Origin of the sequence: Ralstonia sp. UNC404CL21Col (genome assembly GCF_000620465.1) — a bacterium.
Classification (GTDB): Bacteria; Pseudomonadota; Gammaproteobacteria; order Burkholderiales; family Burkholderiaceae; genus Ralstonia; species Ralstonia flatus.
Genome location: NZ_JIBE01000003.1, coordinates 1 through 115343, shown reverse-complemented (window position 1 = coordinate 115343; position 115343 = coordinate 1). Strand labels below are relative to the sequence as shown.

The window sequence follows — 115343 nt, the reverse complement described above, 5'->3', positions numbered from 1 at the left end:
TGATCGCCGCGGTGATCAACCTCGTGTTCGGGCTGATCGTGGCGTGGGTGCTGGTGCGCTATCGCTTTCCGGGCAAGCGGTTGATCGATGCGCTGGTCGACCTGCCGTTTGCGCTGCCGACTGCGGTGGCCGGCATTGCGCTCACCGCGTTGTACGCGCCGAATGGCTGGATCGGCTCGCGGCTGGAACCGCTGGGGCTGAAGGTCGCGTTCACGCCGCTGGGCATCGTGGTGGCGCTGACGTTCATCGGCCTGCCGTTTGTCGTGCGCACGGTGCAGCCGGTGCTCGAAGACTTGGAGGCCGAACTGGAAGAGGCGGCAGCCAGCCTGGGCGCCACGCGCTGGCAGACCTTCACTCGCGTGATTCTGCCGACCTTGTTGCCCGCATTGCTGACCGGTTTCGCGTTGGCCTTTGCGCGTGCCACCGGCGAATACGGCTCGGTCATCTTCATCGCCGGCAACATGCCGATGGTTTCCGAGATCACGCCGCTCATGATCTATTCCAAGCTGGAGCAATTCGATTACGCGGGCGCCACGGCCATTGCCGTCGTCATGCTCGGTATCTCGTTCACGCTGCTGCTGGTGATCAATCTGCTGCAAGCGTGGACGCGCCGCCGCGGCAATCGCAATGACGCCATCGAGCGTGCCCCCGAACCCCCGACCGCCAATGCGGCAGCTGGAGCCTGACATGGCCGGTACTGTTTCCCGTGAACCTGGTCAGGCGCCCGCTGGGGGCCGCCGAGGCGCCACCGCAGAGTCCGCCTGGGTGCGTGCAACGCTGATCCTCGTTTCATTCGTGTTCCTGGCGTTGTTCCTGTTCGTGCCGTTGGCGAGCGTGTTTGTCGAGGCGTTCAAGAAGGGCGTTGATGTGTATCTCGAAGCGCTGATCGAGCCCGATGCGCTTTCGGCGATCACCCTGACGCTGATCACCGCAGCGATTGCCGTGCCGCTGAACGTGGTGTTTGGCGTGGCGGCGGCATGGGCGATTGCCAAGTTCGAGTTTCGCGGCAAGAACCTGCTGCTGACGTTGATCGACTTGCCGTTTTCGGTGTCGCCCGTCATTGCGGGCCTGATCTACGTGCTGCTGTTCGGCGCGCAGGGCTGGTTCGGGCCGTATCTCTCCGATCACGATTTCAAGATCATTTTTGCGGTGCCGGGCATTGTGCTGGCGACGGTGTTCGTCACGTTTCCGTTCGTGGCGCGCGAGCTGATTCCGCTCATGCAGGCGCAGGGCAGTGAAGAGGAAGAGGCCGCCATCGTGCTCGGCGCCTCGGGCTGGCAGACGTTCTTTCGCGTAACGCTGCCGAACATCAAGTGGGGCCTGTTGTATGGCGTCATCCTCTGCAACGCGCGGGCGATGGGCGAGTTTGGCGCGGTGTCGGTGGTGTCGGGCCACATTCGCGGGCTGACCAACACGATGCCGCTGCACGTGGAAATTCTCTACAACGAATACAACTTTGCGGCCGCGTTTGCCGTGGCGTCGCTGCTGACATTGCTGGCGCTTGTCACGCTGGCGCTGAAGACGCTGGTCGAATGGCGCAGCCGTCGTGAGCTGGCTGATGCTGATGCCGGCGTGGGCGAAGGTCCGGGCCAGCGCGTGGCACAACAGACATCCAATTCGAATTCGCACATCTCCGTGCAATCTCCGCTGGAAGGGAGCGCAGCATGAGCATCCAGGTTCAACACATCACCAAGCGCTTTGGCAACTTCGTTGCCCTCAACGATGTTTCGCTCGACTTCAAGCAGGGCGAACTGACTGCGCTGCTGGGCCCGTCGGGCTGCGGCAAGACCACGCTGCTGCGCATCATCGCCGGGTTGGAGCATGCCGATTCGGGCACGATTCACCTCAACGGCGAAGACGCATCGGACCAGCATGTGCGCGAGCGCCAGGTCGGCTTCGTGTTCCAGCATTACGCGCTGTTCAAGCACATGACGGTGTTCGAGAACGTGGCATTCGGCCTGCGCGTGAAACCGCGCGCGCAGCGGCCGAGCGAAGCGCAGATCCGCGCCAAGGTGAAGGAGCTGCTGGAACTCGTGCAGCTGGATTGGCTGGCCGATCGTTACCCGCCGCAGCTGTCTGGCGGGCAGCGTCAGCGGATTGCCCTGGCGCGCGCGCTGGCGGTGGAGCCGCGCGTGCTGCTGCTCGACGAGCCCTTCGGCGCGCTCGATGCCAAGGTGCGCAAGGAACTGCGCCGCTGGCTGCGCCGCCTGCACGACGATCTGCATGTCACGAGCCTGTTCGTTACGCACGACCAGGAAGAGGCGCTGGAAGTGGCCGACAACGTGGTGCTGATGAACCGCGGCCAGGTGGAGCAGGTCGGCAGCCCCGATGCGGTCTACAACACGCCGGCCACGCCGTTCGTCTACGGCTTCCTCGGCAACGTGAACCTGTTCCACGGCCGCCTGGAAGAGGGCGAGGGCGGCAGCGTGCTGCACGTGGGCGATTCGGCCATCGCCGTGCCGTCGGGCGGCGTGGATTCGTCCCGCGCCGATCAGGCGGTGGCCTTCGTGCGCCCGCATGAAATCGACCTCGAGCGCTATGCGCCGGGCGCCGAGGGCATTCCCGTGACGCTGCGCCGCGCGCTCACGCTGGGCGCCATCGCGCAGCTGGAACTGGAGCGCGAAGACACCGACGACATCATCGAAGTCTCCCTGCCCATCGAGCGCTTTCGCGCCGAGGGTTTCCGTGAAGGCGAAACGCTGGTGGTGCGCCCGCGCGCGATCCGTGTGTTCGCGCAAGGCAATGCACGGCCCGTCGCGCAAGCCGCCGTGTAACACGACGCTCCGACGACAACCAATACGAGAGGACACGAGCCATGAACTTCCAGCAACTGCGTTCCATCCGCGAGGCGGTGCGCCGCCAGTTCAACCTGACCGAAGTTGCCAACGCGCTGTACACGTCGCAGCCCGGCGTGTCGCGGCAGATTCGCGAGCTGGAGGATGAGCTTGGCGTGGAGATTTTCGAGCGCTACGGCAAGCGTTTGACGGGCCTGACCGAACCGGGCCGCGAGATCGTCCGCATTGTCGAACGACTGCTGCTCGAAGCCGAAAACCTGCGCCAGGCCGGCGAGGAATTCTCCGGCCGACAATCCGGCCGCCTGACCGTGGCGACCACGCACACCCAGGCGCGCTATGCGCTGCCGAAGGTGGTGCAGTCGTTCCGCAAGGAATATCCGCACGTCACGCTGGCGCTGCAGGAGGCTTCGCCCTCGCACATCGTCGAGCTGCTGCTGACGGGGCAGGCCGATATCGGTATCGCCACCGAAGCCGTGGCCAACGAGCCGGGGCTGACGTCGTTCGAGGCGTACCGCTGGCGCCACGTGCTGGTGGTCAGCCCGGACCATCCGCTGACGAAGAATCCGCTCCCGACGTTGGAAGACGTGGCGCAGTATCCGCTCATCACGTACGACGCGGGCTTCACGGGCCGACGCAACATCGACGCGGCATTTGCCAGCGCGGGCCTGCACCCTGAGATCGTGCTGACCGCCATGGATGCGGACGTGATCAAGACGTACGTGGCGCTGGATGTGGGCGTGGGCATCATCGCGTCGATGGCGTATGACGGCCGCAAGGACGACAACCTTGTCTGCATCGGGGCCGATCACCTGTTCGAGCCGAACACCACGCGTGTGGCGGTGCGCCGTGGCGCGTATCTACGCGGCTATGCGCATGACTTCATCGGGATGTTCGCGCCGCATCTGTCGCGCGAAACGGTGGCGGAGGCGGTGGCTTCGACGGTGGTGACGCAATCCGCGCGGGAGGCGCTGGCGGCGTAAGCGTCTCCCGGGCGGAGCCGGCTGCGCACCGTTCATCCGTCCAATCGCACCATTCGTCGCATCCGCATGGCGCTTGCCTGGGCGCCATTCCTATACTGCGGACATCCTCGGTTCCATCAGAGACCGCCATGTCCGCCGTGCCCTATACACCATCCCCACAATCCGCTGAATCCGACGCCGCCTTGCTACGCCGGGCTCGTCACCGCGCCGGCGCGCGCCTGGGGTTCCGGATTCACCTGCTGTCGTTTTTGGCTATTAACGCCGGGCTGGCCGTGATTGCGCTGTCGCGCGGCCAGTTCTGGTTTGTCTGGCCGCTGCTGGGCTGGGGCCTCGGCCTGGCCGCACACGGCCTGAGCCTGGCCTGGAGCCAAGGCAACGGTTACCAGCGCATGGTCGACCAGGAACTCGCCCGTTTGCGCCAGCAAGCCGGCCGCCAGTGATGCGGGAAACCCCAAGCTTCAACGCCGGAGAACCCTCCGGTAAGATCGCCCGCATGTTCGCCAATGTGTCGTTCCCTTCGCTTGCGGATTGCCTGCGCCTGGCCCGGCGTTGGGTGATCCGCTACGCCGTCATCATCGTCATCAATACGCTGATTGCGGCTGTGCTGGCGTTCGGCATCCGGCCGGAAGAGACGTTCTGGAAAGATTTCGTATTCAGTCAGGCGATCGGGCTGTCGATGTTCTCGCTGATCGGCATCCCGCGCCATGTGCTCTGGGGCGACGGCCCACCCAACAAGAAGGTGTTTCCGTGGATCATCGTGGGCGCGGTGCTGATCGGCGTGCCGCTGGGGCAGTGGATCGCACGGACGATCCTGTGCCTGAATAGCGTCAACCCGGAACCCTGGCGCGCGGACAGCCTCCGCATGAGTTTCATCATCGCCATGTTGGCAGCGCTTGGTGCAACGTATTTCTACTGGTCGCGCGGCAAGCTTGCGGCATTGCAGCGCCAGGCTGCACTCGACGCGCTGGAGCGCGAGGAGGCGGAGAAGCAGGTCGTGCGGGCGCAGCTGATGGCCCTGCAGGCGCAGATCGAACCGCACTTCCTCTTCAACTCGCTGGCGCACGTCGATGTGCTGATTGCGCGCGACCCGGCCGGCGCGCGGCGTCTGCTGCAGCATTTGATCGGCTTTCTACGCAGTTCGCTTTCGCACGCACGCGCCGAGCAGTGCACGCTGGTGCAGGAATTTGCGCTGCTGCGCGCGTATCTCGACATCCAGGCGCTGCGCTTCGGCAATCGGCTGCGTTTTTCATTGGCGCTGGACGATGCCATCGCCAACATCGTCATCCCGCCCATGCTGATTCAGCCGCTGGTGGAAAACGCCGTGGTGCACGGCATCGAGCCCGCGCGCGAGGGCGGTGAGATTGCTTTGTCAGCGCGCCTGGCTGCCGGCCATGACGGCGAGCGCCTCGTGCTGGAAGTGCGCGACACGGGCGTCGGTTTCGGCAACGACGGTGCCACGGGCTCGGGGCTGGGGCTCACGCACGTGCGTGAACGTCTGTCGCGCCTGTTTGATGGCGACGCGCGCCTGACGATCACCGAGACCGTGCCGCACGGCGTGACGATCATCGTCGAATTGCCGCTGGCGCATGAAACGGCGCCTGCACCGTCTGAAGCCGACGCGCCGGAATGGCGCTGCCGCTTCTCTCGCTCTGCCGCCACGGCCAATGCCACTGCCACCGCTGCGCTCTCTGCGCGCGCATCTGCCGGAACCTGATCGATGCCTGCTTCCCCCCGCTTGCTGATTGCCGACGATGAACCGGCGCTGGCTGAGAACCTCGTCGCCGAGCTGACGGCGCTGTGGCCCGATGCCACGCTGCTGCCGGCCGTGCACGACGGCCAATCCGTGCTCGACGTGATTGACGATGCGGCCGACGGGGAGGCGCCCGATGTGGTCTTTCTCGACATCCGCATGCCGGGGATGTCGGGCATCGACGTGGCGCGCGAGCTGTCGGCCCGCGAAGACCGGCCGCTGGTTGTGTTCGTCACGGCGTATGACCAGTTCGCGCTCGACGCCTTCGAGCAGGCCGCGGTCGACTACGTGCTCAAGCCCGTGCAGACCGAGCGCCTGGCCGAGACCGTCAAGCGGCTGAAGGACCGGCTCGGCGCGCGCCCGAACGGCAACGCCGCCGCCACCACCGCCGCCACGGACCCGGCGCAGACGCTGGCGGAACTCGTCGAGCGCCTTGCCGGGCTGCAGGGCGCGGCCCAAACGCGAGCCACGCCGCAGGGTGGGTATCTGCGCTTTATCAAGGCGCTGGTGGGGCAGGAGGTGCGGTTCATCCCCGTGGACGACGTGATCTATCTGGAAGCGACCGACAAATACGTCAACGTGGTGGCCGGCAGTGGCGAATCGCTGATTCGCACCAGCCTGCGCGAGCTGCTGACCCAGCTCGACCCCGAGCACTTCTGGCAGGTGCATCGCGGTACGGTGGTCAACGTGGCGCATGTGTCGAGCGCCGTGCATCTGTCGCTGGGCCGTCTGGGGCTGAAGATACGCGGGCGCACCGAGACGCTGCCCGTCGCGCGGCAATACGCGCATTTGTTCCGGCAGATGTAGTCGCCGCGGCGGCGGCTCCGCTATGATCCTTCGTGTCGTCAACGGATCGAGAGCGAGAGCACCCGCCATGGAGACACCCGCCGCACGCCCCGCCAGCAACGTTGCCGAGCCACGCCACGGCGGCCAGATTCTTGTCGATGCGCTGGTGGCCCACGGCGTCGATTTGGCGTTTGGCGTGCCCGGCGAGAGCTACCTCTCCGTCCTCGAAGGCTTCTACCAGCGCCGCGACCGCGCACGCTTCATCGTCTGCCGGCAAGAGGGCGGCGCCGCCAACATGGCCGACGCCTACGGCAAACTCACCGGTCGTCCCGGCATTGTCTTCTGCACGCGCGGGCCGGGCGCCACCAACGCCAGCATTGGCGTGCACACCGCATTTCAAGACTCCACGCCGCTGATCCTCTTCATCGGGCAGGTCGGCCGCGATTTCGTCGATCGCGAAGCGTTTCAGGAAATCGACTACCGCCGCATGTTCGGCCAGATGGCCAAGTGGGTCGCGCAGATCGACAGCGTCGAGCGCCTCCCCGAATACATCGCACGCGCCTTCCAGACCGCCACCGCGGGCCGCCCCGGCCCGGTTGTGCTGGCGCTGCCCGAAGACATGCTGACCGAGGTCGCCACCGTGGCCGATGTACCGCCGATGCCTCGCGCGATGGCGTGGCCGGCCCCGCATGACCTTGCGCAACTGAAGACGCTGTTGCAGAACGCGGAGCGCCCGATGCTGCTGCTCGGCGGCTCCGGCTGGACGCCGCAAGCGGCCGCCCGCATGCAAGCGTTTGCCGAGCGATGGAATCTGCCCGCGGGCTGCGTGTTCCGCCGGCAAGACCTGTTCGACAACCGCCACCCGAATTACGCCGGCGATGTTGGCATCGCCATCAACCCGAAGCTCGCGGCGCGCGTGAAAGAGGCCGACGTCGTGCTCGCCATCGGCACACGCCTGGGCGAGATGACGACCTCGGGCTACACGTTGTTCGATGTGCCGCGGCCCAAGCAGACGCTCGTTCACGTGCATGCCGGCGCGGAAGAGTTGGGGCGTATCTACCAGGCCGATCTGATGATCCACGCCTCGATGCCGGCGATTGCCGAGGCGCTGGATGGCGTGTCGCCGGATGCGCCGCCGCGTTGGTCCGCTTGGACAGAAGCCGCCAACGCCGACTACCGCGCCAACATCGCGCCGCCGCCGTTCGGTGGCAAGGGCATCGACATGGCCCGCGCCATGCAATGGCTGCGCGAGCGCCTGCCGCACAACAGCATCCTGACCAACGGCGCAGGCAACTACGCCACGTGGCTGCATCGCTTCTACCAATATGGCCCGCTGGCGGCCGGCTCGCGTACGCAGCTTGCGCCAACCAGCGGGGCGATGGGCTACGGCGCACCCGCCGCCGTGGCGGCCAAGATCGTCTGCCCCGACACACCCGTCATCTGCATGGCCGGCGACGGCTGCTTCCTGATGAACGGCCAGGAGCTGGCGACCGCCATGCAGTACAACGCGCCGGTGATCTTTATCGTGGTCAACAACGGCATGTACGGCACCATCCGCATGCACCAGGAGCGCGAGTACCCCGAGCATGTCAGCGGTACGGAGCTGCGCAACCCGGACTTCGCCGCGCTGGCCAGAGCCTACGGCGCTGAGGGGCACACGGTGCGCTCGCTCGAAGGGTTTCAGTCGGCGGTGGAAGCTGCGCTGGCGGCAAGCGTTGCCACCGTCATCGAAGTGCAGACCGATCCGAACATCATCAGCCCGCGCGCGACGATCGATTCGTTGCGCGCGCAGTCACGCAGTTGATTCCGCTTTCATTTTTCGTTTTCGCCAACGCCATTCACCCATTGCCATGACGATGATTCCTGTAACCGACCTGTGCGACATGCACGAAGACAAGCTGGTGTACGGAAGCCTGCGTGTGCTCACGCCGGTCTTCCGCAGCTTTGGCAAGCGCGCCGCGTTTGCCGGCCCGGCTTCCACGCTCAAGGTGTTTGAGGACAACGGCCTCGTACGCGCCGCGCTGGAAGAGCAGGGCGCTGGCCGCGTGCTGGTGATCGACGGCGGCGGCTCGCTGCGCTGCGCGCTGGTCGGCGGCAACCTCGGCAAGCTGGCCGAAGAGAACGGTTGGGAGGGCATTCTGCTCAACGGCTGCGTGCGCGATACGCGCGAGCTGGCCGAATGCAACGTCGGCATCCACGCCCTGGCGGTGCATCCGCGCAAGAGCATCAAGAAGAATGCTGGACAGCGCGAGGTGGGCGTGCAGATGCCGGGCGCATACATCCAGTCCGGCGAGTGGGTCTATGCCGATGAAGACGGCGTGCTGGTTTCGCAGGACATGCTCGAATGAACCACGCCAATGCCATCCATGTGTTCGTCTACGGCACGCTGCGCGCCGGTGAGGCGAACGACCTGCGGGTTGCTGCTGCAAAGCGCGGCATTCCCGAGCCGGAGCTGCTCGGTACGGCCATGTTGCACGGCCGCCTGTACGACTTTGGTGCGTACCCCGGCCTCGTGCTGGACCCGACCGGCACCGCCGTGCGCGGCGATGTGTATCGGATCGACGCGGCGCTCGTTCCGGTGCTGGACGAGATCGAAGAGGTCTACCCGGGCGGGGACGCGCTGTTCCTGCGCGAGAACCACGCCGTCATGCTGGGCAGCGAACCGGTCGACTGCATTGTGTATCCGGTCAGCCCCAAACACATTGCCGGGCGTGCTGTGATTACGGGCGGCGATTGGGTGGCGCATCGCTTGGCGCGCACCTGACGTGACTAGCCGCTCGGAAAACGCCGCATCTGCGGCGTTTTTTGTGCCCCTGCAATGTGACGGGCAGGCATCCGCTATTTTTCATAATGCGGAAAGGGGTTTTGGTCCGCAAAAATTCCGCATCGCACAGCACCATCCCTGTCTTTCATCATAGAAAAAATCTTTCCGTATCGTGGAATATTGATCGTAAGTCTTTGAAAATTAAGAAGTAAAAACTTGCGCTTGGAAACATCTTCTCCTTGTTGCGTTGCACTGCCCGTTTCTACACTCTTATATAAGACATATGACTTGAGCCACCCAGCGGCGCCCCAAGAAGGCGCCAGCGGCTCAAGGCGCAGAGTGAGTTACCGGTTATTTGATGGATGCGATCAAACAGGAGAGTGCGATGTCACGCGAACTCGAAGTGCAAAAGCTGCAGAAGGAATGGGATACCAACCCGCGTTGGAAGGGCATCAAGCGCGGTTATACGGCTGAAGACGTGGTGCGCCTGCGCGGTTCGCTGCAGATCGAGCACACGCTGGCCAAGCGTGGTGCCGAAAAGCTGTGGGACCTGATCAACAACGAGCCCTTCGTCAACGCCCTGGGCGCACTGACGGGCAACCAGGCCATGCAGCAGGTGAAGGCGGGCCTGAAGGCGATCTATCTGTCGGGCTGGCAGGTTGCAGGCGATGCCAACAGCAATGGCGAGATGTATCCGGACCAGTCGCTGTACTCGGTGGATTCGGTGCCCAAGGTCGTCAAGAAGATCAACAACACGTTCCAGCGCGCCGATCAGATCCAGTGGTCGGAAGGCAAGGACGACATCGACTTCTTCGCGCCGATCGTGGCGGATGCAGAAGCCGGTTTCGGCGGCGTGCTGAACGCGTTCGAACTGATGAAGGCCATGATCGAGGCCGGCGCTGCAGGCGTCCACTTTGAAGACCAGTTGGCCGCCGTGAAGAAGTGCGGCCACATGGGCGGCAAGGTGCTGGTGCCGACCCGCGAAGCCGTGAGCAAGCTCGTGGCCGCGCGTCTGGCTGCCGACGTGATGGGCGTGCCGACCGTGCTGATCGCCCGCACCGACGCAGAAGCCGCTGACCTGCTGACCACCGATGTGGACGAGAACGACAAGCCGTTCTGCACCGGCGAGCGCACCGTTGAAGGCTTCTACCGCACGAAGCCGGGTCTGCAGCAGGCCATCTCCCGTGGGTTGGCGTATGCGGAAGTGGCGGACCTCGTCTGGTGCGAGACCGGCAAGCCGGATCTCGAATACGCCAAGAAGTTTGCCGAAGCCATCCACGCCAAGTTCCCGGGCAAGATGCTGGCCTACAACTGCTCGCCGTCGTTCAACTGGAAGAAGAACCTGGACGACGTGACGATCGCCCGATTCCAGAAGGAACTCGGCGCGATGGGCTACAAGTTCCAGTTCATCACGCTGGCCGGTTTCCATGCCCTGAACTACTCGATGTTCAACCTGGCGTACGGCTATGCCCGCAACCAGATGAGCGCATTCGTCGAACTGCAAGAGGCCGAGTTCAAGGCGGCGGAAAAGGGCTTCACCGCGGTGAAGCACCAGCGCGAAGTCGGCACGGGTTACTTCGACGCGGTGACGCAGACCATCGAACGCGAGGCGTCGACCACGGCGCTGAAGGGCTCGACGGAAGACGAACAATTCTTCGAAGAAACGGCGCAAGCCAAGAAGGTTGCCTGAGGCTGCCGACGCATCCGGCACCTGGGTATCCGGGCCGGCCGTGCTGACCACACGCCGGCCTCTCGAACCGCGCTTCCTCAACGGCGCGGTTTTTTTCGTCCGGGATATTGCGACGTGTACGGCGTGGCCGCTCAGGCGCGCTTGAAGATCGATTCCAGATCCAGCGCCGACGTGGGTGTCGCGTGGAGGTCGAGCGAGTGCTCGATGTGCTCCAGGTGCTCGCGCATCAGGTCGTGCGCACGCTTGGCATCGCCGGTGGCGATCGCTTCGGTCAGGGTGTCGTGCTCGTGCTCGGGGCAAGCGGGCAGGCCAGGGCGATCATAGAGCGTGATGATCAGGCAGGTGCGCGACACCGCCTCGCGCGTCAGCCGTTCCAGCACATGGTTGCCGGCCATCTCGGCAATGAGGACGTGGTATTCGCCGGACAGACGGATGGTGGCTGCCCGATCGCCTCGTTCGCGTGCGGCGTGTTCTGCCGCGATGTGTTCGCGCAGGCGTTTGGCCTTTGCCGGCGTGCACGCGTTTGCCAGCATGCTGGCCAGTTCGGGTTCGATGATGCGGCGGGTCTGGAAAACGTCGCGCGCCTCTTTCACGGAAGGCTGCGCGACGAACGCGCCCTTGTTCGGCACGAGGGTCACCAGATGCTCATGCGCCAGACGCGCCAGCACCTGGCGGATGCGCGGCCGGCCGGCGCCGGTCGCTTCGCACAGCCGTTCTTCGACCAGCTTGGTGCCGGCCGGCAGTCGGTGCTCCATGATGGCCGTCAGCAGGCCCTGGTAGATCGGTTCGGCAGCCGGTTGGCTGTCGGCAGGTTCCCGTGCGGGTGCGGGCATGGCAGGTGGCGTTGCAGAAGAAAAAGCGGAATGGTGCATGGTAGCAAATGCTCCACTCCGCTTTGCGCTACGCCAACGCAAACGGGGCAAGCATCCCGGTATAGGGTTTCGGAAGCGGCCGGGCCCAGTCGCCGCGCTTGCTGGTGGAAAGCCGCATGCCGACCAGCGCCTCGACCAGCTTCACCGCAGCCACCACGCCGTCGATGACCGGCACGTGCAGCTCGGCGCTCAGGTCTTCACACAGGTCGGCCATGCCGGCACAGCCGAGCACGATGCAGTCGCTGCGGTCTTGCGCAAGCGCGCTGCGGCAGGCTTCGAGGATGATCTGGCGTGCGTTGGAGCCGGGTTTCTCCAGGTCCAGCACGGGCAGGTCGCTTGCATGGACGTTGCGGCACGCATGCCGCATGCCGTAGCGCTCGGCCAGGTGCCACGCCATGCCGACGGTGCGCTCGAGCGTCGTCACCACGCTGAAGCTGTTGCCGATCAGGCTGGCCATGTGCATGGCCGCTTCGGCGATGCCGATTACCGGGCCGTGCGCAAGTTCACGTGCAGCGTAGAGGCCCGGATCGCCGAAGCAGGCGATGACGTAGGCATCGGCGCCGTCGCGTTCGCCGTGGCGGATTTCTTCCAGGATGCCGGGCACCGAGAGCGCTTCGTCGTAATGGCTTTCGATGGAAGCCGGGCCCATCTTCGGGCTCACCGCCGTGATGCGCGTGCCCGATGCGGCCGCGGCTTGCGCGCAGCGGCCGATGAGCGCGGTCATGCTCGTCGTGGTGTTGGGATTGATGATGCGGATGTTCATGTTGTTGATGCGTGGATGACGCCGGTTAGCGGGAGAGGGTGCCTTGCTTGCGGCTGAGCACGGTGTAGAGCACCAGCGCGATGCCCACGCCGATGAACCAGCTGTAATTGGCCAGCACATGCAGCCGTTCGAAGACCACGCACGCCATCGGAATCAGCGCGGACGGGATCATCGTCCAGACGGCGGCGGGGTTGTAGCCGTTGCGGTACCAGTAGCGGCCCGTGGGGCGCAGCGTGTAGAGGTCGTCGACATGCACCTGCTGCCGCTGCACAAAGCAGTAGTCCGCGATCAGGATGCCGAACAGCGGGCCAATGAACGCGCCCAGCACGTCGATCGTGTAGTGGATCACCTCGGGGTTGTTGTAGAGGTTCCAGGGCGTGATGAAGATCGACGCGACTGCCGCGATCATGCCGCCCGTGCGCCAGCTGATGTGCTGCGGCGCCACGTTGGAAAAGTCGAACGCCGGCGACACGAAGTTGGCGACGATGTTGATGCCGATGGTCGCGATCATGAACGTGAGCGCACCGAGCACGACGGCCGTGATGTTGTCGATGCGGGCAACCACGGCGACGGGGTCGGAGATCATCTCGCCGAACACCGGCAGCGTGGCCGACGTGGTGATGACCGTCAGCAGCGCAAAGCCGAGAAAGTTGACCGGCAGCCCCCAGAAATTGCCGCGTTTGACGGAGGTGAAATCCTTGCCGTAGCGGGAGAAGTCACCGAAGTTCAGCATCGGGCCGGAGAAGTACGACACCACCAGCGCGATCCCGCCGAGCACCACCGGCACGGCATCCCAGCCCTCGTATTTGAGAAAGGAAAGCGTGAGGTTGATGTTGTCCCAGCCGGCCTTGTGCACCAGCCATGCGGCCAGCGCGATCATCACCACATACACCGCCGGGCCTGCCCAGTCGATGAACTTGCGGATCGATTCCATGCCGTGCCAGAACACGAACGCCTGCAAGACCCACAGCAGCATGAACGCCGCCCAACCGAGGGTCGACAGGCCGACAAAGCCATGCTGCGCAACGTCGGCATACGGGGCGAGCTGCGGCATGAACTTCAGCGCCAGCACGATGAACGCGCTCGATGCCAGATAGGTCTGGATGCCGTACCACGCCACGGCGATCAGCCCGCGGATGATGGCCGGAATGTTGGCGCCCAGTACCCCGAACGACGCGCGGCAGATCACCGGATACGGCGTGCCCGTCGCCTGGCTGGGTTTGGCGACGAGGTTGCAGAACACCTGCACGATCACGATGCCCACCAGCAATGCAAACAGCACCTGCAGGCTCGACAGGCCCAGCGAGAACAGGCTCGCTGCCGTCAGATAACCGCCCACGCTGTGCACGTCCGACATCCAGAACGCGAAGATGTTGTAGGTGCCCCAGGACTGCTTGCGCAGCGGTGCCAGATCTTCGTTGGTGAGCCGCGGGTCGTAGTGCGGCTTGATGATGACGTGGGGATGCGCGTGTGGCGAATCAACCGCCTGCGCCGCCGAAGCGGTGGTCGTGGTCATGCTGTCTCCTTTGGTTTTTTGCCGGTTTCCGGACCGGGCGATCTTGTGCGCAAAAATGTACACAACTTGTTTTTGTTTTGTGTACAAAGTTGTATGCGCCAGGAAGCCAAGAGTCAAGGAGAAAAAAAGCCGCCTGAAAAGGCGGCTAGTTATCGTGTTGCGGGAGGTCGCTTCAGCGGTAGACGATCACCGGAATCTCGGTATGCGTGAGCACCTTCTGCGTTTCGCTGCCGAGCAGCAACCCGGCCAATCCCCGCCGCCCGTGCGAGGCCATGAAGATGACGTCGCAGCCATGGCGTTCGGCCGCGTCGATGATGCCCATGTACGGGACGGCGAAGCAGCTCATGTCGGTGTCGCACGTGATGCCGGCGCTGACGGCGGCGTCTTCCACGTCCTTGAGGACCACGCGCGCCTGCGCTTCGACGCGCTCCTTGAACGCCTGGGGCGTCTCCACGACGATCTCGGAAAACGGCGTGTACGGGTATTCCTCCAGGCAGGTGTAGGCCGTCAGGCGCGCGCCCAGCGTCTTGGCAAAGTCGAGCGCGCCCGCCACTGCCTTGCGCGACAGCTCGGAACCATCGGTCGGGATGAGGATGTGCTGGAACATGCGGCCTCCTGAGGTGGGATGCGGGAAGACGTTCTTGTCTTGATTGTAGGCCGCATGCGGTGTTTCACCCACTCGGGGTGATTGCTAATCCATCCCGATCAAGGCGTCTGCCCGGCGCCAGTAGGCCGGGTTGCCATACGTGTTCTTGAGGAAGTCGATGAACAGGCGCACGCGCAGCGGCAGATGCTTGCGCTGCGGAAACACTGCGTGGATGCCGATCGGCGGCGCTTCAAAGGCGTCGAGCACCGTCACCAGCTTGCCGGTGGCAATGTCGTGCCCGACCTCCCACCATGAGCGCCACGCCAGGCCGTAGCCTTGCAAACACCACTCGCGCAGCACGGCGCCGTCGGTGCATTCCATCGTGCCCGACACCTTCACGGTGACGGCCTTGCCGCCTTGCTGGAAGACCCAGCCGCGCTGCACGTTGGCGCTGGCGCCAAAGGCCAGGCAGTTGTGGGTGGAAAGCTGCTCCACCTGCGTCGGAACGCCACGGCGCTCCAGGTATGACGGCGCAGCCACCACCACGCGGCGGTTTTCCCACAGGCGGATCGACACGAGGCTCGAGTCGGGCAGATCGCCCAGGCGGATGGCGCAGTCGAAGCCTTCGTTGACGAGGTCGACGACGCGGTCGCCCAGGTCCAGCGTCATCGAGACATCCGGATGTGTCTCGATGAAGTCCGGCACCATCGGGGCGACATGACGGCGGCCGAAACCGGCGGGGGCGGTCACGCGCAGATGCCCGCTGGCTTTCACGCCACCGGCCGAGACGCTGGCCTCGGCGTTGTGCAGGTCATTGAGAATGCGCTGACAATCTTCCAGGAAGGCTGATCCCTCGAACGTCAGCGTGATGCGCCGCGTGGTGCGGACGAGGAGTTTGACCCCGAGGCGTTCTTCCAGCGCGTCGATGCGGCGCCCGATGATGGCAGGCGCCACGCCTTCAGCGGCGGCGGCGGCGGATAGGCTGCCGCGTGTTGCGACGGCGACAAAGGTTTCGAGCTGCTTGAAATGATCCATGCCTGATGTATACCGTGCCGACCGGGGCCTGCGGGATTGTGACGAATATAAAGGTTATCACTCGTCATTCCGTCGGTAAAAGTTAAAGATCAAGTGACCATTGCCGTCTTTGTGCGGTGCGTCAGCTTTTCTACAATGGCCCTCGTTGCGAAGGTCGGCAAGGCGTTCTGCGTAATGGAACGCGCGAGCGCGTGGCCTTCGGGTCCGTGGAGCTTCTGATGAGTTCGATTCGCGCGGTGGTTTTCGATGCCTATGGCACGTTGTTCGACGTGTATTCCGTGGCCGCGCGCGCCGAGCAACTGTTTGCGGGCAAGGGCGAAGCGCTGTCGGTGCTGTGGCGCGACAAACAGATCGACTACACGCGCATCCGCTCGCTGGCCGGCCCGTCGGGCGAACACTACAAGCCGTTCTGGGACATCACCGTCGATGCGCTGCGCTACGCGGCCGCACGCCTGGGCGTAGAGCTTTCCGCCCACGACGAAGCCACGCTGATGCGTGAATATGCGTGCCTGTCGGCGTTTCCCGAGAACGTGCCTGCGCTGCGCCGCCTGCGAGAGATGGGCTTGCCGCTGGGCATCCTCTCCAACGGCAACCCGCAGATGCTCGACATTGCCGTGAAGAGTGCCGGCATGTCCGGGCTGTTCGATCACGTGCTGTCGGTCGATGCGGTCAAGCTCTACAAGACCGCGCCGCAAGCCTATGCGCTGGCGCCACAAGCGTTTGGTGTGCCGGCGGAACAGATTCTGTTTGTCTCGTCCAATGGCTGGGATGCCTGCGGCGCGACGTGGTACGGCTTCACAACGTTCTGGATCAACCGCCTGGGGCATCCGCCCGAGGCGCTCGACGTGGCGCCCACCGCGGCCGGCCACGACATGCGCGATCTGCTGCAGTTCGTGCAGGCAACACAAGCGACGTAAGGCATTGCATTTAATCGGTCCAGCCATAGGACCGAACCCGTTCAACCCTCACATCATCCTCTGGAGAACAACCATGGCGCTCACGCTGCCCCAAGGCATGGAGATCAAGGCCGAGATTCTGCCGGCCTACGAAGACATTCTGACCCCCGAAGCACTGGCGCTGGTTGCCAAGCTGCACCGTGCCTTCCAGCCGCGTCGCAAAGAGCTGCTGGCTTCCCGTGTCGAGCGCGCCAAGCGCCTGGACGCCGGCGAGCGCCCGGATTTCCTGCCGGAAACGAAGGCCGTGCGTGAAGGCGACTGGAAGGTTGCTCCGATCCCGCCGGCACTGCATTGCCGCCGTGTGGAAATCACTGGCCCGGTCGATGCCAAGATGGTCATCAACGCGTTCAACTCGGGCGCGGACAGCTACATGACCGACTTCGAAGATTCGAATTCGCCGAGCTGGCACAACCAGATCCAGGGCCAGGTCAACCTGAAGGCCGCCATCCGCCGCACGCTGACGCTGGAGCAGAACGGCAAGACCTACAAGCTCAACGACAAGATCGCCACGCTGCAGGTGCGTCCGCGCGGCTGGCACCTCGACGAGAAGCACGTGCTGATCGACGGCGAGCGCGTGTCCGGCGGCATCTTCGACTTTGCGCTGTTCCTGTTCCACAACGCCAAGGAGCAGATCGCGCGCGGCGCCGGCCCGTTCTTCTACCTGCCCAAGATGGAAAGCCATCTGGAAGCGCGTCTGTGGAACGACATCTTCGTGATGGCGCAGAACGAGATCGGCCTGCCACAAGGCACGATCAAGGCTACCGTGCTGATCGAAACCATCCTCGCCGCGTTCGAGATGGAAGAAATCCTGTACGAACTGCGTGAGCACAGCGCGGGCCTGAACGCCGGCCGCTGGGACTACATCTTCTCGTGCATCAAGAAGTTCAAGGTCGACAAGAACTTCTGCCTGGCCGACCGCGCCAAGGTGACGATGACCTCGCCGTTTATGCGTGCCTACGCGCTGCTGCTGCTCAAGACCTGCCACAAGCGCGGTGCACCCGCCATCGGCGGCATGAGCGCGCTGATCCCGATCAAGAACGATCCGGAGAAGAACGCCATCGCCATGGCCGGCATCATCAACGACAAGAAGCGCGACGCGACCGACGGTTACGACGGCGGCTGGGTGGCACACCCGGGCCTGGTCGAGCCGGCCATGAAGGAATTCGTGGCAGTGCTGGGCGACAAGCCGAACCAGTTCGAGAAGCAACGCCCCGACGTGGAAGTGAAGGCTGCCGACCTGCTGGACTTCCAGCCGGAAACGCCGATCACCGAAGCTGGCCTGCGCATGAACATCAACGTCGGCATCCACTACCTGGGTGCCTGGCTGGCCGGCAACGGTTGCGTGCCGATCCACAACCTGATGGAAGATGCCGCCACGGCAGAAATCTCCCGCTCGCAGGTGTGGCAGTGGATCCGCTCGCCCAAGGGCAAGCTGGAAGACGGCACCAAGGTCACGGCTGAACTGGTGCGCAAGCTGATCCCGGAAGAATTGGCCAAGGTGAAGGAGACGGGCGCGGTGGGCCACTTTGACCGCGCTGCGGAAATCTTCGAACAGATGTCGACGTCGGAAGACTTTGCGGAATTCCTGACGCTGCCGCTGTACGAAGAAATCTAAAAAAATCGCTCACGGTCCTACTGCGCGCCCCGATCTTGGCTCTGCGATGCTCGCCGTACTCATGTACGGCTGCGCTTCTCGCGCCAACCTCGGGTCGCTCGCTACGGATCTTGAACGATTTTTAAGCGACGCTTAAAGCGCGCAACGGAAACGCCGGCTGGGGCAACCCGCCGGCGTTTTTTCATTTGGCGCAAGGCAGGCCAAGCCGCGCGATAATGTCACGAAATCTTGCGGAGGCCGCTTTGCGCTTTGAACACCTGGTGGAAGTCAACGATCCACTGAACCCCCTCATCGACACGCTGACCCTGAACCAGATCTGGCAAGGCCTGGTGCTGCGCGTGCGCGAGCAAACCGAATTTGTCGAAAGCCTGGACGAATGCATCATCACCGCTGAAGGCGACGGCTGGGTCGAGCGCGAACTCGTGTTCGGCAAGGCGCGCATCCAGGACCGCGTGACGCTCGAGCCCCACAAGCGCGTGACGTACACCACCGAAGCCACGGGCGAACACGCCGGCGGCTCGCTGACCATGACGATCGAGAGCAACGAGGCCAACGCCGCGTTCATCCGCTTCATCTACGACACCACGCTGCCCAACGCCGACGAAACCGGCGACACGCGCTACGCCGAGATCGTCAAATCCGCCTACCGGGAATCCGACATCGACACCGTGCGCCGCATCCGCGAGATCGCCGCCACCGGCCGCCTCGGCTGACGTGTCCCGCCCGGCCGGCGCTGGAGGAGGCGCTGGCCCGGTTTGCTCTGCCTGCACCCTGGTCGTCTCACACATCACGACAACGAGACCATGACGACATTCACGCCCACCCTGGAGGCGCTGCGCGCGCGTTACGGCGAGCGCTTCAAATGGCTCGTTCTCTTCACGCTGATGGTGGGTGCGGTGTCGTCCGTCATCTCCGCCACGATCGTGAACGTGGCGATTCCCGATCTGAGCCGGCATTTCGTGCTCGGGCAGGAACGCGCGCAGTGGGTATCGGCCAGCTTCATGGTCGCGATGACGTTGTCGATGCTGCTGACACCGTGGCTGCTGCTGCGTTTCGGGCTGCGTCGCACGTTTATCGGCGCGTTGCTGCTGCTGGGCGTCGGCGGGCTGGCGGGTGGCCTGTCCCCCAATTACGAAGTGATGATCGCCATGCGCGTCGTGGAAGGGATTGCTGCCGGCATCATGCAGCCGCTGCCCAACATCCTGATCCTGCGCGTGTTTCCGGAGCGGGAGCAGGGCAAGGCGTTCGGTCTGTTCGGCTTTGGTGTTGTGCTGGCGCCGGCCGTGGGCCCGAGCGTGGGCGGTTTCCTGGTGGAGTTGTTCGGCTGGCGCTCGATCTTCTTCGTGGTGATGCCGTTCACGCTGATCGGCTGGGCGATGGCGCGGCGCTTCATGGCCATCAATTCGTCGATGGCGGGCGAGCCCAAGCCGCTCGATTGGCGTGGCCTGCTGCTGATCGGCGGTGCGACCGTCACGCTGCTCAACGGACTGGTCGCGCTGCACGGCGATGTGGCGCACGGCGTTGTGCTGATGCTCGTGTCGGCCGTGTGCCTGGCGGGCTTTGTGTTCTGGCAGCGGCGGGTGGAGTCGCCGTTGCTCAACCTGCGGCTGTTCAGCTACCGGCAGTTTGCGATGGGGGCGGTCGTGGCTTTCATCTACGGGGCCGGGCTGTACGGCTCGACGTACCTCGTGCCGGTGTATATGCAGGTGGCGCTGGCCTATGCGCCGTCGCGCGCCGGGCTGGTGCTGCTGCCCGCCGGCCTCGTGCTGGCCGTGACGATCATGCTGGCGGGGCGGCTGACCAATCGCATCGAGCCGTTCCGGTTGGTGTCGTTCGGGCTGGCAGCGCTGGCGCTTTCGTTTTTCCTGATGGCGACCAACACCCGGGCAACGAGCTATCTGCTGCTGATCGCCATCGCCGTCATCGGGCGGATCGGGCTGGGTTTCGTGCTGCCGTCGCTGAGCCTGGGCGCCATGCGTGGTGTCGATTTCACGTTGATCGCCCAAGGCTCCAGCGCCGTCAATTTCCTGCGCCAATTGGGCGGGGCGATTGGCGTGTCGGCTACGGGCATTTTTCTGCAATGGCGGCTCGCCACGCGCGGTATCGAAACGGTGCACGGTGCGGCAGTCGACCCGGAGGCGCGCATCCTGGCCTTTGACGAGACCTTCGTCTTTCTCGGCACGCTGTGCGCACTGGCCGTGCTGGCCGCATGGCGCATGCGCCGCCGCGAGCTACCGTCCGCCATTCCTGCAGCGCAATAAAAAACCGGGCACGGGGCCCGGTTCTTCGTTGGCGATTCGACGATCAGGTCGTTGCGCCGCTCTTCAGTTCTTCGACGAGGTCGATGTACTTTTGCTTGGCCTCGTCCTGCGCCGTGCCTTTCAGGCCTTCCCACGCCTCAAACTTGTAGCGGCCGACGATGTCGGTAAAGCCCGGCTTGTCGCCGTGCGCGTCACCTTCAGCGCCTTGCTTGTACAGCGCGTACAGGCGCAGCAGCGTCATGTTGGCGGGGCGCTCGGAGAGGCCCTTGACGTCGATTTGGGCTTGGTCGAAACGGGCTTGCAGGTCGCTCATGATGATTCCCGGCTGAAAACAATGGTCTGGCGATGATAGCGCCGGGGTTGGGCGGTCGGGCCGTTTGAATTCGAGGACGGCTTCGGTTTTCTGCGCGATGTTTGGCCCGGTTTCCAGAGGCGCAGCCACGGGTTTGCGCATTCAGGCGCCACACCAGCCGGTACAATGCCGCCATGCCCTGGATTCTTGCTTTCGATACCTCCACCGAGTTCTGTTCCGTCGCCCTTGGTGACGGCACGCGCACGCTGTTCCGCCATGAACACACCGGCCCGCGCTCCAGTAGCCGCGTGCTGCCGGCGGCTTCCGAATTGCTGGCCGAGGCGGGCATCGCCCTGGCCGATTGCGCTGCGATTGCTTTTGGCGCCGGGCCGGGTTCCTTCACCGGGCTGCGCACAGCGTGCGGCGTGGCGCAGGGTTTGGCGTTTGGTGCGGATCTGCCGGTCGTGCCGGTCAACTCGCTTGTTGCCTGCGCCGAGCTGACGCGCGCAACGTTGCCCGCCGGCACGGCTGTGACCATTGCGCTCGATGCCCGTATGGACGAGTGCTACTGGGCCAGCTTCATTCCCGCCGATGCGGCGCAGGACGCATCCGGTTGGCACGCGCTTTCCGCCATCCAGGTCAGCGGCCCACAAAACGTTGTCGCGCCGTCGCAGCCGTATTGGCTGGCGGGCAATGCCGCCGCGGTGTTCGGCGATCAGTTGAGCATCGCTGCAGGGGCCGCCGCTGTGTTGCCCGAAGTTGCGCCGCACGCTCGGGAAATCATCACCGTGGGTCTGCGCCTACTGGCCGCCGGCCATACGGTGCGGCCTGAAGATGCGGCGCCGCTCTATGTCCGTGACAAGGTCGCGCTCACCATTGAAGAGCGCCAAGCGGTGCAGCAGGCCAAGGCGGCCGCAGGTGCCCAGCCATGAGCCTGATCGACAACGCACTGGCCCGCGTCATCACGCAGGCGCCGCTGCCTGCGGGCTGGCGCGCAGAGCGCATGACGGCTCGCGATCTGGAGGGCGTTGCGGCGGTGGAGCTGGCGGCGTTCAAATTTCCCTGGTCGCGCGGCAACTTTGAGGATTCGCTCAAGTCCGGCCACCTCGGCATTGTGTTGCGTGACGGCGGCAACGAGGTCGCGGGCTACCTGATCCTCATGCCTGTGGTGGACGAGATGCACCTGCTCAACGTGACGGTGGCACCGGCGTGGCAACGGCAAGGCCTCGGCCATTGGCTCATGCGTCTGGCCACGGCGCTCACGTTGGTGCATGGCTTCGGCAGCCTGCTGCTGGAAGTGCGTCCATCCAATACCGGCGCGATTGCGCTGTATCACCGTATCGGCTTTGCCGAGATCGGCCGGCGCAAGCGCTATTACCCGGCCGAAAACAACACGCGCGAAGATGCGCTCGTCATGCGCATGGTGTGCGAGGCGAGCGGGGTGGAGGCCGCATGAATCGTCGATCCCGAATGCTGGAAGCGCTGGGCGTTTCGACCGAATGGACCTTGCGCGGGGCTGAGCCGGCCGGGGTGGAGGCCGTCGAGGTCGCTGTCGCCGAGCCGGTGGCCGTCGAGGTGGAAGCCGATTCGTTTGTTGTGGCTGAGTCCGAGTCGGTGCGACTTGAAACGCAAACGCCTGTCATGGAGGTGGCAGCGCCATCTGACACGGCCGCGCCGCGCGCCCAACGCATCGCCGCGTTCGACTGGGCACAGCTCGAAGCCGCCGTTTCCAACTGCACCTCGTGCAAGCTGTGCGAGCGCCGCACGAACACCGTGTTCGGCGTTGGCGATCGCGAGGCGGAATGGATGCTGATCGGCGAGGCGCCGGGCGAGCAGGAAGACAAGCAGGGCGAGCCGTTCGTCGGCCAGGCCGGCAAGCTGCTCGACAGCATGCTGCGATCGATCGGCCTGTCGCGCGAGAAGGGCGTGTTCATCGCCAACGTGCTCAAGTGCCGTCCACCCGGCAACCGGGATCCGGAGCCGGACGAAGCCGCGATGTGCGATCCGTATCTCAAGCGTCAGATTGCGCTGGTCAAGCCGCGCATCATCGTCGTGCTGGGTCGCATTGCAGCGCAAAACCTGCTGCAGACGCAAACGCCTGTCGGCAAGCTGCGCGGCAAGGTGCATGAAGTGGAGGGTGTGCCCGTGGTGGTGACGTACCACCCGGCGTACCTCTTGCGCACGCTGACTGACAAGGCGCGTGCGTGGGAAGACCTCTGCCTGGCGCGCAAAATTTACGCGGAGCGCGGCGGCCAGTAGTCAGTGGCCCGCCTGCGGGGCGGGCACTGCGTCAGTGGTGCTTGTCTTCGCCGATGAGCGCGGCGGTGTGAAACAGCTTTTCGTTGAGACGATGCCGGCGCATGACCAGCGCCATCGTCACGCAGACGAAGATGCCGAACGACACGATCACGACGCTCACCGACACGTTAAGCTTGATGAGCAGCGCGTAGAGGCACAGCATCAGCAGCACGGAGACATTCTCGTTGAAGTTCTGCACGGCGATCGAGTGGCCGGCCGAGAGCAGCACGTGTCCGCGGTGCTGCAGCAGTGCATTCATCGGCACCACGAAAAAGCCTGACATGGCGCCCACGATCATCAGGAACAGGTAGGCGATCATCATGTACAGCGGCAGCTTCATATGGCCGATGTGGAACGTGACTTCCGGGATCGTGTGCTTGGTGTAGAACGCCATCAGCATGACGACCGCGCCCATTGCCACGCCCACCGGCAGCACGTCGAGCGAGCGGCGCAGCGGAATCTTCACGGCCGCAGCCATGGCGCCGGCCGCCACGCCGACGGCCACCACGGCTTGCAGAATGGCGCCCTGCGAGAGGTTCAGCTCCAGCGATTGCTCGGCCCACTTCAGCACGATGAATTGCAGCGTGGCGCCCGCGCCCCAGAACAGCGTCGTCACCGCCAGGGAGATCTGGCCCAGCTTGTCGCGCCACAGTGCGTTGAAGCAGTCGGCAAACTCCGAAATGAGACGTACCGGATTCTTTTCCTGTTGCGGATAGCGCGCGCCGGTGTCGGGAATGCGCGTGTTGAACAGCGCCGCGATCAGGTAGATCACCATGATCACCAGCATCGCCGCTTCGGCCGGGGTGTCGATGCGCTCGAGCCCCGGAATGTCGAACGACAGCAGCCAAGCCGACACATGGTTTGAGATCAGCGCTCCGCCGAGCACGGTGCCCAGGATGATCGAGCCGACGGTAAGGCCTTCGATCCATCCATTGGCGGCGACGAGTTTTTCAGGGGGAAGGAGTTCGGTGAGGATGCCGTACTTGGCGGGCGAATAGGCTGCCGCACCAAAACCGACCACACCATAGGCGAGCAGCGGGTGCAGACCAGTGAGCATCACACCGCAGCCCACCAGCTTGATCGCATTGGTGATGAGCATCACCTTGCCCTTGGGCCGGGAATCGGCAAACGCGCCGACGAATGCGGCAAGTAAAACGTAAGAGAGCACGAAGAACAGCTTGAGCAGCGGGGTCATCCACTGCGGCGCATGCATCTCTGTCAGAAGGGCGATGGCGGCAATGAGCAGCGCATTGTCGGCGAGCGACGAAAAAAACTGCGCCGCCATGATGGTGTAAAAACCCTTCTTCATACCTTCGAATTCATCCCCGTAGACCGCGGTGCCATCTTCCTCTTCACGACCTGCCGGCAGCATGCCGGCACTCGGAAGTGCCCCCCGGGGGTGCCGGCCAAGCGTTGCGACGGCTGACCGGCCGTGCAGCGCACAGGTGCGCGGTGGCGGCATCGAAGCCTGTGCCCGCGCGGGCTCCCCTGGTTGTGGTTCCCTTGGACGGGGCCCATGCAGTGCTGTAAGACATGCATCGCCGGGCAACCGCGGGAATCTTCACTGACAGACGTTCGGGCCATGCGTTCCGCCCGGAATGTGTTTTGGTCTCGCCTGCTCGCATGGTCAAACCGGATGTGACCGCATCGCGCAAAAAGAAGTGGCGGGTGCCCAACTTTCCTTATGCTGACAGCGCATCACAACTGTTTTCCCATGCCTGAATTGAACGGCTTTATATCATGAAACTTGTGCGCTTCCGGTGACGGCGGCGCACTTTCTTTTTGGCGCGCCGATGACAGCTGCGAACCAGTTGGCGTCCTGTGGTCAAATAGAACGCTCATCGCGTGAGGTCGGGCGCACCGGCCCCGCAACGTCCATTTGCCTGTTGCATTGCAGCACCGACGCCGCGCCACAAGCGCGCCATCGCATTCACGTTTTGCAGGTTTGCCGTCATGCCAAGACCCATCCAGGCCGTCATCCACGGCCCAGCACTTGCCAATAATCTCCAGGTTGCCCGCCGTCATGCGCCCAACTCGCGTGTGTGGGCCGTCGTCAAAGCCAACGCGTATGGCCACGGCATCGAACGCGTGTATGAAGGCCTGCGCCAGACCGACGGTTTCGGCCTGCTCGATCTGGACGAGGCCGTCCGCCTGCGCCAGCTCGGCTGGCAGGGGCCGATCCTTCTGCTGGAAGGTTTTTTCAAGCCGGAAGACCTGGCCATCGTCGAGCAGTACCGCCTGACCACCACCGTCCACTGCGAAGAGCAACTGCGCATGCTGGAACTGGCACGCCCGAAAGGGCCCATCAGCGTGCAGCTCAAGATCAATACGGGCATGAGCCGCCTCGGCTTCGCGCCTGCCGCCTACCGCGCCGCCTGGGAGCGCGCCCGCGCCATTTCGGGCGTCGGCACGATCGTCCACATGACGCATTTTTCCGATGCCGACGGTCCGCGCGGCATCGAGCATCAACTCGTCGCGTTTGAACAGGCCACGCAAGGTTTGCCGGGCGAGGCGTCGCTTTCCAACTCCGCGGCCACGTTGTGGCACCCGAAGGCGCATCGCGACTGGGTGCGCCCGGGCGTGATCATGTACGGCGCCTCGCCGACGGGCGTGGCGGCGGACATCGACGGCACGGGCCTGATGCCGGCCATGTCGCTCAAGAGCGAGCTGATCGCCATCCAGGATCTGCAGCCCGGCGCGACGATCGGTTACGGCTCGCGCTTTGTCGTGGAACAGCCGATGCGCATCGGCATCGTCGCGTGCGGTTATGCCGACGGCTACCCGCGTCATGCGCCCGGTTGGGACGGCAACCATACGCCGGTGCTGGTCGATGGCGTGCGCACGCATATCGTGGGCCGCGTGTCGATGGACATGATCACCGTCGACTTGGCGGGCGTGCCCGAAGCGCGCGTCGGCACCCCCGTCACGCTGTGGGGCGAGGGCTTGCCGATCGACGACGTCGCGCAGGCGTCCGGCACGGTCGGCTATGAGCTGATGTGTGCATTGGCGCCGCGCGTGCCGGTGTCCGTTGAACCGGTCAGCACGGCAGAGGCCGGCGACCTGGGCAAGGCTGCCTGAGCGCAGCATCGTCAATACAAAGATCAAGCGGCGGCCGCCCATGCGCGGCGCCGTAAGCAGGGGGTTGTTTGGCCAAGAGCAAGACGGTCTATACGTGCACCGAATGTGGCGGCACGGCACCGAAGTGGGCGGGGCAGTGCCCGAATTGCCAGCAGTGGAACACGCTGGTGGAAACCGTCGCGCAGCCGACGTCCGGCGCCGGCGCGCGCTTCCAGTCGTTGGCATCGAGCGCGACGGTGCGCAAGCTGTCGGACATTGACGCGGTGGATGTGCCGCGCTTCTCCAGCGGCATCGACGAATTTGACCGCGTATTGGGCGGCGGCCTGGTCAGCGGCGGTGTGGTGCTCATCGGCGGTGATCCGGGGATCGGCAAATCGACGCTGTTGCTGCAGGCGCTGTCCAACCTGTCGACCGATCGGCGGGTGCTGTACGTAAGCGGCGAAGAGTCCGGCTCGCAGATCGCGCTGCGTGCACGGCGCCTGGGCATCGAAAGCCCGAACCTTGCGCTGCTGGCAGAAATCCAGCTTGAGCGCATCCAGGCGACCATCGAGGCGGAAAAGCCGGAAGTCGTCGTCATCGATTCGATCCAGACGCTGTATTCCGAGGCGCTGACCTCGGCGCCGGGCTCCGTGGCCCAGGTGCGCGAGTGCGCGGCGCAGTTGACGCGCATTGCCAAGCGGCTGGATGTGACCACCATTCTGGTCGGCCATGTGACCAAGGAAGGCGCGCTGGCGGGCCCGCGTGTGCTCGAACACATTGTCGATACGGTGCTGTATTTCGAGGGCGATACGCATTCCGCCTACCGGCTCGTGCGGGCGTTCAAGAACCGTTTCGGCGCCGTCAATGAGTTGGGCGTGTTTGCGATGACGGAGCGCGGCCTGCGCGGCGTGGCGAATCCGTCGGCGCTGTTCCTGTCTCAGCACGAGCAGGTGGTGCCGGGCTCGTGCGTGCTGGTAACGCAGGAAGGCACGCGGCCGCTGCTGGTCGAAATCCAGGCGCTGGTGGATACGGCCAACGTGCCGAATCCGCGCCGCTTGGCGGTGGGGCTGGAACAGAACCGGCTCGCGATGTTGCTGGCGGTGCTGCACCGTCATGCCGGCATTGCGTGCTTCGATCAGGACGTGTTTCTCAACGCGGTGGGCGGCGTGAAGATTACCGAACCGGCGGCGGACTTGGCGGTGCTGTTGGCGATCCACTCGTCGATGCGCAACAAGGCGCTGCCGCGCGGGCTGGTGGTGTTCGGCGAGATCGGCCTGGCCGGGGAAATCCGCCCGACGCCGCGTGGTCAGGAGCGGTTGAAGGAAGCGGCCAAGCTGGGCTTCTCGATTGCCGTGATCCCGAAATCCAACGTCCCCAAGCAGGCGATCGACGGGCTGGAGGTCATTGCCGTCGAGCGCATTGAGCAGGCGATCGACCGTGTGCGGTCGCTGGAGGCTTGATCGTTCAACATTTCGCAACGGTATCGCTGATGCCATTTGAAAATGCATGTGCCGTTGCGATGCGATAATCCGCCAACTTTTCTCATGACTCCTCTGAACTGACGCCGCCATGCAAGCCAACTCGCGCGCCTTTTTCCTGCTGATTGCCGTGATCTCCTTCGGGGTGGTCGGCTATGCGCTGTACCTGCAGCACGTTGAGGGGCTGCAGCCATGCCCGCTGTGCATCCTGCAGCGGTTTGCGTTCCTGGGCATCGGCGTGTTCTCGCTGCTGGCGGCGCTGTCGTCGGCCACGCGGCTGCTGTGGCACGGGCTGGGCATGCTGTCGGGGCTGGCCGGACTGTGTGTGGCGGGGTACCACGTATCGCTGCTGCTGAACCCGAAGGCAACGTGCGGCATCGACCCGATCGAGAACTGGGTCAACGCGCTGCCGACTGCCAAATGGTTGCCGCAGGTGTTCGAAGCTGATGGGCTGTGCGTCGGGCCGATGCCGCCGGTGCTGGGCCTATCGGTGCCGGTGTGGTCGCTGATCTGGCTGGTGATTCTGTCGCTGACGCTGGTGGTGGGGATGATCCGCCGCGAGCGCCGCTGAGCCGGGGCCGCCGATCATGCAACGCGTGCTGGTGAGTGCCTGCCTGCTGGGCCAGCCGGTGCGCTATGACGGCGGCACGGTCGCCACCGAGGGCGGCATCCTGGCACGCTGGCAGATGGAAGGGCGCATCGTGCCGATGTGCCCCGAGATGGCCGGCGGTTTGCCGGTGCCGCGTCTGCCCGCGGAAATTCACGGCGAGGGCGGTGGCGCGGCGGTGCTGCGCGGCGCAGCCCGTGTCGTCGAACACCACGGCCACGATGTCACCCAAGCGTTTCTCCAAGGCGCGCAGCGCGCACTGGAAGCGGCGCAGGCGGCCGGCGTGCAAGTCGCCGTGCTCACCGAGCGCAGCCCGTCTTGCGGTTCTGCGTTTCTCTACGACGGGACGTTTTCCAGCCAGCTGCAGGAAGGCGAGGGCGTGACGGCGGCGCTGCTGCGCCAACACGGCATCCGCGTATTCAGCCAGCACCAGCTGGAAGAAGCCGGGCGCCTGCTCGATGCGCTTGACGCGCAGGACCGCGCCGATTCGTCAATCGGCAAACCGTAGCGGCAAGGCGAGCTGCACGGGCTCGCCGTTCTCCTTCACCACGCTGTTGCGCTCGACAAAGAGCGGATGTTGCAACGCCTCTTCCATGCGCAGCACGGGCGTGACACAGCAATCGGCATCGGCAAAACGGGCGGTCCATTCGGCTTGCGTGGCGGTCAGGAAGAGCGCAGCAAGTTCGTCGCGAATGGCGCGTGCCTCATCGCCGCCGACGCGCTGGCCGAGCGCCCAGTGCCGGTCTTTCCATTCGGGCTTGCCGATGACATCGCACATCGCCTGCCAGAACTTCAATTCGAGCGCGCCGACGGCCATGAAGCGATCGTCCGCCGTGCGATATACGCCGTAGCACGGCACGCCGCCATTGAGCAGATCGGTGCCCGCGGGGCTGGCCTTGCCGCGCGTGCCGACGGAAAAGAACGCCATGAGGTTGTGTGCGAACACCGAATCCGTCATCGATACATCGACGTAGCGGCCGCGGCCCGTGGCACGCGCGTCGACCAGCGCGGCCAGGATGCCGACCACCGCCGTGAGCGCGCCGCCCAGCAGGTCGCCAATCTGCACGTTCGGGACGATGGGCGTGCCATCCGCGCTGGCGAGCTGATCGAGCATGCCCGCATAGCCGACGTAGTTGATATCGTGGCCGGCGGCTTGCGCGAGCGGGCCGTCTTGGCCGTAGCCGCTGATGGAACACATGACGAGCGCCGGGTTGGCCGCGCGCAGGGTGTCCCAGCCGACACCGAGGCGCGCCATGACGCCCGGGCGGAAGCTCTCGATCAGCACATCGGCGTGGCGTACGAGTTCGATGAGGGCGTCGCGATCTTCCGCGCGTTTCAGGTCGAGCCGCATTTCGGTCTTGCCGCGATTGAGCGAGCGGAAGAACAGGCTCGGGCGTTCGGCTGCGCGATCGGCGGAGGTGCGCATCATGTCGCGCGCGTAGTCGCCGGGGCCGGGGTCTTCGATCTTGATGACTTCTGCGCCGAGATCGGCCAGGTGGCGCGTGGCGGCTGGGCCGGGCAGCAGGCGCGTGAGGTCGAGCACGCGCACGCCGGTCAGTGGCTGATGCGTGGCGGTGTCCGGCGACGGCGATGTCATCAACAGGTCTCCTTGGCCGGACGCGCCAGCCTCAATTGATTTGTTCGAGTTGTTCGTGCAGCTCGAGCCAGCGTTCTTCGAGTTCGTCGAGTTCGGCGTTCAGCTCGGCCTGGCGGCGCAGGCTTTCCATCATGCGCGCCTTGTTGGCCTCTTCATACGCGGCGCCGTCGGCGAGGAAGGCTTCGAGTTCCGCCTTTTCTTTTTGCAGCGGCGCCATGCGTTTTTCGATGGCGTCGACGTTCTTTTGCAGCGGCTTGCGCAGCGCATTCAGGCGTTGACGTTCGGCGGCTTCTTCGCGCTTCTGGTCGCGGCGATTGGTGGCCGGTGCGCCATCTGCATCGGCCGAAGCAGCCTGCGCGCCAGCGGCTGCGCGCTTGGCTGCGGCTTGCTTGAGCAGCCAGTCGCGGTAATCGTCCAGATCGCCGTCAAACGGAGCGACGGTGCCCTGGCCGACAAGCAGGAACTGGTCGGTCGTGGCGCGCAGCAAGTGGCGGTCGTGCGAGACGAGGATCAGCGTTCCGTCAAACTGGGCGAGCGCCATCGTGAGCGCTTCGCGCGTGTCGAGATCCAGGTGGTTGGTCGGCTCATCAAGCAGCAGCAGGTTGGGGCGCTGCCAGACGATCAGGGCGAGCGCCAGGCGCGCCTTCTCGCCGCCCGAGAACGGCTCGATGGGCGAGGTCGCCATGTCGCCGCGGAAGTTGAAGCTGCCGAGAAAGTCGCGCAGTTCCTGCTCGCGCACGTCGGGTGCCAGCCGCGCCAGATGCAGCAGCGGCGAGGCGTGATCGTCCAGCGTTTCGAGCTGGTGCTGGGCGAAGTAGCCGATCTGCAGCCCCTTGCCGCGCCGGATCGTGCCGGACAGCGGCGCCAGCGTCTCGGCCAGCGTTTTCACCAGCGTCGACTTGCCCTGGCCGTTCGCACCCAGCAGGCCGATGCGCTGGCCGGTCTGGATCGAAAACGTCAGGTGTTTGAGGATGGTGATGGGCTCATCAACGCTCGGGCCGGGATAGCCGCAATCGACGCCTTCAAACGTGAGCATCGGATTGGGCGCCGCCTCAGGCTCGCGGAATTCGAACGAGAAGCCTGCCGCCGCATGCACGGGCGCGAGGCGCTCCATGCGCTCCAGCGCCTTGACGCGGCTCTGCGCCTGCTTGGCCTTGCTGGCCTTGGCCTTGAAACGCGTGATGAACGATTCGAGATGCGCGATCTGCTTCTGCTGCCGTGCGTACGACGCTTCCTGCAGCGCCATCTGCTGCAGGCGCTGCGTCTCGAACTGTGTGTAGTTGCCGCCGTAGCGTTTGAGTTTCTGGTGCTCGATATGCAGCGTGACGTTGCAGACGCCGTCGAGGAATTCGCGGTCGTGCGAAATCATGACGAGCGTGCCGGCGTAGCGCGACAGCCAGTCTTCCAGCCAGACCACGGCGTCCAGATCCAGGTGGTTGGTGGGTTCGTCGAGCAGCAGCAGGTCGGACGGACACATCAGCGCCTGCGCCAGATTCAGACGCATGCGCCAGCCGCCGGAGAAGCTCGCCACCGGCTGCGTGGTCTGCGCCATCGTGAAACCGAGACCGAGCAGCAGCGCCTGCGCGCGCGCCGGGGCGGTGTAGCCGTCGGCATCGGCGAAGGCGGTGTGGGCTTCGGCCTGCGCGTGGCCGTCGTGCGCGGCTTCGGCCGCGGCGAGGCGGCGTTCGATGTCGCGCAGGCGGGTGTCGCCGTCGAGCGTGTAGTCGAGCGCGCTGCGGTCGACGGCCGGCGTTTCCTGCGCTACGTGCGCGACCTGCCAGGTGGGCGGGATGGCGACTTCGCCGCCGTCGGCGTGCAATTCGCCGCGCAGCATGGAAAACAGCGTGGATTTGCCGCTGCCGTTCACGCCGACAAGGCCGACCCGTTCACCGGGGTTGAGGGTGGCGGTGGCGTGGTCGAACAGCACCTTGGTGCCGCGCTGGAGGACGAGGTCGTCGAATCGGATCACGAAAAACTGCACTTGAAGGCAAATCGGAGAAGGCTGCGATTGTAGCGTGCTGCGTCGCACGATCCTGGCGCGCCGGAGGCGTTTGGACTGGTGCATTGCACCGTGCCGAAGCAGCGCTCGCCCGCAATCTGTGCGGCGGCATTGGACCTAGGGAAAACCATAGGTCTTCGTGAAAGTTTTTTTCTTTACACGGCCGATTCGTGAAAATACATTTACACAAAATTTTCACGGCCCAGGAACATGGCGAAATCCACCAGCACGCGCACGGATGTGTCGAAAGGCGCATTCGCCGCCGATGCGACGGTCTCCGAGCGCATTGGAGCGGCCCTTGCCACGCTCACGCCGGCGCACCAGCGCATGGCGGAATACGTGCTGGCGAACCCGTTCCGCGCGGCCACCATGCGCATCGACGAGTTTGCCGCCGCGGTCGACATGTCGATTGCCACGGCCAACCGTTTTGCGCTGGCGCTGGGCTTTGACGGCTATCCGCAGTTCCGCGCGGGGCTGCTGCGCGGCTTCGAGGCGACGCTCGCGCCGGTGGAAAAACTGCGCCACGAGCTGGCACGTCCGGCCACCAGCGCGGAGATCTTTGCCGCCTCGCTCAACGAAGACATCGCCAACCTGGATGCCACGCGCCGCATGCTCGACGCCGCTGCGTGCGAGCGCGCCGTCGACGCCATCCTCGGTGCACAGCGCATCTACGTGATGGGCTTTGGCGCTAGCGGCTATCTGGCAGGGCTGCTGCGCCATGGGCTCGATCTGTACTGCGACACGGTGATCTCCGTTTCGCAGCCGGGCGGCGCATCGGATGCGGCGCGCCAGCTGCGCAAGATCCGGCCGAAGGATCTGCTGATCGCCATCGCCTTCCCGCGCTATGCGGCCGACACCATCACGCTGGCCAAGCAGGCCGGCAAGCAAGGCTGCCAGCTGCTGGCGCTGACCGACAGTCCCACATCGCCGCTCGCGCCGCTGGCCGACATTGCGTTGTATGCGCGGCCGGAGCGGCAGTTCTCCGCCACGTCTGACACGGCTGCCGTGGCGCTGTTCGAAGCGCTGTGCGGCGCGGTGGCGCATCGCTCGGCGCATTCGCTTGAATCGGCCGAGCGCCTGACTGAATTTGTGCTGCCGTGGCTGCATACCGCCCCGGCGCCGCGCGCCAACGACGCCGCGAACGCTCCCCGCACATCGACGACCACCCGACGCGGCCGCAAACGTACCGCTGAAAACTGATTTACATCGAGCCACGCATGACTACGCCCATCCTCGCCATCCACGGCGGCGCCGGCACCATCACCCGCACGGCCATGAGTGCCGATAAGGAAGCCGCTTACCAGCAGGCCCTGAACGACATCCTGGCCGCTGGGCAACGCATCCTTGTCGATGGCGGTAGCGCGCTGGATGCCGTGACCGAAGCCGTGCGCCTGCTCGAAGAGTGCCCGCTGTTCAACGCCGGCAAGGGTGCGGTGCTCACCAGCGCCGGCACGTACGAACTGGATGCGTCGATCATGGACGGCGCCACGCTGGAGGCCGGCGCAGTCACCTGCGTCAAGCGTCTGCGCAATCCCATCCTGGCTGCCCGCGCGGTCATGGAGCGCAGCGAACACGTATTGTTCACCTCCGAAGGCGCTGAGGCTTTTGCGAAAGCGCAGGGCTTGGAGTTTGTCGAGCCCGACTACTACTACACCGAAGCGCGCTACGCCCAATGGCAGCGCGCTCGCCAGCAAGACGGCATGGCGCTGCTCGATCACGATGCCGCGTCGCTCATGGCCAAGGAAGCCGCCCCCATCGACCCCGACAACAAGTTCGGCACCGTGGGCGCCGTGGCATGCGACGCGCAAGGGCGCCTCGCGGCCGCCACCTCCACGGGCGGCGTCACCAACAAGAAGGTTGGCCGCGTGGGCGACACGCCCATCGTTGGCGCGGGCTGCTTTGCGAACAACGTGGCGGCGGTGTCGTGCACGGGCACGGGCGAGATGTTCATCCGCGCGGTGGCCGCCTATGACGTGGCCGCGCAGATGGAATACGCCGGCAAGTCCCTGGCCGATGCCACCGACGACGTGGTGATGCGCAAGCTGATGGCCATCAACGGCCGCGGCGGGCTGATTGCCGTGGACGCGCAGGGCAACGTCGCGTTGCCGTTCAACACCGAAGGGATGTACCGCGGGTTCGCACGCGGCGCGCAGGCGCCGGTTGTGTCGATCTATCGGTAAGAAGCAGCGAAGCAGGACAGCAGGAGATTTGTCGTGACAGCAACCAAACAGCCCAGTGCCAGCAGCGTCATTGCCATGCCCGATCAGCGCGTCGTGCAGGTGCAAGACCTGAGCGTGCGCTTTGCCACGTCCGAACGCGTGGTCGACGCGGTGCGCAACCTGTCGTTCCATGTGGACCGCGGCGAGACGCTGGCCGTGGTGGGCGAATCGGGTTCGGGCAAGTCGGTGACGTCGCTGGCGCTGATGCGGCTGGTGGAGCACGGCGGCGGCAAGATCATCGGCGGGCAGATGCATTTGCGCCGCCGCAACGGCGAGGTCCTGGACCTGGCCAACGCCAGCCCGGCGGCCATGCGCGGCGTGCGCGGCGCCGATATCGCGATGATCTTCCAGGAGCCGATGACCTCGCTCAACCCGGTGTTCACCGTGGGTGAGCAGATTGCCGAATCGATCCGCCTGCACCAGGGCAAGCCCGCCAGTGAAGCCAAGGCCGAGGCACTGCGCATGCTGGAGCTGGTGCGCATTCCGGAAGCGCGCAATGTGCTGGGGCGCTATCCGCACCAGCTGTCGGGCGGCATGCGCCAGCGCGTGATGATTGCGATGGCGCTGTCATGCAAACCGTCGCTGCTGATTGCGGATGAGCCGACCACCGCGCTGGACGTCACCATCCAGGCCGAAATCCTGCAACTGATCCGCGCGCTGCAGCAGGAGCTGCACATGGCCGTGGTGTTCATCACGCACGACATGGGCGTGGTGGCGGAAGTGGCCGACCGCGTGCTCGTGATGTACAAGGGCGATCGCGTGGAAGAGGGCCCGTCGGCCACGGTCTTCGCACAGCCGGCGCATCCGTATACGCGTGCGCTGCTGTCGGCGGTGCCGCGCCTCGGCTCGATGCAGGGCACCGATGGCCCGGCGCGCTTTCCGCTGTTGCGTGTGGATGGCACGGCCGCCGCAGTCGATACGACACCGCAACCGGCGGCGTCGCACGATGTGCAACCCATTTTGCGTGTGCGTGATCTCGTCACGCGCTTTGACGTGCCCACGGGCATCTTCGGCCGCGTCACGCGCCGGGTGCATGCGGTGGAGCAGGTCAGTTTTGATCTCTACCCTGGTGAGACGCTGGCGCTGGTCGGCGAATCGGGCTGCGGCAAGTCGACGACGGGACGGTCGCTCTTGCGTCTGGTGGACAGCCAGAGCGGCAGCATCGAATTTGCCGGCCAGAACATCGGCGAGTTGAAGGGGCCCGCGCTCCAGACGCTTCGCCGAAACATCCAGTTCATCTTCCAGGACCCATTCGCCTCCCTGGACCCGCGCGTGCCGGTCGGCTACTCCATCATGGAGCCGCTGCTGGTGCACAAGGTGGCTTCCGGCAAAGAGGCGCAGCAACGCGTGGAATGGCTGCTCGACAAGGTGGGCCTGCAGGCCGCGCATGCGTCGCGCTATCCGCACGAGTTCTCGGGCGGGCAGCGCCAGCGCATCTGCATTGCGCGCGCGCTGGCATTGAACCCGAAGGTGGTGATTGCCGATGAGTCGGTGTCCGCGCTGGACGTGTCGATCCAGGCGCAGATCGTCAACCTGATGCTCGACCTGCAGAAGGAGTTTGGCGTTGCGTTCCTGTTCATCTCGCATGACATGGCGGTGGTGGAGCGCATCAGCCATCGCGTGGCGGTGATGTACCTCGGCCAGATCGTCGAGATCGGCCCGCGCCGCGCGATCTTCGAAAACCCGCAGCACCCCTATACGAAGAAGCTGATGTCGGCCGTGCCGATTGCGGACCCGGCGCGCCGTCACCTGAAGCGTGAACTTTCCACGCACGAAATTCCCAGCCCGATCCGTGCCGTTGGCGACCTGCCGGTGGTGCAGCCGTTGGTGCAAGTGGCGCCAGACCACTTTGTTGCCCGCCATTCGATTGGCGGCGCGTATTAATCGCAATACAGAACGCAGTGAGACGTCATCTTTGATGAGGAGGAAGGAAATGTTCAATCGCTTTGCCCACCGAGTCGCATTCGGCCCGCGCGCAGCCATGGTTGCCAGCGGCCTGGCCCTGGCGGCATTCACCATGCCGGCCTTTGCCGCCAAGGACGCCGTGATGGCGGTCTACTCGACCTTCACCACGATGGACCCGTACGACGCCAACGACACGCTGTCGTTCAGCGCCGCCAAGTCGTTCTATCAAGGCCTGTTCGGCTTCGACAAGGACATGAAGCTGGTCAACGTGCTGTGCGACAGCTACGACGTCAGCAAGGACGGCCTGGTCTACACGTTCAAGCTGCACAAGGGCGTGAAGTTCCACGACGGCACCACGTTTGACGCCACCGCCGTCAAGGCCAACCTGGACCGCGTGACGGACCCGGCCAACAAGCTCAAGCGTTTCGTGCTGTTCAACCGCGTGGCGAAGACCGAAGTGGTCGATCCGTATACCGCCCGCGTGACGCTCAAGGAGCCGTTCTCGCCGTTCATCAACGTGCTGGCGCACCCGTCGGCGGCCATGATTTCGCCCACGGCACTCAAGAAGTACGGCAAGGACATCGCCTTCCACCCGGTCGGCACCGGCCCGTTCGAGTTTGTCGAATGGAAGCAGACCGACTACCTGAAGGGCAAGAAATTCGACGGCTACTGGAAGCATGGCCTGCCGAAGATCGACACCATCACCTGGAAGCCGGTGGTCGACAACAACACGCGCGCCACCGTCATGCAGACGGGCGAAGCCGACTTTGCGTTCACGATTCCGTTCGAGCAGGCCGCGGTGCTCAAGAGCAGCCCGAAGGTTGACCTGATTGCAGCGCCGTCGATCATCCAGCGCTATGTCAGCTTCAACACCAACGTGAAGCCGTTCGACAACCCCAAGGTGCGTCAGGCAATCAACTACGCCATCAACAAGGATGCGCTGACCAAGGTGGCGTTTGCGGGCTACGCCGTGCCGTCTGAAGGTGTGGTGCCGCCGGGCGTGGACTACGCCGTCAAGCTGGGCCCGTGGCCGTACAACCCGGCCAAGGCGAAAGAGCTGCTGAAGGAAGCGGGCTACCCGAACGGCTTCGAGACGCAACTGTGGTCGGCCTACAACCACACGACGGCGCAGAAGATCATCCAGTTCGTGCAGCAGCAACTGGCGCAGGTCGGCATCAAGGCGTCGGTGCTGGCGCTGGAAGCCGGCCAGCGCGTCGAGCGCGTCGAAAGCGTGCCGAAGCCGGAAGACGCCGGCGTGCGCATGTACTACGCAGGCTGGTCGTCGTCGACGGGTGAATCGGATTGGGCGCTGCGTCCGCTGCTGGCATCGGAAGCCATGCCGCCCAAGTCGTTCAACACGGCGTACTACAAGAACGAGCAGGTCGATGCCGACATCGCCGGCGCGCTGCGCACGACCGATCGCGCAGAGAAGTCGAAGCTCTACACCGACGCGCAGAAGCGCATCTGGGAAGACGCACCGTGGGCCTTCCTGGTGACGGAGAAGATCGTCTACGCACGTTCGAAGCGTCTGTCGGGTGCCTACGTGGCGCCGGACGGTTCGTTCAGCTTCGACGACATCGACGTCAAGCAGTAAGCCTCATTGCCGTACCGGCCCGCGCAGCCTTGCGCGGGCCATTGAAATGCCGCCTGCGGTGGATTTGCCATGCTGAACTATTTCATTAAACGTGTGCTGGGCGTGATCCCGACGCTGCTGATCGTGGCAGTGCTGGTGTTCCTGTTCGTGCATCTGTTGCCCGGCGACCCGGCGCGTTTGGCCGCCGGCCCCGAAGCCGACGAGACGACGGTCGATCTCGTACGCAAGGACCTGGGCCTGGACAAGCCGATGCACGAGCAGTTCGTGCGTTTCTTCGCCAACGCCGCACGCGGTGAATTCGGCAACTCCATCCGCACCAAGCGCCCGGTGAGCGAAGAGATTGGCGAACGCTTCTGGCCGACGCTCAACCTGACGATCACCAGCATGGTGTGGGCGGTGATCTTCGGCATGGTGATCGGCATCACATCCGCCGTGTGGCGCAACAAGTGGCCCGACCGTCTGGGCATGACGCTCGCCGTGTCGGGCATTTCGTTCCCCGCGTTCGCACTGGGCATGCTGCTGATGGAGGTGTTCTCGGTGCAGCTCGGCTGGCTGCCGTCCATCGGCGCGGATACCTGGAAGCACTACGTCCTGCCTTCGCTCACGCTGGGCGCGGCCGTGGCCGCCGTGATGGCGCGCTTCACGCGTGCATCGTTCGTGGAAGTGCTGCAGGAAGATTTCGTGCGCACCGCCCGTGCCAAGGGCGTGCGCGAGACGGTGGTGGTCATCAAGCATTGCCTGCGCAACGCGATGATCCCGGTGGTGACGATGATGGGTCTGCAGTTCGGCTTTCTGCTGGGCGGCTCGATCGTCGTGGAGAAGGTGTTCAACTGGCCGGGTCTCGGGCGCCTGCTGGTAGATGCGGTGGAGATGCGCGACTACCCGGTCATCCAGGCCGAGGTGCTGTTGTTCTCGCTGGAGTTCATCCTGATCAACCTCGTGGTGGACATGCTGTACACCGTCATCAACCCCACCATCCGCTACAAGAAGTAAGGAGGCCGCCATGACCCAAGCCGCAAGCCAGGCGGTCGCACCGCAAGCCGCCACCGAACCCGTCCGCACCCCGTGGACGGAGTTCTGGCGCAAGTTCCGCAAGCAGCATCTGGCGATGGGCGCCGGTGTGTTCGTGATCGCGCTGGTGTTGATCGCCATTCTCGCGCCGCACATCGTGCCGTTCGACCCGGAAAACTATTTCGACTACGACGCGCTCAACGCGGGGCCGTCGGCGCAGCATTGGTTTGGCGTCGACTCGCTGGGCCGCGACATCTTCAGCCGCATCCTGATGGGCACGCGCATCTCGCTGGAAGCGGGCTTCGTGTCGGTCATCATCGGCGCCATCGTGGGCACCATGCTCGGCCTGCTGGCCGGCTACTACGAAGGCTGGTGGGACCGCATCGTCATGCGCATTTCCGACGTGCTGTTCGCCTTTCCCGGCATCCTGCTGGCCATCGGCATCGTGGCCATCCTGGGCAACGGCATGATCAACGTGATCTTTGCCGTGGCGGTGTTCAGCATTCCGGCGTTTGCGCGGCTGGTGCGCGGCAATACGCTCATGCTCAAGCACCTGACGTATGTGGAAGCCGCACGCAGCATCGGCGCATCGGACTGGACGATCATCATGCGGCACATCCTGCCGGGCACGATTTCGTCCATCGTCGTGTACTTCTCGATGCGGATCGGCACCTCGATCATCACCGCTGCCAGCCTTTCGTTCCTGGGCCTGGGCGCACAGCCGCCCACGCCGGAGTGGGGCGCGATGCTCAACGAGGCGCGCGCCGACATGGTGACGGCGCCGCACGTGGCGATCTTCCCGAGCCTGGCTATCTTCCTGACCGTGCTGGCGTTCAACCTGCTGGGCGACGGCCTGCGCGACGCGCTGGACCCGAAGATCGACCGCCGTTGATATGCCGATCCGCCTTCCTGCCATCGGCACGCTTCCGGCCGGCACACGCAACAGCATCACCGACGTGGCCGGCGTCACGGTCGGCCACGCAACGATTGCCGGCGGCGACATCCAGACCGGCGTGACCGTGGTGCGCCCGCACTCCGGCGACCCGTTCCTCGACAAGGTGCCAGCCGCCAGCGTCGTGCTCAACGGCTTCGGCAAGAGCATCGGCCTCGTGCAGGTGGACGAACTCGGCGTGCTGGAAACGCCGATTGCGCTGACCAACACGTTTGCCGTGGGCGCTGTGGCGCAAGCGCAGATCCGTCAGGCGGTTGCCGCCAATCCGCAGATCGGCCGCGCATGGTCCACCGTCAATCCGCTCGTCTTTGAATGCAATGACGGCTACCTGAACGACCTGCAGGCGTTTGCCGTGCAGGACGTGCACTACGACGCGGCCTACGCGGCGGCGGCCCAAGCGTTTGAGCAGGGCGCGGTCGGGGCAGGGCGCGGGATGTCGTCGTTCGGCGTGAAGGGCGGCATCGGTTCTGCGTCGCGCGTGGTGGCGCTTACTGACGGCACGCAACGCACGGTGGGCGCGCTGGTGCTGTCCAACTTTGGCGTCACGGAAAACCTGACGCTTGCAGGGCGCAACGTCGGTGCGGACTTGGCAAAAGCGCTGGCCGCCGGCACGCCGGCGCCCGAGAAGGGCTCGATCATCATGCTGCTCGCTACCGATGCACCGCTGGATGCACGCCAGCTACGCCGCCTCGCCTTGCGCGCAGGCGCGGGCCTGGCACGCACCGGGTCCGTGTTCGGTCACGGCAGCGGTGACATCGCGCTGGCGTTCTCCACTGCCTATACGGTGCCGCACGAAGGCAGCCGCGCCATGCCGGCCGTCGCCATGACGCACGAATCGCACCTCGACCCGCTGTTCCAGGCGGCCGCCGACAGCGTCGAACAAGCCATCGTGCACGCGCTGTTCCACGCAACAGCCGTCACCGGCCGCGACGGCAACACGCGCCGCGCACTGACCGAATTGCTCTGACCTGACCTCATGCGAATCCTGATCTCCGCCGACATCGAAGGCGTGGCCAACGTGTTCCACCCCGAGCAGACGCGCGCCGGCAACGGCGAATACGAACGCGCCCGCCGCTGGATGACCGCCGAAGCCGACGCCGCCGTGCGTGGTGCCTTCGACGGTGGCGCTACGGACGTGCTCGTCAACGATTCGCACGGAGGTTTCCGCAACCTCATCCCCGATTCCATCGACCGCCGCGCACGCTTCGTCCTCGGCAAGCCGCGCTACCTCAGCATGATGGCCGGCGTGGACGGCTGCGATGCCGTCTGCATGATCGGCTACCACGCGCGCGCCGGCAGCCGCGGCGTGCTGGCACACACCATCAACAGCTTCGCGTTTGCGCGCGTGTGGTTCAACGAGCAGGAACTGGGCGAGGCCGGCCTCTACGGCGCCCTGGCCGGCGAGCGCGGTGTGCCGGTGGCCGTGGCCAGCGGCGACGACGTGTTCATCAAGGAAACCAAGCCGCTGCTGCCGCACACCACGTTTGTCGAGACCAAGCAGGCCGAAGGCCAGAACGCCGGCACATCGCTCTCGCCCGAGCAGTCGTGCGAAGCCATCTACGCAGCGGTGAAAGCCACGGTACGGCGCGGCCATTTCAGCATGCCGCTGCGCCTCCAGGCCCCGATCGTCTGCCGCCTGCAAACGCAAACGCCCGCATTGGCCGATCTGTTCTGCCAATGGCCCGCCCTGGAGCGCGTCGACGGCACGATGCTGCGCTTCGCCGCCGACTCCGTAGAACATGCCGTACGCATGCTCAACAGCCTCTCCGCCATGTCAGCGATGCTCCGCTGAGCGCCAGCTCAGCACATCACAGCGCCAACGCTCGCGCTCAGACGGTTTGGCCGTTGACGTTCCTGCCCTTGATGGCGCCTTGAATTTCTGTAAGCGGGCGGAGAAAAGACGGGGAACTGTCTGAGCGAAGCGAGTTTTCCCCGTCTCCGCCCGGTTACATAAATTCAAGGGGAAGTCGCCATCTCGGGCGCGCCTTTCTTTGCCTACCTTTCTTTGGCAAGACAAAGAAAGTAGGTCGGCCCCGGCAGGGGACGAAACAGGGATGGACCAAAAACGCACATCACAGCGTAAACTTCAGGACATCCAACCCCCGAAGGAGCCCCCCATGACCCGCGCACTCACACTCACCACGTTGCTGTGTGCGCTAGCAGTCGTAACGGTAACCGCCTGCGACCGCCGCCCATCCCCCAATCCGCCCGCGCCCCAAACATCAAAAGCCGAGAAGGCCGCCGCCGCGCTCGCCAAGGCCGCCGCAGAATTCAAATGCCCCGCGCCCTCGGGCCGCTTCATGATCGACGACGGTACCAACCGCGGCCCCAAGCAACCCGTGCGCACCAACTGCACCACCGCCTACGCCACCTGCGACGCCCAGTCGCAAGCCGTCTTCGACCACTGCCCGAGCGGCCAGGTGTTCGATAAGCGCTTTTCCATCTGCGTCGTGAAAGACGCCTGTGATGAGGTGAAGTCCTGACGCTGTTTTGGGTGTTTCGGCTGTGAAGGCCGTTGCGGCCTCGCCGGAGTGTTGCACTCGGCGCGTCGGGTTCCGAACGTCAAATGGCCGGTTCAAAGCCCCGCGCATGGGGTTCTGAACGGCAATCATCGCGTCCAGAACCAGAGATGTGGGGTTCGGAACCCGGAGGCTCGGCGTTCCGAACCCCACACATGGCGTTCGGAACTTCAATTGCGGCGTTTGGAACCGGAAACGCGGCGTTCACAACCCGGACCACGGCGTTCCGAACGCCAACCTGCCGAGTTCCGAACCCCACGCGTGCGGTTCGGAACCCCATTCGCTTAAAGCGCCTCGCGCGTCACCAGGAATACCTGGTCTTCGCCTGCGCTGGTCGGCAGCCAGACCAGGTCGAGATCGGGGAACGCCGCCTCAACGTTTTCACGCTCGTTGCCGATTTCCACCACCAGCACGCCGTGCGGCTTGAGGTGGCGCGGTGCGTCGGCGAGGATGCGGCGCACGATGTCCATGCCGTCGTTGCCGCCGGCCAGCGCCATGTGCGGTTCAGCGCGGTACTCGGGCGGCAGCGCCTGCATCGACGCTTCGTTTACGTACGGCGGGTTCGTCAGGATCACGTCGTAATGCACGCCCGGCGGCAGCGGCGCATACAGGTCGCCCTCGTGCAGGCGGATGCGGTCTTGCAGGCGGTATTCGTCGACATTGCGATTGGCCACCACCAGTGCATCCGGTGACAGGTCCACCGCATCGATCGTCGCATTGGGCCATTGCAGCGCCGCCAGGATCGACAGGCAGCCCGAGCCGGTGCACAGCTCTAGCACGTCGGTCGGGCCGTCTTCCTGGTCGATCCACGGTTCCAGCCCGTCTTCGAGCAATTCGCCGATGAAGCTGCGCGGCACGATCACGCGCTCGTCCACGTAGAAGCGCATGCCGTGCATGAACGCCTCGTGCGTGATGTACGCAGCGGGCACGCGGTCGACGGCGCGGCGCTCGATCACCTTCAGCACGGCCGCCACTTCTTCGGGCAGCAGGCGCGCGTCCATGAAGGGCTCCAGCGTGTCGATCGGCAGGTGCAGCGTGTGCAGGATCAGGTAGGCGGCTTCGTCGTAGGCGTTCTCGCTGCCGTGGCCGAAGACGAGGCCCGCCGCGGTGAAGCGCGACACGGCGTAGCGCAGCAGGTCGCGCACGGTGGTGAACGGGTGGGAAGCGGGGAGGGTAGGCGTGGTCATGGGTGACGTGAGTTGGCTCAGCGTTGGGTGGCAGCGAGCAGGTCGACGTAGGCCACGTCGAGCAGGTCGGATTCGGCAATGCCGAGCGCGTGCATCAGTTGGTGGGCAATCTTTACGCCGTCGTCTTCGGACTGCGTATCGCGCAGCACGACTTCGAGTTCGACGAAATCGCCGAGGTCTTTCACTGCATCGACATGAATGCGCGTCTGGCCGGCGAGATAAAGCTGGCGCACCTTGATGACCCGGCCCGCTGTGCCGATGGCGGCGGCAAGTGTGTCGCGCAGGGCGTCGGGCGCGGTGGTCGGAACGATGTGGTAGTCCGACACGCGCGGGCCGGCGCTGTTGGCGCGGAAGTAGTGGATCAGCTCGCCGCGTTCAGGCGAGAACTGCCGCAGTTTCAGGCGCCCATTTGCGCAGGCGAAGAATGTGTCGTCCTGCTCGATGCGTTCGGGGCCGGAATCCGCGATGGCGGCCGCGCGCTCGATGAGCGCAGCCACATCGCGCACACATGCCTTGATCTCGACGTTGCGCGCCATCAGGGCAATCTCAGGCGATCAAGGTTTCCAAGACGCGGCGATACACGTTTTTCAGGGGCTCGATAAATGCCACCTCCACGTGTTCGTCGATCTTGTGGATGCTCGCGTTCGGCGGCCCGAACTCGATCACCTGCGGGCAGATCTTGGCGATGAAGCGGCCGTCCGACGTGCCGCCCGTGGTCGACAGTTCGGTTGTCACGCCGCACTCGGCCTGGATGGCGGAGGCGAGGGCTTCGGACAGCTCACCGCGCTCGGTCAGGAAGGGCTCGCCGCCCAGCGTCCAGTCGAGCGTGTAGTCGAGGCCGTGCGCATCGAGAATGCTGTGCACGCGCGCTTTCAGGCCGTCCGGCGTGCTGGCGGTCGAGAAGCGGAAGTTGAAGTCGATCGTGACGTGGCCGGGAATGATGTTCGTCGCGCCCGTGCCGCCGTGGATGTTCGACATCTGCCAGGTCGTCGGCGGAAAGTAGGCATTGCCGTCGTCCCACTTGGCGGCGGCCAGCTCGGCCAGCGCCGGGGCAGCCAGGTGGATCGGGTTCCTGGCCAGATGCGGGTAGGCGATGTGGCCCTGCACGCCATTCACCGTGAGCTTGCCCGAGAGCGAACCGCGTCGTCCGTTCTTGACCATGTCGCCGAGTGTGGAGACGGAAGTCGGCTCGCCGACCACGCAGTAGTCGAGGCGCTCGCCGCGTGCGCGCAGCAGGTCGCACACCTTGACGGTGCCGTCGTGCGCCGGGCCTTCTTCGTCGCTGGTGATCAGGAAGCCGATCGAGCCGGCGTGGTCCGGATGCTTGGCAACGAATTCTTCCGAGGCCACCACGAAGCCGGCAATCGATGTCTTCATGTCGGCTGCGCCGCGGGCGTAGAGCTTGCCGTCACGGTGCGTGGGCTCGAACGGATCGGAACTCCATTGCTCGACGGGGCCGGTCGGCACCACATCGGTGTGGCCTGCGAAAACGAGCAGCTTGCCGTCGGTGCCGGCGCGGCCGCGCTTGACAGCCCACAGGTTGGTCACCCGAAAGTGGTCCGGGCCGCTGATCACGGTTTCGCATTCGAAGCCGGCGGCGGTCAGGCGTTCGATCAGCACGTCCTGGCAGCCCTTGTCTTCGGGCGTGACGGAGCGGCGGCGGATCAGGTCTTCAGTGAGGGCAAGCGTGGGCTGCATGTTCGACATGACGACAGTCACGGTGATGTTGTTGTGGTTAGAACAGGGCGGCGTACTGGTCGGCAGAAAAGCCGACGTTGACGCTTTTGCCGTGCACGAGCACCGGACGCTTGATGAGCGACGGGTTGGCCTGCATCAGCGCGATGGCGCCGGCTTCGTCTTCGGCGCGGGCCTTGTCGGCGTCAGACAGGGCGCGCCACGTGGTGCCCTTGCGGTTGAGCAGCGTGGTGAGCGGCACATGCTTGAGCCAGCCGGCCAGCATGTCGGCGCTCACGCCTTGCTTCTTGAAATCGTGAAACGTGTAGGCAACGCCGTTCGATTCGAGCCACGTGCGGGCTTTCTTCACGGTGTCGCAATTGGGGATGCCGTGCAGGGTCGTCATGGTGGGATTCGCAATCAGTGTCGAGAAGCTTGCAGGGCAAACGAGAGGGCGGCAACGGCCAAGGCAAAACCGATGGACGCCAGCCATGTCATGCGCTTCAGGCGGCGCTCCAGCCGCGCGGCTTCGTCGCGCAGCGCGTCGATGGTGATGGCGTGCTGCTCAGCCAGCAGCTTGACGGATTCAGCCTGCTGCAGGATCGCCGCTTCCAGCTCGGCGATGCGTGTATTCGGATCGGGCGCGGCGCCTTCTGCGCGGGCAGTTTCGGTGCCGGTTTTCTTGCGGTTCTTGAACTTGTCGATGGTCTTGTTCGCCTGCTCCAGGATGGTGGGCAGCAGCGACAGGACAGTCCCGATGGTGTTTGGATCAAGACCCATGATGCGTTGGCGCAGCTTGCCGAAGCGGGAGCCGGTGGCATTGCGTTCGGACATGGCTGCGCTTGAAGTGGTTGGCATGCCCGCAAGACTAGCAGGCATGCCTTGCGCCGGTGCTTAATCGCCGCGCAGCAGCTCGTTCAGGCCAACCTTGGCGCGCGTCTTGGCGTCGACCTTCTTGACGATCACGGCGCAGTACAGGCTGTGCGAGCCGTCCTTCGACGGCAGGTTGCCCGCCACCACCACCGAGCCCGCCGGGATGCGGCCGTAGCTGACTTCCCCGGTTTCGCGGTCGTAGATCTTGGTCGACTGGCCCAGGTACACGCCCATCGAAATCACCGAGTTCTCTTCAACGATCACGCCTTCCACGACTTCCGAGCGTGCGCCGATGAAGCAGTTGTCTTCGATGATGACCGGGTTGGCCTGCAGCGGCTCCAGCACGCCGCCGATGCCCACGCCGCCCGACAGGTGCACGTTCTTGCCGATCTGTGCGCACGAACCGACGGTGGCCCACGTGTCGACCATCGTGCCTTCGTCAACGTAAGCGCCGATGTTCACGTACGACGGCATCAGCACGGCGTTCTTGGCGATGAACGAGCCACGGCGCGCCACGGCCGGCGGCACCACGCGGAAGCCGCCCGCTGCGAAGTCTTCTGCCGTGTAGTTGGCGAACTTGCTCGGCACCTTGTCGTAGAACTGCGTGAAGCCACCGGCAGCCATCGGCGCGTTGTCTTCCAGGCGGAACGACAGCAGCACGGCCTTCTTGATCCACTGATTGACGATCCACTCGCCGTCCTTCTTCTCGGCCACACGCAGCGCGCCGCGATCGAGCTGGCCGATCACGTTGGCGACGGCTTCGCGCACATCGGCCGGAGCGGACTTGGGCGACAGGTTGGCGCGGTCTTCCCACGCTTGGTCGATCAGGGATTGCAGTTGTTGCGTCATGGTCTTGTTGGCTCTCGGAGAGGAAACAGAAGAGAAAAATCAGGTTCAGCGTTGCTGGCAGAACTCGACGATGCGGCGCGCGCCTTCCAGGCATTCGTCCACGCCGGCCACCAGCGCGATGCGCACGTAGTCCTGGCCCGGATTCGTGCCGTGCGCCTCGCGGGCGAGGTAGCTGCCCGGCAGGACGGCGACGTTCTTGGCGGCCAGCAGCTGGCGTGCGAATTCGGTGTCCGACAGGCCCGTGCGCTTGACGTTGGCCCACAGATAGAAGGCTGCATCGGGCAGGGCCACGTCCAGCACCTCGGCCAGCATCGGCGTGACCTGCTGGAACTTCTTGACGTACTGCGCGCGGTTGTCGCGCACATGGGTCTCGTCGTTCCACGCAGCGATGCTAGCGGATTGCACCGACGGGCTCATCGCGCTGCCGTGATACGTGCGATACAGCAGGTATGCCTTGAGCAGCTTGGCGTCGCCGGCCACGAAACCGGAGCGCATGCCCGGCACGTTGGAGCGCTTGGACAGGCTCGAGAACATCACCAGGCGATCAAAGCCGCGACCCAGCTGGTGTGCCGCCTGCAGCGCGCCCAGCGGCGGATGGGCCTCGTCGAAGTAGATTTCGGAGTAGCACTCGTCCGACGCGATGATGAAGCCGTATTCGTCCGACAGCGCGAAGAGCTGCTTCCAGTCTTCGAGCGTGAGCACGGCGCCGGTCGGGTTGCCGGGGCTGCATACGAAGACGAGCTGCACGTTGCGCCACTCTTCGGGCGTGATCGCAGCGAAATCGGGCGCATAGTTGCGCGCCGGGTCGCTGTTGGCGAACAGCGGCGTGGCGCCGGCCAGCAGCGCCGAGCCTTCGTAGATCTGGTAGAACGGGTTCGGGCACAGCACGCGGGCGCCGGGCTTGCTGCCGTCGATCACGGTCTGCGCGAACGAGAACAGCGCCTCGCGCGAGCCGTTGACGGGGATCACTTCGGTGGCCGGATCGACCCTCGGCAAGCCGTAGCGGCGCTCCAGCCATGCGGCGATGCACTGTCGCAGTGCATCGGAACCGAGCGTCGTGGGATAATTCGCCAGCCCGCCAAGCGCCGCCGTCAGCGCGTCTTTCACCAGGGCCGGCGTCGGGTGCTTGGGCTCGCCAATGCCGAAGCTGATCGGCGTATGGGCGGCGCTGGGCGTGACGTCCTTCACAAGCGCTTTCAGTTTCTCGAACGGATACGGCTGGAGGGCGGACAGGCGCGGATTCACGGTGTTGGGCGGCGGTGTTGGGCTGGTCAGCGGGCAAGCTCGGCGCTTGCCGGGAAGCCCGAAATTATACGGCCAACGTGTGCTGGCCGCCCCAAGACAATGCTGCATGCGGCGGATTTCCGCCGTTTTTTTATTGCTCAGATGACATCGATAGCCTCCTCGGCGGACGCTTCCGCTCACCACGAGCCGCAATGGGCGGCGGCACTCTTCATCCTACTGGGCGCCTCGGTCTGGGGCATTTCCTGGTATCCGTACCGCCTGCTGGCCGGCTGGGGGCTCGGCAGCATGCTGGCATCGTCGATGACGGGCGCGGCTGCGGCTGTGCTGGCTGCCGTGGTGCTGCGTCGTCACTTTTCGACATTCCAATGGTCGTGGCTGATCCCGGCGCTCGGGATTGCGGCGGGCATCACCAACGCGGGCTTTGTCTGGGGCACGGTGCACGGCACGGTCATGCGGGTGCTGCTCCTGTTCTATCTGACGCCCGTCTGGACGGCGCTGCTGGCGCGCTTGTGGCTGCACGAGCGGCTGGGCTGGCGTGGCGGTGTGCTGCTCGCGCTGGCGCTGTCGGGCGCGGTGATGATGCTGTGGTCGGGCCAAGCCGGCACGCCATGGCCGGGTTCCGCAGCGGAATGGGCGGGGCTGATCGCGGGGCTCGCTTTTGCGTGCAACAACGTGCTGTCCCGCCTGGCGGGGCAGCGTCATCCGACCATGCGCCCGGAGATGCGGACCGTGGTCGTCTTTACCGGCTGCGCGCTGGTGGGCTTTCCGGCTGCGCTGATGCTCGATGGCGTGCGCACGGTGCCGGCGGCTTTTTCACAGGGCAATACGTGGCTGCTGCTGGCGGGCATGGCGTGCGTGCTGGTCGGCGGCAATGCGATGGTGCAGCGCGGCCTGCAACGCTTGCCGGCCAATCGTGCGGCGCTGCTGATGCTGTTCGAAATCGTGGTCGCGGCCGTGTCGTCGGCGCTGCTGACGGCGGAGCGTCTGTCCCCCCAGGAGATGGTGGGCGGCGCGTGCATCATCCTGGCCGGGGCGCTGTCCGGGCTGTCGCGGCGCAAGTAGGCTGCCGGCGTTTCGCCAACCAACCAAGGAGTTGCCGATGTTGCTTCGTTCGATTTCCATCGCGCTGACGTTTGCACTGTCGACGGCCGCTGCGGGCGCGCACGCCGCTCCGGCGGAGACCGGCCCCGCGTATGGCCCGCGCCTGGAAGGCTTCGATTACCCGGCGCCCGTCAAGCTCTTCAAGTTCGAGTCTCAGGGCACCGCGCTGGAGATGGCGTATCTGGACGTCGCGCCCAAGCAGCCCAATGGCCAGGTAGCGGTGCTCCTGCACGGCAAGAACTTCTGCGCGGCCACCTGGGAAGGCACCGTCGCCGCGCTGACGGGTGCCGGCTACCGCGTGATCGCCCCGGACCAGATCGGCTTCTGCAAGTCGAGCAAGCCGCGCGCATATCAGTACACCTTCCAGCAACTGGCGAGCAATACGCATGCGCTGCTGGCGTCGCTCGGGATCGAGCAGGCGATCATGATCGGCCATTCGACGGGCGGCATGCTGGCGACGCGCTACGCGCTGATGTATCCGAACGCGGTGTCGCGGCTGGTGATGATCAACCCGATCGGCCTGGAAGACTGGAAGGCCAAGGGTGTGCCGTCCCTGACCGTCGACCAGTGGTTCGCGCGTGAGAAGCAAACCACCGCCGACCGCATCCGCGCCTACGAGCAGTCCACGTACTACGCCGGGCAATGGCGCACGCAATACGAACCGTGGGTGCAGATGCTGGCCGGCATGTACCGCGGCCCGGGGCGCGATCTGGTGGCGTGGAATTCCGCACTGCTGTACGACATGATCTACACGCAGCCCGTCGTCTATGAGTTCGGTCAGTTGCGCCCGCCGACGTTGCTGCTCATCGGCCAGAAAGACACCACCGCCATCGGCAAGGACGCGGCGCCGCCCGAAGCACGGGCACAGCTGGGGCATTACCCCGAACTCGGCCGTGCAGCTGCCAAGGCCATTCCGCGCGCGACGCTGGTGGAATTTCCGGATGCGGGCCATGCGCCACAAATCCAGGATCCTGATGCGCTGCACAATGCGCTGCTTGACTGGCTCGCCACGCCGGAGCCTTCGCGCACCCGCCGGCCAGACTGACGCCGTTTGTCATGAAGGTGAAACTGCTTACAAATCCGCAGCAATTTGGCCTCCCGCGCTGCAAATTTCGTCCATTTTTGTAGCGATTTGATTGGCGGGAGGCCGGGGTGCGAATGGTATGATGGCGCCATCCGCGCCCCTGGGGCGTGCCTTGTCAGTCCGCGCCGAACGGCGTGGGTGTGACGGTAAAGGCGCGCTCCTGGGGCGCCCGCTTTATCCCCCTTTTCTGATCCCTTCGAGACGAACACAACGTGCGCCTCTCTTCGATCAAGCTCGCAGGCTTCAAGTCTTTCGTCGATCCGACCAATTTCCATGTTCCGGGCCAGCTTGTCGGCATCGTCGGCCCGAACGGTTGCGGTAAATCCAACATCATCGACGCCGTGCGCTGGGTGCTCGGCGAATCACGCGCTGCGGAACTCCGCGGCGAATCGATGCAGGACGTCATCTTCAACGGCTCGACCCAGCGCAAGCCGGCTGGCCGCGCCAGCGTCGAACTCGTCTTCGACAACGCGGAAGGCCGCGCCGCCGGCCAGTGGAGCCAATACGCCGAAGTGGCGGTCAAGCGCGTCCTGAGCCGCGATGGCACCTCGTCGTACTTCATCAACAACCAGGCGGTGCGCCGCCGCGACATCCAGGACATCTTCCTGGGCACGGGCCTCGGACCGCGCGCCTACGCCATCATCGGGCAGGGGATGATCTCGCGCATCATCGAGGCCAAGCCCGATGACATGCGCATCTTCCTGGAAGAAGCCGCGGGCGTGTCCAAATACAAGGAACGCCGCCGCGAAACCGAAAACCGCCTCTCCGACACGCGTGAAAACCTCACACGCGTGGAAGACATCCTCCGCGAACTCGGCTCCAACCTCGAAAAGCTCGAGGGCCAGGCGGAAGTCGCGCAGCGCTTCCAGGCGCTGCAGGCCGACGGCGAAGAGAAACAGCACCTGCTGTGGCTGCTCCGCAAGCGGGAAGCGCAGGCTGAGCAGGAACGCCATCAGCGCGCCATCGAACAGGCACAGATCGACCTGGAAGCGCAGACCGCGCAGTTGCGCCATATCGAGGCCGAACTCGAAACGATGCGCGTGGCGCATTACGCGTCGTCCGATGCGATGCACGCCGCGCAGGGCGCGCTCTACGAAGCCAACTCGGAAGTCAGCCGCCTGGAAGCCGAGATCCGCTACGTGGTGGAATCGCGCAACCGGATCCAGCAGCAGATCGCCACGCTGACCGCACAGCAGGAACAGTGGCATACGCAGGGCGAGCAGGCGCAGGAAGACCTCGCCGCCGCCGAGGAAGAGTTGGCCATGGCCGAGGAGCGTGCCGCGCAGGCCGCCGAGGACGTCGCGCGCAAGGCCGACGAACTCCCCGCCATGGAAGCGCAGTGGCGCGATGCGCAGACCGCGCTGAACGATCAGCGCGCCGCGATCCTGCAATCGGAACAGGCGCTCAAGCTCGAAGCCGCGCACCAGCGCAATGCCGATCAGGCGCTGCTGCAGCTTGAGCAGCGCCGCGAACGTCTGACGCAGGAGTCCTCTGGCCTCGACAAGCCGGACGACGTGCAGCTCGAAACCCTGCGTGCCGAACTGGCCGAGCAGGAAGAGGTGTTAGCCGAAGCGCAAGCCGCGCTGGAAGACGCCGAGACGCAGGTGCCGCAGCTCGACGAGGCACGCCGCGCCGCGCAGGACCGCGTGCAATCGGAGGCCGCCGCGATTGCCAGCCTGGAAGCCCGCCTTGCCGCGCTCAAACAGCTGCAGGAAAACGTGCAGACCGACGGCAAGGTCCAGCCGTGGCTGGCCAAGCACGAACTGAGCGAACTGCCGCGCTTCTGGAAGAAGCTGCAGATCGAGCAGGGCTGGGAGCCCGCACTCGAAGCGGTGCTGCGCGAAAAGCTTGGCGCGCTGGAAGTCTCCAACCTCGATTGGATCAAAGCGTTTGCTGCCGACGCGCCGCCCGCCAAGCTGGCTTTTTATGCGCCGCCGCCCGCAGCGCGTCCGGTGGAAGCGCCCGCCGGGTTGCGTCCGTTGATGTCGCTGGTGCAAGTGACGGAGCCCGGCATGCGCGCCGTGCTGCAAGACTGGCTGGCCGACGTCTATATCGCCGACGACATGCAGGCTGCGCTCGCCGCGCGGCAGACGCTGCCGGAAGGCGGCACGTTTGTCGTCCAGGCTGGGCACCTGATTGGCCGGTCGTCGGTGCAGTTGTACGCGCCTGATTCCGAGCAGGCCGGCATGCTGGCTCGTGCGCAGGAAATCGAAAACCTGAACAAGCAAGTGCGTGCGCAGATGCTGTTGGCGGACGAAGCCAAGAGCGCCGCCGTGCGCGCTGAAGCGGCGTACAGCCAAGCCAGCCAGAACCTCACGCAGGTGCGGGCTCGCGCCGAACAGGCCACGCGCCGCGTCCACGTGTTGCAGATGGATGTGCTCAAACTGTCGCAGGCGATGGAGCGCTACAACGCGCGCAGCGGCCAGATTGACAGCGAGCTGGAAGAGATTCGCGCGCAGATCGAAGAGCAGCGCGCCATCCGTGCCGAATCCGAAGCGACGTTCGAACAGCACGACGCGGCGCTCGCCGACATGCAGGCCCGTTTCGAAGACAGCCAGCAGGCGTTCGAAGCGCTGGAAGTTCGCCTGAGCGACGCACGCAACGCCTTGCGCGATCAGGAGCGCGGCGCACAAGAGGCGCACTTTGCCGAACGCAATCTGCAGAACCGCATTGCCGAACTGAAGCGCAACATCCAGGTAGCGAGCGACCAGGCGCAGCAGATCGTGCTGACGCTGGAAAACGCGCGCGCCGAGCTGGAAACCATCAACGAGCAGACCGCGCATACCGGACTGCAGGAAGCGCTGGAGCGCCGTGCCGAGAAGGAGGAAAAGCTCGGGCTGGCGCGCATGGAACTGGATGCGCTGACCGCGCAACTGCGCACGCACGACGAGCAACGCCTGACCGCCGAGCGCGCCCAGCAACCGCTGCGCGATCGCATTACCGAGCTGCAATTGAAGGAACAGGCCGCGCGCCTGAACCAGGAGCAGTTCACCGAGCAACTCACCGCTGCCAATGTTGACGAAGCGGCGTTGGCCGAACGTCTGACGGGCGATCTGAAACCGTCGTACCTGCAAGGCGAAGTCACGCGCATCAACAACGCCATCAACGCGCTCGGCCCGGTCAACATGGCCGCCCTGGACGAACTGGCGGCGGCGCGCGAGCGCAAGGGCTTCCTCGATGCGCAATCGGCCGATTTGACCGACGCCATCACCACGCTGGAAGACGCCATCCGCAAGATCGACCAGGAAACACGCGCGCTGCTGCAAGGCACGTTCGACCAGGTCAACTATCACTTTGGCGAGCTGTTCCCGACGCTGTTCGGCGGCGGCCAGGCCAAGCTGATGATGACCGGCGAAGAGATTCTCGATGCGGGCGTGCAGGTGATGGCGCAGCCGCCGGGCAAGAAGAACTCGACCATTCACCTGCTGTCGGGCGGCGAGAAAGCGCTGACCGCCATTGCGCTGGTGTTTGCGATGTTCCAGCTGAATCCGGCCCCGTTCTGCTTGCTGGATGAGGTGGACGCGCCGCTGGACGACGCCAACACCGAGCGCTACGCCAACATGGTCAAGCGCATGTCCGACAAGACCCAATTCGTTTTTATTTCTCACAACAAGATTGCGATGGAAATGGCGCAACAGCTCATCGGTGTGACCATGCAGGAACAAGGTGTGTCCCGGATTGTGGCGGTGGACATGGATGCCGCGCTGACCATGGCGGAGGCAGCGTAAATGCAGGACAACAACCTGGTGATGGCCCTGTTGGGCGCAGGCGTGGTCTTTGTGCTGGTGATCGTTGTCTACAACCAATGGCAAATCCGCAAGGCGCGCCGCCCGGAGGTGTACAACCCGGCCGTCGACGAGACGCCCCGCGGCGAAGGTTGGACCGAGCGCGCCGAACCTGCCCTCGGTGGCGAGCGTGATGAAATCGACCGCGTCGAACCGCGTCTTGAGCCGGGGTTCTCGGCGAAGACGCACGCGCCCGCCACGGGCAGCGCCGAAACCGAAGCCGGCGTGATCGGCGCTGAACTCTCGCCTTCGGGCGACGACGCCGCGCTCGAAACGGCCGAAACGGAAGAGGTTGCTGAGCCTGCGCCGGGTTCGCTGGAGCCCGCCAATGGCGTGATCGATCCGCTGATCGATTGCATCGTGCCGCTGCATCCGGAACGCGAAGTGTCAGGCGACCGCCTGCTGCCGGCGCTGACCAAGCTGCGCCGCGCAGGCACCAAGCAGATTCACGTGGAAGGGTTGAACCCCGCCGCCAATGCGTGGGAAGCCATCCGCGCTGGCCAGCGTTACCTTGACGTGCAAGTGGCCGTGCAACTGGCCAACCGCACGGGCCCGCTGAATGCGCTGGAGTTCTCGGAATTCATCAACGCCATCGATCCGCTGTCGGAAGCGGCCGATGCCGTGCCGGAACTGCCGGACATGAACGAGACGATTTCCAACGCGCGCGAACTCGACGCTTTTGCCGCCGAGTGCGACGTACAACTGGGCGTGAGCGTGATCTCCGACGGGGCGCCGTGGTCGGCAGCGTATGTGCAGACGGTGGCAACGCAAGACGGTCTGGTGCTCTCGCGCGACGGCACGCGTTTCACGCGCTTCCACGCCGGTGCCGATGGCGTGCAGCGTGCGTTGTTCACGCTGCAGTTTGGCGACACCAATTTCCTGCGCGATGACCTGACCGTCAAGGCGGGTCGCCAGATCACGTTGTTGCTCGATGTGCCCGTGGCGGAAGAGGCGAGCAAGCCGTTCAAGCTGGTGTGCGAATACGCCTACACGCTGTCGCAGCGCATGGGTGCGCAGGTCGTGGATGACAACCTGCGTCCGCTGACGGAGCAATCGTTCGTCGCCATCCAGAAGCATCTGCGGGTGCTGTACGACAAGCTCGAATCGCGCGGCATCCCGGCCGGTTCCAGCACCGCGGTGCGCTTGTTCAGCCACTGACGGACGCACGATGCGCAAGATTGCAGAACCCGCGTCCGGTGCCACGCCCGAGGCGCGGGCAGCTTGGCTGCGCGCCGAGCTGAACCGCTACGCCCACGAGTACTACGTGCTCGACCGGCCCAGCGTGCCCGACGCTGAATACGACCGGCTCTATCGCGAGCTGGAAGCGCTGGAATCCGAACATCCCGAGCTGAAGACGCCCGACTCGCCCACGCTGCGGGTCGGCGGGGCGGTCTTGCCCGAGTTTGCGGCGGTCAGGCATGTCATTCCCATGCTGTCGATCCGCACCGAGACCGACACCACCGCCAACGGCGCGCGCGCCTTTGATGCGAGCGTACGCCGCGAGCTGGGCCTCGACGATACCGACCCGCCCGTCGAATATGCCGCCGAGCTGAAGTTCGACGGCCTGGCGATCAGCCTGCGCTACGAGCGCGGTTATCTCGTGCAGGCGGCCACGCGCGGCGACGGCACCACGGGCGAAGACGTCACGCAGAACATCCGCACGATCCGCCAGATTCCGCTGGGGCTGTCGCCCGTTGATGGTCATGTGCCCGACGTGCTGGAAGTGCGCGGCGAGGTCTACATGCGCCGCGACGACTTCGAAAAGCTCAACGCACGCCAGCGCGAGCGTGGCGACAAGACCTTCGTCAATCCGCGCAACACCGCGGCCGGCGCGGTGCGCCAGCTCGATCCGAAGATGGCTGCCGAGCGCCCGCTGTCGTTCTTCGCCTATGGGCTGGGCGAGGTGGTCGGCTGGAAGGGCATGCCCGAGACGCATTCCGGCATGCTCGACGCGCTGCAGGCGTTCGGTTTTCCGGTCAGCGCGGAACGCGCCGCGGTGAAGGGCGGAGATGGCCTGGTCGAGTTTCATGACGCCATTGGCACCAAGCGCGACAGCTTGCCGTTCGACATCGATGGCGTGGTCTACAAGGTCAACTCGCTCGCGCTGCAACGCGAACTCGGCTTTCGCACGCGTGAGCCGCGCTGGGCGGTCGCGCACAAATATCCGGCGCAGGAAGCACTGACCACGGTCGAGTCGATCGGCGTGCAGGTCGGCCGCACAGGCGCCATCACGCCGGTAGCGCGGTTGGTGCCGGTGTTTGTTGGCGGGGTGACGGTTACTAACGCCACGCTGCACAACGAAGACGAAGTGCGCCGCAAGGACGTTCGCGTCGGCGACACCGTGATCGTCCGGCGCGCCGGTGACGTGATCCCCGAGGTGGTGAGCGTGGTGCTCGACCGCCGCCCGATGGACGACGTGCCGGGCAGCGACTTGTTCAGTCCGCAGCAGCAGCCGAAGTACCCGCCGTTCGAACTGCCGAAGACGTGCCCGGTGTGCGGCTCGCACGTCGTGCGTGAAGAGGGCGAGGCGGTGGCCCGTTGCTCGGGCGGTCTGTTCTGCTCGGCGCAGCGCAAAGAGGCGATCCGCCACTTTGCCGGCCGCCGCATGATGGACATCGAAGGTCTGGGCGAGCGCTACATCGACAACCTGGTCGAGCTGGACTACGTGCACGGCATCGCCGACCTCTACAAGCTCAAGCTCGAAGACTTCCTGGAGATGAAGCGCCGCGCGGATGAGCGTGATGGCGTGACGCCCGAGACGGTTTCCGCCGGCAAGATCGCCACCAAGTGGGCCGAGAACCTGCTGGAGGGCATTCAGGCCAGCAAGACGCCGCCGCTGGCGCGCTTCCTTTTTGCGCTGGGCATTCGCCACGTGGGCGAGTCGACCGCCAAGACACTCGCGGACTGGCTCGGCAGCCTGGCCATCATCCGGCGCGCACCCGCGCCGCTGCTGCTCGCGCTGCCCGACGTGGGCGCCACGGTGGCGGAGGCCATCGCCGACTTCTTTGCCGAGCCGAAGAATCAGCAGGCACTGGATGCATTGCTCGAAGCCGGTGTCGCGCCGCAAGGCGAGCACGCGCCGAACGCGAAGCTGCGCGAGAAGCTGGAGCCGGCGGAGCTGTACGCCACGCTCGGCGTGCCCAAGCTGACGGCCACGCGTGCGAAGCAACTGGCCGTGGCAGCGCCAACGCTTGCCCACCTGGCGAGCGTGGAACCCGAGCAGTTGGCTGGCCTGCCGGCGGATGTGGCTGCGTCGCTGCTCGAATGGCTCGCCTCGCACGACCATCGCGCGCAATTGACGAAGCTCGACGCGTTGCGCGGCGAGCTGCTCGCCACCATGCCCGCCGAAGCCGCCGAAGAAGGCGTGCTGGCCGGCAAGACCGTCGTGTTGACCGGCACATTGCCCAACCTCACGCGCGACGAAGCCAAGGCCATGCTGGAAGCGGCGGGCGCCAAGGTGTCGGGTTCGGTGTCGAAGAAAACCGACTTCGTTGTCGCCGGAGAAGACGCCGGCAGCAAGCTCGCCAAAGCCGAGGAATTGAACGTGAAGGTTCTGGACGAAGCGGGTATGCTCGCGCTGTTAAAAAATCCGGCGGGAGACCAGTCATGATCCGAAACATCCTGAAGATGGGCGACAGCCGGCTGCTGCGTGTGGCCAAGCGGGTCGAGCGTTTTCACACGCCCGAACTGACTGCCTTGATCGAAGACATGTTCGACACCATGGATGCGGCGCGCGGTGCCGGCCTGGCGGCTCCGCAGATCGGCGTGGACCTGCAAGTCGTCATCTTCGGGTTCGATCGCAACGAGCGATATCCGGATGCGCCGGCGGTGCCCAAGACGGTGTTGATCAACCCGACTCTCGAGCCGCTGTCGGACGAGATGGAAGAGGGCTGGGAGGGTTGCCTCTCGGTACCCGGCCTGCGCGGTGTGGTGCCGCGCTACACGCGCCTGCGCTATACCGGCTTTGACCAGCATGGCCATGCCATCGACCGTATTGCCGAGGGCTTCCACGCCCGCGTCGTGCAGCACGAATGCGATCACCTGCAGGGCGTGCTGTACCCGATGCGCGTCAAGGATTTCACTCGCTTCGGCTTTACCGAAGTGCTGTTCCCGGAATTGCCCGCCAATCACGACGACTGATCGCGACTGCGGGAGCGTCGGACCTGCGGGGGCGGGTAGGCGCGTGTTTCATCCACCACGGAGACGATATGAAGCGCGATGGTTTGAGGGGCTGGCGCCGGTTGGCGCTTGGCGTGGCCATGACTGCAATGCTGGGGCTGGCCGCATGCGCGGGGCCGCAGACGCCGGAAACGACCGCGGCTGCGTCGGCTGCGCAGAAGCCTCAGGGGCCCGTCTGGCAGCGCGTGCATCTTGGTACCGATGCAGCGGGCTACGATTTCCCCGTCTACGCCAACCATCCGCTTGATGGCGATCTGAGCCGCATTCGCGAAGTCGTCTTCGTGCAGCACGGCCTGCAGCGCAACGGCAACGACTACTACACCGCCGGCGCCGATCTGCTCCAGGCCAGCGGCCGCAATCCCGACGAAGTCCTGCTGATCGCCCCGAACTTTCCTGGCACGCCCGATGAAGGCAAGGGCTTCGACGGCATGCCGGTATGGTCGGTGGATGGTTGGATTGGCGGCTTCAACGCCACCAACGCGCCGTACACGGACCTGAGTTCGCTCAAGGTGCTCGACGACCTGATCGGCTACGTGACCGACCCGGCGCGTGCGCCCAACGTTAAGCGCGTGACGGTAGCAGGCCATTCGGGCGGCGGCCAGATCGTGCAGCGCTACGCCGTGCTCAACAACGTGGACGAGGCCATCCGCAAGCGCGGCATCGATTTGCGCTACGTGGTCGCCAACCCGTCGTCGTATCTGTATTTCACGCCCGAGCGACCGCGCGGCAAGGGCTTTGCGCGCTACAGCACCAGCGTCTGCCCGGACTACGATCACTACAAATACGGCATGGTGGATATGGTGCCGTATGCCGTCGGCAAGACCGGCCGTCAGTTGTTCAACCGATATGCGCAGCGCCACGTGACCTACCTGGTCGGCACGAACGACAACGACCCGAATCATCGCGTGCTCGACAAGCTGTGCGGTGCTGAGGCCGAAGGCCCGACGCGCCTCGATCGCGCCCGCAACTACTGGCGCTACGAGCGCTACCTGGCGGGGCGCAAGCGCGTCAACCACCAGGCGCACGAAGTGGTTGGCGTAGGCCACGACCAGGCGAAGATGTTCGGTTCGCGCTGTGGCGCGCAGGCCGTGTTCGGCATGCCCGCGTCGGCCAACACCTCGGGCGCAGCCTGCCAGGCTCCGCATCTGTAACGTAGGCAGCGCAAAAAAAACCGGTCAACGCAGGGTGCGCTGACCGGTTTTTTGTTGGGGCAGAGGCTGCCTCAGAACTTCTCGAACGGCCCCAGGAATCGCCACTGGCCGACCGGCAGATCGCCCAGCACGATGCTGCCCATGCGGATGCGCTTCAGGCCCACCACCTCCAATCCGACCTGTTCGCACATGCGGCGGATCTGGCGCTTCTTGCCTTCGCGCAGCACGAAGCGCAGTTGCTCTTCGTTCTGCCAGCTCACCTTCGCGGGCTTGAGTGCTTCGCCGTCCAACGACAGGCCAAAGCGCAGCTTTTCCATCAGCTCTTCGGGGAAGACCTTGGAGATGTCGTGCTCGACCACGCCGTCCGGCGAATGCCACACCACGCGCACCAGGTATTCCTTCTCGACCGTTGAATCCTCGCCGATCAGGTGGCGTGCCACGCGGCCGTCCTGCGTCAACACCAGCAGGCCGGTGGAATCGATATCCAGTCGACCGGCCGGCGCCAACGCCCGACGCTGCCACGGCGCGAAGCGCTTGCGTGTGGGGTCACCTTCCCATTGGTTTTCCGGCACGAACAGCGACACCGCCGGCTGATAGCCGTCTTCTGCCTGGCCGGACACATAACCGACCGGCTTGTGCATCAGCACGGTCACGCGCTCGCCTTGCTCCGAGCGCGCCGACTGGTGGATTTCGATGACCGCATCCGGCTTGACGCGCGAACCCAGCTCGGTGACAGGCTCGCCATCCACCAATACCCAGCCGCGCGGAATCCATTCATCAGCCTCGCGGCGTGAGCACAGGCCCAGTTCGGACATGCGTTTGGACAGACGGACCAGTCCGCTCGATTCGGTTTGCGCGGCCTGGCGCGGTGCCTGCTCCTCGGCATGACGCGGAGCGCGCTCCTCACGCTCGCGCTCGGGCCGTTGCGGACGCGCCGGACGGTCTTCAAAGCGGCGCGGCGGACGGTCGTTGTCAAAACGACGCGGAGCGCGGTCATCGCCATAGCGCCGCGGCGGCCGCTGCTCATCGTCGAATCGACGCGGCGGGCGTTGATCGTCACCGTACCGGCGAGGCGGACGTTCGTCGTCAAAGCGTCGCGGAGGACGCTGATCGCCATCACGACGCGGCGCGCGTTGGTCGTCGCCATAGCGGCGCGGGCGCTCGTCGTCGAAACGACGGGGCGGCCGTTGATCGTCGCCGAACTTGCGTGGCGGGCGATCCTCGAACCGGCGCGGCGGGCGTTGCTCATCGTCGAAACGACGCGGCGGACGCTCATCATCAAAGCGTCGCGGGGGACGTTGGTCGCCATCGCGGCGCGGTGCGCGTTGATCATCGCCGTAGCGGCGCGGGCGTTCGTCATCGAAACGACGGGGCGGGCGTTGATCGTCGCTGAACCTGCGCGGCGGACGTTCATCGTCAAAGCGCCTCGGTGGGCGGTCGTTGTCAAAGCGACGCGGAGGACGTTCGTCGTCAAATCGGCGAGGCGGGCGATCCTCGAAACGACGCGGCGGACGCTCATCATCGGAGCGACGGGGCGGCCGTTGGTCGTTGTCGAAGCGTCGCGGAGGACGTTCGTCGTCGAACCGGCGGGGCGGGCGATCTTCGAAGCGACGCGGCGGGCGCTCCTCGTCAGAGCGGCGGGGCGGCCGTTGCTCGTCGTTGAACCGGCGCGGCGGGCGCTCGTCATCAAAGCGTCGCGGCGGGCGATCGCCTTGCATGCGGCGCGGCTTGGCGTCGCGCGTCTGGCCATCGTCGTCGCGGCGTGCCGGGCGCGGTGGCTTGCCGGCGCCTTCTTCCGGCTTGGGGCGGCGTTGCGATGGGCGCAGCGGCTGGCGCTCGCGGTTCAGGTCGGACGAGCGCAGCGGCTTGCCGGTCGAACGCACGGCATTGCCTTCGTCATCGCGGCGCACGCCGAGCGTGGTGCGCTTGCCCGGGCGGGTGGCGCGCTGCGTCGGGTCGCTGGCGCGGCGCTTGTCGTCGTCGCCCGGGAAATCATCGGAATCGGTAGTCATGAATCTAGACCGGTAAGGCTGGCGCTCAGATGGCGAGCGCATCGAGCAGCTCGCTTTCAAGCTCGAGCTGCAGTTTGTTGTCCTGGGTCAGGCGGGTGCCGTCGACCAGGAAAATGTCTTCCACGCGCTCGCCGAGCGTGTTGATGCGCGCGGTGTGTACCGACACGCGACGGTGTGCGAGCACGCGGGCAATGGCGTAGAGCAGACCGGTGCGGTCTGTTGCAGAAATGGAGAGCAGGTAGTACTGGCCGCGTTCGTCTGCCCGCAGGTCGACGCGCGGCTTGATCGGGAAGCTGCGCGACTGGCGCGAGATGCGCCCACGCGGCGGTTCGGGCAGGGCGGTTTCGCGCGAGATCTGCTCGGCGAGTTCGTGCTCGACCAGCGTGATGATGTCGCGGTAATGGCCGGGCTCCACCAGGCCGCTGCTGGGATCGGCCACCTGGAAGGTGTCGAGCGCGTAGCCGTGTTTGGTGGTGTGGATCTTGGCGTCGAGAATCGTCAGGCTCTTGCGCTCGAAGTAGCCGCAGATGCGCGCAAAAAGATCGGGCCGATCCGGCGAATACACCGCCACCTGCAAGCCAACGCCCGCCGGTGAAATGCGCGCACGCACGATCGGGATCGTCGTGTCGACACGGTTGTAGAAGTGTCGCGTGAACCAGGCGATGTCGCGCGCGTCGTGACGCAGGAACACGCCCACGTCGAGCTGCTTCCAGAGCGCCTCGTGCGCGGTGTCGTCCAGCGCGGCCAAGCGCAGCAGGGCGCGCGCTTCTTCCTTGCGGCTTTCGAGCACCGCGTGCGGATCGGTCGTGGCGCCGCCGAGCACGCGCAGCGTCATGCGATACAGGTCTTCCAGCAGCTTGCCTTTCCACGCGTTCCACACTTTCGGGCTGGTCCCGCGGATGTCGGCAACGGTGAGCAGATACAGCGCGGTCAGCCGACGTTCGGTGCCGACCAGGTCGGCGAAATGACGGATGACTTCCGGATCGCCGAGGTCCTGCTTCTGGGCGACCTGGCTCATGGTCAGGTGGTGCTCGACCAGCCAGACGATGAGGTCGGCGTCTTCCTTGGCGATGCCGTGTTCCTTGCAGAAGCGGCGTGCGTCGGACATGCCGAGCACGGAGTGGTCACCGCCGCGCCCCTTCGCAATGTCATGGAACAGCGCCGCCACGGTCAGCACCCACGGCTTGTCGAAGTTCGCCATCAACTGGCTGCAGAACGGGAACTCGTGCGTGTGCTCGACGATGGAGAAGCGTCGGATGTTGCGCACCACCATCAGGATGTGCTGATCGACCGTGTAGACGTGGAACAGGTCGTGCTGCATCTGCCCGACGATGCGGCGGAAATTGACCAGGTAGCGGCCGAGCACGCTGGTCTGATTCATCAGGCGCAGCGCGTGCGTGATGCCCTGCGGCTGCTGCAGGATCGACAGGAACAGCGCGCGATTGGCCGGATCCTTGCGCCATTTGGCGTCCATCAACGTCCGCGCGTTGTAGAGCGCGCGCATCGTGCTGGCTGCCAGTCCCTTGATGCCGCGCGTCTGCTCGTACAGCAGGAAGGTTTCCAGGATGGCCGTCGGCTCGCGCTGGTAGAGATCGGCGTCGGCAATCTCCAGCATGCCTTGTCGCTCGACAAAGCGATCGTTGATCCGCCGCGTGATACCGAGCTCGGTGGGGAACAGCCGCGCCTCGATGTTCTGCAGTACCACGGTATTGAGCTGCGTGACCGCCTTGGCGACCCAGTAATAGCGGCGCATGAGCTGTTCGCTCGCGCGCTTGGCGGTGGTGGGGCGGTAACCGAACGACTCGGCCAGTTGCGTCTGCAGGTCGAACACCAATACGTCCTGCCGGCGCCCGGCCAGCAGGTGCAGACGCGCACGCACGGTTTTGAGCAAGCGCTCATTGCTTGCCAGCTCCTGCGCTTCACGGCGCGTCAGCAGGCCATTGGCAAGCAGCTCGTTCCAGCTTGAACCGAAACCGGCCGCCCGCGTCATCCACAGAATGACCTGCAGATCGCGCAGGCCACCGGGGCTTTCCTTGCAGTTCGGTTCGAGCGAGTAGGGCGTGTCCTGGTACTTGGCATGCCGCTGACGCATCTCCAGCAGTTTCGACTGGAAGAAGTCGGCCGCGTCGAGATGGCCCTGATAGTGCGTCTCGAACGTGCGGTACAAGCCTTCGTCGCCGGTCAGTAGACGTGCTTCCAGCAGCGATGTGCGTACCGTGACGTCCTGTGCCGCTTCGTTGATGCACTCGTCGACCGTGCGGACCGAGGAGCCAATATCCAGCCCCATGTCCCAGCAGCGGCCGATGAAGGCCTCCAGCCGCGCCTCGAGTGTCTTGTCGGCGGTGCCCGGCAGCAGCAGGAGGATGTCGACGTCGGAATACGGGAACAGCTCGCCGCGCCCATAGCCGCCCACGGCAATCAGGGCGCAGTCGGCTGGCATCTGCTCCTCCTGCCAGAGCCGCACCAGCGCACGGTCAACGGCGCGTGCCAGCTTGGTCACGAGCTGCTGAACGTTGGCGTGCTGGTCGAACTGCGCGAACAGGTGCGCGCGCTCCGCTTTCAGGGCGTCGCGCGGTTGGACTTCTTCGGCAGGGGCAGCGGCAGCGGAGGGCATGAGTGGAGCGTGAATGAAACAGCGACCGGAACGAGCCGGTCGCTGCAGGAGTTGAGCCGAGGCGGGGCGAGATCAGCGCGACGTTGCTGCCGCTGAAGGTGCGGCTCGCCCGCGATGATCAGGCCGTGGCCGGTGCGCCTTCGTGTACGAATTCCGGTGCCGGCGGCGTCAAGGCCGACACGGTCAGCACTTCGTGGCCGGTCTCCGTCACGAGAAGCGTGTGTTCCCACTGCGCTGACAGGCTGCGATCGCGCGTCTTGACCGTCCACTGGTCGGGCATGGTGCGGATATCGCGCTTGCCCGCGTTGATCATCGGTTCAATCGTGAAGATCATGCCAGCCTTCAGCTCCATCCCGGTGCCGGGGCGGCCGTAATGCAGGATCTGCGGATCTTCGTGGAATTTCTTGCCGATGCCGTGGCCGCAATATTCGCGCACCACGCTATAGCCGGCAGCTTCTGCATGTTGCTGGATCACGTGGCCGATGTCGCCGAGGCGGGCGCCCGGGCGCACCGCCGCGATACCCTTCCACATGCATTCGAACGTGACCTGCGTCAGGCGTTTGGCGAGGATCGAGCCTTCGCCCACAACGAAGGTACGGCTGGTATCGCCGTAATAGCCTTCCTTGGTGATGACGGTGATGTCCAGGTTGACGATGTCGCCATTCTTGAGCACCTTGTCGCCCGGAATGCCGTGGCAGATCACATCGTTGACGGACGTGCAGATCGATGCCGGGAAGGGCGGATAGCCCGGCGGCGCATAGTTCAGCGGTGCCGGCACGGTGCCTTGCACGTCACGCATGTAAGCGTGGCACAGCTGGTCCAGCTTGCCCGTCGTCACGCCGGGCACGACGAACGGGGTGATGTAGTCGAGAACTTCGGACGCAAGCCGGCAGGCCACGCGCATGTGCGCAATGTCTTCGGCGGTGTGAATGGTAACGGCCATGCTGTGACTCTTTCTGCACGCAAGCGCCTGGAGCGCCGCGTCGTGGCTAAAGCATGAATTATCGCACCAAAGCGCCCCGGCCGGGGTTTTCGGGCGGTGGGCGCCCGTCTTGCGCCGTTTGTCGCGAATGCTCGGAAGGTCTTGAGTCGATTGGGTTTTTACCGCTATAATCGCCGGCTAAGCAGTTGCCGGTCGTGTGGCCGGGAGCGCTTGAAATCGCGAGCCGCCTCACCGCGGGTGTTTTTCGTATCGCATGCGAAAGATGTCTGAGGCGGCTTTAGACCTAACCCGACTGGAGAATTTCATGTCCGTGACCATGCGCGAAATGCTGGAAGCCGGTGTCCACTTTGGCCACCAGACCCGCTTCTGGAACCCCAAGATGGCCCCCTACATCTTCGGCCATCGCAACAAGATTCACATCATCAACCTGGAAAAGACGCTGCCGATGTACCAGGACGCACTGAAGTATGTGCGCCAGCTGGCAGCCAACCGGGGCACCATCCTGTTTGTCGGCACGAAGCGCCAATCGCGTGAGATCCTGGCTGAAGAAGCGGCTCGCGCAGGTATGCCGTTCGTCGACAGCCGCTGGCTCGGCGGCATGCTGACCAACTTCAAGACGGTCAAGACCTCGATCAAGCGCCTGAAGGACATGGAAGTCGCCAAGGAAGCCGGCGCGACCGAAACCATGAGCAAGAAGGAAGCGCTGATGTTCGAGCGCGAAATGGACAAGCTGGTGAAGTCCATTGGCGGCATCAAGGACATGGGCGGCATTCCGGACGCCATCTTCGTGGTGGACGTTGGTTACCACAAGATTGCCGTGACCGAAGCTGCCAAGCTGGGTATTCCGGTGATCGGCGTGGTTGACACGAACCACTCGCCGGAAGGCATCGACTACGTCATCCCGGGTAACGACGACTCGAGCAAGGCTGTTGCACTGTACGTGCGCGGCGTGGCCGACGCGATCCTGGAAGGCCGCGCCAACGCGGTCCAGGAAGTGGTTGAGGCCGCTCGTGGCGGCGACGACTTCGTCGAAGTCCAAGAAGGCTAAACACAAGAAGGCGGGCGCCCGCAGCTTGATTGCGCGGGACGCGTGCCAGGCCGCACCTGGTGGAACGCATCAGGGCTGATGGCCAGACAGGGGCGCGTAATAAACGCCCCTTTTTTTTAATTTGTCATGCGGATGTCCCACACGCGTCGTATCTCGTGGGGCGACCGGATGGAAACCGGACGACAGGCCGGCGTGCAGCGAAGACGCAAAGACCTTTCAGCGCGCGACCGGACGACGATCTGAAACAAGGAGCATGAAATGGCGGCAATTACCGCAAGCATGGTGGCAGAACTGCGCGCGAAGACCGATGCGCCGATGATGGAATGCAAGAAGGCCCTGACGGAAGCCGAAGGCAACCTGGAAAAGGCCGAAGAAATCCTGCGTGTGAAGCTGGGCAACAAGGCAGGCAAGGCCGCCTCGCGCGTTACCGCTGAAGGCGTGGTGGCGGCTGCAGTGGAAGGCACGACCGGCGCGCTGGTCGAAATCAACTGCGAAACCGACTTCGTCTCGAAGAACGATTCGTTCCTGGCCTTCGCCAACTCGGTGGCTGCACTGATCGCCAAGAACAACCCGGCTGACGTTGCCGCTGTCGGCGCGCTGCCGCTGTCGCAAGACGGCTTCGGCCCGACCGTTGAAGACGTGCGCGTGGGCCTGATCGGCAAGATCGGCGAAAACATGACGATCCGCCGCTTCCAGCGTTTCGACGGCACCAAGCTGACGTCGTACCTGCACGGCGCCCGCATCGGCGTGATGGTGGCGTACGAGGGTGACGAAGTTGCGGCCAAGGATGCGGCCATGCAGGTTGCCGCCATGAAGCCGGTGTCGCTGTCGGCTGACGACGTGCCCGCAGATCTGGTTGCCAAGGAGCGCAGCGTTGCTGAGCAGAAGGCTGCCGAATCGGGCAAGCCGGCTGAAATCGTTGCCAAGATGGTGGAAGGCAGCGTGCAGAAGTACCTGAAGGAAGTCTCGCTGCTGAACCAGCCGTTCGTGAAGAACGACAAGCAGACCGTTGAGCAGATGCTCAAGGCCGCCAACACGACCGTGAAGGCTTTCACGCTGTACGTGGTGGGCGAAGGCATCGAGAAGAAGCAAGACGACTTCGCTGCTGAAGTGGCTGCCCAAGTGGCCGCTGCCAAGCAACAGGCGTAATGCTGCAGCGGCCGTTTCCAACGGTGCGGCGATTCACCTTCCGGTGCAGGCCGGCAGGGAGCGTTTCCACCGTTGGCGCAGCCGTATAATGCCAAACAGACAGGGCACCGAAAGGTGCCCTGTTTGCAGGTGCAGCCTGCTTGCGCGGGCATCGTTGGGGATTTTCCCGACGGCTTCCGCGCAAGAAGGTTGCGGGATGTGCGAAGTCCCCGCTTTGCACGTCGTTGTCATCTCCGCAGCGTCATTTCCCCCTTTCCTGTCTCCCGTACCAGGAATCGTCACGAGGATCTCCATGCCTGCCTATAAGCGCGTTCTACTCAAACTTTCCGGCGAAGCCCTGATGGGCGACGATGCCTTCGGCATCAATCGCAGCACCATCGAAGGGATGGTCAACGACATCGCTGAAATCGTGAAGCTGGGCGTGCAGGTGGCAGTGGTGATCGGCGGCGGCAACATCTTCCGCGGTGTCGCGGGCGGCGCGGCCGGCATGGACCGCGCCACGGCGGACTACATGGGCATGCTGGCCACCATGATGAACGCGCTGGCCCTGCAGGACGCCATGCGCCACGCCAACCTCGAAGGCCGTGTGCAATCGGCGCTGCGCCTGGACCAGGTGGTCGAGCCGTACATCCGCCCTCGTGCGATCCGGCAGTTGGAAGAAGGCAAGATCGTGATTTTCGCGGCCGGCACCGGTAACCCGTTCTTCACGACCGACACCGCTGCCGCGCTGCGCGGCTCGGAAATTGGCGCCGAGATCGTCCTCAAGGCCACCAAGGTCGATGGCGTCTACACCGCCGATCCGAAGAAAGACCCGAGCGCCACCCGCTACACCACCATCACTTTCGACGAAGCCATTTCGCGCAACCTGCAGGTGATGGACGCGACCGCTTTCGCGCTGTGCCGCGATCAGAAGCTGCCGATCAAGGTGTTCTCGATCCAGAAGCCGGGCGCGCTCAAGCGCGTCATCCTGGGTGAAGACGAAGGCACGCTGGTGCACGTCTGAAGCCAGCGGGAAGCCTCATCGCAGGCGCCTTTTTTACCGTTCGCTGACCCCGCTTGAATGGCGTTGGCGAGCGGCTTCCATGTAAAATCGTCTATTGTCTTTTTGGTCTTGCCGGTGCCCTGTGTCGTGTTCCGGGGCACAAGTTCGGCAGACCGCCGTTATCGTTCGGAGGAAGTATGAGCGTCGCCGATGTCAAAAAGAATGCCGAGCAGAAGATGCAGAAGTCGATCGAGGCTCTCAAGGCGGATCTGGCCAAGATTCGCACTGGCCGTGCCCACACCGGTCTGCTCGATCACGTGCAAGTCGACTACTACGGCTCGATGGTGCCGATCAGCCAGGTTGCCAACGTGACGCTGGTGGACGCACGCACGATCGGCGTGCAGCCGTGGGAAAAGAAGATGGTGCAAGCCGTCGAGAAGGCCATCCGTGAAGCGGACCTCGGCCTGAACCCCGCCACGATGGGCGACATCATTCGCGTGCCGACCCCCGCGTTGACCGAAGAGCGCCGCAAGGAGCTGACCAAGGTCGTGAAAGGCGAGGGCGAGGATGCCAAGGTCGCCGTGCGCAACCTGCGTCGCGACGCCAATGAACAGCTCAAGAAGCTGGTGAAGGACAAGGCCATCTCGGAAGACGACGAGCGTCGCGGTGGTGACGACGTCCAGAAGCTGACCGACAAGTTCGTCGCCGAAATCGACAAGCTGGTCGCCGAGAAAGACAAGGAAATCATGACGGTGTAAGGCCGTCTCCCGTCGCCGGCGCATTGGGCGCAGTTGGCGGGAAGCCCGATTCATGCATATCAGTTCCACACTGGCGGTGCCGGACACCGCCGACACGCCGCGCCACGTTGCCGTCATCATGGACGGTAACGGCCGCTGGGCCACCGAACGGCATCTGCCGCGGGTGGCCGGGCATAGCCGCGGCCTCGATGCCGTGCGCGCAACCGTTGAAGCAGCGGCACGCCGTGGCGTCGGTTACCTCACCCTGTTTGCCTTCAGCTCCGAAAACTGGCGTCGTCCGGCCGAGGAAGTCACCTTCCTCATGAAGCTGTTCATGACGGCGCTGCGTCGCGAAGTGGGCAAGCTCCACGACAACGGCATCCGCCTGCGCGTGGTGGGCGATCTGTCCGCGTTCAGCCCGCGCATCCAGCTTTTGATTCGTGAAGCCGAGGCCAAGACGGCTGCCAACCCTGGTCTGACGGTCACGATCCTCGCCAACTACGGCGGGCGCTGGGACATCCTGCAGGCCATGCGCGCTTTGTTGGCGGCGCAGCCGGGCATTGCACCTGAGGCCATTACCGAAGAGATGCTGGCGCCGTACATGGCACTGTCCTACGCGCCGGAGCCGGATCTGTTTATCCGCACCGGTGGCGAGCAGCGCATCAGCAACTTCTTACTGTGGCAGCTTGCCTATTCCGAGCTGTACTTCACCGATCGCTACTGGCCCGACTTCGATGCAGCAGAACTCGATCGCGCCTTTGCGTGGTATCGCAACCGCGAGCGTCGCTTTGGCCGTACCAGCGCGCAGCTCGAGCCCGATGTTCCCCCCGCGCTATCCGCCGGAGCCTGACACATGCTGCTGACTCGCGTCATTACCGCTGTCTGCCTGCTGATTGTCATCCTGCCCATTCTGTTCTTCGCGCCGCCCGCCGGCCTGGCCGGGTTGGTGACGGTATTTGCAGCCCTCGCCGCGTGGGAGTGGGGGCGTCTCGTCCGCCTGCCGGGCTGGTGGGGGCCGATTCTCTATGCCGTCGTTGTCGTCGTGCTGACGATCGCCTGGTACGACATTCCCGTTCGCGGCGATGTGCAGCCGCTGTTTCACGGCGCCGTCATCGCCTGGGTGATCGCCTGGGCGCTGCTGGCCGGGGGCGTGCGCGAGTTGCACGGCACACGCAGGATCGTTTTCGCGCTGCTGGGCTTGGTGATGCTGCCGGCGTTTGTGCATGGCGCCATTGAATTGCGCACGCACGGCGTCGCCTTTCTGCTGTCGGTCGCGTTGCTCGTGTGGGCGGCCGATGTGGGTGCGTATTTTGTCGGCAAGGCCATTGGCCGCCGCAAGCTTGCGCCGACCATCAGCCCTGGCAAGTCGTGGGAAGGTGCGATCGGCGGTGCCGTGCTGGTCGCCGTGATCGCCACCGTGGCCGGCATCACGCATTGGTTTGCGCCGACGTGGTTTTCGCACCAGTTTGACCAGCGCGGCGCCGTCGTCGCCCTGGTGCTGACCATCCTGCTGGTGGCCGCAAGCGTGGGTGGCGATTTGTTTGAATCCCTGCTCAAGCGTCAGGTCGGCATGAAAGACAGCAGCCGCCTGTTGCCCGGCCACGGCGGCGTGCTCGATCGTATCGACGCGCTGCTGCCGGTGTTTCCGCTGGCTGCGCTGCTGATTTCCTGAGGCGTCTGAACATGATGCGTTTGACCGTTCTTGGCGCCACCGGCTCCATTGGCGACAGCACGCTCGACGTGGTGCGCCGTCATCCCGACAAGTACAGCGTTTTTGCGCTGACCGCCAACGCGCAGGCCGACAAGCTCGCGGTGCTCTGCCGCGAGTTTCGCCCGAAGATGGCGGTGCTTGGTTCGGCGGTCGCGGCGGATGCATTGCGTGACCAGCTCGGCGCAGAGGCCGCCGGCATCGACATCCGTTTCGGCAGCGAGGCATTGGAAGAGGCTGCGGGCCACCCCGACTGCGATGCCGTGATGGCGGCCATCGTCGGCGCAGCGGGGTTGCGCCCGACGCTCGCGGCTGTGCACGCCGGCAAGCGCGTGCTGCTGGCCAACAAGGAGGCGCTGGTCATGTCCGGCGCGCTCTTTATGGACGCGGTGCGTCAGCATGGCGCCACCGTGCTCCCGATCGACAGCGAGCACAACGCCATCTTCCAATGCTTGCCGCAGCAAGTTCCGCAGTTTGGGCGCGGCGTGTCGCGCATCGTCCTGACGGCGTCAGGTGGCCCGTTCCGCACGCGCGCCGTCGATTCGCTTGCTGATGTCACGCCAGATCAGGCTTGCGCGCATCCGAACTGGGTGATGGGGCGCAAGATCTCGGTCGATTCCGCCACCATGATGAACAAGGGGCTGGAGGTGATCGAAGCGCACTGGCTGTTCGGCGTGCCGGTCGAGCATCTCGAAGTCCTGATCCACCCGCAGAGTGTCATCCATTCGATGGTCGGCTACGACGACGGCTCGGTGCTGGCGCAGCTGGGCAATCCCGACATGCGCACGCCGATCGCCTACGGCTTGGCTTACCCTGAGCGCATTGAGGCTGGTGTTCCGCTGCTCGACCTCGTCACCACGGGTGCACTGACATTCGAGGCACCGGATCTGCGCCGCTTCCCGTGCCTAGCGTTGGCCTTCGACGCACTGCGGGCCGGTGGTACGGCACCTGCTGCGCTGAACGCGGCCAACGAGGTGGCCGTCGAGGCATTTTTGCAGCGCCGCATCCGGTTCACCGAGATTGCCGCGGTGGTGGCTGACACGCTCGCCCACACCACCATCGTGCCGGCCGACTCGCTCGACACCGTTTTTGCTGCCGACGCCCAGGCGCGTCAGCAGGCTGAGCGCTATATCGCCACCGTATGCGCGCAGCTGCCGGCCGCGTGAAAGCGCCCCGTCAGAGCAAGCGGGTAACATAGCGGCTTCGCGCCGGGCACCCCGGCGCGTGCCCTTCAGTGCATCCGGAGAAGGTTTTGCAGACCGTTTTAGCGTTTGTCTTTGCGATCGCGGTACTGATCGTCATTCACGAACTGGGCCACTACAGCGTCGCGCGCTTGTGCGGCGTCAAGGTGCTCCGGTTTTCCGTTGGCTTCGGCAAGGTGCTGTTCCGCCGTGTAGGCCGTGGGCCCGACCACACCGAATGGACGATCTGCGCCATTCCGCTGGGCGGCTACGTCAAGATGCTCGGCGAGGGGGCTCGGGACCCCGAGAAAGACCCGCCCATCCTCCCGGAAGATCTCCCGCGCACGTTCGACCACCAGCCGGTCTATAAGCGATTCGCCATCGTCGCCGCGGGCCCGATCGCTAATTTCCTGCTTGCCATTGCGCTTTATGCCGTGCTGGCATGGGTGGGTGCGATCGAGCCGGTGCCTGTTCTGGGCGCGCCGCCGCCGGGCAGCATCGCCGCGCAGGCCGACCTGCGCGCACGGGACCGCGTGATCGCAATCGGCACGGACGGCGAAGCGCCGGCCGCCGTGCGCAGTTGGAGCGATGTCCGCATGCGTTTGTACTCGGCTGGCATCGCCGGGCGCGATGCGCTTGTGCAAGTGCGCGGCACCGATGGAGTCGAACGTACCGTCCGCCTGCAGGGCTTGCCGAGCGCTGCCCGTACACCGCAGGCCGACGTGATTGACCAGATCGGTTTGCGCCTGCTCGGCGGCCCCGTCACCATCGTCGACGTCCTGCCGGGCAGTGCCGCGGCACGCGCGGGGTTGCGGGCGGGTGACCAGATCGTGCGCTTCGCGGGCCAGCCGGCCGATCAGGCGATGGACCTCATCCGCCAGATCCGCGCCATGCCCGAGCAAAACGCGTCGATCGATATCCTCCGCAACGATCAGCCTATGACGTTGCCCGTTCGCCCGGATGCAGACGCCGATCCCAAGAACCCCACGGGGCCGAAGATCGGCAAGCTGGGCGCACAACTCAACCAGAAGGTGGAAACGGCGATGATCCGGGACGAGCCGGTGGCGGCCTTGGGGCATGCCGTCGGTGAGGTCTGGCGGACTTCGGTGCTGTCGCTGCAGGTGCTGGGCAAGATGATCGTCGGTCAGGCATCGCTGCAGAATCTGAGCGGGCCGATCACGGTGGCGGACTTTGCGGGCAAGGCGGCAAGCCTTGGCTGGCAGACGTTTGTGAGCTTTCTCGCGTTGATCAGCGTCAGTCTCGGCGTGCTGAACTTATTGCCCGTTCCGGTATTGGATGGGGGGCATTTGCTGTATTATTGCGTGGAATTTTTGACTGGCCGACCCGTGCCGGAATCCTGGCAAGCAGTCCTTCAGAAGATCGGCGTCGCCTGCATCCTGCTTCTCACTTCGCTCGCCCTGTACAACGATTTGAGTCGGTTGTTTTTGACTCGAGGCTAGACCGTATTCAAATTGGGTCGGTCAGCCGCATCGTTGCCACCGGCGTGAGCGGGCAACTCAGGGTTTTGAAAACACTCAGAAGTGGATTCCGATTGAATCCAACTAGGGGATTAGATTGATCAGACAACATCGCTTCCCGCTCAGCGTGCTGGCGGCTTCCGTGCTGACCGTCACTGCCGGTCAGGCTCATGCAGTGGAGCCGTTCGTCGTCAAGGACATTCGCGTGGAGGGGGTGCAGCGCGTCGAGCCGGGCACCGTGTTCGGCTATCTGCCCGTGAAGGTGGGTGAGACCTTCACCGACGAGAAGGGCGCCGAATCGATCCGCGCGCTCTATAACACCGGCTTCTTCAAGGACGTGCAGATCCGCTCCGAAGGCAACGTGCTGGTGGTGCGCGTGGAAGAGCGCCCGGCGATCTCGCAGCTCGAGTTCATCGGCTTCAAGGAGTTCGACAAGGAAGCGCTGCGTCGTACGCTGCGTGGCGTGGGCGTAGCCGAGGCCCGTTACTACGACAAATCCCTCATCGACCGCGCCGAGCAGGAAATCAAGCGCCAGTACGTTTCGCGCGGTTACTACGCGGCCGAGGTGACGACGACCGTGACGCCGGTTGACGCCAACCGCGTGTCGATCACCTTCACGGTGGACGAAGGCCCGACCGCCAAGATTCGCCAGATCAATATCGTCGGCAACAAGGCCTTCAAGGAAGGCGACCTGCGCGACGAGATGCAACTGTCCACGCCGAATTGGCTGTCGTGGTACACCAAGAACGATCTGTACTCGAAGCAGAAACTCACGGCCGACCTCGAAGCGCTGCGCTCGTTCTATCTGGATCGCGGCTACCTGGAATTCGCAATCGAGTCGACCCAGGTGTCGATCACGCCGGACAAGAAGGACATCTACCTGACGCTGAACATCCACGAGGGTGAGCAGTACAAGGTGTCGGACATCAAGCTGACCGGTGAGCTGCTCGGCAAGCAGGCCGAGATGGAGAAGCTCATCAAGCTCAAGCAGGGCGATGTCTTCTCGTCGGCCAAGCTGTCGTCGACGACCAAGTCGATTACCGACCTGCTCGGCACGTACGGCTACGCTTTCGCGACCATCAACCCGCAGCCGCAGATCAACCAGTCGGATCGCACGGTTGCGCTCACGCTGGTGGTCGATCCGGGCCGCCGTGTGTATGTGCGTCGCGTGAACGTGGTCGGCAACAGCAAGACCCGCGACGAAGTCGTGCGCCGCGAAATGCGCCAGATGGAAGCGTCGTGGTTCGATGGCGAAAAACTGCAGCTGTCGCAGAATCGCGTGAACCGCACCGGTTACTTCACCGATGCCAACATCACGACGGAAGACGTGCCCGGCACGACGGACCAGGTCGATGTGAACGTCAACGTGACCGAAAAGCCGACGGGCCAGATCAACCTGGGTGTGGGCTTCTCGTCGACTGACAAGCTGGTGCTGTCGGCGGGTATCCGTCAGGACAACGTGTTCGGCTCCGGTACGAGCCTCGGCCTGGATGTGAACACGTCCAAGTCGAACCGCACGATTGCGGTGACGCAGTTCGATCCGTACTTCACGGTGGATGGCATCAGCCGTTCGACGGAACTGTACTATCGCACGTACCGCCCGCTGTACTACACGGGTGACCAGGACTACCGCGTTGTGCAACAAGGCGGCAACGTCAAGTTTGGCGTGCCGTTCTCGGAAACCGATACCGTTTTCTTCGGCATCGGCTACGAGCGCACGACCATCGACGTGACGACCAACACGCCGCTGGCTTACCAAAACTACGTCGCGAAGAACGGCCGCATCACCAACAACTTCCCGATCACCATCGGCTGGTCGAAGGATCAGCGTGACAGCGCATTGGTGCCGACGCGCGGCCGTTATCAGCAGGCCAACCTGGAATTCGGTATCCCAGGCGGCGATCTGCAGTACTTCCGTGCGTACTACCAGCACCAGTACTTCTACCCGCTGTCGAAGTCGTTCACGATGGCGTTCAACAACGAAATCGGTTACGGCCACGGTTACGGCGGCAAGGACTTCCCGGTCTTCAAGAACTACTACGCGGGCGGTATCGGCTCGGTGCGCGGTTACGAAACCAGCACGCTGGGCCCGCGCGACGCCAACGGCGTGGCCATCGGTGGCGCCAGCAAGTTCGTCGGCAACGTGGAATTCATCTTCCCGCTGCCCGGTTCTGGCGTGGACCGCACGGTTCGCCTGTTCACGTTCTTCGACTACGGTAACGTGTTCGCCGAAGGTCAGCCGTACAAGCTGGGCGACATGCGCTACTCGACTGGTTTCGGTCTGTCGTGGCTGTCGCCGATCGGCCCGCTGAAGATCAGCATGGGCTTCCCGATCAAGCGTAAGACCGAAGATCAAACGCAACGCTTCCAGTTCCAGATCGGGACTGCATTCTAATGACCGCATTCATCATGAAATCCACGCGCATCACGTTGTCCCGCATGGGCGTGTCCGCTGCTTTCGCCGCACTTGCCGCTGCCAGCTTCGCGCTGCCGGCCACGGCGCAGGAGGCGCGCATCGCTGCCGTCAATTCCGAGCGTATCCTGCGCGACTCGCAACCGGCCAAGGCCGCCCAGGCCAAGCTGGAAACGGAGTTCGCCAAGCGCGATCGCGAACTGCAGGACATGGCTGCCAAGCTCAAGGGCATGTCAGACAAGCTGGATAAGGATTCGGCCGTGCTGGCCGATTCCGATCGCAACCGCCGTCAACGTGAACTGTCGGACCTCGACCGCGACTTCCAGCGCAAGCAGCGCGAATTCCGTGAAGACCTGAACCAGCGTCGCAATGAAGAGCTGGCCCAGGTGCTCGAGCGCGCCAATCGCGTGATCCGCTCGATTGCCGAGCAGCGCAAGTACGACCTGATCGTGCAGGAAGCCGTGTACGTGAACCCGCGCATCGACATCACGGACGAGGTGCTCAAGGCTCTGAATTCGCAATCGGCCAAATGAGGTTGTTCGCATGTCGTTTTCGCTTGGTGAACTTGCTGCGTCGCTCGGCGCGACCGTCCAGGGTGACGCAGGCCTGATCGTCAAGTCGATCGCGCCGCTGGATCAAGCGGGCGCTGATCAGCTCGCTTTTCTCTCCAATCCGCTGTACCTCAATCAGGCCGTGAGTTCCGGCGCGGGCGCGATCATCGTGTCGCCCCGCGATCTGGAAACACTCGAGAGCCAAGGCCACGCGGCTGGCCGGAACTGGCTCATTGCGGCCAATCCGTATGCTGCGTTTGCTCGTGTCGCCCAGCGCTTTGTTGCGCTGGCTGCGCGCCCCGTGGTGCCGGGCATTCACCCGACTGCCAGCGTAGAAGAGGGCGCCACGGTGCCGGCGTCCTGCTCCATCGGCCCGAACGTCACCATTGAAGCCGGTGCTGTGCTCGGCGAGCGGGTGCGCATCGTCGGCAACAGTTTCGTCGGCGCCGGCGCGCGTATTGGCGACGACACGTTGCTTTACGCGAATGTTTCGATCTACCACGGCTGCGTGGTCGGGGCGCGCTGCATTCTGCATAGCGGTGTCGTGATCGGCGCGGATGGCTTCGGCTTTGCCCCTGACTTCGGCCCGCAGGGCGGCGAATGGGTGAAGATTCCGCAGGTTGGTCGAGCCGTGATTGGCGACGACGTGGAGATCGGCGCGAACACCGCCATCGACCGCGGCGCGATGGCCGATACAGTGGTCGAGCAAGGCTGCAAGATCGACAACCAGGTGCAGATCGCGCACAACGTGCACGTGGGCGCCTATACCGTGATCGCCGGCTGCGCTGCCATTTCGGGCAGCACGAAGATCGGGCGCTACTGCATCATCGGCGGCGCGGCCAATTTTGCCGGCCACCTGACCATTGCTGATCGCGTGACCGTCTCGGGCGGCACGTCCATTACCAAATCCATCACCAAGCCCGGTGGCCACTTCACCAGCGTTTTCCCATTCATGCCGCACGGCGACTGGGAGCGTAACGCGGCCATCGTCCGAGGCCTGACGCGCATGCGCGAACGGTTGCAACAACTGGAACAGCGGGTCAAAGACCTGCAGCAACAATCATGACCGAAGCAACGAATGCGACGAACGCGGCCCCCAGCGTCGTCTGCGATTTCAACATCAAAAAGATTCTCGACCTGCTGCCGCATCGCTATCCGATGCTGCTGGTTGACCGCGTGATTTCGCTGGAGCCGCGCAAGTCGATTACGGCCATCAAGAACGTGACGTTCAACGAGCCGTTCTTCAACGGGCACTTCCCCGGCCACCCGGTGATGCCGGGCGTGTTGATGCTTGAGGCGCTGGCGCAAACCGCTGCGCTGCTGACCTTCGGCGAGGCAGACCACGAGCGCAAGGAAAACCAGCTCTACCTGTTTGTGAGCATCGATGGTGCGCGCTTTAAGCGGCAGGTGATCCCGGGCGACCAGCTTGTGATGACAGCTGAGCTGCTGCGCTCGAAGAGCGGTATGTGGAAGTTCAAGGTGTACGGCAAGGTTGACGGCGAAGTCGCCGTGGAAGCCGAGATCATGTGTGCCGTGCGCGAAGACAAGTCCAAGGGCGAGGCATGACGCAAGCACAGAAGATCCACCCGACCGCGCAGATCGATCCGAAGGCCGAACTGGATTCGAGCGTCGAGATCGGTGCGTTCACGGTCGTGGGCCCGAACGTGCGCATGGGCGCGGGCACGCGTGTCGGCCACCACACGGTGGTGGAGGGCTACACGACGCTGGGCCGTGACAACAGCATCGGCCACTTCGCTTCGGTGGGTGGCCGCCCGCAGGACATGAAGTATCGCGATGAGCCGACGCAGCTGATCGTCGGCGATCGCAATACGATCCGTGAATTCACCACGATCCATACCGGCACCGCGCAGGATGCCGGCATCACGTCCATCGGCGACGACAACTGGATCATGGCCTACGTGCATATCGCGCACGATTGCCGCGTGGGTAACCACACCGTGTTCTCGAGCAACGCGCAGATCGCGGGCCACGTGGAAGTGGGCGACTGGGCGATCCTCGGCGGCATGTCGGGCGTGCACCAGTTCGTGCGCATCGGCGCGCATGCCATGCTGGGTGGTGCATCGGCGCTGGTGCAGGATGTGCCGCCGTTCGTGATCGCCGCCAGCGACAAGGGCGGCAACAAGGCCGCACCGCACGGCATCAACGTGGAAGGCCTGCGCCGCCGTGGTTTTACGGCCGAGCAGATCACCGCGCTGCGCCAGGCGTACAAGCTGCTCTACAAGAGCGATCTGAGTTTTGATCAGGCCAAGGCGGAAATCGCCGCGCAGATCGCTCAGGCGGACGACGCCCCGACCCGCGAGGTGTTGACCGCATTTGCCGATTTCATCGCCGCCACCAAGCGCGGCATCGTGCGTTGAGCGAGCAGCCACAGAACGCCACGTCGGTGCGCCGCATCGGCATGGTGGCCGGCGAGGCTTCCGGCGATCTGCTGGCCTCGCTGCTGCTGAAGGGATTGCACGCACACTTGCCTGCCGACATCGCCTACAACGGCATCGGCGGGGCGCGCATGGCGGAGCAGGGTTTCCAATCGAACTGGCCCATGCACAAGCTGTCGGTCAACGGCTACGTGGAAGTGCTCGGCCAGCTGCGCGAGATTCTCACCATCCGCAAAGAGCTTAAGCAGGACCTGCTGGCGAAGCCGCCATTGGCCTTCATCGGCGTGGACGCACCCGACTTCAATTTCAACGTCGAGATCGCCATGCGGCAGGCGGGTGTGCCGGTGGTGCACTTCGTGAGCCCGTCGATCTGGGCGTGGCGAGCGGGTCGCATCAAGACGATCGCCCGGGCCGTCGACCATATCCTCTGTTTGTTCCCGTTCGAGCCCGAGATTTACGCCAAGGCCGGCATTCCGGCCACGTACGTCGGGCATCCGCTGGCGGACGAGATTCCGCTGGTGCCGGACGTGGAGGGCGCTCGCACGCGCCTGGGGCTGCCGTTGGGCCGCAAGGTGGTTGCGGTGCTGCCGGGTAGCCGGAATTCCGAAGTGAAGCATCTCGGGCCGACGCTGTTTGCGGCGATGTCGCGCATGCAGGCGGTCGAGCCGGATCTGGCGTTTGTGCTGCCGGCGGCCAATGCGACGCTGCGCGAGCGCATCGATGCCATGCGCGCGGAGCATCCGGGCCTGCATCTGTGGGTCGTCGATGGTCAGTCGCACGCCGCCATGGAAGCGGCTGACGTGATCCTGCTGGCGAGCGGCACGGCAACGCTGGAAGCGGCGCTGTACAAGAAACCGATGGTCATCACCTACAAGGTGCCCTGGTTGACCGCGCAGATCATGAAGCGCAAAGGCTATCTGCCGTATGTTGGGCTGCCGAACATCCTGTCCGGCCGCTTTGTCGTGCCGGAGCTGCTGCAGGATGATGCGACGCCCGAGGCCCTCGCGCGCGAAACGCTGCTGCAGCTGAGTGATCATGGCAACGCCACGTTCCTGCGTGAACACTTCACGCAGATGCACCTGACGCTCAAGCAGAACATGGCCGAGATCGGCGCGAAAGTCGTGGTCGATCTGCTGCGCAGTCGCGGTAAGCTTTGAGTCCATGGCTTCCCGCAAACCCAATCCCGATCAGCTTGGCCTGCTGCTCTCGCAAGAGCCGGCGGCCAAGCGTGCGCGTCGCATCCTGTGCGGCGTGGACGAGGCTGGACGCGGGCCCTTGGCCGGGCCGGTGACGGCTGCAGCGGTCGTACTCAATCCGCGCAAGCCGATCAAGGGCTTGGCCGACTCCAAAATCCTGACTGCCAAGAAGCGGGAAGCGCTCTACGACGAGATCGTCGAAAAGGCGCTTGCCTGGCACGTGGCAGAAGCCACCGTCGAAGAAATCGATCGCATCAACATCCTGCACGCGACCATGCTCGCCATGCAGCGCGCGGTGCACGGCGTGGCCGCACTGGGCACGCTGCCCGATCTCGTGCAGGTGGACGGCAATCGTTGCCCGCAGGTGGCGTTTGCGGTCGAGGCCATCGTCAAGGGCGATGCGCTGGTGCCCGCCATTTCAGCGGCATCCATCCTGGCGAAGGTGACGCGCGACCGCCAGCTGGCGGCGCTGCATACCGAGTTTCCGCTCTATGGTTTTGACGTCCATGCCGGCTATGGCACGCCGCAGCATCTCGCCGCGATCGACCTGCATGGCGTAACGCCGCATCATCGCCGCTCGTTTGCGCCCGTGCGTCGTGCGCTGGAGGGGATGAGCGCGATCAGCATCGAAACCACCGCTGCAGGCAGCGCCTGGGACGACTGACCTTTTTCCGCTGGGCCCATTCGTGAAGCACATCACTTCCCGCGACAACGCGGTGTTCAAGCATCTCAAGGCGCTTTCGGGCTCGACGCAGCATCGTCGGCGCGCGGGGCAATCCGTGCTCGATGGCGTGCATCTCGTGGTGGCGTATCTGGATGCGGGCCATATGCCGGCGCAATGCCTGGTTTCGGAGCGCCATATCCGTCACCCGGAAGTGGCCGCGGTGCTCGATCGCGTCGATCCGGACACCGTCATCCTGCTCGCGGATAACCTGTTTGGCCAACTCACCACCGTCGTCAACGGCGTCGATCTGATGGCGCTGGTCGAGACGCCGGAGGGCAAGTTGCCGCAGACGATCGATGCAGACTGCGTGATTCTGGATGGCATTCAGGATGCCGGCAACGTTGGTTCCATCCTGCGGTGTGCGGCCGCCGCCGGCGTGCGCGATGTCTTCATGACACCGGGCTGCGCGTTCGCGTGGTCGGCCAAGACATTGCGCGCCGCCATGGGTGCGCATTTCCACCTGAATATCGTTGAGCACTGCACCTTCGAAAGCGTGCATTCGCGGCTTCAGGTGCCGCTGTTGGCGACCTCGTCGCACGCCAAGCAGGCGGTGTTCGATGTGCCGCTCAATGCACCTGTGGGTTGGGTGTTCGGCAACGAAGGCGCGGGCGTGTCGGAGGAATGGCTTTCTGCCGTGACGACGCCCGTGACGATTCCCCAGCCGGGCGGCATGGAGTCGCTCAATGTGGCTGCCGCAGCAGCGATCTGCCTGTTTGAGGCCGTGCGACAACGCCGCGCGGCGTAACCCTCTCTTTTTTCTGTCGATTACCGGTCATACGGCGTTTTCAAACGCCAGAAAAGTCCCGCATTGACTTTGACATTGAGTAATGGAACATTGAGCGCGGCGCCATCGAGCGCCCTCGATACCCAGACTCAAGGAGACCGGCATGCCGAACCCCACCCTGGCGCGCGTCCATGTCGACGAACTCGCCCAGTTTCGCGAAATCCAGCAGCTCGCTTACGCGTGCGTCGAGGCCGTCGGCGGCATGCTGCGCCCCGGCATGACCGAGAAGGACGCGGCCAAGCTGCTCACCGAATGGCTTGGCGATCGCGGCGTCCATGACTGGCTGCACAAGCCGTTCGCGTGGTTTGGCGACCGCACCGCGTTCCAGGGCTTTTCGGGCCTGACGCATATGGCCGGCTTCAACCTGGCGTTCTTTCCGTCGTCGCGGCGGTTGGAAGAGAACATGCCCGTCATCCTCGACGTGGCGCCCGTGCGCAATGGCGTGATCGCCGATGTCGGCTATGCCACGGGTCTCGGCGAAAACGCCATCCTCGACCAGCTGCAGGACGACCTGATGGCGCATCGTGAGTTGATCGTGCGCTTGATCCGCAAGCGTCGGTCGATGGCCGATGTGGCCCGTGCGGTGGACCAGCTTTGCATGAAGCAGGGCGTGGAGCCGCGTCACAAGGCGTATCCGTTCAAAGTGCTGGCGCATCGCGTGGCCAAGCTCGACAGCCCGTCGAAGCCGCGTTTCGTTGCGCGCTTCGGGCTGAACGCCACGCGCAACCTGATCCTTGACCAGGTGCGCAGCGGCAAGCAGGAAGGGTGGTCGCCGCTGTGGTCGATCGATCGTCGATCCGAACATGCGCCGGTGCCAGGCCTGTGGGCCGTCGAGCCGCACCTCGGCTTTCATGGCGTCGGGGCCAAGTTCGAGGAACTGCTCGTCATCACCGACGACGACGCCTACTGGCTCGACGACGATCTGCCGCACGTGCGTCGCTGGCAGCAACGCCAGCTTGCACAGCGGCGCGCCGCCTGACGTGCAGGGAGGCTTACATGCAAACGCTTCTTGAAGAGGCCCCGCTGGCGTTGTTCGAATCGCCCGCAGCGGTTTCGCCCAATGACTATTCGGAGCGGACGGTGCAGTCCGGCAGCGTCTCGCTCGCCGTCAAGACGTGGGGCAACCCGGTGCATCCGACCGTCGTGCTGGTGCACGGCTATCCCGATAACAGCGAGGTCTGGCACGAGATGGCGCCGCTGCTCGCGCGCGACTACTACGTCATTGCCTACGACGTGCGGGGTGCGGGCCGGTCGAGTTCGCCCAGCGGGATGCGCAATTACACCTTCGCGCGGTTGACCGATGACTTCATCGCTGTGATCGATGCGCTGAGCCCCGGCAAACCCGTGCACCTGATCGCGCACGATTGGGGTTCGATCCAATCGTGGGAATTCGTGACGGAGGCGCGCCTGCGCGGCCGCATTGCGTCATACACGTCGTGCTCGGGGCCGTGCCTTGACCACGTCGGGCATTGGATGCGCGCGCGTCTGCTGCGTCCGACGCCGTCGTCGCTGGGCAAGATGCTCGGGCAGCTCGTGCGCTCGTGGTACGTGCTGCTGTTCCATTTGCCGATCGTGCCGGAACTGAGCTGGCGCCTGTGGCTGGGGCGGGCGTGGCCGCGTGTGCTGCGTCGTGTCGAGAAGACCGCCATCGTGCCGCGCGCCACGCAGACGGCCGATGGCGTGCGCGGAGTGTCGCTGTATCGCGCCAACTTCATCCGCAGCCTGTTCACGCCGCGCAAACGTGTCGCACATGCGCCGGTGCAGGTGATCGTGCCGACGCTGGACAGGTACGTCAGCCCCGCGTTGTCCGAAGACCTCTCGCGCTGGGTGCCGCAGTATTGGCGCCGCGAGGTTGTGGCACGGCACTGGCTGCCGGTCACGCATGCTGCACGCATGGCCGAGATGGCGCGCGAGCTGATCGAGCATGCCGAGGGCAAGCCGGAATCCGAAGCGCTGCAGCGCGCGCGTCAGCAGGGCGAGCGCAAACCGCTGTCCGGTAGGCTGGCCGTCATCACGGGGGCCGGCAGCGGCATCGGTCGTTGCGCGGCGCTGGAATTCGCCGAGCAAGGCGCAGCCATTGTCGCCGTCGACATTCGTGCTGAAGACGCAGAGCGCACCGCCAAGCTCATCCGCCTCACCGGCGGCAAGGCGTGGGCGCGTACCGTCGACGTCGGCAACGCCGAGCAGATGGAAGCGTTGGTCGATTGGGTCGGCAAGGAACTGGGCGGCGCCGACATCGTCGTCAACAACGCGGGCATCGGCATGGCGGGCGGCATTGTCGACACGTCCGAGCGCGATTGGCAACGCATCCTGCACGTGAACGTGTGGGGGGTGATTCACGGCGCCCGGCTGTTCGCCAAGCAAATGGTGGCGCGCGGGCAGGGCGGGCACATACTGAACACCGCATCGGCAGCGGCCTTTGCGCCATCGCGCGATCTTGCCGCCTATGCGACGACAAAGGCTGCGGTGCTGATGCTGTCCGAATGCATGCGCGGCGAGCTGGCCGGGCAGGGCATTGGCGTGTCGGCCATCTGCCCCGGTTTTGCCGAGACGGGAATCATGGCCTCCACCGTCTACACCGGCACGACCGAGGCACAGCAGGCGCAACTGCGCGCCCGCGCGACGAAGCTCTACCAGCTGCGTGGCCTCAAGCCGGAGACCGTCGCGAAAGCGATGCTTGGCGCGATTCAGCACAACAAGCCCGTTGTCACGATCGGTATCGAGGCGCATTCGTCACGCATCATCTCGCGCTATGCGCAATGGCTCAGCCGGCTGATCGCGCGCGTGAGCATGGCCGGGCATTGAACCCGCGCCGACAAGAACATCCGGAGACCACCATGACAGCGCCCGATTACTTCATCAAGGCCCGCCACGTCCGTTTCGACTGGAAGGACACGCCTATCCAGTGGATTCCCGGCGATCCGTCCAGCACGCACATCATCAACATCCTGAACCTGCTCTTCCCCGCCGGGGAGTTGTGGTTCTGCCGCGTCTACAACAAGGCGTTGCCGCTGATTGCCGACGCGAAGCTGCGCGCCGACGCCGAGGGCTTTCTGCGCCAGGAGGCCATCCATTCGCGCTCGCATGGCGGCGTGCTGACGCATTACTACAAAGACCACGGCATCGATACCCAGCCGTTCACCAAGCGGCTCGACTGGCTGTTCTCCAAGGTGCTCGGCGAACAGCCGCTGGGTCTGAAGATCGGCCACACGCGCTTCTGGCTGCGGCAGCAACTCGGCATCATCGCCGCGCTCGAGCACTTTTTCGGCTATCTGGGCAATTGGGTGCTCAACGCAAAGGGGCTGGACGCCGCCCACGCCGATCCCGTCATGCTGGACCTGTTGCGCTGGCACGGCGCGGAGGAAGTCGAGCACCGTACCGTCGCCTTCGACATCTTTCGGCACATGGGCGGCACGTATCTCGAACGCTGCTTCCACATGCTGACCACGATCCTGTTGCTGCTGTATTTCCTGGTGACGGGCTTCCGCTTCATGCACAAGCGCGATCCGGGCGCCGGCAGATTTCCCGGCTTTATCCGCGGCTGGTGGCATGGCTCGCGGCGTAACTGCCTGCCCTCGTTCTGGAAGATGCTGGGGGCCGCGCTGCGCTATTTCCGACCGAGCTATACGCCGCATCATGAAGGCTCGACCGAGCAGGCGCTGGCCTATCTGGAAACATCGCCGGCAGCGCAGGCCGCGGCGCACGGCGGCAACTGGGTGCGTGACCGCGCCTGACCGGCTGGGCGGCCGGCAGAAAAACAAGGCAGAAAAACAAAACGGCCGGTGCAATGCCGGCCGTTTTGTTTGTGGCGCGATGCCACGCTCAGTAGTTGTTGTGATCCATCTTGATGTCCTGCAGGATCGTCGTGGCAATTTCCTCAATCGACTTGTGCGTCGACGACAACCACTTGATGCCCTCGCGCCGCATCATCGCTTCGGCTTCGTTGATCTCGTAGCGGCAATTTTCCAGCGCGGCATATTTGCTGCCCGGCCGGCGTTCATTGCGGATTTCGGACAGGCGCTGAGGATCGATCGAGAGCCCAAAAATCTTGCTCTTGTAGTCATACAGCACCGACGGCAGCTTGCCGCGCTCGAAATCGTCCGGAATGAGCGGATAGTTGGCCGATTTCACGCCATATTGCATCGCCAGGTACAGGCTGGTCGGCGTCTTGCCGCTGCGCGATACCCCCACCAAAATCACATCCGCCTCGGCCAGGTTCTTGTGTGACTGGCCATCATCGTGGGCAAGTGAAAAATTGATCGCTTCGATGCGGTTTTTGTACGCCTCGGTGTCGGCGTTCTGGTGAAAACGGCCGATCGCGTGGGTGGACTTGAGGTTCAGCTCCTTCTCGAGCGGCTCGATGAAGGTCTGGAACATATCCAGGATGGTGGCCTTGGCCCGATGGACGATCTCGTTTGCCTCGGCATCCACCAACGTGGTGAAGACGATTGGCCTCACCCCTTCGGCGTGGAACGCCTCATTGATCTTGGCGACCGCAACATGCGCCTTGTCGATCGTGTCGACAAACGGAATCCGCACCTGGCGGAATTTCATCTCAAACTGCGCCAGGATCGAGTGGCTGAAGGTTTCTGCGGTGATCCCGGTGCCATCCGACACGATGAAAACGGTCCGGAAAGGTGTCCGGTTGGGAGATGCGGAGGCGAGGTCGGTCATCGAAAACGAGGGGTTTTTCCAGCACGCCGGCAGGAAATCGTGCTGCGGCACGGTAGAATAGCGGCGATCGTTTAGCTAAGCAATTCGGGCCAATCGCCTGTCGGGCGCTGCCGCAGCGGCAATCCTGGCATGGCTTCCGGATGATTTAGCCAAGCGATTCGTACGGCCAGACGACAAGAAGAAAGCCCCGTGCGGATCCGACCGGTTTTTCACTTAGTTTAGGGGCTTGTATGACTAACCTGTCGCAAGACGGCGCCTATGTGCTGCCGTTCGAGCAATTGCGGATGACCGATGTCGAGGTCGTTGGCGGTAAAAACGCTTCGCTGGGCGAGATGATCTCCCAGTTGGATGGCGCCGGCGTGCGCGTTCCGGGCGGTTTTGCCACCACGGCACTGGCGTTCCGCGATTTCCTTGCACACAACAACCTGACCGAGCGCATCTCGCAGCGTCTGGCCAGCCTCGACGTCGACGACGTCAAGGCGCTGGCTGTCGCCGGCAAGGAGATCCGCGAATGGGTCGCCACCGCGCCGTTCCAGCCGCGTCTGGAGCAGGAGATTCGCGAGTCGTATGCTCGCGTGTCCGCCCGCGAAGGCGCCGAGGCATCGTTCGCCGTGCGCTCCTCGGCCACGGCTGAAGACCTGCCGGACGCTTCGTTTGCCGGCCAGCAAGAGAGCTATCTCAACGTGCTCGGCATCGACGACGTGCTCGACAAGATCAAGCACGTGTTCGCCTCGCTGTACAACGACCGCGCGATTTCGTACCGCGTGCACAAGGGCTTCGCCCACGACGTCGTCGCCCTGTCGGCCGGTATCCAGCGCATGGTCCGCTCGGACTGCGGCGCCTCGGGCGTGATGTTCACCATCGACACCGAATCGGGCTTCCAGGATGTCGTTTTCATCACCTCCAGCTACGGCCTGGGCGAAACGGTGGTGCAGGGCGCCGTGAACCCGGACGAGTTCTACGTCTTCAAGCCGACGCTGGCCGCCGGCAAGTACCCGATCATCCGCCGCTCGATCGGCTCCAAGCTGATCAAGATGGAATTCACCGCGCCGGGCGAAGAAGGCCGCGTGAAGACCGTCGACGTGCCGGGCGAACTCCGCAACCGTTACTCCATCAACGATGCCGACGTGGCAGAGCTGGCCAAGTACGCCGTCATCATCGAAAAGCACTACGGCCGTCCGATGGACATCGAGTGGGGCAAGGACGGCAAGGACGGCAAGATCTACATCCTCCAGGCCCGCCCTGAGACGGTGAAGAGCCAGGCGCACGGCAAGGTCGAGCAGCGTTTCCGCCTGAAGGGCTCGGCGCCGGTGCTGACCACCGGCCGCGCCATTGGCCAGAAGATCGGCACGGGCCCGGTGCGCGTGATCAACGATCCGGCTGAAATGGAACGTGTGCAGCCGGGTGACGTCCTGGTTGCCGACATGACCGACCCGAACTGGGAACCGGTAATGAAGCGCGCCTCGGCCATCGTCACGAACCGCGGCGGTCGTACCTGCCACGCGGCCATCATCGCGCGTGAGCTGGGTGTGCCGGCGGTGGTCGGCTGCGGCGATGCGACCGATCTGCTGAAGGACGGCACGCTCGTGACGGTCTCGTGCGCCGAAGGCGACGAAGGCAAGATCTACGACGGTCTGCTGGAAACCGAAATCACGGAAGTCCAGCGCGGCGAAATGCCGACGATCAGCACCAAGATCATGATGAACGTCGGCAACCCGCAACTGGCGTTCGATTTCTGCCAGATTCCGAACGGCGGCGTGGGCCTGGCCCGTCTGGAATTCATCATCAACAACAACATCGGCGTTCACCCGAAGGCGATCCTCGACTACCCGCAGGTCGACAGCGACCTGAAGAAGGCCGTGGAAAGCGTGGCCCGTGGCCATGCCAGCCCGCGCGCCTTCTACGTCGACAAGCTGGCCGAAGGCATTGCTACCATCGCGGCGGCGTTCTATCCGAAGCCGGTGATCGTGCGCCTGTCGGACTTCAAGTCCAACGAGTACAAGAAGCTGATCGGCGGTTCGCGCTACGAGCCGGACGAAGAAAACCCGATGCTGGGCTTCCGCGGCGCCTCGCGCTACATCGCCGAAGACTTTGCCGAAGCCTTCGAGATGGAGTGCCGTGCCATGAAGCGCGTGCGCGACGAGATGGGCCTGACCAACGTTGAAGTGATGGTGCCGTTCGTGCGTACGCTCGGCCAGGCCGAGAAGGTTGTCGAGCTGCTGGCCAAGTACGGCCTGAAGCGCGGCGAGAACGGCCTGCGCCTGATCATGATGTGCGAAGTGCCGTCCAACGCGATCCTGGCCGAACAGTTCCTGCAGTACTTCGACGGTTTCTCGATCGGTTCGAACGACCTGACGCAGCTCACGCTGGGTCTGGACCGCGACTCCGGCATGGAGCTGCTGGCCAAGGACTTCGACGAGCGCGATCCGGCGGTCAAGTTCATGCTGCAGCGCGCCATCTCCACGGCGCTGTCGATGAACAAGTACGTCGGCATCTGCGGTCAGGGCCCGTCCGATCATCCGGATTTTGCCGAGTGGCTGGCGAAGGAAGGCATCTCGTCGATCTCGCTGAACCCGGATTCGGTGGTCGACACATGGCAGAAGCTCGGTTCGGCTTGAGCTTGAACTAGAGCGTTGCAACGAATGTCGTAAGACAAGGCGCGTATCCTGACGGGTGCGCGCCAACAAGAACGCGAAGTGCCCGGCGGCGTCCAGCGCTGGCGGGGGCCGAGCGACATGCCCCCGCAGACGAACAGCGTCGCGGGGGTTTTTTTCTGGGATTCAGGGAGAGGGAGTATGTCGGCTCAGACCGTCTGGTTTTCGCTGGCCGTGCTGCTCGTCATCGGCGAGCTGATGACGGGGACCTTCTATCTGCTGATGGTCGCGATCGGGCTGATTGCAGGCGGTCTTGCCGCGCTGATTGGCCTTGCATTTCCTGCGCAGGCCATCGTGGCCGCCATCGTGGCGGTGTTCGGCATCGTTGGGCTGCGGCGTACGCGCTACGGGCGTGTGACGCGCGAGAACGCCGCCCGCAATCGCAACGTCAATCTGGATATCGGCGAGACGTTGCGCGTCGATGCCTGGTCGCCCGAACGGCGCGCGCGTGTGCAATATCGCGGCGCAGCGTGGGATGTCGAGTTGGCGCCGAATGCGGCGGCTACCGTCGGTGAATTCCGCATCGTCGAAGTGCGCGGCAACGTGCTGGTCGTCGCGCCCAAATAACGCGCAAATCGCACTCAAAACAACCAATAAGCTCAACCACGGAGGTTCTATGTTCGAGCTGGGGACTCTCGCGATCATCGTCCTGTTTGCTGCCATCGTGCTCATTGCACAAGGCGTCAAGATCGTGCCGCAACAGCACGCCTGGATTCTCGAGCGGCTGGGCAAATATCATGCAACGCTCTCGCCGGGGCTCAACATCGTGCTGCCCTTTGTCGATCGCGTGGCCTACAAGCACGTGCTCAAGGAAATCCCGCTCGACGTGCCGAGCCAGATCTGTATCACCAAGGACAACACGCAGCTGCAGGTGGACGGCATCCTGTATTTCCAGGTGACCGACCCGATGCGGGCGTCGTATGGCTCCAGCAATTTCGTGATCGCCATCACGCAGCTCGCGCAGACGACGCTGCGCTCGGTGGTCGGCAAGTTGGAACTGGACAAGACGTTTGAGGAGCGCGACTTCATCAACCACAGCGTCGTCAATGCGCTGGATGAGGCGGCATCGAACTGGGGCGTGAAGGTGCTGCGCTACGAAATCAAGGATCTGACCCCGCCGAAGGAAATCCTGCACGCCATGCAGGCGCAGATTACGGCCGAGCGCGAAAAGCGTGCGCTGATCGCCGCATCCGAAGGCAAGCGCCAGGAGCAGATCAACCTCGCGTCCGGTGCACGCGAGGCCGCCATCCAGAAATCCGAAGGGGAGAAGCAGGCCGCCATCAACAAGGCGCAGGGCGAGGCGGCGGCGATTCTGGCGGTGGCCGAAGCCAACGCCCAGGCGATCCAGAAGATCGGTCAGGCCATTCGCACCGAGGGTGGTGTCGATGCCGTCAATCTGAAAGTGGCGGAAGAGTATGTGAGCGCGTTCGGCAACCTGGCCAAGCAGGGCAACACGCTCATCGTGCCGGGCAACATGGGCGACCTGAGCACGATGATTGCGTCAGCGTTGACGATTGTGAAGCAGCAGCGGCCGAGCGCGTAAAGCTCGGCAAGGCGGGAGGGCTCAGGCCTTCTCGCGCATGAGGCGGGCTTTTTCGCGCTGCCAGTCGCGGTCCTTCTCGGTTTCGCGCTTGTCGAAGAGCTTCTTGCCCTTGGCGAGGCCGATTTCGCATTTCACGCGGCCGCGCGTGTAGTGCAGGTTGAGCGGCACGAGCGTGTAGCCGCGCTGCTCCACCTTGCCGATGAGCTTCTTGATCTCTTCGGCGTGCAGCAGCAGCTTGCGGGTGCGCACGGGGTCTGGGTTGACATGCGTGGAGGCCGATTGCAGCGGGCTGATATGGGCCCCGATCAGGAACAGCTCGGCGTTACGAATGACGACGTAGCCTTCCTTGATCTGCGCACGGTTGGCTCGGATGGCTTTCACCTCCCAGCCCTCGAGAGCCATGCCTGCCTCGTAGCGCTCCTCGATGAAGTAATCGAAGAAGGCCTTCTTGTTGTCGGCGATGGTCATACGTTGGAATATGCGGTGCGCGCATTGGGGTGATGATCCCCGCATGCGCTGCGATAAAATGGCGAGTTTAACAAATCCGCCGCAATCCCAACCGGGGCGCGGCGCGCAAAGCTTTCGGATCACGCATGGCAGACGTTGAAAAAACCGTGTTGATTGGCTACTCGGCCGAACAGATGTTCGACCTAGTCACCGACGTCAAGGACTATCCGAACTTTCTGCCGTGGTGCGGCGGCGTGGAAATCTACGAGCAGACGGAAACGTCACTCGACGCGCGTGTCGATATCGCCTTCAAGGGCATCCATCAGTTCTTTCGCACGCGCAACGTGCAGACGCGGCCCACCCGCATCGATATGACGTTCGCAGACGGGCCTTTCAAGTCGTTCACCGGTTTCTGGATCTTCACGCCGCTGCGCGCGGATGCCTGCAAGATCAACTTCCACCTGCATTACGAGTTTTCCAGCGTGATTCTGGAAAAGCTGATCGGCCCGGTGTTCAGCATGATTGCGAATACCTTTGTCGACTCATTCGTCAAGCGCGCCGAGGCGGTGTATGGCGAGTCCTGAATCCGGGTCCGTGATTGACGTGATGGTCTGCCTGGCGACGGTCACGCCGCCGCGGCTCGTCAGCGTGCAAGTGCCGGCGCAGGCGACGGTGGCCGACGCCGTGCGCGCGTCCGGCTTGCTCAGCGGCGTGGATCTGACGATCGAGACCTGCCGGCTGGGCGTTTACGGCAAGCGCAAGACGCCCGATGCCGCATTGCATGCGCGTGATCGGGTGGAAATCCTGGGCCCGCTGATCGCCGATCCGAAGACCGCACGCCGGCGGCGTGTGCAGAAGGTGCGGGCCACGGGCACGCGCGAAGGGCTGAAGTGGCTGCGCAACGAGGCGCCGCCCAAAGACGACGTCCTCGAGTAAGTCTTAGTCTTAGCCGCAGTTCTGGTCCAGCACGGCTTGGTTGCGCTGGATGGCCTGGGCGCGCTGGTTGTCATCCATATACGAAAGCGACCCATCCGGCTGCGGCGTGGCATAGCGGCGGCCGCCTTGCAGGTAAGCGGTGTCGGCGCGAAGGCGCTGGCATTCTGCCTGTTTGCGCTGGGCCTGCTCCGCCTGCTTGGCGTCGTCCTGTTCCTTCTTGGCGCGGTCGGCCATGCGTTTGCGTAGTTCTTCGTCCGGGTTGGACGCGGCGACGCCGGAGGCCGGCTGGCCGGGTTTTGCGGCTGCGTTCGGGTCTGCCGCCTTGACCCCCGAGGCCGGTGCGGACAGCGCTTCATAGGCCGTCGCCGTGCGGCTGTTCGGGTTGCGGATGATGCGGCTGGGCGGCACCGACGGCGGCGGTGCGGCGTCGCTGTAGACCATGTGGCCCTTGTCGTCGCGCCATTGCCAGGCCCATTGCGCCTGGGCAACCGGGCAGGCAAGGGCGATCAGGGCAGCAGTGGCAGGCAACAGGACGTGCAGTCGTTTCATGGAGTTCTCGTTCGTGGACTGCCGACGGCGCGCTGGCCGACCCGACGACGGCCCCTCGACGCGCACGGGAGCTCGGTGGCGTGATCGCCACTCGCCAATCTACGCCGACGGCCTGGCTCGGCCTGTCGACTCGCCCCCCGGCAAGGCGCCCAGTTTATGCAGACTTGTCGTTGGCGTGCAAGCGCACCGACCAGCCGACGCCCAGGATCAGCAAGGCGATTGCGGCGATCTCAAGCGGGCGTGGCCAGCGGCTGTCGTACACAAAGCCATATGCCAGCGCAAACAGCGTCTCGAACACGATCATCTGGCCCGACAGCGTGAGCGGCAGCCGCCGCGAGGCGATGTTCCACAGGTTGTTGCCGATCAGCGACGCGCCGAGCGCCACGGCCGCATTGACCGCCCAGAACGTGCCCCAGATACGCCCGCCGGCGCCCATCCATGCTGTGCCAACCGTGAGCAAGGCGACCGTGATCAATGCTGCCGACAGAATGCCGCTCGAAATGCCATATAGAGCAGACCATTCGTTGCTGGAAAAATGCGGATTGCGCTGCAGGTAGCGGGCGTTGTCCACGGCGTACCACGTCCAGCTGCACAGCGCGCCGGCCGCGCAGACGATGCCCGCAACGCGCTGCCAGATCGGCCGGACATTGGTCGCCGCAGCGGTGGCCTGATGGCCAAACAGGTCGACATTGATGCAGACAATGCCCGCAGCCACCACGAGCAGCGGCCAGATCAGCCGGGAAAGCTGCACAGCGCCGTGGTCCCGCCGCCCCAGGACCGTGACGGTGATGGGCAAGATGCCGATGATCAGCGAGGTGGGCGCGACCCCGGCCAGTTGCACGGCGAAGGCCAGCAGTACGTAATAGACAAGATTGCCGCTGCAGGATTGTCTGACGAGCGCCAGGCAATCGGCGCGCGTTATCTTGCGGGCAATGCGGGGGAGGATCGGGCCGGCCGCAATGGCGGCGATGACGCCGTAGGCGAGGTAGCGGCCGAGGGTCAGTTCCCACGGTGAAAAGGCGGGCAGCGCGCGGGGCGCGATAAAGACCATGCCCCACATCGCCCCGGCCAGCAGGGCGCACAATACGCCAATTCCCATTCGAACACTCGCGAGGCTGATTCGGCGCGGCCGCTGGCGGCGCAGGGCGCTGGAGGTGCGTGCGCGAAGAAAAATTTATCGAGCATAGCACGGGTCTCTACAACCGTGGGGCGAATTCCCGTATAATCCGATTTTGCGCCTAGAGGAAATTGCTATGCGTCTTGTCCAGAAAGCACTCACGTTCGATGATGTGCTGCTCGTCCCGGCCTACTCGGCCGTCCTGCCCCGCGATACGTCCCTTCGCACCAAGCTCACCCGTTCGATCGAACTCGCCATTCCGCTCGTCTCCGCTGCCATGGATACGGTCACGGAAGCGCGGCTCGCCATCGCCATGGCGCAGCAAGGTGGCATCGGTATCGTCCACAAAAACCTGAAGCCGGAAGAACAGGCGCGCGAAGTCGCCAAGGTCAAGCGCTTTGAATCGGGCGTGCTGCGCGACCCGATCACCATCGGTCCGGACATGAAGATCCGCGACGTGATGGCGCTGTCGGCCCAGCACGGCATCTCGGGCTTCCCGGTGCTGGAAGGCAAGAAGGTGGTGGGCATCATCACCAACCGCGACCTGCGCTTTGAAGAAGAGCTGGACGCCCCCGTGCGCGCCAAGATGACGCCGAGCGAGAAGCTCGTCACCGTCAAGGAAGGCGCCTCGCTGGAAGAGGCCAAGCGCCTGATGAACAAGCACCGCCTGGAGCGTGTGCTGGTGGTGGGCGAGGCTTTCGAGCTGCGCGGCCTGATCACCGTCAAGGACATCCAGAAGGCCACCGAATATCCGCTGGCGTCGAAGGACGAACGTGGTTCGCTGCGCGTGGGCGCGGCGGTGGGCGTGGGCCCGGATAACGATCTGCGTATCGACTTGCTGGTCAAGGCCGGCGTGGACGTGATCGTCGTCGACACCGCGCACGGCCACAGCCAGGGCGTGCTGAACCGCGTGCGCTGGATCAAGGACAACTACCCGCAAGTGCAGGTGATCGGCGGCAACATCGCCACCGGCGACGCTGCCAAGGCGCTGGTCGACCACGGCGCAGATGGCGTCAAGGTCGGTATCGGCCCCGGCTCGATCTGCACGACGCGGATCGTCGCTGGCGTGGGCGTGCCGCAGATCTTTGCCGTGTCGAATGTGGCCGAGGCACTGAAGGGCACCGGCGTTCCCCTGATCGCCGACGGCGGTATCCGCTACTCGGGCGACGTCGCCAAGGCCCTGGCTGCCGGCGCACACACCGTGATGATGGGCGGCATGTTTGCCGGTACGGACGAATCGCCGGGTGAGGTGTTCCTGTTCCAGGGTCGCTCGTACAAGAGCTACCGCGGCATGGGCTCGGTGGGCGCGATGAAGGACGGCGCTGCCGACCGTTACTTCCAGGAAGACAACACCGCCAACGTCGACAAGCTGGTGCCCGAAGGTATCGAGGGCCGCGTGCCTTACAAGGGCTCCGCATTGCCGATCGTGCATCAACTCACGGGCGGCGTGCGTTCGTCGATGGGCTACTGCGGTTGCGCATCGATTGCCGAATGGCACGAGAAGGCGCAGTTTGTCGAGATCACCGCTGCCGGCATGAACGAATCGCACGTGCACGACGTGCAGATCACGAAGGAAGCGCCGAACTATCACCGCGACTGATCGCTTGTCGATCTTCGCAAACAAGATAGAAGGCAAGCAGTACTGCCGCCGGGGTGCGCGGGCGCTCCGGCTGAATCAACCGGCGGCCGAAGCACGGGCGGCCGCCCGCAACTGGAGACGATGATGAAAGCGCTTTTGCGACTCGTTCTGTTTCTGGATGCGGCTGTCGCACTGTGCGTCGGTCTCGTCCTGCTGGCTTCGCCGATGACGTCCATCTTCGGCGCGCTGCAATTGCCGCAGCCGGAGCCTGCGATGTACGGTCAGCTGCTCGGCGTCACGCTGATTGGCGTGGCCTGGCTGCTGTGGCACGCCACGGTCAATGGTCAACTGACGACCGCCGTGGCGCAGGTGGTCGGTCATGTGAACCTGGCCGTCGCCGTGCTGGTGATCGCCTGGCTGCTCTTCTTCCATCTGCCGGTGGACGGCGCAGGCCGCATCTGGCTGCCGACGTTTGCGGCGGTGCTGGCGGCGTTTTCCGCTGTGCAGATTCCCGCCTCGCGCCGCGTGCGCACCCATGAGCGTGTGCGCGCGCAGAAGGCCCGCGAAGATGCCGCGGCCGCGCGCGAACGCGAACGCGCGGAAAAGGCGCAACGCAAAGAACCTGGCTACATGCCGCCTCCGGGCTACGGCCCCGGCACTGAAGTCGACACGATTGCCGATTCCATTCCTCCACAACATGCACGACAAAGTCCTCATCCTTGATTTCGGCTCGCAGGTCACGCAACTGATTGCGCGGCGCGTGCGTGAAGCACACGTCTATTGCGAGATCCACCCGAACGACGTGTCCGACGCCTTCGTGCGCGAGTTCGCGCCCAAGGCAATCATCCTGTCCGGCAGTCACGCCAGCACGTACGAAGACCACCAGCTGCGCGCCCCGCAGGCCGTGTGGGACTTGGGCGTGCCCGTGCTCGGCATCTGCTACGGCATGCAGACCATGGCCGTGCAGCTGGGCGGCAAGGTGGAGTGGAGCGACCACCGCGAATTCGGTTACGCCGAAGTGCGCGCGCATGGCCACACCCGCCTGCTCAAGGACATCCAGGACTTCGCCACGCCGGAAGGCCACGGCATGCTCAAGGTGTGGATGAGCCACGGCGACAAGGTCGCCGAGCTGCCCCCGGGCTTCAAGCTTCTGGCCTCGACGCCGAGCTGCCCCATCGCCGGCATGGCCGACGAGGCGCGTGGCTACTACGCCGTGCAGTTCCACCCGGAAGTCACGCACACCGTGCAGGGCCGCGCGATGCTCGAGCGCTTCGTGCTGGAGATCGCCGGTGCCAAGCCGGACTGGATCATGCGCGACCACATCGAGGAAGCCGTCAAGCGCATCCGCGAGCAGGTCGGCGACGAAGAGGTGATCCTCGGCCTGTCGGGCGGCGTCGATTCGTCGGTGGCGGCGGCGCTCATTCACCGCGCGATCGGTGACCAGCTGACCTGCGTGTTCGTCGACCACGGCCTGCTGCGCCTGGATGAAGGGAAGATGGTGATGGACATGTTCGCCGGGCGCCTGCACGCCAAGGTCGTGCACGTGGACGCGTCTGAGCAGTTCCTCGGCCACCTGGCCGGTGTGACGGACCCGGAAGCCAAGCGCAAGATCATCGGCCGCGAGTTCGTTGAGGTGTTCCAGGCCGAAGCCAAGAAACTCAGCAACGCCAAGTGGCTGGCGCAGGGCACGATCTACCCGGACGTGGTGGAATCGGGCGGCACCAAGACCAAGAAGGCAACGACGATCAAGAGCCACCACAACGTGGGCGGCCTGCCGGAAACGCTCGGCCTGAAGTTGCTCGAACCGCTGCGCGACCTGTTCAAGGATGAAGTGCGCGAGCTGGGCGTGGCGCTGGGCCTGCCGCACGAAATGGTCTATCGCCATCCGTTCCCGGGGCCGGGCCTGGGCGTGCGTATTCTGGGCGAGGTCAAGCGCGAATATGCAGACCTGCTGCGCCGTGCCGACGCCATCTTCATCGAAGAGTTGCGCGGTACCAAGGCCACGGCGCAGGACGCTGCCGCCGGCCTCTGCGGCGAAGGCGATGTGGGCAAGAGCTGGTACGACCTGACCAGCCAGGCGTTTGCGGTGTTCCTGCCGATCAAGTCCGTCGGCGTGATGGGCGATGGCCGCACATACGACTACGTGACGGCGTTGCGTGCCGTGCAGACCACCGACTTCATGACCGCACATTGGGCGCATCTGCCGTACACGCTGCTGGGCCGCGTGTCGAACCGCATCATCAACGAGGTGCGTGGTTTGAGCCGCGTCGTGTACGACGTGTCGGGCAAGCCGCCTGCGACGATTGAGTGGGAGTGAGGTTTTCTCCCCAAGTGGAAAGAAGCCCGCATGACGCGGGCTTTTTTCTGTTCAGCGTCTGCGCCGGGAGGGCCGACGGGCGCGCGCTATGTAATATTTGTTGACACATCCACGGAACACCTGTAGAACCAATCCCCGCAGGATCTTCAAGCAGTTACTCCGATGTTCTGGGTCGTCACGCCACGCGGTACTTCCTTTGCTCCATGTTTCTTCCTTGATTGTCGTGCCTGGTGAGCACAGGCTCATGCAGAACTTTTTAGGATATCCAACATGGAAACCGGCACAGTAAAGTGGTTCAACGACTCCAAGGGCTTCGGCTTCATCACCCCGGACGCAGGCGGCAACGATCTCTTCGCTCACTTCTCTGAAGTTCAGGGCAGCGGGTTCAAGTCCCTCCAAGAGGGCCAGAAGGTTCGCTACGTTGCAGGCGTTGGCCAGAAGGGCCCGGCTGCCACGAAGATCGAAGCGATCTGATCGGTCGTTCATCTGCCAAGAAAAAACCCCGCATCGCGGGGTTTTTTTTCGGCTAAACGCACGCGCCACGGCCCGCCTATGCCGCCTGCTTGGGGGGCCGCCGTACCGCGCGAATCTTCCCCGTGGTGCCGCCGCCGCAAAAGAACTGATCGGCACCGTTTGATTCCAGCCCCGACACAGTAATGCCGGCCGGCATATCAAGCTGCTCCAGCACTTCACCGGTTTGCGGATCGATGTGGCGCAGCTCGCTCGTATCGCCTTCCCACGTCGCGTGCCAGAGTTCTCCGTCGACCCAGGTGACGCCGGTCACGAAGCGGTTGGATTCGATGGTGCGTAGCACCTTGCCGGTGTCCGGATCGATCTGGCGGATCTTCCGCTCGCGGTAATGACCGACCCACAGCGTGCCTTCGGCCCAGGCGAGGCCTGAGTCTCCGCCCGCACCGGGCGCTGGAATCGTGGCGAGCACGGTGCCGGTTTGCGGGTCGATCTTCTGGATGCGGTCTTCGGCAATCTGGAACAGGTGCCGTCCGTCGAACGCAGTGCCGGCATGGGCGGGCACATCGATCGAGCGCAGTGCCTTGCCGCTGTCGGGGTCGAGTTCCTTCAACTGGCCGCCGGCAGCAAACCAGACGTGCTGACCGTCGTAGGTCACGCCGCCTCCGTTTTCAGCGCCGGGGAAGGGGCCGTATTCGCGCACGACTTCGGCGGTGGATCGTTTCATGTGGGGCTCGCTGGATTCGGCTGTGGAGTCTTCATCCTAGTCACTTGGCAGGGGCGCAGGGAGTAACAAGGTGGTCGCGAATCCGGGTACCGGCGGCGTCACCCAGCGGCGCGAGCGCCCGCGTCCGAAGAACTGCACCTTGCCGGCGGCGGCCAATGCGTCGAGCGCGCGCTGTACCGTGCGCTGGCTGGCCCCGAGCGCCAATGCCAATGCAGAGCTGGACCACGATTCCCCATCGGCGAGGCACGCCAGCACGGCGGCGTATTGCTCGTCGACCGGCTGTGCGAGCACGACCACGTCTTGCGCAGCATCGGGTTGCAGCGCGAATCCTTGCTTGGTCGCCTTGACCGTGCCCAACGCACCAAGTGCCGTGCGCAAACGACCGATCTCCACGCGCAGGCGCACGCGATGCGAGTCGTCGGGATGCCGGCTGCGGAATGCGCGCGCGATGAGGGCGTCTCGGGGCACGTCTTCCGGCCACGCTTCGGCCAATGCCCGCGCCAGCGTGAAGAGCACAGGCCGCGTGGCAAGGGGGACGACGGCATCGGTCTGCCGAATGGCGAGCCGGCATGCGTCCACCACGAGCGCGTCCGACGCAAACAGGGCTTCGACATCATCAAGACGCAGGACACGTTCTTCGCCGCGCGAGATGAGCCGCGCAGCCGGTGCGCTCAAGGCCTGGGCGGCACGTTCCACTTCGGCCGTGAGCGTCGGGATGCCGGCCTGACGCGCCGCGATATCGGCGTCGTTCAAGGCTGCGCGTGCGGCGCCGGTCTGCAAACGTCGGATGGCAATGCCCGCGACGACGAGCGCATGTGCCGCCCGCAGGACCGGAGGGAGACGCGCCGGGCTTAGCGCGGCGAGCGCGGCTTCGGCGTCGTCCAGCCGGCCGATCAGCAGCAGGCGACGGATGCTGAGATACCGCGCGTGTGCAGCGTTGACGTGGTCGCCGTGCGCCTCGAGCGTGGCGCATGCGGTGTCCAGGGTTTTGGCGGGCCAGCCCAGATCGCGCGAGGCGAGGGCGACTTCGGCTTCCGCGACGATGCAGCGTGCGCGTGCCACGGCCTCGCGTGCGCCGAATGCGCGGGCGGCGCGGCGCAGCAGGAGCTTGGCGCGTGCCAGGTCACCGAGCTGGGCCATGGCGATGCCGCGCAGTGCGAGTGCTGGCGCGTCGTCACGCAAGGCGACGCGGTTCAGCGCTCCGAATGGGTCACCGGCGGCGAGTGCGCGGGCTGCAGCCGTGATCAATGAATCCATTCGAATCCCGCCACACTTGTCACTCCCGCCGTTTGAGGTCGGCGCCTAATCTAGCACACGACCATTCACCCAAAAACGGAGGCAAGCATGAGTGCAACACACCCGACAGCAACCCGCGCAACCTGGCTGGCAGAGCGCATTGAACTGCTCAAGGCCGAGAAGGAACTCACGCGGCGCAGCGACGAACTCGCGCGCCGCCGGCAGGCACTGCCGTGGGTCCGCGTCGACAAAAGCTATCGCTTTGAAACCGAGAATGGCAGCGCCTCGCTGGCCGATCTGTTTGGCGGACGTTCGCAACTGCTGGTCTACCACTTCATGTTCGGGCCGGACTACAAAGCGGGCTGCCCATCGTGCTCGATGATTGCCGACGGCTTCGATGGCTTCGTCACGCATCTGGCGAACCACGACGTCACGTTGATGGCGGTGTCGCGCGGGCCGTTGGCCAAGTTGCTGGAGTACCGGGAGCGGATGGGCTGGAGCTTCCCGTGGGCGTCGTCGGTGGGGAGCGATTTCAACTACGACTTCAACGTCTCGATCACGGAAGACCAGCAGCGCGCCGGCAGCGCCGACTACAACTACGTGCGCGGCAGCCACGTGATGGATGCATCCGACTTGCCCGAACCCGTGCAGCAGTTCGCCAGCATGTGCGGCACCGATGCGCCCACCTACGTGCGCGACCGGCCCGGCATGAGCGCGTTTGTGCTTGAAGATGGCGTCGTGTATCACACGTATTCCACCTACGCGCGCGGGCTCGACGGCTTGTGGGGCGCATACCAGTGGCTGGACCGCGCGCCGCTGGGCCGCAACGAAACCGGTGTCTGGTGGCGTCGCCATGACGAATACGCTCAGCAGCGTTGAGCTGCCGCGCGAGCATGCATTGTCCGAGCGCGGCTTTCTGGCCGTCTCGGCATTGCTGTTCATCGCCAGCACGGCAGCGACGGTGGCATGGTGCAACGCCATGCCGGCCATGAGCGAGATGCCGATAGCCTGGATGCCGATGTGCGGTCAGACATGGTGGAGCTTTGCCGCCGCGTTTGTTGCCATGTGGACGGTGATGATGGCGGCGATGATGCTGCCGTCATTGCTGCCGATGCTGCGGCAGTATCGCGTGGCGCTTCACCTGGCAGGCGAGCAGAACGTCGATGCGCTGACGGCGTTGGCAGGCGTGGCGTACTTTGCGGTGTGGGCGCTGATCGGCGTCATGGTCCTTGCGCTGGGTGCGGCATTAGCCCAGCTCGAGATGACATGGCCCGTGCTGGCACGCGTGGCGCCGGTTGCGAGCGGTGCAGTCGTTCTTGCGGCGGGCGCTCTGCAGTTCAGCGCATGGAAGGCGCGCCAGCTTGCACGGTGCCGCGCAGTGCCAGCGCCCGGGCGCGCTGCATGGCGATTTGGCTTGCGCCTTGGCCTGCGCTGCGCCGGGTCATGCGCGGGCCTGACGGCAATCCTGCTGGTGACCGGCGTGATGGATCTGCGCGCAATGGCGGCTGTGTCAGCGGCGATTACGCTGGAGCGCCTGGCACCTGCGGGACAGCGTATGGCTCGCTGCGTTGGCGCCGTCGCCATCGGGGCAGGTTTGCTGTTGATGCTGCGCGCCGTGTTGCCCTGAGGTGTGCCGAGTACACGCCTTACATCACCGCGCCAAGCTGCCACGGGACGAACTCGTTGTCGCCCAGGCCATTGAGTTCGCTCTTGGTGCGCGTGCCGGAGGCAGCGGCCAACATCAGCTGGAACAGCGCCTCGCCGGCTTGCGCGATGCTGAGGTGGCCATCGACGATACCGCCGCAGTCGTAGTCCATGTCGAGTTCCATGTGCCGATAGAGCGTGCTGTTGGTCGCAAGCTTCAAGGAGGGGACCGGCTTGCAGCCATAGGTGGACCCGCGGCCCGTTGTGAAGCAGATCAGGTTGGCCCCGCCTGCGACCTGGCCCGTGGCAGACACGGGGTCGTAGCCCGGCGTGTCCATGAAGACGAGGCCGTGCGTCTGCACCGGCTGCGCGTATTCATACACGGCCATCAGCCCGCTGCTGCCGCCCTTGGCGACCGCGCCGAGGGATTTTTCCAGGATGGTCGTGACGCCGCCGGCCTTGTTGCCGGGCGAAGGGTTGTTGTTCATGTCGGCGCCCAGCGTGCGGGTGTACTGCTCCCACCAGGCCAGCCGGTTCATCAGCGCATCGGCCACGGCAGGTGTGGCAGCGCGTGCGGTCAACAAATGTTCCGCACCATAGATCTCGGGTGTTTCGGACAGCACCGCGGTGCCGCCATGCCGCACAAGCAAATCCACCGCGGCGCCCAGCGCAGGGTTGGCGCTGATGCCGGAGTAGCCGTCGGACCCGCCGCATTGCAGGCCCACCGTGAGGTGACTTACGGGGACTGTGCTGCGTTGTGCCTGGTTCGCGATCGGCAGCATGTCGCGCAGCATGGACAGGCCGGCCGCAATGGCTTCACGCGTGCCGCCTTCCTCTTGGATCGTCAGCGAGGCAAACAGGCCCGGTGTGCGCGCCCCAAGCATCTGCACGAGCGGGGCGACCTGGTTGACTTCGCAACCGAGACCAACGATCAGCACGCCGGCAAAGTTTGGGTGATCGGCGTAGCCGCGCAGCGTGCGCTGCAGCAGTTCCAGGCCTTCGCCGTTGCCGGCCATGCCGCAGCCGCTGCCGTGCGTGATGGCGACCACGCCATCCACATTGGGAAATGCGGCCGCCTCTGCCTGGGCCGCTTGCACGATATGCCGGCACACGGTGGCCGAGCAATTCACGCTGGAGATGACGCCAATGAAATTGCGCGTGCCGACGCGGCCATCCGCCCGCACGTAGCCCTCGAACGTGGCGGGCGTGTCGACGGGGACGGTGGCGCGGTACGCGTGGCCAACAGCATGCTGGGCAGACGCGTGCGCCATGCCGATGTTGTGGACGTGCACGTGCTCACCCGCACGGATGGGCGCCGTCGCCACGCCGATGACCTGCCCATATTTGTGCACCGGCTGGCCCACGGCGATGTCGCGCAATGCGACCTTGTGACCGGCGGGAATGGCATCGCGGGTGGTCAATGCAGCGTTGAGCGCTGCGCCGGGCGCGAGCGCCACACGCGCGACGGCCACGTCGTCGTCAGGGGCAAGAAGGATGAGGGGTGCGTCGGACATGGTGCTTTGCAGGTTCAATTCGGATTGGCCAGCGCGGCGTTCAGGCGCGGCTGGGCGAGGTGCAAGCCCAGCTGCCGCGCGAGCGCGACGATGGGTGCCAGGCGCCGCTGCTTCTTCTGCGCGTGGTTCTGCGCGATGTCGGCCAGGCGATGGGCAAGGTAGGGGTTCAACAGTCGTTCGCGTAGCAAGACGAGATAAGCCTCGGCGGCATCGCGCTTGCCCAGGGCTGTGAATACGGGAACGATCTCGTCGTGCCACAGGGCTTCCAGCTCCGGCCGCAGGCGCGCGTCTTCCATGGCCTGCGCGACGGTCATGTCGGCGGGGTGCGCATCTTCGCGCCAACGCTCGGCCAGAAAGGTGTGGCCCGCGTTGAGCAGAAAGAGCTTGAGGCGCTCGTGATGATCGAGTTCATCCGTCAGGACGATGGCCGGGTGCGTGCAGGGCAGCACCAGCCCCGGGCGGCGCTCGATGGCCCACAGGGCGTACGGTTCAGCCACGGCGCCCACGGGGTGCAATGCCTCGGAGACGATGCGGTCTACGAGCGAGTTGGCCCACACGCAATGCGTGGGCAGCCAATCGACGAATGCGGTGGGCAGTGCCCATTGCCGTGCCAGCGCGCAGACCGTTGCGCAGAGCGTGTCGCCATTGCGCTCGATCAGCTCGCACGGAAACAGCGACAGCGGCGCGTGCGGCTGTCGCAACCAGCGGCCGAGCAGCAGCGCCACGAGTTTCGCGGGGAAGCTGCGCGGCACGCGCGATGGCTGCTGTATCAAGCGGGCATCGTCGCGCGGGTCAAGCTGGTAGCCCTGGTCGGCGGTGTTGGACACGACGACCTGCACGTCTGTTGCCATGAGGTCGCGCAGTTGCTCCCAATCGGCGTCGGCCTGCAGGGCGCGCTGCACGGCGCGGCAGGTGACAGTCTTGTCAACGGGTGTGCCGTCTCGCAAGCCGCGAATGCGCACCGGGTAACCCGCGCCGCCGGCAAGCGCCGCCACACGCGCGGCACTGGCCGGGTTGGCGGTCGTCTGTACGACCGTGATGCCGCCCAGCGCTTGTCCCGCGTCGAGCGCTTCCGACACGAACAAGTCGACGTGCGCCTGCAGGAAGCGGCTCGTGCCGAACTGGAGGATCGGCGCCGTCATGCGCTCAGCACTCCACGATGGCTTTCACCACGCCGGCGGCGGGATCGAGCAGCGTCTTGAAGTGCTCGGGCACATCCGCCAGCGCCATGCGGTGCGTATTGAGCGCGGCGGGAATCTTGCCCGCGCGCATGGCGTCGAGCACGGTCTCGAAGTCTTCCGTGGTGGCGTTGCGACTGGCGAGCAGCGTGGTCTCGCGTTTGTGGAATTCCGGATCGGAGAACGAGAGGTTGGCCGCCACCACCGAGATCAACACATACGTGCCGGCATGCGCCACAAAGCGCAGGCCGCGCTCCATGGCCTTCGGATTGCCCGTGGCGTCGAACACGACGTCATAGAACTCGTTGTCTGTAAGCGCGGCGAGTTGCGCTTCGTCGGTATCGCCCAGCGCAACGCTGGCATCCACGCCGAGTTGCTCCGTCGCAAAGGCGAGGCGATCCGCGCGCGAATCCAGCGCCGTGACCGTCGCGCCGCGCAGCTTGGCGAAGATCATGGCGGCCATGCCGATCGGGCCGGCGCCGACTACGAGCACGCGCTGCCCGGCGCGCACCTGCGCCCGACGCACGGCGTGCGCGCCAATGGCCAGAAATTCCACCATCGCGGCCTGATCGAGGCTGACGCCGTCTGCCTTGTGCACGAAGGCTTGCGGCACGCTCAGGTATTCCGTGAAGGCCCCGTCGCGATGCACGCCCAGCACCTGGATATTGACGCAGCAGTTTGTCCGGCCCTGGCGGCATGCAACGCAGTGGCCGCAGGACAGGTACGGCATCACGTAGACCACGTCGCCCTTGCTCAGGGCGCTGCCGGCCGGCGCCTGTTCGACGATGCCCGACAGCTCATGCCCCATCACGCGCGGGTAGTTCAGGTAAGGCTGATTGCCGGTGAAGATGTGCAGGTCGGTGCCGCACACGCCCACGCGTTTGACGCGCAGCAGCACTTCGCCGTCGGCGGGGCTCGGGACGGGCCGGTCCAGTGCGCGCAGCGTGCCCGGCGTTTCGCAAACGACGGTCAGCATGATGCGGCTCCCGTCGAGGGCGCGCCGCCAGTCTCCGCCCGGCGGAGGCATCGAATAGGTCGTGTATGGGCGCGTGGCAATGGCAAACGATAGGTCACCTTCCGGTCTCCTTGGGTGGGATGAGGTGAGGGGCGATTGCGTGCGCGTACTGCGCCAAGTTGAGGGAAATGGTGCGCGGCTCCCACAACTGGTCATGCCAAACAGGCCTCACCTATTGGTCAGGCCAATTTAACATCTCGCGTGAAATTCCTGGAGGGGGGAAACCCTGATGCCGGAAATCCCTTGTTTTCAAGGGGGTAAGGCAGGGCGATCAGATATTTGGTCAGACCGATTTGAGAGGCGGGTGGAGTGGCGTAGGTGCGCCCAAGCAGGGTGGCGCAGCCACAGGCGGGCCGCCCATGAGGCAGGGAGGCTTACTGCGGGGCGTCTTGCTGAATGGCGCCTGCGATCCAGCGTTCTTCCGACGCCCGCAAGTGCGCCCGCATGGCGGTTTGCGCCGCGATGGGGTCGCCGGCCTGCAGCGCCTTGAGAATCTCTTCGTGCTCATGCACGGCCGCATGCCAGCTGGATTCGCCTTCCGCGTGGTCGCGGATGGCCATGGCGAGCGGGTCATGGCGGCTGTCGAACAGCTCCGCCACGAAGCGGCTCAGGACCGAATTGCCGGCCGTCTCGGCAATCAACATGTGGAACTGCCGGTCGGCATCGGTGGGCGACTTTCCGCTCGACGCGAGTTTCTTCATGCGGTCGATGGTGCGCTGGAGCTTGTCGAGCGTGGCGGCTGTCAGCCGCCCAGTGGCAAGCGTGATGACATCGCCTTCGAGCACGGCCCGGGCCTGCATCAATTCAGACGGGCTTTCGCCCAGCGACGGAATGGCCGCGCTTTCGCTGACCGCGCTTGCGTCTTGCACGTAGACGCCGGAACCCATGCGGATTTCCACCTGGCCGCCGATCTCCAGCGCGATCAGCGCCTCGCGCAGCGACGGTCGCGACACGCCCAGCGTTTGCGCGAGTTCGCGTTCGGGCGGCAGGCGTGTGCCGGGGCCGAGCTTTTCTTGCTGGATCAGCGCGAGAATCTGCGCGGCTACGGATTGGTAAAGCCGCTTTGGCTCTGTCTGCTTCATTGTGGTGTGGTTTTGGGCGCTGACGTGACTGCGTTCGGGTGTGTTTCGAGTCTAGCATGCGCACCGCGAGCCGTTGTCTACACTGGTGTCGGCAGCAGTTCAGGGTTTGCACTAGTGGTCAGGCAGGTACGTTATAAGTGATATTGGCTTGACCAAAAAATGCATGGTGCGATCGAAACGTTCCAAACTGGACTTACCAGTGTCGTGAGCGGAAGATCGGAGCCGCGCAACACAACGGAGACCACGATGAGCAGTGCTGACGCCGTGCCCGCGCACGTAAGCAGCTCCAGAGCGTCGATGCCGCAAGAGATTCTGCGTTTGCAGCGCATCGGCAAGCGCTTTCCCGGCGTCGTTGCGCTGGATGGCGTGGATCTGGATCTGCGCGTGGGCGAAGTCCATGCCGTCTGCGGCGAAAACGGCGCCGGCAAGTCGACCTTGATGAAGATCATCAGCGGCCAATACACGGCGGACGATGGTGCCATCACTTACCGCGGCGAGGCAGTGCGCTTCACCTCGACTTCCGAGGCGCAGGCGGCCGGCATTGCAATCATCCATCAGGAACTGAATCTCGTGCCGCATCTGTCGGTGGCGGAGAACATCTTCCTGGCGCGCGAGCCCAAGCGCGGCCCCTTCATCGATTACCGCAAGCTCAACACGAACGCACGCAGCTATCTGCAGCGGATTGGTCTGGCCGTCGAGCCGACCACGCTGGTCGGCGCGTTGTCGATCGCGCAGCAACAGATGGTGGAGATCGCCAAGGCGCTCTCGCTCAACGCGCGCGTGCTGATCATGGATGAGCCGACGTCTTCGCTCACGGAATCCGAAACCGTCCAGCTGTTTCGCATCATCAAGGAGCTGCGCGCCGACGGCGTGGCGATTCTGTACATCTCGCACCGGCTGGATGAGATGGCCGAGATCGTCGATCGCGTGACGGTGCTGCGTGACGGCCGCCACATCGCCACGAGCGATTTCGCTTCTACCAGCGTCAACGAGATCGTCGCGCGGATGGTCGGCCGTTCGCTCGACGATGTGTTTCCCGCGCGCACATCGGTGCCGACTGACGAGGTCTTGCTGCGCGTCAATGCACTGAGCCGCGCAGGCGTCTTCGGCCCGGTGTCGTTCGAGCTGCGCAAGGGCGAGATTCTTGGTTTTGCCGGCCTGATGGGCGCGGGCCGCACGGAGGTGGCGCGTGCCATTTTCGGTGCGGAGCGGCTCGATTCAGGGTCCATCATGCTGGGCCATATGGGCGATCAGCCGGTCACGATCCGTTCGCCGCGCGAGGCGATCCGGCAAGGCATTGCCTATCTGTCGGAAGACAGAAAGAAGGACGGGCTGGCGCTCTCGATGCCGGTGGCCGTCAACATCACCCTGGCCAATGTGCGGGCGATTTCCTCGCACGGCTTCCTGCGCTTTTCCGAAGAGACCGCCGTGGCGCAACGCTACGTGCGCGAACTGAACATCCGCACGCCGTCGGTCGGGCAGACCGTGCGCAATCTCTCGGGCGGCAATCAACAGAAGATCGTGATCGGCAAGTGGCTGTATCGCGGTTCGCGCATCCTGTTTTTCGATGAACCGACGCGGGGCATCGATGTAGGCGCCAAGTACGCGATCTATGGATTGATGGACCAACTTGCCGCGGACGGTGTCGGTGTCGTGCTGATCAGTTCGGAGTTGCCGGAACTGCTGGGCATGACCGATCGAATTGCCGTCTTTCATGAAGGCCGCATCACCGCAGTCCTGGACACACGGAAGACCAACCAGGAAGAAATTCTGCATTACGCATCAGGACGAACCCATGCTTGAAATGACATCAGATCAGCCGCAGCCCGTGAAGACGCAGCGCAAGCAACACCACCGCGACTTGATCCAGAAGTTCGCAGCGCTCGGCAGCCTTGTGGCGCTCGTGATTGCGTTTTCCGCCACCAGCGCGGCGTTCTTTTCGGTCGGCAATTTCATGACCGTCGCACTGCAGGTCACGTCGATTGCCTACCTGGGTGTGGCCGCCACGTGCGTGATCATCACCGGAGGCATCGACCTCTCGGTGGGTTCGGTGCTCGCGCTCTCGGGCGTCGTGGCGGCATTGCTCGTGAAGATGGGCGTGCCGGTGCCGCTGGCCATGCTGGCCGGCGTGGCGGTCGGCGCCGTGTGCGGATGGGTCAACGGTATCTGCATCACGCGGATGGGCCTGCCGCCGTTCATCGCCACGCTCGGCATGATGCTGGTCGCGCGCGGCCTGGCCCTGCAGATCACCGGCGCCCGTCCGGTCTCGGGCCTGGGCGACGCCTTTGGCGAACTCGGCAACGGCGCACTGTTCCGCATCTCGCACATCGGCGCAGACGGCTTTCCGGACACGGTCTTCCCCGGCATTCCTTACCCGGTGGTGATCATGCTGGCGCTGTTCGTCGCCGTGTCGGTGCTGCTGTCACGGACTTCGCTCGGTCGCCACATCTACGCAGTCGGCTCGAATGCCGAGGCGGCGCGCCTGTCCGGCGTGAACGTGCAGGGCGTGAAGCTGTTCACGTATGTGCTGTCGGGCTTGCTGGCCGGGATGACGGGCTGCGTGCTGATGTCTCGCCTCGTGACGGCGCAGCCGAACGAAGGCGTGATGTACGAGCTGGATGCGATTGCCAGCGCCGTGATCGGCGGGACGTCGCTGATGGGCGGTGTCGGAACGGTCTCGGGCACGGCCATCGGCGCGTTCGTGATCGGCGTGTTGCGCAACGGGCTCAACATGAACGGCGTATCGAGTTTTATCCAGCAGATCATCATCGGCGTGGTCATCCTCGGCACCGTCTGGATCGATCAGCTCAGAAACCGCAAGTTGTGACTCGAGAAGTTCAAACCAAAACCAAGGAGTGAGACATGAAGAAGTTTTCCGTGCTGGCGGTGGTTGCAGCAACGTGCGCACTGTTCTCTGCTTATGCGCAGGCGGCAGGCGGTGAAATTGCCGTGATCGTGAAATCGGCAAATTCCAACTACTGGCAGAACGTTCAGAAAGGCGCGACGGCCGCCATGGGCAACGCGAAGGGCTACACGATGACGTTCCAGGGGCCCGCTGCCGAATCGGCCATTGCCGACGAAGTGAACATGGTTGAGAACGCCGTCAACCGGCATGTGGCAGGCATCGTGCTGGCGCCGTCAGATCCGGATGCGCTGGTGCCGGCGATGAAGAAAGCGTGGGAAGCGCACATCCCCGTGGTGCTGATCGACTCGATGGTGTCGGATTCCGGCAAGCAGTATTACCAGTCGTTCCTGTCGACGGACAACACGAAGGCCGGTGAGCTGTGCGCGAAGGCCATGATCGATGCCGTCGGCCAGACCGGCAAGATCGCCATCATGTCGTACGTGCCGGGCGCTGGCTCTGAAATCGGCCGCGTGGGCGGCTTCAGGAAATACATCGAGACGCATTCGAAGCTGCAGATCGTCGGGCCGTTCTATTCGCAATCGCAAATGGCGACGGCACTGAACCAGACGACGGACGTGCTGGCCGCCAATCCGGATTTGAAGGGCATCTTCGGTGCGAACGAGCCGACGGCCGTCGGGATGGGCCGCGCGCTGCAGCAGTCCGGCAAGAGCGGCAAGGTGGCGGCCATCGGCTTTGACGGCAACCAGGATCTGCAGGGCTTCGTGCGCGACGGCACGATCCGCGCCATCGCTGTCCAAAGCTCGTACCAGATGGGCTACAAGGGCATCGAGACGGTGGTCAGCGTGATCGAGAAGAAGCCCGTACAGAAGCAGGTCGACACCGGCGTGATGATGGTCAACAAGCAGAACCTGGATTCGCCTGAAGCCAAGAACGTCCTGTACTGACGAGGCATCGCAACAAGGGGCATGGCGGCGTGTCGTTCACCGCCATGCCGGCTGCATCCCTTTCCTGAGCGGCGCAGTGCTTTTCACTCCATTGCCGGAACGGGCCAACACCAACGTGGCCCGCGCCGGAACGCAGACGCAATGAGACTCCAAGGAAAACGCATCCTCGTGACGGCGGCCGGGCAGGGTATTGGCCGGGCCAGCGCGATGATGTTTGCAAGAGAGGGCGCGCAGGTGCTCGCCACCGATATCAACGCAGAAGCCCTGGCTACGCTGGCAGAGACCGCCGGCGTGCGCACCCTGCGCCTGGACGTGACAGACGCCAACGCCGTCGCCGTCCTGGCACGCGAAGAAGCCGCCTTCGATGCGCTGTTCAACTGCGCGGGCTTCGTGCACCCCGGCAGCATCCTCGAATGTTCGGAAGACGACTGGGCGTTCTCGTGGCAGCTCAACGTGACGTCGATGTACCGGCTTACACGTGCGCTGCTGCCGAAGATGCTCGACAACGGCGGCGCCTCGATCATCAACATGGCCTCCGCCGCGTCCAGCGTGAAGGGCGTGCCGAATCGCTTCGTGTATGGCACCACCAAGGCCGCCGTCATTGGCATGACCAAGGCGATTGCCGCCGATTTTGTGGCGCGCGGCATCCGTTGCAACGCCATCTGTCCGGGCACGGTGGAGTCTCCGTCGCTCGAACAGCGCATTGCCGCGCAGGCGCGCGAGCAGAACGTGTCGACCGACATCGTCCGCGCAGCCTTCGTTGCACGCCAGCCCATGGGCCGTGTTGGCACGGCAGACGAGATTGCCGCGCTGGCGACCTACCTCGCTTCGGATGAGTCCCGCTTCACGACCGGCACCTGCTGCGTGATCGACGGCGGCTGGTCGAACTGATTTGGCTTGATTGATTGCAGTAGCTGATAACGACAACACGATGAAACTCCTCCGCTACGGCCCCAAGGGCCAGGAAAAGCCCGGCCTGCTCGATGCGCAAGGGCAAGTGCGCGACCTGTCGGGCGTGATTGACGACATTGCGGGCGCGGCGCTGCTGCCCGAGAGCCTCGCTCGACTGCGCACGCTCGACATCAGCCGCTTGCCCATCGTCGATGGCACGCCGCAAGCCGGCCTGCGGCTGGGTGCCTGCGTGGGCAACGTCGGCAAGTTCATCTGCATCGGACTGAACTATTCCGACCACGCCGCCGAAACCGGTGCCGAAGTGCCGGCCGAGCCGGTCGTCTTCGGCAAATGGACCAGCGCCATCTGCGGCCCGAACGACGACGTTGAAATCCCGCGCGGCTCGGTGAAGACCGATTGGGAGGTCGAGCTTGGCGTGGTGATCGGCAAGGGCGGCCGGTACATCAGCGAGGCCGATGCGCTCGCGCACGTGGCGGGCTACTGCGTCATCAACGACGTGTCGGAGCGCGAATACCAGCTCGAGCGCGGCGGCACGTGGGACAAGGGCAAGGGCTGCGACACCTTCGGCCCCATCGGCCCGTGGCTCGTCACCGCGGACGAGGTGCCCAACCCGCAGGCGCTGCATCTGTGGCTGGAGGTGGACGGGCATCGCTATCAGAACGGATCGACGTCGACGATGGTGTTTGGCGTGGCGCATCTCGTCAGCTATCTGAGCCGCTTCATGAGCCTGCAGCCGGGCGATGTGATTTCCACCGGCACGCCGCCGGGCGTGGGGCTGGGGCAGAAACCGCCGGTTTATCTGCGCGCGGGCCAGACCATGCGCCTGGGCATCGAAGGCCTGGGTGAGCAACGCCAGCGCACGGTGGACGCAAAAGCCTGACGGCACGCGATTCGCAATCCCGAACACGATACTCATGACCATCATCCGATCCCTGCGCGTGCTGGACGTGCGCTTCCCGACCTCGCAGCATCTCGACGGCTCTGACGCGATGAATCCGGACCCGGATTACTCCGCGGCCTACGTGATCCTGGAGACTGACCAGCCGGGCCTGGAAGGCCACGGCCTAACCTTCACGATCGGTCGCGGCAACGAGGTGTGCTGCGCCGCCATCGCGGCGATGCGTCATCTGGTGGAAGGGCTCGACCTCGACTGGATTCGTGAAGACATGGGCCGCTTCTGGCGCCATGTCACATCCGACAGCCAGCTGCGCTGGATTGGTCCGGACAAGGGCGCCATTCATCTGGCGACGGGCGCGGTCGTCAATGCGGCGTGGGACCTGTGGGCCAAGGCGGAAGGCAAGCCGCTGTGGCGCCTGGTGGCCGATCTCACGCCCGAAGAGTTCGTGCGCTGCATCGACTTCCGCTACATCACCGACGGCATCACGCCCGAAGAAGCGCTGGAGCTGCTGCGCAAGCAGGCACCCAGCAAGGCCGCGCGCATCCGCACGCTGGAGCAGGAAGGCTACCCGTGCTACACCACGTCGGCCGGCTGGCTCGGCTATGACGACGACAAGCTGCGCCGCCTCTGCCGCGAGGCCGTCGACAGCGGCTTCCGCCATATCAAGCTCAAGGTCGGGCGCGATCTGAAGGACGACATTCGCCGCGTCTCTATCGCCCGTGAAGTGCTCGGGCCGGACCGCGAATTGATGATCGACGCCAACCAGGTCTGGGAGGTCAAGGAGGCCATCGACTGGGTGCGCGAACTCGGTTTCGCCAAGCCGTGGTTCATTGAAGAGCCGACCAGCCCGGACGACGTGGAAGGCCATCGCAAGATTCGCGAAGCCGTCACCCCCGTCAAGGTCGCTACCGGCGAGATGTGCCAGAACCGCATCCTCTTCAAGCAGTTCATCATGCGCGGCGCGATTGACGTTGTGCAGATCGATGCATGCCGGCTGGGCGGCGTGAATGAAATCCTGGCCGTGCTGCTGCTGGCCGCCAAGTACGGCCTGCCGGTGTGCCCGCACGCTGGCGGCGTGGGCCTGTGCGAGTACGTGCAGCATCTGTCGATGATCGACTACATCTGCGTATCGGGCACGCGCGAAGGCCGCGTGGTCGAGTACGTCGACCATCTGCACGAGCACTTTGTCGATCCGTGCGTGGTGCGTAATGCCGCCTATCTGCCGCCGCAGGCTCCCGGTTTCTCCATCACGATGAAGCCGGCATCGCTTGAGCAATACCGCTTCCGGGGTTGATGCGATGACGGACCCTGCGCTGCCCGTGCCGCGAATAGACGCGCACCAGCATTTCTGGCGCTATCGCCCCGAGGCGTATTCGTGGATCGGCCCCGGCATGGAAGCCCTGGCCGAAGACCGCCTGCCTGCCGACCTGCTGCCGGAGCTGCGCGCGCAACGCCTCGACGCTGCGATTGCCGTGCAGGCGCGCGGTGTGCGAGAGGAGACGGATTTCCTGCTCGACCTTGCTGATGCGCACGACTGGATTGTCGGCGTGGTGGGCTGGGAAGACCTGCATGCCACGGATCTTGAGGCCCGCCTTGAGGCAAGGAGCGGTGAGCACAAGCTGGTCGGCTTCCGGCACACCGTGCAAGACGAACCGGACGTCGCGGCGTTCTTGTCAGACCCCGCATTCGAGCACGGCGTCGCACTGCTGCAGCTCTGGGGCTACACGTACGACGTGCTGGTGTTCGGTCATCAACTCGCGCCCGCCGTGGAGTTCTGCGGTCGGAACGATCACCACTGGCTGGTGTTGGACCACCTCGGCAAGCCGTCGTTGGAAGCGTTCGAGCGTGACGCACAAGCGCTGGCGCGTTGGCGGGCCGCGCTTGCGCCGCTCAAGGACATGCCGCACGTCGCCTGCAAGCTTTCCGGCTTGCTGACCGAAGCCGACTGGCGAACGGGCGTGACGGCGCGCGACGTGCAGCACGCACGCCAGTGCCTGGACGTGGCTCTCGACGTGTTCGGCCCGAGCCGCGTGATGTTCGGTTCGGATTGGCCCGTCTGCCAATTGGCGGCGTCGTACGGCACGGTGGTCGACGTGCTGCACGTCTGGGCCGAAGAGCGGCTCACCGCCGCCGAACGCGCCGACCTCTGGGGCGGCAACGCCACCCGCTGCTACAACCTGCAACTCAAGGCTTGAACCATGGATTTGCATCTGCAAGACAAAGTCATCATCGTCACGGGCGGCGCAGCGGGCATTGGTGCGGCCATCTCGCTGCAACTGGCGGCCGAGGGCGCCATTCCCGTCGTCTGTGGCAAGAGCCCGATGACGCCAGCATTCGAGTCCGAACTGATGCGTCGGCAGCCGAAGGCACGCTTCTTCCAGTTCGATCTGGAGGATGAAGTCGATTGCCGCGGCATGGTGGACGAAACCGTGCGCGCGTTCGGGCATATCGATGGGCTGGTCAATAACGCCGGCATCAACGACAGCGTGGGCCTGGACGCCGGCCGCGACGCCTTCGTGCGGTCGCTCGAAAAGAACCTGATCCATTACTACGTGATGGCACATCTGTGCGTGCCGCACCTGAAAGCGAGCCGAGGGGCCATCGTCAATATCTCGTCGAAAACGGCGCTGACGGGGCAGGGCAATACGAGCGGGTACACCGCCGCAAAAGGTGCGCAGCTGTCGCTGACACGGGAATGGGCGGCGTCGCTGGCGCCGGACGGCGTGCGTGTCAACGCGGTCATTCCGGCCGAGGTGCTGACGCCGCTGTATGAACGCTGGATCGCCACGTTCGACAACCCCGATGCCAAGCTCGCGGCGATTACATCGAAGATTCCGCTCGGCCAGCGCATGACCACCGCCGACGAGATTGCGAGCACCACGGTCTTCCTGCTCTCTGCGCAGGCCTCGCACACGACGGGGCAGTGGGTGTTTGTCGACGGTGGCTACACGCACCTCGACCGTGCCCTGACATGAGGCTGCCATGCGCTACTGCCTTGCTCTGGATCTGAAAGACGACGCGGCGCTCATCGCCACGTACGAAGCCCACCATCAACGCATCTGGCCGGAAGTCGCTCAGCACCTGCGCAAGCACGGCGTGACCGGCATGGAGATCTATCGCCTGGGCACCCGCATGGTGATGCTGATGGAGGCCGACGACGCGATCTACGATGCCGACCGCATGGCGCTTGCCACCGAAACGGACCCGAAGATCCGCGAATGGGAAGCGCTGATGTGGCAGTTCCAGGCACCGACGCCGTGGACGCCCGCCGGGCAGAAGTGGACACCGATGCGCCGGATCTTCGATTTGCAACAGCAACCGCAGTAGAAGCAATTCCGGCCGTGGCCGGCATGACACCAGAGAGGAGAGATGACAATGAAAAAACGAGCAACCTTGCCGCTGTGCGCGGCAATCCTGTGCGCGGCCGCCGGGGCCGCGCATGCACAAACCAACGTCACGCTGTACGGCCGCGTTGCCAGCGGCATCGACTACCAGAACAACGTCGCCCCCACCGCGACCTCGCCGGGCGGCAGCCTCTGGCGCGCCGCCGACAACCAGTGGGGGACCAGCATGTTCGGGTTCATGGGCAAGGAGGATCTCGGCGGTGGCCTGCAGGCAGTGTTCCGGCTTGAATCCGGCTTCGGTGCAGCCCAGGGCAAAACCAACGGCGATGCGCTCTTCAACCGCCGTTCGTACGTCGGCCTGTCCAGCCCGACCTGGGGCACGTTGACGGCCGGCAAGAACCTCTTCATCAGCAACGACGTCTGGTTCCTCGACCCGACCGGCCAGCAGTTCATCGGCTCGGCGACGCTGGTGCGCGGGCGCAACTGGCCGGGCGCGAACAACATCGTCGAATATCAAAGCCCGACCTGGGGCGGCTTCCAGATCGGCCTGCAGACGGGCCTGGGCGAACAACCGGGTTCGTTCACGAACAGCCGCCGCGATGGCGTATCTGCCGTCTACACGGCCGGCCCGCTGGAAGTGCGCGCGATCTACGACGTGATCCGCGACGGCAACGGCAAGTTCAGCGACATCTTCAACTTCTCGAAGGAAGCGACCTTCGGCGGCACGTACACGATCGGCAAGGCGAAACTGTTTGCGG

At 64.6% G+C, this 115343-nt stretch carries 107 protein-coding genes (1 of these 107 running past the window's edge); 78 read left to right on the top strand and 29 right to left on the bottom strand.

Going from position 1 to position 115343, the window contains the following annotated elements; genetic code table 11:
- From cysT to aceA, 11 genes are all read left to right on the top strand, one after another.
- Window positions 1–686: the 3' portion of a sulfate ABC transporter permease subunit CysT gene (cysT, locus tag N511_RS0100570; protein WP_027677522.1), read on the top strand. The gene continues 229 nt to the left of window position 1, outside the view; 686 of the gene's 915 nt are visible here — the last part of the coding sequence; its start codon lies off the left edge, out of view; its stop codon occupies window positions 684–686.
- 1 nt (window position 687) lies between these two features.
- Entirely contained in the window at window positions 688–1668 is a 981-nt protein-coding gene (cysW, locus tag N511_RS0100565) for a sulfate ABC transporter permease subunit CysW (RefSeq protein ID WP_027677521.1), read from the top strand.
- A complete protein-coding gene (locus tag N511_RS0100560; protein ID WP_027677520.1) occupies window positions 1665–2774 on the top strand; it encodes a sulfate/molybdate ABC transporter ATP-binding protein in 1110 nt (369 codons plus the stop codon). The genes cysW and N511_RS0100560 overlap by 4 nt, the downstream gene beginning before the upstream one ends.
- A gap of 41 nt (window positions 2775–2815) precedes the next feature.
- Window positions 2816–3775, top strand: coding sequence for a CysB family HTH-type transcriptional regulator (locus N511_RS0100555; RefSeq protein ID WP_027677519.1), 960 nt, complete (start codon window positions 2816–2818; stop codon window positions 3773–3775).
- A 128-nt stretch (window positions 3776–3903) separates the two neighbouring features.
- On the top strand, window positions 3904–4215 hold the full coding sequence (locus N511_RS0100550; RefSeq protein WP_027677518.1) for a 2TM domain-containing protein: 312 nt from the start codon (window positions 3904–3906) through the stop codon (window positions 4213–4215).
- Window positions 4215–5489: a sensor histidine kinase gene (locus N511_RS0100545; RefSeq protein ID WP_027677517.1), complete on the top strand. Its 1275-nt coding sequence runs from the start codon at window positions 4215–4217 to the stop codon at window positions 5487–5489. Before N511_RS0100550 ends, N511_RS0100545 begins: the two co-directional genes overlap by 1 nt.
- A gap of 3 nt (window positions 5490–5492) precedes the next feature.
- Window positions 5493–6332 carry a LytR/AlgR family response regulator transcription factor gene (locus N511_RS0100540; RefSeq protein WP_027677516.1) on the top strand — a complete coding sequence of 280 codons (840 nt, stop codon included), beginning with the start codon at window positions 5493–5495 and terminating at the stop codon, window positions 6330–6332.
- Window positions 6333–6399: 67 nt separating this feature from the next.
- Window positions 6400–8115 carry a thiamine pyrophosphate-binding protein gene (locus N511_RS0100535; RefSeq protein ID WP_027677515.1) on the top strand — a complete coding sequence of 572 codons (1716 nt, stop codon included), beginning with the start codon at window positions 6400–6402 and terminating at the stop codon, window positions 8113–8115.
- 46 nt (window positions 8116–8161) lie between these two features.
- Window positions 8162–8659, top strand: coding sequence for a ribonuclease E activity regulator RraA (rraA, locus tag N511_RS0100530; protein ID WP_027677514.1), 498 nt, complete (start codon window positions 8162–8164; stop codon window positions 8657–8659).
- Window positions 8656–9075 (top strand): gamma-glutamylcyclotransferase family protein, encoded by a 420-nt coding sequence (locus tag N511_RS0100525; protein WP_027677513.1) that lies wholly within the window; start codon window positions 8656–8658, stop codon window positions 9073–9075. Before rraA ends, N511_RS0100525 begins: the two co-directional genes overlap by 4 nt.
- 385 nt (window positions 9076–9460) lie before the next feature.
- Window positions 9461–10765 (top strand): isocitrate lyase, encoded by a 1305-nt coding sequence (gene aceA / locus N511_RS0100520; protein ID WP_024975843.1) that lies wholly within the window; start codon window positions 9461–9463, stop codon window positions 10763–10765.
- A gap of 131 nt (window positions 10766–10896) precedes the next feature.
- On the opposite strand, the gene N511_RS23625 is transcribed toward aceA, so the two are convergent.
- The 5 genes from N511_RS23625 to N511_RS0100495 all read right to left on the bottom strand — a co-directional run bounded on the left by N511_RS23625 (window position 10897) and on the right by N511_RS0100495 (window position 15537).
- Window positions 10897–11637 (bottom strand): GntR family transcriptional regulator, encoded by a 741-nt coding sequence (locus N511_RS23625; RefSeq protein WP_231479558.1) that lies wholly within the window; start codon window positions 11635–11637, stop codon window positions 10897–10899.
- Window positions 11638–11665: 28 nt separating this feature from the next.
- A complete protein-coding gene (locus N511_RS0100510) occupies window positions 11666–12400 on the bottom strand; it encodes an aspartate/glutamate racemase family protein (RefSeq protein WP_027677512.1) in 735 nt (244 codons plus the stop codon).
- Window positions 12401–12425: 25 nt separating this feature from the next.
- Window positions 12426–13916 (bottom strand): NCS1 family nucleobase:cation symporter-1, encoded by a 1491-nt coding sequence (locus tag N511_RS0100505; protein ID WP_027677511.1) that lies wholly within the window; start codon window positions 13914–13916, stop codon window positions 12426–12428.
- A gap of 172 nt (window positions 13917–14088) precedes the next feature.
- Window positions 14089–14523: a universal stress protein gene (locus N511_RS0100500; RefSeq protein WP_027677510.1), complete on the bottom strand. Its 435-nt coding sequence runs from the start codon at window positions 14521–14523 to the stop codon at window positions 14089–14091.
- Window positions 14524–14607: 84 nt separating this feature from the next.
- A complete protein-coding gene (locus N511_RS0100495) occupies window positions 14608–15537 on the bottom strand; it encodes a LysR family transcriptional regulator (RefSeq protein WP_004626580.1) in 930 nt (309 codons plus the stop codon).
- Between the two features lie 218 nt (window positions 15538–15755).
- Between N511_RS0100495 and N511_RS0100490 the strand changes: the two genes are divergently transcribed.
- The 4 genes from N511_RS0100490 to N511_RS0100475 all read left to right on the top strand — a co-directional run bounded on the left by N511_RS0100490 (window position 15756) and on the right by N511_RS0100475 (window position 20369).
- Complete coding sequence (locus N511_RS0100490) at window positions 15756–16454, top strand: haloacid dehalogenase type II (protein ID WP_012761859.1); 699 nt, start codon at window positions 15756–15758, stop codon at window positions 16452–16454.
- Window positions 16455–16527: 73 nt separating this feature from the next.
- Window positions 16528–18108, top strand: a complete 1581-nt coding sequence (gene aceB / locus N511_RS0100485; protein WP_027677509.1) for a malate synthase A — start codon at window positions 16528–16530, stop codon at window positions 18106–18108.
- A gap of 242 nt (window positions 18109–18350) precedes the next feature.
- A complete protein-coding gene (locus tag N511_RS0100480) occupies window positions 18351–18821 on the top strand; it encodes an SRPBCC family protein (RefSeq protein WP_027677508.1) in 471 nt (156 codons plus the stop codon).
- Window positions 18822–18911: 90 nt separating this feature from the next.
- Window positions 18912–20369, top strand: coding sequence for a DHA2 family efflux MFS transporter permease subunit (locus N511_RS0100475; RefSeq protein ID WP_027677507.1), 1458 nt, complete (start codon window positions 18912–18914; stop codon window positions 20367–20369).
- A gap of 43 nt (window positions 20370–20412) precedes the next feature.
- Here N511_RS0100475 and N511_RS0100470 read toward each other — a convergent pair whose 3' ends face one another.
- Window positions 20413–20682 (bottom strand): acyl-CoA-binding protein, encoded by a 270-nt coding sequence (locus N511_RS0100470; RefSeq protein WP_027677506.1) that lies wholly within the window; start codon window positions 20680–20682, stop codon window positions 20413–20415.
- A gap of 173 nt (window positions 20683–20855) precedes the next feature.
- Between N511_RS0100470 and tsaB the strand changes: the two genes are divergently transcribed.
- Genes tsaB through N511_RS0100455 form a run of 3 tightly spaced genes read left to right on the top strand, consistent with a single transcriptional unit; the run spans window position 20856 to window position 22920 of the window.
- Complete coding sequence (gene tsaB / locus N511_RS0100465) at window positions 20856–21593, top strand: tRNA (adenosine(37)-N6)-threonylcarbamoyltransferase complex dimerization subunit type 1 TsaB (protein WP_027677505.1); 738 nt, start codon at window positions 20856–20858, stop codon at window positions 21591–21593.
- Window positions 21590–22117, top strand: coding sequence for a ribosomal protein S18-alanine N-acetyltransferase (gene rimI / locus N511_RS0100460; protein WP_027677504.1), 528 nt, complete (start codon window positions 21590–21592; stop codon window positions 22115–22117). Before tsaB ends, rimI begins: the two co-directional genes overlap by 4 nt.
- Complete coding sequence (locus N511_RS0100455) at window positions 22114–22920, top strand: uracil-DNA glycosylase (RefSeq protein ID WP_027677503.1); 807 nt, start codon at window positions 22114–22116, stop codon at window positions 22918–22920. The genes rimI and N511_RS0100455 overlap by 4 nt, the downstream gene beginning before the upstream one ends.
- A gap of 31 nt (window positions 22921–22951) precedes the next feature.
- Here the strand turns inward: N511_RS0100455 and lplT are convergent, their stop codons facing one another.
- Window positions 22952–24268, bottom strand: a complete 1317-nt coding sequence (gene lplT / locus N511_RS0100450; RefSeq protein ID WP_027677502.1) for a lysophospholipid transporter LplT — start codon at window positions 24266–24268, stop codon at window positions 22952–22954.
- 644 nt (window positions 24269–24912) lie between these two features.
- Between lplT and alr the strand changes: the two genes are divergently transcribed.
- From alr to N511_RS0100430, 4 genes are all read left to right on the top strand, one after another.
- The gene (gene alr, locus N511_RS0100445; RefSeq protein WP_027677501.1) at window positions 24913–26037 is read left to right on the top strand and encodes an alanine racemase; all 1125 of its coding nucleotides are present in this window, start codon (window positions 24913–24915) and stop codon (window positions 26035–26037) included.
- Between the two features lie 68 nt (window positions 26038–26105).
- The gene (gene radA / locus N511_RS0100440; RefSeq protein ID WP_027677500.1) at window positions 26106–27476 is read left to right on the top strand and encodes a DNA repair protein RadA; all 1371 of its coding nucleotides are present in this window, start codon (window positions 26106–26108) and stop codon (window positions 27474–27476) included.
- A gap of 109 nt (window positions 27477–27585) precedes the next feature.
- On the top strand, window positions 27586–28065 hold the full coding sequence (locus N511_RS0100435) for a disulfide bond formation protein B (protein ID WP_024975827.1): 480 nt from the start codon (window positions 27586–27588) through the stop codon (window positions 28063–28065).
- Between the two features lie 16 nt (window positions 28066–28081).
- Window positions 28082–28609, top strand: coding sequence for a DUF523 domain-containing protein (locus tag N511_RS0100430; RefSeq protein WP_024972976.1), 528 nt, complete (start codon window positions 28082–28084; stop codon window positions 28607–28609).
- Here N511_RS0100430 and N511_RS0100425 read toward each other — a convergent pair.
- Complete coding sequence (locus N511_RS0100425) at window positions 28592–29698, bottom strand: CaiB/BaiF CoA transferase family protein (protein WP_027677499.1); 1107 nt, start codon at window positions 29696–29698, stop codon at window positions 28592–28594. The genes N511_RS0100430 and N511_RS0100425 overlap by 18 nt on opposite strands.
- Window positions 29699–29729: 31 nt before the next feature.
- Window positions 29730–31667 (bottom strand): ATP-binding cassette domain-containing protein, encoded by a 1938-nt coding sequence (locus N511_RS0100420; protein ID WP_027677498.1) that lies wholly within the window; start codon window positions 31665–31667, stop codon window positions 29730–29732.
- Window positions 31668–31907: 240 nt separating this feature from the next.
- Between N511_RS0100420 and N511_RS0100415 the strand changes: the two genes are divergently transcribed.
- The 9 genes from N511_RS0100415 to N511_RS0100375 all read left to right on the top strand — a co-directional run bounded on the left by N511_RS0100415 (window position 31908) and on the right by N511_RS0100375 (window position 41861).
- Window positions 31908–32897: a MurR/RpiR family transcriptional regulator gene (locus N511_RS0100415; protein WP_027677497.1), complete on the top strand. Its 990-nt coding sequence runs from the start codon at window positions 31908–31910 to the stop codon at window positions 32895–32897.
- A 17-nt stretch (window positions 32898–32914) separates the two neighbouring features.
- On the top strand, window positions 32915–33877 hold the full coding sequence (locus N511_RS0100410) for an isoaspartyl peptidase/L-asparaginase family protein (RefSeq protein ID WP_027677496.1): 963 nt from the start codon (window positions 32915–32917) through the stop codon (window positions 33875–33877).
- Between the two features lie 75 nt (window positions 33878–33952).
- Window positions 33953–35800, top strand: coding sequence for a dipeptide ABC transporter ATP-binding protein (locus N511_RS0100405; RefSeq protein WP_442965431.1), 1848 nt, complete (start codon window positions 33953–33955; stop codon window positions 35798–35800).
- Between the two features lie 49 nt (window positions 35801–35849).
- Entirely contained in the window at window positions 35850–37415 is a 1566-nt protein-coding gene (gsiB, locus tag N511_RS0100400) for a glutathione ABC transporter substrate-binding protein GsiB (RefSeq protein WP_027677494.1), read from the top strand.
- 69 nt (window positions 37416–37484) lie between these two features.
- Window positions 37485–38408: a glutathione ABC transporter permease GsiC gene (gene gsiC, locus N511_RS0100395; RefSeq protein ID WP_027677493.1), complete on the top strand. Its 924-nt coding sequence runs from the start codon at window positions 37485–37487 to the stop codon at window positions 38406–38408.
- A gap of 10 nt (window positions 38409–38418) precedes the next feature.
- A complete protein-coding gene (gene gsiD, locus N511_RS0100390) occupies window positions 38419–39318 on the top strand; it encodes a glutathione ABC transporter permease GsiD (RefSeq protein WP_027677492.1) in 900 nt (299 codons plus the stop codon).
- Between the two features lies 1 nt (window position 39319).
- Window positions 39320–40345, top strand: coding sequence for a DmpA family aminopeptidase (locus N511_RS0100385; RefSeq protein WP_027677491.1), 1026 nt, complete (start codon window positions 39320–39322; stop codon window positions 40343–40345).
- Window positions 40346–40354: 9 nt separating this feature from the next.
- The gene (locus N511_RS0100380; protein ID WP_009238259.1) at window positions 40355–41170 is read left to right on the top strand and encodes a M55 family metallopeptidase; all 816 of its coding nucleotides are present in this window, start codon (window positions 40355–40357) and stop codon (window positions 41168–41170) included.
- 325 nt (window positions 41171–41495) lie between these two features.
- Window positions 41496–41861: a chitin-binding domain-containing protein gene (locus N511_RS0100375; RefSeq protein ID WP_027677490.1), complete on the top strand. Its 366-nt coding sequence runs from the start codon at window positions 41496–41498 to the stop codon at window positions 41859–41861.
- Window positions 41862–42181: 320 nt separating this feature from the next.
- Here N511_RS0100375 and prmB read toward each other — a convergent pair whose 3' ends face one another.
- The 7 genes from prmB to dapC are packed head-to-tail and all read right to left on the bottom strand — an operon-like array spanning window position 42182 to window position 47725.
- A complete protein-coding gene (prmB, locus tag N511_RS0100370; protein ID WP_027677489.1) occupies window positions 42182–43084 on the bottom strand; it encodes a 50S ribosomal protein L3 N(5)-glutamine methyltransferase in 903 nt (300 codons plus the stop codon).
- Between the two features lie 17 nt (window positions 43085–43101).
- Window positions 43102–43620 carry a class IV adenylate cyclase gene (locus tag N511_RS0100365; RefSeq protein ID WP_027677488.1) on the bottom strand — a complete coding sequence of 173 codons (519 nt, stop codon included), beginning with the start codon at window positions 43618–43620 and terminating at the stop codon, window positions 43102–43104.
- Window positions 43621–43630: 10 nt separating this feature from the next.
- A complete protein-coding gene (gene dapE / locus N511_RS0100360; protein WP_027677487.1) occupies window positions 43631–44782 on the bottom strand; it encodes a succinyl-diaminopimelate desuccinylase in 1152 nt (383 codons plus the stop codon).
- Window positions 44783–44819: 37 nt separating this feature from the next.
- Window positions 44820–45164, bottom strand: a complete 345-nt coding sequence (locus N511_RS0100355; protein ID WP_027677486.1) for an arsenate reductase — start codon at window positions 45162–45164, stop codon at window positions 44820–44822.
- A 14-nt stretch (window positions 45165–45178) separates the two neighbouring features.
- Entirely contained in the window at window positions 45179–45592 is a 414-nt protein-coding gene (locus N511_RS0100350) for a membrane protein (protein ID WP_027677485.1), read from the bottom strand.
- A gap of 60 nt (window positions 45593–45652) precedes the next feature.
- Window positions 45653–46480 (bottom strand): 2,3,4,5-tetrahydropyridine-2,6-dicarboxylate N-succinyltransferase, encoded by an 828-nt coding sequence (gene dapD / locus N511_RS0100345; protein WP_004626643.1) that lies wholly within the window; start codon window positions 46478–46480, stop codon window positions 45653–45655.
- A gap of 45 nt (window positions 46481–46525) precedes the next feature.
- Complete coding sequence (gene dapC, locus N511_RS0100340; RefSeq protein ID WP_027677484.1) at window positions 46526–47725, bottom strand: succinyldiaminopimelate transaminase; 1200 nt, start codon at window positions 47723–47725, stop codon at window positions 46526–46528.
- A gap of 141 nt (window positions 47726–47866) precedes the next feature.
- On the opposite strand from dapC, the gene N511_RS0100335 reads away from it, so the two are divergent.
- The 7 genes from N511_RS0100335 (at window position 47867) to N511_RS0100305 (ending at window position 59025) form a co-directional block, all read left to right on the top strand.
- On the top strand, window positions 47867–48787 hold the full coding sequence (locus N511_RS0100335; RefSeq protein WP_027677483.1) for a DMT family transporter: 921 nt from the start codon (window positions 47867–47869) through the stop codon (window positions 48785–48787).
- Between the two features lie 37 nt (window positions 48788–48824).
- Window positions 48825–49871 (top strand): alpha/beta fold hydrolase, encoded by a 1047-nt coding sequence (locus N511_RS0100330; RefSeq protein WP_027677482.1) that lies wholly within the window; start codon window positions 48825–48827, stop codon window positions 49869–49871.
- A gap of 251 nt (window positions 49872–50122) precedes the next feature.
- Complete coding sequence (gene smc, locus N511_RS0100325; RefSeq protein WP_027677481.1) at window positions 50123–53638, top strand: chromosome segregation protein SMC; 3516 nt, start codon at window positions 50123–50125, stop codon at window positions 53636–53638.
- Complete coding sequence (locus tag N511_RS0100320; RefSeq protein ID WP_027677480.1) at window positions 53639–54853, top strand: cell division protein ZipA C-terminal FtsZ-binding domain-containing protein; 1215 nt, start codon at window positions 53639–53641, stop codon at window positions 54851–54853.
- Window positions 54854–54863: 10 nt separating this feature from the next.
- A complete protein-coding gene (gene ligA, locus N511_RS0100315) occupies window positions 54864–57305 on the top strand; it encodes an NAD-dependent DNA ligase LigA (RefSeq protein WP_027677479.1) in 2442 nt (813 codons plus the stop codon).
- Complete coding sequence (gene def / locus N511_RS0100310) at window positions 57302–57835, top strand: peptide deformylase (RefSeq protein WP_027677478.1); 534 nt, start codon at window positions 57302–57304, stop codon at window positions 57833–57835. Before ligA ends, def begins: the two co-directional genes overlap by 4 nt.
- Window positions 57836–57903: 68 nt before the next feature.
- Complete coding sequence (locus N511_RS0100305) at window positions 57904–59025, top strand: alpha/beta fold hydrolase (protein ID WP_027677477.1); 1122 nt, start codon at window positions 57904–57906, stop codon at window positions 59023–59025.
- A gap of 71 nt (window positions 59026–59096) precedes the next feature.
- On the opposite strand, the gene N511_RS0100300 is transcribed toward N511_RS0100305, so the two are convergent.
- The 3 genes from N511_RS0100300 to map form a co-directional block, all read right to left on the bottom strand.
- Window positions 59097–61079: a pseudouridine synthase gene (locus N511_RS0100300; protein WP_051530805.1), complete on the bottom strand. Its 1983-nt coding sequence runs from the start codon at window positions 61077–61079 to the stop codon at window positions 59097–59099.
- The gene (locus N511_RS0100295; protein ID WP_027677475.1) at window positions 61063–63651 is read right to left on the bottom strand and encodes a [protein-PII] uridylyltransferase; all 2589 of its coding nucleotides are present in this window, start codon (window positions 63649–63651) and stop codon (window positions 61063–61065) included. Before N511_RS0100295 ends, N511_RS0100300 begins: the two co-directional genes overlap by 17 nt.
- Window positions 63652–63769: 118 nt before the next feature.
- Complete coding sequence (gene map, locus N511_RS0100290) at window positions 63770–64594, bottom strand: type I methionyl aminopeptidase (RefSeq protein ID WP_027677474.1); 825 nt, start codon at window positions 64592–64594, stop codon at window positions 63770–63772.
- A 304-nt stretch (window positions 64595–64898) separates the two neighbouring features.
- Between map and rpsB the strand changes: the two genes are divergently transcribed.
- From rpsB to N511_RS0100195, 19 genes are all read left to right on the top strand, one after another.
- The gene (gene rpsB / locus N511_RS0100285; protein WP_009238240.1) at window positions 64899–65642 is read left to right on the top strand and encodes a 30S ribosomal protein S2; all 744 of its coding nucleotides are present in this window, start codon (window positions 64899–64901) and stop codon (window positions 65640–65642) included.
- A 258-nt stretch (window positions 65643–65900) separates the two neighbouring features.
- Complete coding sequence (tsf, locus tag N511_RS0100280) at window positions 65901–66791, top strand: translation elongation factor Ts (RefSeq protein WP_027677473.1); 891 nt, start codon at window positions 65901–65903, stop codon at window positions 66789–66791.
- 292 nt (window positions 66792–67083) lie between these two features.
- Complete coding sequence (gene pyrH, locus N511_RS0100275; protein ID WP_009238238.1) at window positions 67084–67794, top strand: UMP kinase; 711 nt, start codon at window positions 67084–67086, stop codon at window positions 67792–67794.
- A gap of 176 nt (window positions 67795–67970) precedes the next feature.
- Window positions 67971–68531, top strand: coding sequence for a ribosome recycling factor (gene frr, locus N511_RS0100270; RefSeq protein WP_027677472.1), 561 nt, complete (start codon window positions 67971–67973; stop codon window positions 68529–68531).
- Window positions 68532–68583: 52 nt separating this feature from the next.
- Complete coding sequence (gene uppS, locus N511_RS0100265) at window positions 68584–69360, top strand: polyprenyl diphosphate synthase (RefSeq protein ID WP_027677471.1); 777 nt, start codon at window positions 68584–68586, stop codon at window positions 69358–69360.
- A gap of 3 nt (window positions 69361–69363) precedes the next feature.
- Window positions 69364–70182: a phosphatidate cytidylyltransferase gene (locus N511_RS0100260; protein ID WP_027677470.1), complete on the top strand. Its 819-nt coding sequence runs from the start codon at window positions 69364–69366 to the stop codon at window positions 70180–70182.
- An 11-nt stretch (window positions 70183–70193) separates the two neighbouring features.
- Window positions 70194–71384, top strand: a complete 1191-nt coding sequence (gene ispC, locus N511_RS0100255) for a 1-deoxy-D-xylulose-5-phosphate reductoisomerase (RefSeq protein ID WP_027677469.1) — start codon at window positions 70194–70196, stop codon at window positions 71382–71384.
- Between the two features lie 86 nt (window positions 71385–71470).
- The gene (gene rseP, locus N511_RS0100250; protein ID WP_027677468.1) at window positions 71471–72859 is read left to right on the top strand and encodes an RIP metalloprotease RseP; all 1389 of its coding nucleotides are present in this window, start codon (window positions 71471–71473) and stop codon (window positions 72857–72859) included.
- Between the two features lie 115 nt (window positions 72860–72974).
- Window positions 72975–75272, top strand: coding sequence for an outer membrane protein assembly factor BamA (bamA, locus tag N511_RS0100245; protein ID WP_027677467.1), 2298 nt, complete (start codon window positions 72975–72977; stop codon window positions 75270–75272).
- On the top strand, window positions 75272–75823 hold the full coding sequence (locus N511_RS0100240; RefSeq protein WP_004626688.1) for an OmpH family outer membrane protein: 552 nt from the start codon (window positions 75272–75274) through the stop codon (window positions 75821–75823). Before bamA ends, N511_RS0100240 begins: the two co-directional genes overlap by 1 nt.
- A 10-nt stretch (window positions 75824–75833) precedes the next feature.
- Window positions 75834–76907 carry a UDP-3-O-(3-hydroxymyristoyl)glucosamine N-acyltransferase gene (lpxD, locus tag N511_RS0100235; RefSeq protein ID WP_027677466.1) on the top strand — a complete coding sequence of 358 codons (1074 nt, stop codon included), beginning with the start codon at window positions 75834–75836 and terminating at the stop codon, window positions 76905–76907.
- The gene (gene fabZ, locus N511_RS0100230) at window positions 76904–77407 is read left to right on the top strand and encodes a 3-hydroxyacyl-ACP dehydratase FabZ (RefSeq protein WP_027677465.1); all 504 of its coding nucleotides are present in this window, start codon (window positions 76904–76906) and stop codon (window positions 77405–77407) included. Before lpxD ends, fabZ begins: the two co-directional genes overlap by 4 nt.
- Complete coding sequence (lpxA, locus tag N511_RS0100225) at window positions 77404–78219, top strand: acyl-ACP--UDP-N-acetylglucosamine O-acyltransferase (protein WP_027677464.1); 816 nt, start codon at window positions 77404–77406, stop codon at window positions 78217–78219. Before fabZ ends, lpxA begins: the two co-directional genes overlap by 4 nt.
- Window positions 78220–78260: 41 nt before the next feature.
- Window positions 78261–79394: a lipid-A-disaccharide synthase gene (lpxB, locus tag N511_RS0100220; RefSeq protein WP_218642979.1), complete on the top strand. Its 1134-nt coding sequence runs from the start codon at window positions 78261–78263 to the stop codon at window positions 79392–79394.
- Window positions 79395–79398: 4 nt separating this feature from the next.
- Window positions 79399–80097, top strand: a complete 699-nt coding sequence (gene rnhB / locus N511_RS0100215) for a ribonuclease HII (RefSeq protein ID WP_027677462.1) — start codon at window positions 79399–79401, stop codon at window positions 80095–80097.
- A 22-nt stretch (window positions 80098–80119) separates the two neighbouring features.
- A complete protein-coding gene (locus tag N511_RS0100210; RefSeq protein WP_027677461.1) occupies window positions 80120–80902 on the top strand; it encodes a TrmH family RNA methyltransferase in 783 nt (260 codons plus the stop codon).
- Between the two features lie 142 nt (window positions 80903–81044).
- Window positions 81045–81920 (top strand): M24 family metallopeptidase, encoded by an 876-nt coding sequence (locus N511_RS0100205; RefSeq protein WP_027677460.1) that lies wholly within the window; start codon window positions 81045–81047, stop codon window positions 81918–81920.
- A 17-nt stretch (window positions 81921–81937) separates the two neighbouring features.
- On the top strand, window positions 81938–83746 hold the full coding sequence (locus tag N511_RS0100200; RefSeq protein WP_027677459.1) for an SDR family oxidoreductase: 1809 nt from the start codon (window positions 81938–81940) through the stop codon (window positions 83744–83746).
- 32 nt (window positions 83747–83778) lie between these two features.
- Window positions 83779–84675 (top strand): metal-dependent hydrolase, encoded by an 897-nt coding sequence (locus tag N511_RS0100195; protein ID WP_027677458.1) that lies wholly within the window; start codon window positions 83779–83781, stop codon window positions 84673–84675.
- Window positions 84676–84763: 88 nt separating this feature from the next.
- Here N511_RS0100195 and ppsR read toward each other — a convergent pair whose 3' ends face one another.
- A complete protein-coding gene (gene ppsR / locus N511_RS0100190; protein WP_027677457.1) occupies window positions 84764–85615 on the bottom strand; it encodes a posphoenolpyruvate synthetase regulatory kinase/phosphorylase PpsR in 852 nt (283 codons plus the stop codon).
- 230 nt (window positions 85616–85845) lie between these two features.
- Here ppsR and ppsA point away from each other — a divergent pair, with 230 nt between their 5' ends.
- The 3 genes from ppsA to N511_RS0100175 all read left to right on the top strand — a co-directional run bounded on the left by ppsA (window position 85846) and on the right by N511_RS0100175 (window position 89812).
- On the top strand, window positions 85846–88233 hold the full coding sequence (gene ppsA / locus N511_RS0100185) for a phosphoenolpyruvate synthase (protein ID WP_027677456.1): 2388 nt from the start codon (window positions 85846–85848) through the stop codon (window positions 88231–88233).
- Between the two features lie 177 nt (window positions 88234–88410).
- Complete coding sequence (locus tag N511_RS0100180) at window positions 88411–88836, top strand: NfeD family protein (RefSeq protein WP_027677455.1); 426 nt, start codon at window positions 88411–88413, stop codon at window positions 88834–88836.
- Between the two features lie 49 nt (window positions 88837–88885).
- A complete protein-coding gene (locus N511_RS0100175; RefSeq protein WP_027677454.1) occupies window positions 88886–89812 on the top strand; it encodes an SPFH domain-containing protein in 927 nt (308 codons plus the stop codon).
- Between the two features lie 21 nt (window positions 89813–89833).
- Here the strand turns inward: N511_RS0100175 and smpB are convergent, their stop codons facing one another.
- A complete protein-coding gene (smpB, locus tag N511_RS0100170) occupies window positions 89834–90280 on the bottom strand; it encodes an SsrA-binding protein SmpB (RefSeq protein WP_027677453.1) in 447 nt (148 codons plus the stop codon).
- A gap of 125 nt (window positions 90281–90405) precedes the next feature.
- On the opposite strand from smpB, the gene N511_RS0100165 reads away from it, so the two are divergent.
- Together N511_RS0100165 and N511_RS0100160 are read left to right on the top strand one after the other, a co-directional pair.
- A complete protein-coding gene (locus N511_RS0100165; protein WP_009238217.1) occupies window positions 90406–90843 on the top strand; it encodes a type II toxin-antitoxin system RatA family toxin in 438 nt (145 codons plus the stop codon).
- Window positions 90830–91195: an RnfH family protein gene (locus tag N511_RS0100160; RefSeq protein ID WP_027677452.1), complete on the top strand. Its 366-nt coding sequence runs from the start codon at window positions 90830–90832 to the stop codon at window positions 91193–91195. The genes N511_RS0100165 and N511_RS0100160 overlap by 14 nt, the downstream gene beginning before the upstream one ends.
- Before the next feature lie 9 nt (window positions 91196–91204).
- Here the strand turns inward: N511_RS0100160 and N511_RS0100155 are convergent, their stop codons facing one another.
- Together N511_RS0100155 and N511_RS0100150 are read right to left on the bottom strand one after the other, a co-directional pair.
- The gene (locus N511_RS0100155) at window positions 91205–91744 is read right to left on the bottom strand and encodes a DUF4124 domain-containing protein (protein WP_027677451.1); all 540 of its coding nucleotides are present in this window, start codon (window positions 91742–91744) and stop codon (window positions 91205–91207) included.
- A 154-nt stretch (window positions 91745–91898) separates the two neighbouring features.
- Window positions 91899–92843 carry a DMT family transporter gene (locus tag N511_RS0100150; RefSeq protein WP_027677450.1) on the bottom strand — a complete coding sequence of 315 codons (945 nt, stop codon included), beginning with the start codon at window positions 92841–92843 and terminating at the stop codon, window positions 91899–91901.
- A 154-nt stretch (window positions 92844–92997) separates the two neighbouring features.
- Here N511_RS0100150 and guaB point away from each other — a divergent pair, with 154 nt between their 5' ends.
- The 4 genes from guaB (at window position 92998) to N511_RS0100130 (ending at window position 97231) form a co-directional block, all read left to right on the top strand.
- Window positions 92998–94461 carry an IMP dehydrogenase gene (gene guaB / locus N511_RS0100145; protein WP_027677449.1) on the top strand — a complete coding sequence of 488 codons (1464 nt, stop codon included), beginning with the start codon at window positions 92998–93000 and terminating at the stop codon, window positions 94459–94461.
- 123 nt (window positions 94462–94584) lie between these two features.
- Complete coding sequence (locus N511_RS0100140) at window positions 94585–95163, top strand: hypothetical protein (RefSeq protein ID WP_012761917.1); 579 nt, start codon at window positions 94585–94587, stop codon at window positions 95161–95163.
- A complete protein-coding gene (gene guaA, locus N511_RS0100135) occupies window positions 95138–96757 on the top strand; it encodes a glutamine-hydrolyzing GMP synthase (protein WP_012761918.1) in 1620 nt (539 codons plus the stop codon). The genes N511_RS0100140 and guaA overlap by 26 nt, the downstream gene beginning before the upstream one ends.
- A 270-nt stretch (window positions 96758–97027) precedes the next feature.
- On the top strand, window positions 97028–97231 hold the full coding sequence (locus N511_RS0100130) for a cold-shock protein (RefSeq protein WP_027677448.1): 204 nt from the start codon (window positions 97028–97030) through the stop codon (window positions 97229–97231).
- 76 nt (window positions 97232–97307) lie between these two features.
- On the opposite strand, the gene N511_RS0100125 is transcribed toward N511_RS0100130, so the two are convergent.
- Both N511_RS0100125 and N511_RS0100120 read right to left on the bottom strand, forming a co-directional pair.
- Window positions 97308–97952 carry a Vgb family protein gene (locus N511_RS0100125; RefSeq protein WP_027677447.1) on the bottom strand — a complete coding sequence of 215 codons (645 nt, stop codon included), beginning with the start codon at window positions 97950–97952 and terminating at the stop codon, window positions 97308–97310.
- Window positions 97953–97988: 36 nt separating this feature from the next.
- Window positions 97989–99209, bottom strand: a complete 1221-nt coding sequence (locus N511_RS0100120; protein ID WP_027677446.1) for a hypothetical protein — start codon at window positions 99207–99209, stop codon at window positions 97989–97991.
- An 87-nt stretch (window positions 99210–99296) separates the two neighbouring features.
- Here N511_RS0100120 and N511_RS0100115 point away from each other — a divergent pair, with 87 nt between their 5' ends.
- Both N511_RS0100115 and N511_RS0100110 read left to right on the top strand, forming a co-directional pair.
- Entirely contained in the window at window positions 99297–100067 is a 771-nt protein-coding gene (locus tag N511_RS0100115; protein WP_027677445.1) for a DUF899 domain-containing protein, read from the top strand.
- Complete coding sequence (locus tag N511_RS0100110) at window positions 100042–100815, top strand: DUF2182 domain-containing protein (RefSeq protein ID WP_027677444.1); 774 nt, start codon at window positions 100042–100044, stop codon at window positions 100813–100815. The genes N511_RS0100115 and N511_RS0100110 overlap by 26 nt, the downstream gene beginning before the upstream one ends.
- A gap of 19 nt (window positions 100816–100834) precedes the next feature.
- On the opposite strand, the gene N511_RS0100105 is transcribed toward N511_RS0100110, so the two are convergent.
- From N511_RS0100105 to N511_RS0100090, 4 genes are all read right to left on the bottom strand, one after another.
- Complete coding sequence (locus N511_RS0100105; RefSeq protein ID WP_037026156.1) at window positions 100835–102346, bottom strand: UxaA family hydrolase; 1512 nt, start codon at window positions 102344–102346, stop codon at window positions 100835–100837.
- Between the two features lie 14 nt (window positions 102347–102360).
- Window positions 102361–103488 carry a D-mannonate oxidoreductase gene (locus N511_RS0100100; RefSeq protein WP_027677442.1) on the bottom strand — a complete coding sequence of 376 codons (1128 nt, stop codon included), beginning with the start codon at window positions 103486–103488 and terminating at the stop codon, window positions 102361–102363.
- A gap of 4 nt (window positions 103489–103492) precedes the next feature.
- Window positions 103493–104500 carry a zinc-binding alcohol dehydrogenase family protein gene (locus tag N511_RS0100095; RefSeq protein ID WP_027677441.1) on the bottom strand — a complete coding sequence of 336 codons (1008 nt, stop codon included), beginning with the start codon at window positions 104498–104500 and terminating at the stop codon, window positions 103493–103495.
- A 413-nt stretch (window positions 104501–104913) separates the two neighbouring features.
- Window positions 104914–105621, bottom strand: coding sequence for a FadR/GntR family transcriptional regulator (locus N511_RS0100090; protein ID WP_027677440.1), 708 nt, complete (start codon window positions 105619–105621; stop codon window positions 104914–104916).
- A gap of 297 nt (window positions 105622–105918) precedes the next feature.
- On the opposite strand from N511_RS0100090, the gene N511_RS0100085 reads away from it, so the two are divergent.
- From N511_RS0100085 to N511_RS0100040, 10 genes are all read left to right on the top strand, one after another.
- Window positions 105919–107424: a sugar ABC transporter ATP-binding protein gene (locus N511_RS0100085; protein ID WP_376717913.1), complete on the top strand. Its 1506-nt coding sequence runs from the start codon at window positions 105919–105921 to the stop codon at window positions 107422–107424.
- A complete protein-coding gene (locus N511_RS0100080) occupies window positions 107417–108448 on the top strand; it encodes an ABC transporter permease (protein WP_027677438.1) in 1032 nt (343 codons plus the stop codon). The genes N511_RS0100085 and N511_RS0100080 overlap by 8 nt, the downstream gene beginning before the upstream one ends.
- A 35-nt stretch (window positions 108449–108483) precedes the next feature.
- Window positions 108484–109431: an ABC transporter substrate-binding protein gene (locus N511_RS0100075; protein ID WP_027677437.1), complete on the top strand. Its 948-nt coding sequence runs from the start codon at window positions 108484–108486 to the stop codon at window positions 109429–109431.
- Between the two features lie 141 nt (window positions 109432–109572).
- Window positions 109573–110322 (top strand): SDR family oxidoreductase, encoded by a 750-nt coding sequence (locus N511_RS0100070; RefSeq protein ID WP_027677436.1) that lies wholly within the window; start codon window positions 109573–109575, stop codon window positions 110320–110322.
- A gap of 40 nt (window positions 110323–110362) precedes the next feature.
- Window positions 110363–111223, top strand: coding sequence for an ureidoglycolate lyase (locus N511_RS0100065; RefSeq protein ID WP_027677435.1), 861 nt, complete (start codon window positions 110363–110365; stop codon window positions 111221–111223).
- 34 nt (window positions 111224–111257) lie between these two features.
- The gene (locus tag N511_RS0100060) at window positions 111258–112535 is read left to right on the top strand and encodes an L-fuconate dehydratase (protein ID WP_027677434.1); all 1278 of its coding nucleotides are present in this window, start codon (window positions 111258–111260) and stop codon (window positions 112533–112535) included.
- A 4-nt stretch (window positions 112536–112539) separates the two neighbouring features.
- A complete protein-coding gene (locus tag N511_RS25335; protein WP_027677433.1) occupies window positions 112540–113436 on the top strand; it encodes an amidohydrolase family protein in 897 nt (298 codons plus the stop codon).
- 3 nt (window positions 113437–113439) lie between these two features.
- Window positions 113440–114216, top strand: a complete 777-nt coding sequence (locus N511_RS25330) for an SDR family oxidoreductase (protein WP_027677432.1) — start codon at window positions 113440–113442, stop codon at window positions 114214–114216.
- Window positions 114217–114223: 7 nt separating this feature from the next.
- Window positions 114224–114568 carry an L-rhamnose mutarotase gene (locus N511_RS0100045; protein WP_027677431.1) on the top strand — a complete coding sequence of 115 codons (345 nt, stop codon included), beginning with the start codon at window positions 114224–114226 and terminating at the stop codon, window positions 114566–114568.
- 48 nt (window positions 114569–114616) lie between these two features.
- The coding region (locus tag N511_RS0100040) for a porin (RefSeq protein ID WP_155954009.1) at window positions 114617–115343 on the top strand (727 nt) is incomplete at its 3' end.

Coding starts and splice junctions, on each gene's coding strand:
- N511_RS0100100 (WP_027677442.1), bottom strand. CDS start 103,488: ATGACGGCGCCGATCCTCCAGTTCGGCACGAGCCGCTTCCTGCAGGCG.
- N511_RS25330 (WP_027677432.1), top strand. CDS start 113,440: ATGGATTTGCATCTGCAAGACAAAGTCATCATCGTCACGGGCGGCGCA.
- N511_RS0100335 (WP_027677483.1), top strand. CDS start 47,867: ATGACATCGATAGCCTCCTCGGCGGACGCTTCCGCTCACCACGAGCCG.
- N511_RS0100110 (WP_027677444.1), top strand. CDS start 100,042: ATGACGAATACGCTCAGCAGCGTTGAGCTGCCGCGCGAGCATGCATTG.
- N511_RS0100140 (WP_012761917.1), top strand. CDS start 94,585: ATGAAAGCGCTTTTGCGACTCGTTCTGTTTCTGGATGCGGCTGTCGCA.
- N511_RS0100350 (WP_027677485.1), bottom strand. CDS start 45,592: ATGTCCGAACGCAATGCCACCGGCTCCCGCTTCGGCAAGCTGCGCCAA.
- N511_RS0100095 (WP_027677441.1), bottom strand. CDS start 104,500: ATGCTGACCGTCGTTTGCGAAACGCCGGGCACGCTGCGCGCACTGGAC.
- lpxA (WP_027677464.1), top strand. CDS start 77,404: ATGACGCAAGCACAGAAGATCCACCCGACCGCGCAGATCGATCCGAAG.
- N511_RS0100535 (WP_027677515.1), top strand. CDS start 6,400: ATGGAGACACCCGCCGCACGCCCCGCCAGCAACGTTGCCGAGCCACGC.
- N511_RS0100295 (WP_027677475.1), bottom strand. CDS start 63,651: ATGCCCTCCGCTGCCGCTGCCCCTGCCGAAGAAGTCCAACCGCGCGAC.
- guaA (WP_012761918.1), top strand. CDS start 95,138: ATGCACGACAAAGTCCTCATCCTTGATTTCGGCTCGCAGGTCACGCAA.
- ispC (WP_027677469.1), top strand. CDS start 70,194: ATGATGCGTTTGACCGTTCTTGGCGCCACCGGCTCCATTGGCGACAGC.
- lpxD (WP_027677466.1), top strand. CDS start 75,834: ATGTCGTTTTCGCTTGGTGAACTTGCTGCGTCGCTCGGCGCGACCGTC.
- N511_RS0100200 (WP_027677459.1), top strand. CDS start 81,938: ATGCAAACGCTTCTTGAAGAGGCCCCGCTGGCGTTGTTCGAATCGCCC.
- N511_RS0100320 (WP_027677480.1), top strand. CDS start 53,639: ATGCAGGACAACAACCTGGTGATGGCCCTGTTGGGCGCAGGCGTGGTC.
- map (WP_027677474.1), bottom strand. CDS start 64,594: ATGGCCGTTACCATTCACACCGCCGAAGACATTGCGCACATGCGCGTG.
- smpB (WP_027677453.1), bottom strand. CDS start 90,280: ATGACCATCGCCGACAACAAGAAGGCCTTCTTCGATTACTTCATCGAG.
- N511_RS23625 (WP_231479558.1), bottom strand. CDS start 11,637: ATGCACCATTCCGCTTTTTCTTCTGCAACGCCACCTGCCATGCCCGCA.
- N511_RS0100435 (WP_024975827.1), top strand. CDS start 27,586: ATGCAAGCCAACTCGCGCGCCTTTTTCCTGCTGATTGCCGTGATCTCC.
- N511_RS0100065 (WP_027677435.1), top strand. CDS start 110,363: ATGAAACTCCTCCGCTACGGCCCCAAGGGCCAGGAAAAGCCCGGCCTG.
- N511_RS0100510 (WP_027677512.1), bottom strand. CDS start 12,400: ATGAACATCCGCATCATCAATCCCAACACCACGACGAGCATGACCGCG.
- N511_RS0100405 (WP_442965431.1), top strand. CDS start 33,953: ATGCCCGATCAGCGCGTCGTGCAGGTGCAAGACCTGAGCGTGCGCTTT.
- N511_RS0100355 (WP_027677486.1), bottom strand. CDS start 45,164: ATGACGACCCTGCACGGCATCCCCAATTGCGACACCGTGAAGAAAGCC.
- aceB (WP_027677509.1), top strand. CDS start 16,528: ATGGCGCTCACGCTGCCCCAAGGCATGGAGATCAAGGCCGAGATTCTG.
- N511_RS0100130 (WP_027677448.1), top strand. CDS start 97,028: ATGGAAACCGGCACAGTAAAGTGGTTCAACGACTCCAAGGGCTTCGGC.
- guaB (WP_027677449.1), top strand. CDS start 92,998: ATGCGTCTTGTCCAGAAAGCACTCACGTTCGATGATGTGCTGCTCGTC.
- N511_RS0100380 (WP_009238259.1), top strand. CDS start 40,355: ATGCGAATCCTGATCTCCGCCGACATCGAAGGCGTGGCCAACGTGTTC.
- rnhB (WP_027677462.1), top strand. CDS start 79,399: ATGGCTTCCCGCAAACCCAATCCCGATCAGCTTGGCCTGCTGCTCTCG.
- N511_RS0100475 (WP_027677507.1), top strand. CDS start 18,912: ATGACGACATTCACGCCCACCCTGGAGGCGCTGCGCGCGCGTTACGGC.
- rimI (WP_027677504.1), top strand. CDS start 21,590: ATGAGCCTGATCGACAACGCACTGGCCCGCGTCATCACGCAGGCGCCG.
- alr (WP_027677501.1), top strand. CDS start 24,913: ATGCCAAGACCCATCCAGGCCGTCATCCACGGCCCAGCACTTGCCAAT.
- dapE (WP_027677487.1), bottom strand. CDS start 44,782: ATGCAGCCCACGCTTGCCCTCACTGAAGACCTGATCCGCCGCCGCTCC.
- N511_RS0100455 (WP_027677503.1), top strand. CDS start 22,114: ATGAATCGTCGATCCCGAATGCTGGAAGCGCTGGGCGTTTCGACCGAA.
- N511_RS0100155 (WP_027677451.1), bottom strand. CDS start 91,744: ATGAAACGACTGCACGTCCTGTTGCCTGCCACTGCTGCCCTGATCGCC.
- rpsB (WP_009238240.1), top strand. CDS start 64,899: ATGTCCGTGACCATGCGCGAAATGCTGGAAGCCGGTGTCCACTTTGGC.
- N511_RS0100490 (WP_012761859.1), top strand. CDS start 15,756: ATGAGTTCGATTCGCGCGGTGGTTTTCGATGCCTATGGCACGTTGTTC.
- N511_RS0100555 (WP_027677519.1), top strand. CDS start 2,816: ATGAACTTCCAGCAACTGCGTTCCATCCGCGAGGCGGTGCGCCGCCAG.
- prmB (WP_027677489.1), bottom strand. CDS start 43,084: ATGACCACGCCTACCCTCCCCGCTTCCCACCCGTTCACCACCGTGCGC.
- N511_RS0100160 (WP_027677452.1), top strand. CDS start 90,830: ATGGCGAGTCCTGAATCCGGGTCCGTGATTGACGTGATGGTCTGCCTG.
- N511_RS0100085 (WP_376717913.1), top strand. CDS start 105,919: ATGCCGCAAGAGATTCTGCGTTTGCAGCGCATCGGCAAGCGCTTTCCC.
- N511_RS25335 (WP_027677433.1), top strand. CDS start 112,540: ATGACGGACCCTGCGCTGCCCGTGCCGCGAATAGACGCGCACCAGCAT.
- N511_RS0100150 (WP_027677450.1), bottom strand. CDS start 92,843: ATGGGAATTGGCGTATTGTGCGCCCTGCTGGCCGGGGCGATGTGGGGC.
- N511_RS0100500 (WP_027677510.1), bottom strand. CDS start 14,523: ATGTTCCAGCACATCCTCATCCCGACCGATGGTTCCGAGCTGTCGCGC.
- N511_RS0100430 (WP_024972976.1), top strand. CDS start 28,082: ATGCAACGCGTGCTGGTGAGTGCCTGCCTGCTGGGCCAGCCGGTGCGC.
- N511_RS0100205 (WP_027677460.1), top strand. CDS start 81,045: ATGCCGAACCCCACCCTGGCGCGCGTCCATGTCGACGAACTCGCCCAG.
- N511_RS0100300 (WP_051530805.1), bottom strand. CDS start 61,079: ATGCGCTCGCCATCTGAGCGCCAGCCTTACCGGTCTAGATTCATGACT.
- N511_RS0100365 (WP_027677488.1), bottom strand. CDS start 43,620: ATGGCGCGCAACGTCGAGATCAAGGCATGTGTGCGCGATGTGGCTGCG.
- N511_RS0100425 (WP_027677499.1), bottom strand. CDS start 29,698: ATGACATCGCCGTCGCCGGACACCGCCACGCATCAGCCACTGACCGGC.
- uppS (WP_027677471.1), top strand. CDS start 68,584: ATGCATATCAGTTCCACACTGGCGGTGCCGGACACCGCCGACACGCCG.
- N511_RS0100175 (WP_027677454.1), top strand. CDS start 88,886: ATGTTCGAGCTGGGGACTCTCGCGATCATCGTCCTGTTTGCTGCCATC.
- N511_RS0100545 (WP_027677517.1), top strand. CDS start 4,215: ATGCGGGAAACCCCAAGCTTCAACGCCGGAGAACCCTCCGGTAAGATC.
- N511_RS0100415 (WP_027677497.1), top strand. CDS start 31,908: ATGGCGAAATCCACCAGCACGCGCACGGATGTGTCGAAAGGCGCATTC.
- N511_RS0100375 (WP_027677490.1), top strand. CDS start 41,496: ATGACCCGCGCACTCACACTCACCACGTTGCTGTGTGCGCTAGCAGTC.
- gsiC (WP_027677493.1), top strand. CDS start 37,485: ATGCTGAACTATTTCATTAAACGTGTGCTGGGCGTGATCCCGACGCTG.
- gsiD (WP_027677492.1), top strand. CDS start 38,419: ATGACCCAAGCCGCAAGCCAGGCGGTCGCACCGCAAGCCGCCACCGAA.
- N511_RS0100260 (WP_027677470.1), top strand. CDS start 69,364: ATGCTGCTGACTCGCGTCATTACCGCTGTCTGCCTGCTGATTGTCATC.
- ppsR (WP_027677457.1), bottom strand. CDS start 85,615: ATGACCGACCTCGCCTCCGCATCTCCCAACCGGACACCTTTCCGGACC.
- rraA (WP_027677514.1), top strand. CDS start 8,162: ATGACGATGATTCCTGTAACCGACCTGTGCGACATGCACGAAGACAAG.
- fabZ (WP_027677465.1), top strand. CDS start 76,904: ATGACCGAAGCAACGAATGCGACGAACGCGGCCCCCAGCGTCGTCTGC.
- N511_RS0100125 (WP_027677447.1), bottom strand. CDS start 97,952: ATGAAACGATCCACCGCCGAAGTCGTGCGCGAATACGGCCCCTTCCCC.
- N511_RS0100305 (WP_027677477.1), top strand. CDS start 57,904: ATGAAGCGCGATGGTTTGAGGGGCTGGCGCCGGTTGGCGCTTGGCGTG.
- N511_RS0100060 (WP_027677434.1), top strand. CDS start 111,258: ATGACCATCATCCGATCCCTGCGCGTGCTGGACGTGCGCTTCCCGACC.
- N511_RS0100165 (WP_009238217.1), top strand. CDS start 90,406: ATGGCAGACGTTGAAAAAACCGTGTTGATTGGCTACTCGGCCGAACAG.
- pyrH (WP_009238238.1), top strand. CDS start 67,084: ATGCCTGCCTATAAGCGCGTTCTACTCAAACTTTCCGGCGAAGCCCTG.
- ligA (WP_027677479.1), top strand. CDS start 54,864: ATGCGCAAGATTGCAGAACCCGCGTCCGGTGCCACGCCCGAGGCGCGG.
- N511_RS0100505 (WP_027677511.1), bottom strand. CDS start 13,916: ATGACCACGACCACCGCTTCGGCGGCGCAGGCGGTTGATTCGCCACAC.
- lplT (WP_027677502.1), bottom strand. CDS start 24,268: ATGAAGAAGGGTTTTTACACCATCATGGCGGCGCAGTTTTTTTCGTCG.
- tsf (WP_027677473.1), top strand. CDS start 65,901: ATGGCGGCAATTACCGCAAGCATGGTGGCAGAACTGCGCGCGAAGACC.
- N511_RS0100550 (WP_027677518.1), top strand. CDS start 3,904: ATGTCCGCCGTGCCCTATACACCATCCCCACAATCCGCTGAATCCGAC.
- N511_RS0100120 (WP_027677446.1), bottom strand. CDS start 99,209: ATGGATTCATTGATCACGGCTGCAGCCCGCGCACTCGCCGCCGGTGAC.
- N511_RS0100070 (WP_027677436.1), top strand. CDS start 109,573: ATGAGACTCCAAGGAAAACGCATCCTCGTGACGGCGGCCGGGCAGGGT.
- N511_RS0100330 (WP_027677482.1), top strand. CDS start 48,825: ATGTTGCTTCGTTCGATTTCCATCGCGCTGACGTTTGCACTGTCGACG.
- N511_RS0100560 (WP_027677520.1), top strand. CDS start 1,665: ATGAGCATCCAGGTTCAACACATCACCAAGCGCTTTGGCAACTTCGTT.
- aceA (WP_024975843.1), top strand. CDS start 9,461: ATGTCACGCGAACTCGAAGTGCAAAAGCTGCAGAAGGAATGGGATACC.
- N511_RS0100180 (WP_027677455.1), top strand. CDS start 88,411: ATGTCGGCTCAGACCGTCTGGTTTTCGCTGGCCGTGCTGCTCGTCATC.
- frr (WP_027677472.1), top strand. CDS start 67,971: ATGAGCGTCGCCGATGTCAAAAAGAATGCCGAGCAGAAGATGCAGAAG.
- N511_RS0100080 (WP_027677438.1), top strand. CDS start 107,417: ATGCTTGAAATGACATCAGATCAGCCGCAGCCCGTGAAGACGCAGCGC.
- N511_RS0100090 (WP_027677440.1), bottom strand. CDS start 105,621: ATGAAGCAGACAGAGCCAAAGCGGCTTTACCAATCCGTAGCCGCGCAG.
- N511_RS0100045 (WP_027677431.1), top strand. CDS start 114,224: ATGCGCTACTGCCTTGCTCTGGATCTGAAAGACGACGCGGCGCTCATC.
- tsaB (WP_027677505.1), top strand. CDS start 20,856: ATGCCCTGGATTCTTGCTTTCGATACCTCCACCGAGTTCTGTTCCGTC.
- def (WP_027677478.1), top strand. CDS start 57,302: ATGATCCGAAACATCCTGAAGATGGGCGACAGCCGGCTGCTGCGTGTG.
- N511_RS0100075 (WP_027677437.1), top strand. CDS start 108,484: ATGAAGAAGTTTTCCGTGCTGGCGGTGGTTGCAGCAACGTGCGCACTG.
- gsiB (WP_027677494.1), top strand. CDS start 35,850: ATGTTCAATCGCTTTGCCCACCGAGTCGCATTCGGCCCGCGCGCAGCC.
- N511_RS0100525 (WP_027677513.1), top strand. CDS start 8,656: ATGAACCACGCCAATGCCATCCATGTGTTCGTCTACGGCACGCTGCGC.
- N511_RS0100470 (WP_027677506.1), bottom strand. CDS start 20,682: ATGAGCGACCTGCAAGCCCGTTTCGACCAAGCCCAAATCGACGTCAAG.
- N511_RS0100410 (WP_027677496.1), top strand. CDS start 32,915: ATGACTACGCCCATCCTCGCCATCCACGGCGGCGCCGGCACCATCACC.
- N511_RS0100385 (WP_027677491.1), top strand. CDS start 39,320: ATGCCGATCCGCCTTCCTGCCATCGGCACGCTTCCGGCCGGCACACGC.
- ppsA (WP_027677456.1), top strand. CDS start 85,846: ATGACTAACCTGTCGCAAGACGGCGCCTATGTGCTGCCGTTCGAGCAA.
- N511_RS0100115 (WP_027677445.1), top strand. CDS start 99,297: ATGAGTGCAACACACCCGACAGCAACCCGCGCAACCTGGCTGGCAGAG.
- N511_RS0100540 (WP_027677516.1), top strand. CDS start 5,493: ATGCCTGCTTCCCCCCGCTTGCTGATTGCCGACGATGAACCGGCGCTG.
- N511_RS0100240 (WP_004626688.1), top strand. CDS start 75,272: ATGACCGCATTCATCATGAAATCCACGCGCATCACGTTGTCCCGCATG.
- dapD (WP_004626643.1), bottom strand. CDS start 46,480: ATGACGCAACAACTGCAATCCCTGATCGACCAAGCGTGGGAAGACCGC.
- N511_RS0100195 (WP_027677458.1), top strand. CDS start 83,779: ATGACAGCGCCCGATTACTTCATCAAGGCCCGCCACGTCCGTTTCGAC.
- N511_RS0100105 (WP_037026156.1), bottom strand. CDS start 102,346: ATGTCCGACGCACCCCTCATCCTTCTTGCCCCTGACGACGACGTGGCC.
- lpxB (WP_218642979.1), top strand. CDS start 78,261: ATGGTGGCCGGCGAGGCTTCCGGCGATCTGCTGGCCTCGCTGCTGCTG.
- N511_RS0100495 (WP_004626580.1), bottom strand. CDS start 15,537: ATGGATCATTTCAAGCAGCTCGAAACCTTTGTCGCCGTCGCAACACGC.
- cysW (WP_027677521.1), top strand. CDS start 688: ATGGCCGGTACTGTTTCCCGTGAACCTGGTCAGGCGCCCGCTGGGGGC.